This window comes from Marinobacter flavimaris, from assembly GCF_002933295.1.
GTDB classification, from domain to species: Bacteria; Pseudomonadota; Gammaproteobacteria; order Pseudomonadales; family Oleiphilaceae; genus Marinobacter; species Marinobacter flavimaris.
Map to the genome: position 1 here is coordinate 1 of NZ_PSSW01000008.1, position 115,343 is coordinate 115,343.

Below are 115,343 nucleotides of genomic sequence, written 5' to 3' on the forward strand. Positions count from 1 at the left end.
TGTGTCCCTGGCCAAGGTGGCGGCCCGGGTGATGGCTGGCAAGACCCTCAAAGAGCTGGAGTTCACCCAGGAAATCATCCCCAGCTATTATGCGGTGAAAGAGTCGGTGTTCCCGTTCAACAAGTTCCCGGCGGTGGATCCGATCCTTGGGCCGGAAATGAAATCGACCGGTGAGGTCATGGGCCTGGGTGACAGCTTCGACGAGGCCTTTGCCAAGGCTGAACTGGGAGCTGGCGAAATCCTGCCTCTTAAAGGACAGGTATTTGTTTCCGTCAAAGATGAAGACAAGCCACACGCGGTGAAGTTGGCTAATCAGTTTTTGCAGCAGGGGTTTGGTTTAGTAGCAACAAGTGGGACGGCGTCTTTTTTGTCTGATCATGGTATCGCTGTCGAGCGGGTGAGCAAGATTGAAGAGGGTCGTCCCCATGTCCTCGATATTATTAAAAACCGTGAGATCCAATTAATCGTTAATACGACTGACGGGCGGGCGACCATCGCAGCTTCAGCGGAGCTCCGGAGATTGGCATTAAGAATGAAAATCCCGATGGCAACAACTTTGGCGGGCGCTGAAGCCTATGCTCGAGCGATAGGCTTCGGAGAGCTGAAAGAAGTCAGGTGTCTACAATCGCTCGATCGAAGCTAATTTACTATTTCCTGCCCGGAGATAAAGGTTTTACATTATCAGCCTGGCTAGGCCGTTCCGCATGCGGTTTTTCTTCAGGAACCATCTTTGCGAGACGGCTATCAATTCGTTCAAGTGCCTCTGCAATTCTGATCAGGGCCAATTCTGAACTCTCTGATTCCCTTGGTCTGAGGGGCACTTGATGGCTTGAAGAGGACGTTTCCTTGTTCTTTTTAACCTGGCGTTTCTGGTTTTTTTCGGGGGCATCCTCACCCAAAAGGTCCTTCCGAATTCCCTTGAGATCAAACGGATCAATGAAAGGGCGGTCTTCGGAATAAGCGCACATCATCATTCCGTCACAGAGCTTGTTGATCAGCCGCGGAATCCCTTTGCTCAGTTTGTGAATCTCTGCCACGGTATCCTGGTCGAACAGTTTGTTACCACCGTGACCGGAGACAAGCAGACGGTAATCGATGTATTCGGCGGTCTCTGCGGCAGTAAGACCTTCAAGATGGAAAAACAATTTTACACGTTGGGAGAGCTGTGGAATTGAGGTGACAGCTTGCTTAAGTTCTGGTTGCCCCAGCAGTATGACCCTCATGGAAGGCCCGCCCATGCTTTCCATGCCTGTCAGCATGCGAATATCTTCCAAGTTTTCCCGGGTCAGGTTCTGTGCCTCATCAATGGTCAGTACCACCGGTGTTCCTGCCGCAGCCATCTTTTCCAGATAATCGGTAATCTGGAACAGCATGGCGACCTTGCTGTCATCCTCGATTTTCATTCCCGCCTTGCGAAGAATCAGCCCAAAAAGGTCTTTGGACTCAAGGTTCGTATATGAAACGTTCAGAAGCTTCAGGTCACCTTCGAGGTTACGAATGGTTTTCTTTAATAAGGTGGTTTTACCAGAGCCGATTTCCCCGCTAATCACTACAAAACCTTCAGAGCTCCAAATAGCTGACGACATATAAACATAAGCCCGGGAGTGCTGCTGGCTCATGTAGATGAAGTCGTCTTCCGGAGTAATGCGGAACGGGTGTCTGTGCAGACCGAAAAATTCCAGATACATCGTCAGTTCCAGTCCTTCGCCTAGGCCAGGCGGATCATTTGGTTGCTTCGCAAAAGGGTTTTATCCGGCTCGTAGGCGTTATAACTCTCGCTTACAGTACCAAACCGGAAATCCTGGAGCAGCCGTTCCAGGCGGCCATAGCAGCAGTCAAGATTCGTGTAGTGGCGGAAGCGGGAGAACCAGCTTGCATTGTTGTAACGCGGCTGGTCCGGATCAATTTCCCAGGGATGAAGGTAAAACATTTGGGGGCGGTCCCCAAAGCCGGAGGCATTGCGGAAGAGGTATCGAAAGACCGGATATGGAAATTGGCGGAAATACCCGCCACCGGCTGCGGGTATTGCCATCCCCATTACGTGAGCGGTTGTGAGGGGGAACTCCCGAAGGACATTGCCGTTTGCTGTTTCAATGGAGTAGGGCGCTGAGGGCGAATCGGGGATGCCGTATCTGTCATGACGGATCGGAAATATACTCGAATCCCAGGTGAAGCCCGCCTCGCTGAGAATGTCGAGCGCCCACAGAGACTCCTTGGTGATCGAATAGCTGGCGGCCCGGTAGCCGTTTACTTCCCGACCTATAATATCCTCCAGAAGGGCTTTGGACCGAATGGTTTCCTCGCGAAAGGTTTCACGGGACTGATTGTAAATTAGCTGGTGGCTGTACCCGTGAGATGCAATTTCGTGGCCGTGGTCCGCCAGCTTCTTAATGAGCTGTGGAAATCTATCAGCGACCCAGCCGAGAACAAAAAAGGTCGACTTCACGTCGTGGCTGTCGAAGAGCTCCAAGAGACGTTCGGTGTTTCGCTCAACTCGGCTTGGCAACGAGCCCCATTGCTCAGGGCGAATGACCCCAGATAATGCTGCAACATGGAAATAATCTTCCACGTCAATGCTCATTGCATGCAGCGGTGACTTTCCTTCCGGGCTCGACATGGGCACTCCTTCCCAATTCAACACCAATGGGGTGATTTTCACCCACCTCTCTTCTAATTACAATTTAACATGGTGTCAAAAACCAACTGAAATATAAAAGAATGTAAAACTGTGTTACATAAAGATACAATATGGTTGAGATTGCTGAGTGCTCAGCGCAGAATGATTTTGAGAAAAAAGGGATCCGGTGGTAAAGGGTAGGTCACTGCCGGAAGAATTCGATGTTGGTCTGTCGCTGATTGTCAAACAGACGACAAGGAAGTTCAGCGTGTCGTACATACGTTTCCGAAAACATTACCTGCATATCCCGTATCTGGTACTCGGTGTACTGGAGTTTACGGTTCTGTTTGCCATTTTTTCGCTGTTAACCCTCTTCCTTTCACTCGCGGGCATTGATCATGCTCCGGTAAATACCGACATCATCTCTGCCTTCCTGTTCGCTATTGTCCTGAGTTGCGGCACGTTGGCCATGGGTGGGTATCTCGCCATGGTTCATGAGAACCTGTCTTCCTTGTTTTACCGGACCTTGGTTGCCTACTGTTTCGTTGGCGGTATCGGCCTGACGGTTCTTTATGGACTTTTGCCATCCGCCGATCCAGGCAGCGCCAACCTGTTCTGGGCCGTCATATTGGCGTCACTGGTCGTGATCCTGCTGCGTCTTGCCTTTCTGCGTATCGTGGATTCCGAACAGGTTGTCCGCCGAGTAGTGATCTTTGGGGCCGGAGACTTTGCAGCGTCTCTGCTGCAGGAGTACGAGCGCAATATGCGGGCTTTGGGTGTTCGAGTTATAGGTTGTATCGCAGATAACCCCTCAAGAGCTGTTCCGGAAGACAAGGTGCTGGCCACGCCCTACGATTTTTACCAGTTCTGTCGTCAAAATAATGTTTCTGAAATCGTTGTTGCTCAGCAGGAACGTCGACGTACAGAAGGTGGCTGGCTGCCAGTCCCGGAACTGATGGAATGCAAGCTGCGCGGTATTGCAGTAACCAACGGCCTAGAGTTTTATGAGCGGGAACTCAAGAAAGCGAAACTGGATATGGTTCACCCATCCTGGATCGTATTTTCTGAAGGGTTTAAGGCATCGAAAAGTCGAGCGTTTGCAAAACGGATGCTCGATCTCACCATAAGCCTTAGCCTCCTGATTATAATGCTACCGTTCATTATTCTCACCGCTTTGGCAGTGTTTCTGGAAACCGGTCGACCTATTCTGTATAGCCAGAGCAGGGTTGGCATGCTTGGCAAGGAGTTCAGGATCTACAAATTTCGTAGCATGCGACAGGACGCGGAAAAAGATGGCAAGGCCCGCTGGGCGTCAGCAAATGATGACCGCGTCACCCGGGTCGGCGCCTTTATTCGCAACACCCGGCTGGACGAGCTTCCTCAGATCTACAATGTAATAAAAGGCGAAATGAGCATCGTTGGACCGCGTCCGGAACGCCCGGAATTTGTCTCTGAGCTGAAAGAAAAGATCCCTTTTTATGACACCCGGCATTATGTAAAGCCTGGCTTAATGGGCTGGGCACAGCTTAAATACCCGTATGGAGCCTCTGTCGAAGATGCCAAAGGGAAGCTTGAGTACGATCTTTACTATTCGAAGAATCACAGCCTGGTGATGGATTTACTGATCATGATTCAAACCGTGGAGGTTATTCTCCTTGGTAAAGGTGTGCGCTAGATTTGACTAATAGAACAACAGGGATTTGGAGAGCATTTATGGGTACGTTCACTGTTTTTCGGGCCGGACTGATTTCTATATTGGTGCTGATTCTTGGGGGCTGTTCCGGTCTCCCGTCTTCAACGGAAATGCCGCCAGTTTCAGAGCTGGAGCCTGAGCCTTACCAGATCGGCGTCGGTGACACTATCTCTATCCATGTTTGGCGTAATCCGGAGCTTGGCCAATCCATTGTTGTTCGCCCAGACGGATTTATTTCCATGCCTTTAATGGGCGATGTGAAAGCGGAGGGCAAAGAACCGGAAGCTTTAGCATCGGAAATAAGTGTTGCTCTGGGCGAGTATATCCGTACGCCCGAAGTGACCATCATGGTAACCAGCCCCGCAAGCAAGGAGTTCCGCAACCGTATCCGCATCACCGGCCAGGTTGCGGAGCCTCAGTCGGTTGCCTTCCAGCCGGGTATGACGGTACTGGATATCGTGTTGATTGCTGGAGGCGTAACTGATTTTGCTGCAGACGGGCGAGCCGTTCTGCACCGCCAGATTAACGGTGAGTACCAAAGCTTCATTCTTGATCTTGACGCCATTCTCACGGATGGGGATATGCGCACCAACCACGCGCTCCAGCCGGGTGACGTTATCAGCGTGCCCCGCAAGCAGCTATTCCGGGGTGAGCTCTGATGGACATCCAGTTCATTCTCGATACCCTGCGTGCCATAAAGCTTGAGCTTTTCCGGCACCGGGTGTCGGCGGCGATTATTTTTATGGTCGTAACCGCCGGGGTATTGATGGTGGGCTATGTAACACCCAAGAGTTATACCTCCGAAGCTGTTCTGTACGCTGATCAGTCCAATATTCTTCAACCGCTGTTGAGAGGCCAGGCTGAGGTTACTCAGCTGGATAGGATTAACGAAGCCAGGGAAATGATTCATAGCCGCTCTTTCCTGGAGCAGGTGGCCTTGGATACGGGAATGCTCCGAGGCGGTGAAACAGATATTGAAAGGAATAACACCATCTCGCAGCTGAGAAAAGATATCGCGCTCAGAGTGTCTAACAGAAACTTCCTGGAGTTGACGTACACCAGTGGTAGTCCCGATCAATCCTTCCAGGTACTGAGTTCAGCGCTTGACCGGTTTGTTGAGCGCACAGTCCGTAAGAAACGCTCCGAAAGTCAGGGCGCGTTTGAGTTTATCGATTCGCAGGTCAAATCCTATCAACGCCAGTTGGAGGAGGCGGAGCAGCGCCTGAAGGAATTCAAGGCCAGCAATCAGGATGGCACCGAAGGCAATGTGCAAGCCAGGATTGAAAATCTTCGCCGGGATATCGAAAACCTGAAGCTGGAAATACAACAAACCGAATCCGAGGTGCAACTCACTCGTGCCCAGCTTGAGAATGAAGAACCGGTCAGGAGGATTACGGTTGATCCCGGCAAATCATCAGCAGAACGTCGTCTCGCCGCACTTAGGCAGGAAATGGATTCGCTTTTACTACGGTTTCATGAGCGTCATCCGGATGTTGTAAGTATTAAAGATCAGATTGCCGATCTGGAGAAACAAGTCTCCACACAGAGTGATGACAGCAGGGAAGGCAGCGTCACCGAAGTGTTGGAGAACCCGGTTTATGAAAACTTAAAGATACAGCTGGCCGAGAGCACAACCAGGCTCGCGGTTCAGAAAAACCGGCTTGCGTCTCTGGAAAGGTTGCTTGGCGAAGCGTTCGAGCGTTCTCAGCGCGTTGCCGAAAACCAGGCTCAATTGTCCGAACTAACGCGGGATTACGACGTTACCCGCGATGTCTATGAGGATATGTTGCAGCGTCGGGAGAAAGCCAGGCTGTCAATGACCCTCGATGTGCAGGGAGAGGGAGTCAGCTACAAGATTCAGGAACCGGCGTCCTACCCCACCCACTGGGATGGTCTCCAATTGTATCAGGTGGGTCTTGCAGGGCCTTTCCTGGGTAGCGCCATGGTGCTTGGCCTGCTGACAATGCTTGTCATGTTCGACCAGAGAGTTCGTTCCCCGAGAGCACTGCAATTGGCGCTCCCGGAAAGCATTCCGGTCATCACAAGCATTCCGCATTACCGCAGTACCTGGAAGGACAGACTTCTCAGGAAAGACGTTCTTTTCATTTTGTTTCTGCTAGCTGTCTTTATGGTTGGATATTTATCAGTGCTCCTGTTCAGCGTTATGGGAGTCACGCCTGATCAATTGATTAACAAAATTACTGAACTGGCAGGCGTTGGGAGCAGGTAATGGAAGACAACAAACTCTACAAGGCGCTCCTTAAAAGCCAGGATGAACAACGGCGTGAGCTGGAGTTAAAGCGAGGAGAGGCGAAGCCGGAAGAGAATTTCCGGAAAGAGCGGCCTTACGCTGGATCGGATCGAATAAAGCCCAACTGGGTGAAGGTAGACATCGACGATAACGAGCATCCTCCCACGGTCTACGACTCCTCGATCTCCCTGGAGATGATTGGAAATCCGAAACCATGGACGCGCGAGCAGCTAAGGGAGAAAAAGATAATATTTCCCGGAATGCCGGACAAAGAAGTGATGGATGCTTACCGGGAATTACGGATCCAGCTGAGAAATCGTGCCGGCGAGGGGAACTTCGTGGTCATGTTCAGCAGTTTGGGCAACCGCGCGAATTCGGTGCTTACCGCATTTAACCTGGCCGCTTCATTTGCCATGGATTCCCACACGTCTGCCCTCCTGGTCGATTGTGACCCTTACAACAAAGACCTGGCCTATCTCGTTTCAACAAACTTGAATGCCGGCGTAACCGATTTCGTCGCCGACAAGGCGCTTTCCATCAGGGATATCCTGTATCCGAGTGGCGTCCCGCGTTTGAGTGTTATACCGGCGGGAACTCAGGCCTCCTCTGCTGTCGAGCTTTTCGCTGCGGTTCGAATGCGTGATCTCGTAACTGAGCTTAAGGCTCGCTATCCCGATCGTTGCATTATTCTCAACGCGCCGCCATTTCGTGAGAGCACAGAAGCCAGGATTCTCGAAAGGTTTGCTGATCAGATTGTATTCGGGGTTCCGTTCGGAGATGTCACAGCGGAGACTATAGAGGATTCGGTTGATGCCCTGGGATCTGACAAATTTTCAGGCCTGGTTTTTCAGGAGTAATTTGATGGATCTGAGAGACCGGAAAGCAACTCGACATCTCCTGTTCAGTGTATGTGTTGCCTGCCTCTGGCCCATTAACGTCGTGGGCCAAAGTTTGAGCGAGAGCGTCACGCAGGTTTCCGGCTCAGGTTCAGTCTTTACTGCACTTACCCACACACGGACCGACACTGCTACAGGAACCGACACAAACACCGAGCCCAGCTTAGGTGTTTCGGGCAACGTTGGGGGCCAGCTTGAGAGCGGTGCGAACTCACTGGCGCTCCAGTATGGCGGAACCCTTGAAACCAGGAGGGATCTCACCGGAGGTGATCAAACCGATTCAAGCTCGGTAACGGGCGCCTCTCGGTACACTCACTTCGATCCAGCCAGCCGCTTTGACTTTAATCTGGGCCACACTGTCAGTTCGGTGCGTAATAATACAGGCTTCGTTATAAATCCCTCCAGTTACGACACGCAGAACACTCTCAGTGCAGGGGCAGGGCTTCGGTTTTTCCCGGGTGATCTTTCAACACTTCGGTTTTCAGGCCAGGCTGGGAAAAGCTTCGGGAGCGGTGACCTGGACGACCAGGAATCCTTTACGGCCTCCAGTGAGCTTTCACGCCGCTTAAGTGAACGGTCAACGGGAAGTCTTGTTGGTAGTCGGAGTTGGTCTGACGAGGACGGTGTTGATATTACTATTGATTCCGCACAGTTGGTCTATGAACTCTTACTAGAGAACGGAACCTTCAGCATAGGTGCTGGCGCGAGCAGGGCCGATACAGAGTTCCCTGATGGCACGATTACGGAGAGCGATGCGGGCACGGGGTTCCTGGATCGTACCTGGGTTGCAAGTGATTGGCGAACCTCAATTCAATACAACCGGAGGCTGTCTGACAGTGCCACTGACCTCTCGTTAGACTTTCCGGAAATCTTTGATTTCCTGCCAGACACGATTCGGATACGAGACCTTGTAGTGAGTGATTCGGTTCTCGTAACACACAATACGTCAAGGTTGTGTAGTGCCTGTGCCCTTGGGGTTGCTGCTGAAGCTGCCGTGTTCGAGTCTCAAATCACCGGCGCTACCACTCACGAATATACCGCAAGTGTAAGCCTCGGAATTGAACTCACAGCGCTGCAGCGTTTGAGTTTTGCATACATTTGGCAGGGCGATGCAGGCGAGAAAGCGGGCACAATCATTGATCAGATCCACCGTTTCAATACCAGCTGGACAAGGCAATTGGCTGAAGATACTTCCTTCAGCGTGCAATTGAATCAGTCTTATCTAAGAAGCCGACTAGCGAGAAGCGACCAAGAGCAGTTTGTACTGCGTCTTGTTCTTACCAAAGGCTTTTCGCTCACTGGTCAACCCAAGTAAGGGAACCATAGACTTCCAGGAAAGGATTTATGTTTGATCAACGGAAAGACATAAGGCTCCCTGCCGAAACCCCGCCACAACTCATAGTGGTGATCGATACAGAAGAAGAGTTCGACTGGAATGCCGAACCTGATTCAGAAGCCAATGGCGTATCCGCCATGGCCCACATTGATCGAGCCCAGGCGATTTTTAATGAGTATGGCATCAAGCCCTGCTACGTCATTGATTATCCGGTTGCCAGTAAGCCGGAGGGATACGGACTACTTAAAGGGTTTGCAGAAAAAGGGCAGTGCGAAATCGGTGCCCACCTGCACCCCTGGGTGAACCCACCCATTGAAGAAACGCTTTCCAGGCCAAACACCTATCCGGGCAATCTGCCGGAAGTGCTGGAACGCAAAAAGCTCCAGACGCTGCGTGACACGATTCGCGAAAACTTAGGTTCTGCGCCCGTTGCCTATAAAGCAGGTCGTTACGGGTTCGGACCCAATACAACGGGGATTCTGCAGGAATTGGGGTTCAATATTGATCTTTCTGTCTGCCCGCCGCTGGATTCCAGAGCCGATGGAGGGCCAGATTATCGACGGTTCGATGCTCACCCGTTCTGGTTCGGGGGCAGCGAGAAGCCAATCCTTGAGTTGCCCTGTACCGGTGGGTTCATCGGATGGGCCAACGCGGCGGCGATTCCTTTATTCGAGACTGCCCAGGCGCTCCGAAAGTTCAAGGCTCCGGGAATCCTTTCCCGGCTTGGTGCCGTGGACAGGTTGATGCTCTCACCAGAGGGCTTTAGTCCGGCAGAGCACATCAAACTTACCCGTGCGTTGTACAGGCAAGGGGTTCGGACTTTCACCTGGAGCTTCCACAGCCCCAGTGTCGTACCTGGGAATACTACATACGTTCAGGACGACGCCCAGCTTCGGGAGTTCCTGGACAGTTTCCGGCGTTATTTCGATTTCTTTTTTAATGAGTTAGGTGGCCAGGCTTCAACGCCTGTTCGCATTCGTAAGCTTATGGAGAGTATGGCATGAAGGCGCTCGGGATTTCCCCGCTAGACAAGGATTCAACCGTTTCGATCGTTGAAGACGGCAACATTCTGTTTGCCGCTGGAGAGGAGCGTTTCTCCAGAACAAAGCAACAATCCGGTTTTCCAAAGCTGGCTCTTGAAAAGGCCCTGGCCTACACCGGCCTCTCCATCAGTGACTTCGATCAGGTTTGTTACCCATTCCTGACCTGGGAGAACGAGCAAAAGCTGTTCTCCAAAAATCTTGAAGACGAAAGGGCGTTCATCAAGGAATTCCATCCGAGAGATTTGGCGCCGCAGATAAAAGACGCTCTGGGCCGGGTTCCAGATCGGAACGAACCTATCCATGGACTGGAGCATCCGAATGCCATTATGGAGAAGGGCTTTCTACATAGCTCTTATTACAGTATGGCTGGCGCGCAAAAACTGGCCTCAAATAATGCCGCTCTAAAATCCTCACGCCAGTGGGGCGAAGCCGCGACCGAATCTTTCCAGCATTGGGAAAAGGATCTGACAGAAGGTCTGGCCGAGATGGGTTGGACAAAGCCTGTTAAGCGCATGGACCACCATCTGTCTCATGCCGCCAACAGTTTCTTTTGCAGCGGGTTCGAGCGGGCACTGTGTGTAACTCTGGACGGCTATGGGTCTGGCCTTGCTGGTTCCGTGAGCGAAGGGCGGGATGGCAAGATTCGTCGTTTGCATGGACTGCCATTCCCCAACTCGCTGGGCACGCTTTATGAGCATGTGACATCAAGCCTCGGCTTCAAACCGAGCCGCCATGAGGGAAAAATCGTAGGCCTTGCCTCCTATGGAGACCCGTCAATTCTCGGCGATATTCTGCTTTCCCGAATCGACGAAACGCCGGGCGATTTTCGTATTTATGAAGCCAATAACGTTTACTTCTCCCGCTATCTTGCTTCCAAGTTTCCGAAAATAGATGTTGCCGCCGCCTATCAGTATGTTCTGGAAAAAGTAGCGACTAACTATATTCGCTATTGGGTCCAGAAAACCGGCATAGATACCATCGTTCTCTCCGGCGGGGTAACAGCCAACGTCAAGCTGAATCAGCGAATCTTTGAAATTGAAGGTGTTAATCACATCTTTGTGTACCCGAACATGGGGGACGGAGGATGTGGAACCGGAGCGGCGCTTTATCACAGCTGGCCGGGTGGTGTTAAACCCTCGATTTCCAGCGCCTACATGGGCCCTGATTACTCGGAGGCGGAAATTGAAAAAGCTCTTCAGGCTGAAGGCCTTGAGTACCAGCGTCCTCAGAATCTCGCTGCCGAAGTGGCCGCATTGATACATGGTGGTGAGGTGGTTGCCCGTTTCGATGGCCGGATGGAATACGGCCCAAGAGCTCTCGGTAACCGGTCAATCATGTACCACGCCAGGGAACCTGAAGTTAACCAGTGGCTCAACAAACGTCTTGGCCGTACAGAATTCATGCCCTTTGCGCCAGTGACTCTCTATGAGGCGAGAGAAAAGTGTTACCACAATATTCGTGGTGCGGAACATGCTGCCGAGTTCATGACCATTACCTTTGACTGCACCGAGTTCATGCGGGAAAACTGTCCGGCTGCGGTACACGTTGACGGCACCGCCCGCCCTCAACTGATTCAGCGGGAGGTGAATCCGGGCTATTACGATATTCTCAAAGAGTACGAAAAACTCAGTGGCATACCGAGCCTGATCAATACCAGCTTTAATATGCACGAGGAACCCATCGTGGATTCTCCGGAGGATGGGGTTCGTGCTTTCCTGCAAGGCGCTCTGGATTACCTGGCTATCGGGCCGTTCCTGGTGAAACACCCCAGCCCACAGCACTGATTTCAGGCTAACGGAAGTAACGCGATGACAGCAGGATTGCTGACAGTGACAAGAGAGCCAGCGGCAGGCAGCGCGCAACTTCGTGATGACTGGCTTGATCTCGAGGGCCGTGCATCGCCCACGGTCTTTCTTTCGTGGCAATGGCTGGGGCATTGGCTACATGTTTATCAGCCCCGGGCCTCGGTGTTGCGTGTAAAGGAAGGCGAGCGGCTCGTTGGCTTGGGATTGGTCGTGGAGACCGATGAGCGTCGCCATGGTGTCATGAAATCCCGTTGCCTGAGGTTGCATCAAACCGGCCACAAGCTGCTTGATCAGATCTGGATAGAATACAACGGATTTCTGGCTGAACACGGCAAGGAAGACGCGGTGGCCGATGCTTGTCTGCAGTATTTGTGTAATTCCATGCCGGATTGGGACGAATTCGTTATCGGCGCGATTGATGCGGAAGAAGCGGAGCGTTACGCCCGGATTACGGGCTTGCACAAACACCTTCGTTGGGAAGCGCCTTGTTTCGGTGTAGATCTTGATCACCTCAGACGAACCGGCGGGCGATACCTCGACACCCTGTCAAGAAACACCCGCCACCAGATCAATCGCTGCTACCGGTTGTACCAGCAGCAGGGCGATGTACGCCTGGCTCGCCCGGATTCGGTGGAGGAGGCCCTGGCATTGTTTGACCGAATCGGTCCAAGGCACCTTGAGCGATGGGGTTCAGGCCCGGACCAGAGCGGGTTTGCGAACCCGGATTTCGTGCGTTTTCACCGCGAGCTGATTCGCTTCCAATGGCCTGATGGCGGGGTAGACCTGGTATCGCTCATGGTCGGTGATGAAGAAATCGCCTCTTTCTACAATCTTGTTTACAACCAGGTGGTTTATTTCTACCTGGGCGGTATGGAAGCGGAGACCGATAATCGTTTGAAGCCCGGATTGCTGGGCCACAGCCTTTGTATTGAAGACTATCGCCACCACGGTTTTCACTATTACGATTTTATGGGAGGCGATGAGCGCTACAAGTCCAATCTGGGGCATTTGCATCGGCACCTTGTACAAATCTCCCTACAGAGGGCGCGCTTCAAACTCAAACTGGAAGACGTGGCACGCCGTGCCAGGAATCGCTGGATCAGGGAGGCGGGAGATGGTCATGAGCGCTGAACTGCAGGCTCGGGTGTCGCGAATGAGCGTTTATCCCATTGAAGAGTACGATGCATACGTGTCCCGATCCCCGAAGGCGACGCCGTACCACAGCAGTGGCTGGTTACAGGCCGCGGAAAGAGCCTACCACCATACCGCCTGGTTGGTTACGGTGCACCGGGACGGCAGCTTGTGTGGTGTTTTGCCGTTGGTGGAGGTAAAGCCTCCCGTCGGTTTGAAAAGCCTTGTTTCGCTGCCTTTCTGTGATCTGGGCGGGCCCCTTGCCGATGACGACGACGTGCGGCACCTGCTAGTGGCAGAAGCTAAAGCACTGGCGGGCACCAACAAGGCGAGGTTGCTGGAGATTCGAGAGGGCGGCGAAGCCCTGGACGAGGTACAAACCGATTCCGCATCCGGGAAAGTGCGAATGCTATGCCCGTTGCCGCAAACCTCTGAAGCCCTTTTCAAAAGCTATAAACCCAAACTTCGCAGCCAGATCCGAAAAGCCGAGAAAAACGGCCTGAGAGCCGAGATAAGAACTGACATTGAAGCCGTGGACCCGTTTTATCAGGTATTTGCCTGGAATATGCGGCGGTTGGGCTCCCCTGTTCACAGCCAGGCGTGGTTCCGGGAAATGAAGCTGGCGTTCGGTGATCAGATGCTGGTTGGCCTGGTATTCCTGGAGGATCAGCCGGTCGGAGCGGGAATAGTGCTTTTGGCCGGGAACCAGGCATGCATACCCTGGGCATCGACACTGGAACAGCACAACCATCTGGCGCCGAACATGCTCCTTTACTGGGCGCTGCTGAGTCATGTGTGCGACCAAGGTTGCCAGGTGTTCGATTTCGGCCGTTCAACGATGGGTGAGGGAACGTACCGATTCAAAAAGCAGTGGGGCGCGAAACCCTATGAGCTGGTCTGGACAGACTGGATAGCGGACGAGGGTACCCATCAAGCCGTCAACAAGATCCAAAAGCAAACCGCAGGCTCCCGTTTACGGCCCCTCGTGGAGAGACTCTGGCGAAGACTGCCTCTGGCATTAGCCAACTGGGTAGGCCCAAAACTGAGGCGTTACATCACCTTATGATTTTTGTGCTCGTAGTTACCGTCGTTTGCCTGTTGATTCCGGTGTACGTTTATTTCGGCTACCCGGCGCTGCTGTGGATGTTCACTCGTGGTAAGCCGGCCATCACACACCTGCGCGAGGATTCGTTTCCCTCGGTGGCGCTGATCATCTCCTGTTACAACGAGGCGGATGTTATTCGCGAAAAACTCCGAAATGCCCTGGAACTGGATTACCCGAAAGACCGACTCCGGATTATTGTAGTTTCAGACGGTTCCGATGATGGCACCGATGACCTGGTACGGGAATTTTCCGATGACGGTGTTTTGCTTATCCGCCAGGAGGGGCGTCTCGGGAAAACCATGGGGATCAACCTGGCCATGGAACAGGTGCCTGAAGCGGTGACGGTCTTCAGTGATGCGAACGCCATGTATGCCCCGGATGCCATTTCAAAACTGGTGCGCAATCTGGCAGACCCCAAGGTGGGGTATGTTGTAGGGGCGGCGCTGTATACAGATGCTGATCAGGGCGCGAGTGCACAGAACGAGAACCTCTATTGGCGGTATGAACTCGCCATCAAATCCATGGAATCCAGGCTGCATTCGGTAGTGGGTGGCGATGGTGCCATCTACGCCATTCGGACTGAACTATGGGAGCCCCTTCAGCAGCAGGATATTAATGATTTTGTGAATCCGTTGCAGATTGTTGCCAAGGGCTACCGTGGCGTGTTTGATGCCGAGGCGAAGTGTTTCGAAGAAACTGCAGGTGATTTTGATCGGGAAGTGGCTCGCAAAGAGCGGATTGTGAACCGCAGTATCAGAGGGTTGATGCGGGTTAAAGCGACCATGAACCCGCTCAGGTCTGGGGTATTTTCCTGGCAGGTCATCTCCCACAAATTTTTGCGGTGGCTGATTCCCCTGTTCCTTGCAATCGGAGCCTTTGGCAGTGCTATCCTTGCGCTGCGCGGTTATGGCCTTTTCCAGTTGATTGCTCTGGGCGCAATCATGTTGCTGGTGCTGGCTGCCATCGGTCACCGGTTCGATGACAAGCACACCTTGCCCGCGTGGCTGTCGGTGCCCTATTACTTTGCGATGGTGAACCTGTATGCAGTGAGGGGCATTGTTAAGGCGTTACGGGGAGACACTCAGGTGATCTGGACCAGTGCGCGTCCGGCTCAGGAGCAGGAACAGGAGCGAGATTGATGTCGAAGTTTGCGCTTCTATTTTTGCTGGTTTTTTTTGGTGGGATTGTTGCGGCGTTGACCTACAGCGGTGTTTCCGCTTTTGTCCTTTATCAACTGGTTTATTTTCTGAATCCCGATGCTCGTTGGTGGTCTGCGAGTATACCAGGTCTTCGCTACTCCATGATCACCGTCTTACTGATGCTGCTGGTATTGGCGTCACGTTATAAGGAATATTCAAATATCAGTCCCTGGAGCCGTATGCCGGCTATCCGGTGGGCTGTTTTATTGTTGTTAATGTACTACGTGGCTTTTAATTTCGCAGTCAACTTGCCGATGCATAAGATGTTTGTCTTTGAGTTTCTGAAGTTGATTATCATAGTTATGATTGCTTATAAGTTGATAAATACAGAGCGTGCTTTAAATGCGGTGCTTTGGGCTTATGTGATAGGTGCAACCTATATTGGGTATCTGGCTCATATTACAGGTAGGAATTTTCAGGGGCGAGTTGAAGGTATAGGTATGGTTGATGCGCCAGATGCTAATGATACAGCCGCCGCCTTGGTTCCTGCGGCTGTCATCCTGATGTATTTTGCATGGATGGGTAATAAGAAAACCAAGCTTCTTGCTTTGTTTTGTGGCGCACTCATTGCTAACGGTATCGTTTTAATTAATAGCCGGGGCTCATTCCTTGGTGTGGTTGTAAGTCTCTCTGTTTTTCTTGGATATATGATATTTTCTCGCTACCAGAAGAAGGGGCAGAGGTCCGCAGCGTTCTTAATGATAGTTCTGGCAGTGGGGGGGGGGGTATATGTCACTGATGACCTTTTTTGGGAAAGGATGCAAACGATAAAGTCCGAAGATCAGGCTGAAAGTGGTGCCAGTCGGACAGCCTTTTGGTGGGCGACATTTGATATTATGGAAGACAACCCGATGGGCGTGGGAATCTTTGGATATCAGAGCCTCGCTTCTGTTTACATGGATGATTATACACGCGGAGGTGTAGAGAATCGTGCAGTTCATTCTATGTGGTTTCAGGGGCTCTCAGAAGTGGGTTGGATTGGATTTTTCTTTTTTTTGATGATGCTTCTCAGTTTGTACAAAGCCTCGTACAAGGCAAAAAAGTTTGTACTGTCCGAGGGTGAGAGCGAACGATATTTTAAGTTATTGGCTCTCGAATGTGCTCTTTTAGGATACCTTGTCGCTGGCACGTTTATTGACCGGTTCAGAGCAGAGGTGCTTTATTGGATGGTCTTGTTCTTGGCAGTGGCGATTAATATCTACTATCTAAGGTTTCAGGAAGCATTAGTTGCTAAACAGGATCGGCACAGTGCGCAACGGCTTGGATAAAAAGGATAACCGAATGAAAAAGCTGAATGTGCTTCAGTTTATTACCCCGGCAGGTTTCTACGGAGCCGAACGATGGGTGCTGGCATTTGCAAACAACGTCGATAACAGCCTTGTTCGGTGTGACCTCGCAGTAACCCGGGAGTCGGAAGATCAGGATCTGACGCTGGCCGAACTGTATCCCGTGTCAGATGAGCAGAAAGTCTACTACATGGATATGCGCGGGCGCTTCGATCTCAGGGTTATCCGCCAGCTATGCCAGATCATCCGTGACCGGGATATCCATGTGATCCATACCCATGGATACAAATCAGACATTCTCGGGCTGATAGCTGCACGGCGGACAGGTATTCGTTGTGTCAGCACGCCTCATGGCTTTTCCGGGAAGGTGGGTTTCAAGCTGGGTGCTTTCATTCGCCTGGGAACCCATATGCTCCGATATTTTGACCGGGTCGTGCCGCTGTCTGAGGAATTGATGAAAGAAATGGACCGATTTGGCGTTCCGAAAAGCCGGACCAGGTTTGTTCGCAACGGTGTTGATCTCACGGAGCTGGACTCAGCGAAGAACGACCAGACTCCCCCCAGGCATGGTTTAGATGAACGGCTGATTACGGTGGGATTCATAGGTCAGTTGATTCCCCGCAAAGGGTTGCCGGACCTGCTGGACGTATTCGATGGACTTTATCGTAAGAACCCGTCCCTTCAGCTACTGCTGCTGGGTGATGGGCGCCAGCGCCCCGGGCTGGAAGCCCGCGCCAGCGAACTTGAAAGTGAAAGTGCCATACATTTTCTTGGCTTCAGAAGTGATCGGTTGGCGTTGCTGTCCGGGTTTGACCTGTTTGTCATGACATCTTCTCTTGAAGGAATTCCCCGTTGCCTGATGGAGGCCATGGCCATGGGTGTACCTGTAGTGGCTTATGATATTCCCGGCGTAGACCAGCTTGTGAAGCACGAACATACGGGGCTTCTCGCGCCTCACGGAGACAAAAAGTCCCTTTCAGACTGCTGCCAGCGATTGCTGGATGATCCACAACTGGCGGAAAGGCTGGTGCAGAACGCCCGAACCCTGATCGAGCAACACTATTCAGCGGCGCGCATGGCACTTGAGTATGAAGTGATCTTCCAGGAAATGACTGGAGGCGCGCACAAAGTAGCTCCATCAACCGGCAGGGCCATCTGAATTATGTGCGGACTCGCTGGATTCCTCAGGAGCCCCTCAACCCCGGACCGGGATCAACATGGGCGTTGGCTGACCAGGATGGGTGAAGCCATTATTCACCGAGGGCCGGACGCGGGTGCGAATTGGCTGGATGATCACATCGGGCTGACCCATCGCAGACTGAGCATAATCGATCTTTCAGATGCGGGCACCCAACCGATGGCCTCCGTGTCCGGTCGCTATGTGATTGCGTTCAACGGGGAGATCTATAACTTCCAGAAGATCCGGGAAACGCTTCTGGCTAAGGGTGTCGAGTTTCGTACCCGAACGGACACAGAGGTACTGCTGGCGCTCTATGAACGCTACGGCACGGCCTGTCTTGATCAGCTCAACGGCATGTTTGCTTTTGTAATATGGGACAGGGTAGCAAGAAAGCTGTTCATGGCGCGGGACCGGCTTGGAAAGAAGCCGCTTTACTTTTATCAAGCCGACGGCCAATTTGCGTTTGCGTCCGAGATCAAGGCTTTGCTGCCGTTACCCTTCGTGAGGACCGAGCTACGTCATGATGCTGTCAGGGATTTCTTCTCGTACCAGTATGTTCCAGACCCGAAAACCATCTACAACAATATCCACAAACTACCGCCGGGGTATTGGCTCGAAACGGACGGTGAAACGGTTCGCCAGCATCAGTACTGGGATGTGTCGTTTGACTCTACGTCGGACCGAAGTCTGGAGGAACTCTCTGAAGAACTGCATGAGCTGATTGACGACGCGGTCCGCCAACGGATGGTCAGTGACGTGCCATTGGGGGCGTTTCTGAGCGGTGGTGTGGACTCAAGTGCGGTGGTGGGGCTTATGGCCAGACACAGCGACCGGCCGGTTACAACCTGCGCGATTGGTTTTGACTCCAGTCGTTTTGATGAGGTGGATTGGGCACGAAAAGTTGCGGATCAATTCGACACAGATCATCATGAGTTCACGGTGCGCGAAAATGTGGCTGGCTCCCTAGGGCGAATTGCCCGCTTCTTCGATGAACCCTTTGCCGACGCCTCCTTCGTGCCTACCTATTTTGTATCCCAGTTGGCCCGGCAGAAAGTAACGGTGGCACTGGCCGGAGACGGCGGCGACGAAAACTTTGCCGGCTACAGCAAATACCGGACAGATCAGATCGAGAACCGCTTACGAAACCTGGTTCCCGGCCCCTTGCGGCGCACACTCTTTCCTAAGCTGGCTCGTTTGGCTGGAGCGGTGGGAATGGCTCCGGCGCTCAAGGCCCAGTCGCTGCTCAGCACGTTGGCAAAAGACCCGGCGGATGCTTTTTACGCCACCAACTGTTTCTTCAGGCCCGAAATCTGGAATGAGCTGGTGACCGGAGAGCTGAAACGGGAAACCAGTGACTACGACCCGGCGGCCATCACCCGGGACTATTACAAACAAGCGCCGGCGGACGATCACCTCTCCCGAATCCTCTATACCGACATCAAGTCCTACTTGCCTGGCGATATATTGGTCAAGGTTGACCGTATGAGCATGGCCAACTCCCTTGAGACCCGCGCACCGCTGTTGGATTACCGGGTTGTGGAGTTCGCTGCGAACATTCCCTCACGGCTGAAACTGCACGGCAAAGAGAAAAAGTACATTCTGAAGAAAGCCTTCGAAGGCATGTTGCCTCAGGATGTTCTGTACAGGAAAAAAATGGGGTTCTCGGTACCCATGGCAGAATGGCTTCGCAATGAACTCCGGGAGACGGCAGAGTCCCTACTATTTGCGTCCGGCAGTGGTTTGTCTGGCCTGTTTGATATGAACCGGGTTCGTCGGCTCTGGGAGCTTCATCAATCCGGCAGAAATCATTTAACCCAGGAGCTTTGGGCGCTGCTGGCCTTCGAGCTCTGGTGGCAGGCCTGGCAAATGGGCGGGGTTGCAGGACCATCTGCCACTGACGAAACCCGGTTGCTGATTGTTGAAGGTCGATGAGTTCAGTGAAATCGTCCTCTGACGCCATCCGGATTCTGCACATTACCTTCAATATGGGCATTGGCGGCACCGAACAGGTAATCCGTCAACTGGTGCTGGCCACCCGGGAACAGGGAATTCACCACGAGATTGTTTGCATCGATGGCCTTCGGGGTGCGATGGGTGACCTGCTGGCGGAAGCCGGTGTTCCTGTCCACACTCTCGACCGTTCACCCGGTTTTGACTGGGCACTGATACGCTCGCTGCGTGCTTTGATCAGAAGTGGAAAGTTCGACATTGTTCACTGCCATCAGTATACGCCGTTCGTTTACGGACGACTGGCGGCACTGGGTACCGAGGCCAGAGTAGTGTTTACTGAGCACGGACGGTTTTATCCGGACCGTTTTCGCTGGAAAGCGATCTTTATAAACCCACTGTTAGCGATAATAACGCCTGCACTGGTTGCGATATCCTCAGCTACAAGAAAGGCCCTCGCGTTGTATGAGTTCATTCCCAGATACCGGATTCGTGTGATCTATAACGGCATACAGCCCCTGTCTGCAGACCCTGACCGGGTCGCTGAAATTCGTGCCGAACTGTGCATAGCGGAAGGGGCGTTTGTGTTCGGCACCGTGTCCAGACTCGATCCGGTCAAGAATCAGAAAATGATGTTGCGGGCGTTTGCGCGATGTCTGGAAACATGCCCAAACAGTGCGTTGGTGATGGTCGGTGATGGTCCTGATCGGGAAAACCTGGAGGTCCAGGCCAGAAGTCTGGGGATATCCGATAAAGTCCGGTTTACGGGGTTTATCAACGAACCCGCCCAGTATCTGGCACTTATGGACTGTTTTTTACTCACTTCCCACACCGAAGGCACTTCAATGACGCTGCTCGAGTCCATGAGTCTGGCTATCCCTGCGGTCGTTACAGACGTGGGAGGCAATCCGGAAATTGTTAAGGGGGGCGAGACAGGGCTGCTGGTGCGCGGAGGCGATACGGAGCAATTTGCCGGCGGAATGGTTATGCTGCAGCAATCTCCGGAACTCTGCGAGCGGCTGGGACAATGCGCACAGGAACGCTTCAGGCAAAGGTTTTCTGTTGTTGCTATGGCTGATGGCTATCGGCAACTCTATGACCAGGTTATTCAATCAAGGATTGTCTAGTGGGAAGTGTTCGGCGGGCTGTTCTGTTTTCTTCTGTAACGCGTTACAGCACACGATTTATAAACCTTTTTTCTGCAATGGTGATAGCTAGGCTGCTAACACCAGAGGAGATAGGCACCTTTGCTATTGCTAGTGCTGTTGTGATGATGATGAGTGAGTTCCGGCTTCTGGGGGCTGGTGCATACCTCATAAGGGAGTCAAAGCTGACAGAGGACAAGATCCGCTCAGCAGTAGGGCTTACGATCATTATTTCATGGGGTCTTGGTTTATTAATTTGGCTAATTTCCCCTGCTGTCTCAAGTTATTATGATATCGAAGCGATAAAGGTCATATTTCGCATCCTTTCTGTCAGCTTTTTTCTGGCACCTTTCATCAGTATACCAACATCATTATTGATGAGAAGCATGAAATTCCGTGAGCTTTTTTATGCAAAGTTATTGAGCTCTATTGTTAATCTTTCTTCTACAATCGTATTTATATTGATGGGGTTCAGTTTTTACTCATTGGCTATGGGGTATACACTTGCTGTGGCTGTTGAGCTGGGGGTCATTGTTCGCTATTGGCCCCGTGAAATGGTTGTGATCCCGGGATTTTCAAACTTTAAGAGTATTGCCAGTTTTGGCATTTTTTCATCATTGGGGAATTTCTTCAGGCGGGGGGTTGTATCCGGGCCTGATATGGTTATCGGCAAGATTGGCACCACTGCGCAGGTCGGTATGTTTTCGAGAGGGCTTGGCTTTATCGAGTTTGTTTCACAGACTCTGATATCAGGAGTTCAGCCTGTGGTGCTTCCTTACCTGTCCGAGGCTAAAAGATCCGGTGACGACACGGTAAAGGCTTACCTGAAAGCATCGGCTATGTTAGGAGGTATACTTTGGCCAGTACTCGCCGTTGCGAGTGTTGTAAGTCTGCCGGCAATACTTCTGTTTTTTGGGCCCCAGTGGGTTGAAGCTTCAATTTACGCAACCTGGATAGCCTACTGGGCAATGTTCCGGGTGGTGAACTGGTTTTCGCCAGATCTTCTCGTCGCGAACGGGCTTGAGAAGGTTATGGTCATTAAAGAAGGCCTGATATTTTTCGTTCATGTTGCCCTTATATATGTTTGTTATGACAGCGGACTTGAGATGGTTTCCATAGGTTTCGTCTTGGCTGGTTTTATTGACCTTGTCATTACCGCTGCTCTGCTCTCTTTTTACTTGAATCTTGGAGTGGTGGCTCTGGTCAGTTCCTGGTTCTATAATGGTGTTATTGCTCTGGTTTGTTGGCTTGTTGCATGGCTGATTTACGATTTCATTGTGACTGAAAATGGTTCTGAGATATTGGCACTGGGGGGGGTGGCCGCTGTTCTGCCTTTTTTGTGGCTGGTGCTGGTTGCCTCCGCAAAACATCCCATTTGGGTTGAGCTTGTGAAATTTACCAAGCTTCTATTTGGAAGGAGGTGATGGCTTGAATCCTGGATGACGGAATACAACGATGAACGTCCCCACGATTTACTGGAAGACCTGACGCAATGGGAGTACCTGGCGAAATACCAACAGGCGGAAAACTCTAATCAGCGGTGCAACTGAAATAAGGATGTTTACACCTGAATGTCGTACCGGTGTCGCATTCTGGTTGCTCCGTCGATAATCTACAAACTTAGTGGTATGAATGCTACATTGGCTCGTCGAAGGATTTTTTGATTTGTGGGCCACTCGTGCACCTGTTCATAAAATCCAAACGGGTAATACTCATATAATGCGAGTTTTTCTTGGATAGATTGGTAGCTGACATGCCAGTCGTTCATTGGATTCATTCCTGCTTCAACTTCGATAATATCTATTTTTTTTTCTTTTAGTAAATTTTCAGCACCTGAAATGACCTCAAGATCGTGGCCTTCAGTGTCAATCTTTAAATAATTTATCTTTTCTATACTGTGCTCTTTGCAGAACTCGGTTATTGTTGTAATTTTAGTGAGTTCATTGTCGCCATTAGAGCTTGGTGAATCCCCGCTCAAGGTCCTGAGCCTGGACATGACTCCAATATTTTTATTGACTTCCATTACACCGGTTCCTGACTCTGATCCAAGAGCAAGTTGGAATGCTGCGGTTCGCCTATGTGAGGCTATGTTCCGGCTCAGTTGGGAAAAGTTTTCCTTTGATGGTTCGAAGCAATATATACTGGCTCTCGGAAACCAGAAAGCATACTCGGCGGCAGACTGACCAACATTGGCGCCCACATCAAATATAACTTTTATATCTACATCTGGTAGGAATTCGATGATGTCTTGGCATATGTCAAGGCCTTTGTGAGGTGCCTTCACCAGTTGAAAGTTATTTTTTAGAAGTAAACGCTTTATCTTTAACTTGTTCATTTTTGTTCTTCCAAGCTGGAGCTACAGCAATGATGATTTGTAAATTTCTTTCATTTTGGACTGGCGGCTTTTCATGGAAAATTTGGAGCGACTGACTTTTAGTGCCGAGCGACCGAGGCGTTCTCGCTCTGCTGGATTTTCGATCAGATACTTGCAGCGATCATAGAGATTCTCGGTAACGTGCTTCATGAAGTCTTCCGGTATACTATTGACAGTATAGCCTTTTGAATTCTTGATGAAATCTTTGTCTTTGATGGGGACCATTAGCCCTGATTCGTTGTCGGTGATCATTTCAGGTATAGCACTAATGTCTGATGTTATTATGGTTCGGCCATAAGCCATGGCTTCTTGAATTGAAAATCCCCAAGCCTCTTGGTATGTTGGACAAAGGTAGATATCTGACTCGGGGATTATTTTTTCCATCAGTGTTTCACGATCATAAAAGCCGATTTCGATCGCAGGGCATTGGTCGATTTTGTTTAGGTACTCTTGGGCCATTGTTCTATTTGATGTTTGCAGGCTTTTATTGGAACAGATGGTCAGTGAGATGTGGTCATACTTCTCTCTTAGCTTCAAGAATGCATCAACTACATTAGCTCCACCTTTTCGAAAGAACTCGCCGACAAAAAGGAAGTTTAATCTTTCCTCTCTGTACGCGATTTTTTCATCAGGTATATCTCTAACGGCAGGATAGATCACCTCGGTCTTCGCCAGTATGTCTTTATCAGTAATATTGCCATAGTCGAGTAGGGAGGTTAGTCCGTACTGGCTTTTAAATATTAGCTTTTTAAAATTGTCGGCCTTCAGGATTCTCTTCGCTAATAGCATCTTAATGAATCTCGGTGTTGGGAGTCCGAGAAGGTCATAGCTGCCAATAGATGAGAAGTGTGCAGGTGTGTAAATCCAGGGCTGTTTTGTTAGAATAGGAAATAAAGGCGCTTCAATTATATCCATGTTGTTAGGTTTGACTTGCGCAAACACCCCTTTCGCGGCAGATTTAAATACTCGTCTTGTAAATTGGTCGGAGGTCTCCACCGGAAAATAGTCTACACCTTCAGGTGGGAATTTTGCGTACTCCTGAGCTATCCCATGCATTTCTGTTAAGCCAACTTTAATGCTATGCATCCTGCACCCTGCTCGAAATTTCTATGATTTTATTTGATAAGACTGACGTGATCCTGTCAACTCTGTATTTTTCAATATTTATAGGAACATACCGATCAAGCTGAGTCTTGTCGATGGCGAGTTGGATCAGAGTAGCTGTAAGTCGGTTGTCATCGGTATTTTCGAAAAGCCCACCTAAACCATCTTCTGTTACGATCTTTCCAAGGGCACCATCTTTCGGTGTGATATTAAAAATCGCTATCTTGGGGGCGAGGTACTCATAAAGTTTTGATGGAACCTGAGTTTTTGTAAAGGGTTGGATGTTCACCAGAATGTCAGCCTGTGCCTGAATTTCAATGCACTCCTCATGGCTGAGCTTGCCCTTTAGGATTAATGTCTTAGTTTGGGTCAGGTCTTCAAACCGACTCCCGATGTCATAACTCAGGTTTATAGCGCCCACCTGAATCAGGCAGACTTTCTTTTTGCTATCCCCGAGGCCTTTGTTGGCCTCCCTGATTGCTTCCAGCAAAGGCGCGGGATCACGCACGCCATATAGGAAACCCGTGTGGCATAGGACGAGGGTGTCGGGTGGGGCGTTTTCTCTGGGTGTTTTGCAGATTTGTTCCGAGGGATCAAATCCATTCGGCATAACAAAGAAGCGCTCTGCCTCAATCTCCGGATAACGGGCGATAAAGGCATCCCGCAAGGGCGGGGTATTAAGGGAAACTGCGGCGGCATGTGTCACCACCTTGCGCTCGAGTTTGCTCGTCCAGTTATCTAGAAACCGGCCTTTGGACTGGTGGAACGGGTTGTCCATCCAGGGGTCCCGGAAATCGACGATCAGTGGCTTTCTGGTGGCCTTGCTGATCAGGTAGCCAGTAATCAGACCGGACCAGGGCGAACCTGTGGCAAAAATGACGTCAATATCCTGCTCGCGAACTAGTTTCTTGCCGTAACGGGTTGCCGGCAGGATCCAGGGGCCGGCCCGGTCCGGGAAATAACAGAGGTCATAGATGAAGTCTTTCAGTTTTTGAAAGGCGCTGCGGGTATCCTTGGTATCGTTCCCACTGCGAAAGACTGACTGGGCGGGCTGCGTAGCTGCGGGGGCTTCGGATGTGCCCGTCGGGGAAGATCCCCGTTTGAATAAACTCTTTACTCGCTTTCGCAGAGACAGCAGCGCCTTGAAAATATCCCAGGGGGCGACGCGGTGGATGACCTCGCCGTTAATAGGCAGGCTGAGGTGCCGGAGGGCGTTGTCCTGGTCGCTCACGGTTGCGGGCACCGTCAGTACGTGACACTCACCGTTGCTGAGATTGCGCAGGAACTTGACCGTACGTTGGCTACCGGGAACACCCGTGCTGACCGTTGGGGGGAAAAAGTACGCGATGAAGAGCACCTTCCTGCCAGCAAGGTCAGCTATTATGCGTTCTTCATTGGACAGGATGGTCTCGGTGGTTGCTTCTGTGTGCCTCATTAACACGGTTCCTGCTATAGACGGTGGGCCTGTTATTTGTCTTAATTTCCGTCAACGTGTGAGCATCAATGGTGGGTCAGGCCCACGACATCAATCAGTCCTTTGACTTCCTGCAGCAGGCTGCGGACCTCAATAAACGACGCGTGCCGTACCAGTATGCAGGTGATATCAGCAGTCTGTAATACCTGAAGCATAGTGGCCTGCTGAATATTGGGTGCCTGCAGAGCTGGTGGAAGCTCGCTGACGTTGGGTTCCACCACCAGTACCTGGCAGCCGAGCCCGGCAATACCCAGGGTAATATTCAGGGCTGGGCTTTCCCGCAGGTCATCAATGTCCGGCTTGAATGCCACCCCCAGGCAGGCCACTTTAATGTCGCGGCGCTGTACACCGGGTTTGGCCTTCTCCAGAGCTTCGATGGACTGCCGGACTCTGGACAGTACCCAGTCCGGCTTATTGTCATTGATTTCCCGCGCCGCGCGAATGATCCGGGCTTGTTCGGGGGCACTGTCCACAATAAACCATGGGTCCACGGCAATGCAGTGTCCACCCACACCGGCGCCAGGCTGCAGGATATTGACCCGGGGGTGGCGGTTGGCCAGTTCGATCATTTCCCAGACATTGATGTCCAGCTTGTCACAGATCAGTGACAGTTCGTTGGCAAAGGCAATATTGACGTCGCGGAAGCTGTTCTCTGTCAGTTTTGCCATCTCTGCCGTACGGGCGTTAGTGACGATGCATTGGCCCTGAACCACCTGCTTGTAAAGCGCAACGGAGGCCTCTGCGCAGGCAGGTGTGATACCACCGATGACACGGTCATTCTCCACCAGTTCCCGGATCACCTGGCCCGGCAGAACCCGCTCGGGACAATGCGCTACGCGAATGTCAGAGTTTTCACCCTCGGTGTGGGGAAACGTGAGATCGGGGCGTTCCTCGGTAAGCCACTCACACATACTTTCGGTTGTGCCCACGGGGGAGGTGGATTCCAGTACTACCAGATTGCCCGGTCGAAGAACTTTGGCCAGGGCCCGGGTTGCGTTCTCAACATAACTCAGGTCCGGCACATTGCCGTCCTTGAAGGGGGTTGGTACCGCGATCAGGAAGGCGTCTGCCTCTGTTGGTGCCATTGCTGCCTTGAGATAGCCTTCAGTAACCGCTGCCCGCACCACGATATCCAAGGAGGGCTCCACGATGTGGATCCTCCCCTGATTGATGGTATCCACCGCCTTCTGGTTGACGTCGACACCAAGAACTTGGATTCGCCGCGAAGCAAATACCGCAGCTGTTGGCAGGCCCACATATCCGAGACCCATCACTACAATTCGCTCAACGCCCATTTCCCAATATCCTTTTGTGTTGCAGTTCTGAACATCGCTGATGTTTGGGTGATTGCTCACCCGAGAGAATAACCTACCAGAGCATCTGCGATTCGTGTGCAGGCCTGCCCGTCACCATAAGGGTTGTGGGCTTGGCTCATCTTACGATAGTGGCCGGGGTTGGTCAGCAGGGTACTGACGTCCGAAAGGATTCGTTCCACATCCGTGCCAACCAGTCTCACGGTGCCGGCTTCAACGGCCTCCGGGCGTTCTGTGGTGTCCCGCATCACCAGCACGGGTTTGCCGAGGGACGGCGCTTCCTCCTGGATCCCCCCGGAGTCCGTGAGGATTAGGTAGGACCGGTTCATGAGATACACGAAGGGCAGATAGTCCAGCGGATCAATCAGGTGGATGCGCTCATGGTGGGCCAGCAGGCGTCGAACCGGGTCCTGAACATTCGGGTTCAGGTGAACGGGGTATAGGATATCGGTGTCGGAATGGGTTTCAGAGATGGCGGCCAGGGCCTGACAGATTCGCTCAAAACCGGCACCAAAGCTCTCACGCCGGTGGCCCGTTACCAGTATCAGTTTGCGGGCCGGGTCAAGGAACCCAAACTGTTTGTCAAATTCGGCGGCCAGTGCAGAAGACCCCTGAATCTTGTTCCGTACATCCAGCAGGGCATCTATAACGGTATTGCCGGTCACTCGGATATGAGCATCATTTACGCCTTCGCGGATCAGGTTCTGGCGGGCCGTCTCGGTAGGCGCAAAGTGCAATCGTGCCAGCGCTCCGGTCAGCTTCCGGTTGACCTCTTCCGGCCAGGGGGAATAGAGGTTTCCCGTGCGAAGGCCGGCCTCGACATGTCCGACAGGTATCTGCTGGTAGTAGGCGGCAAGACTGGTGGCGAGCGTGGTCGATGTGTCGCCATGGACCAATACCATGTCCGGGCGGTAGGACTGGAGCACCTCTTCCATTCCGGTCAGGATTCGTCCGGTCAGTTCGGACAGGGACTGACCCGGCCTCATCAGATCCAGGTCGTAGTCCGGTATTAACTGAAACAGATCAAGCACCTGGTCCAGCATCTGGCGATGCTGGCCGGTGACGCAGACGCTTGATTCAAAGCGCGGATCCCCAGCCAGACGCAAGGCCAGAGGCGCCATTTTGATGGCCTCGGGGCGGGTTCCGAAGACTGTGAGCACTCTCATATTGCGTGCCGTCCTTGGATAATGTTCGGAATTTTCAGTTACAAAACTTTACCAGATGTGCTCTGATAACTGTACAGGCTAGCAGGGTTAACTTCGCTAAAAAATAGGTCTATCGGGTGCTGTGCGCTTGTAGTAGTGCAGTGCTAGACTGAACCAAAAGTTAACAGACCTTGCCATACGGTTACGTGATGTTGCGGGGAAAGCGCGAGTTCATCACACACACTGTATCGCGGATGAACTAAGCTTCAAGAACAGATGCCATATGTGAAGAAAGGATGGTAGTTATGACCTCTTTGAGTGCCTGCTTGGGTAAGTGTCTGATTGTGACTGCTTTTATTGCTGCGCCGCTATGTGCGGCGGCGGAAGTGATTTTTGAAGAGAACTTCGATGATCAGCCAGATTGGCATAGTGGACTGCCTGAGAATAATACCGGTGCTTTTCCTGTAAATGGTGCTGGCCCCGACCGCATCCAGAGGGTTGGTACGCATGTGATCCCCGAGGGCTGGTATAGCGTTTATCAGGATCCGACATGGGCCCCTTCAATGGGTCATCCAGATCGCCACGAAACAATAGAGATACTTGCAAGAAACTCGGATAAAGCTCGGGGAGGGCTAGGGAAGTCTTTTGTGCAACGCAGGGACTCGTCTCCGGAGCCAAGGTATAAATGGAACTCAGATGGGCAGCTGCTAAAGCTTTTTGATGAGTCACATCAGTCGCTGTATGTGGAGTTCTGGATACGCTTCGATCCTGAGTGGACTGTTACACCCTCTGAGGATGCGAGTAAGTTATTTCGTGTTGGGAGTTGGTCGGGTACTGGTAGCGAATTTCAGGCCTTTGGCGGTGGTGAGCAAGGTCCTCTCTTTTTGTGGGATTGGAAAAGGGATAACTATGGTGTGAGGAACCTGCATACACTGCGTGGAGGTCCTCATGGTGACAACTACACCATGACTGCAGAGCAGCGCGGCAGCCACCCGCGGGGTTCGCTGAATTTTACCACTGACCTTCAGGGGATGGGTGTGGACGGAGGAAACCCGAAGCTTGTTGATCGAGTAAATGGGGGCTATATCTCGGATAATCTCAAGCAAACCGTAGAGCATTATCAGATTTACGGAAAGAGTGAATGGACGAAAGTAGCATTTTATGTGCAAATGAATAGTCGTCCCGGTGCCCCTGATGGCTGGCTGATGCAGTGGATTAATGATGAGCAAATCATTAACGTTCGTGATATTACTTGGGTAAGCCCAACAGAAGATGGGAGTGAAAAGTCAGTCGGTTGGGACTTTTTTTCGATTGGTGGTAATGACTACTTTAAGACCTATCCAGATTCTATTCGGCGTCAAGAGTGGTATGCAATTGATGACGTCGTCGTTAGAAACTCTATCCCGGACGGCTTGAAAGGTTCGGCTCCGCCTAGCCCACCGATAAGTATTACTATAGATTAATACGGGTTGGTTAGGTTCTTGCGACGCCGACAAGTCCTATTATCCTGCCAATGAGATAAGTGCAATCAAGAGCGTACGCAAGAATTAGACTCTTTGGCCTTAAATCTCTGCATTTTGAACGAGCATAACGCTTTAGTGTAAGCGCGGCTGGGATCGCTAAATTTGCCGAGATTGAGAGCGTAGCCAGATAAGGAGTTTGGTAGGCCAATGATCCAATAGCTGCCATGATTGCGGCTGACTGAAAAATCACGAGGATGAATACAGGGTCTTGAATGCTGCTTTTGATGTCTACCTTGTATGATTGTGCATGCCATGCTTGCCTCTTAATATGCGATTTTATTGTTTTTGCGTTGCCCAAGTGTGTAACGTTAAGCGCCCTTGTTATTTTTATTGTTCCTTGCTGCTCACGGATTCTTAATGAGAAATCGGTGTCTTCACCAGACTTTTTACGGATATCAAAGCCTTTCGCTTTCGTGAATTGATCCTCAGAAATCACGATGGAGCACCCGATTAACTCAGCGGGAAGGCAGTTACCTTCAGGACCCTCAAGTAGCCAATGTCTCTCTACCCAAGTGGCATCATTCGGTAATAGTATTCCTCCCCCAAAAACCACCTTTTTATCTTCGTTGTTTAAGGATTTGGCCCGAATTAACCATTGGTGATCAATCGTACAGTCGGCATCAATAAATGCCAGCAGCTTACCCTTGGCCGCACTTGCGCCTATATTTCGCACTTCTCCAACATTTACGCCAAGTGCATCGACGACCTTATCAGCATATGGTCGAGCAACTTCCTTTGAGCGATCGGTGGAGCCGTTGTCTACAACGATTATTTCAAATTTTTCTCGTGGATATTCCTGCTGGATAATTGATTGAAGGCATTTTTCTATAAAGGCCTCTTCGTTTCGGCAGGGAATGATAAAAGAGAAATCAATAACCATTAGGGCCATCCAATAAAGAAATAACACCTTTGAACTTCCCGTTCTTACCCCGCGGAATCGCCCCTACGTACTCAATGGATACGGCCATTTCTCGGCCGGTTCTGGAGAGGAAGTTCGATTCAATAAGCTGCTCACCCACTCTCGTACTGCTGTTTTGCGGCACGATCTTGAGGGTACAATGATTTGCTCCATCCTGAACAATCTGAGCCTCCCGTATGCCTTCGAGACCCTTGAAGATGTGGTCCATCCGCCCGAGTCGCCTACCGTCAGGAGTAACGACATAGTCATCGAGACGCCCGATGATCGAGTCGAGTCCTGAGATTGCTACATTACTTGATTGGTCGTTGGTTGCGAGAACTCCGTGATCCCCGACCTGGTATCGCAGCAAAGGCATGCTCGTATTCGTCAGTGTAGTGGCAATTATCTCGCCGGCACCTTCAGCATCCGCCTCGTTTTCCAGCTCGGTTATGCCAATGATCGGGTTTATCTGATAAATCCCGCGATCATCTTGTCCTGCAAATAAAACATATTCTGCAGTGCCGTAGTAGTCGAACACCGGGCACTGAAAGACCAACTCGATGCGGCTTCTCTGCCAGTCGAGTAGTGTTTCGGAGTTGGTGATAACCGCTTTCGGCTGAAATCCGGGCTTTGTGCCTGAGCTCTCGTAATAAGTGGCCAGATCACTGATCGCCGAGGGATAGCCGATCAGCTCCAGCGGTTGAAAGCGATCAAGATCTTTTCGGTAATGCTCAAAGGTCTGGTCGTTCAGGTGGTAACTGGAATACAGTCTTTGGTTCTCTGCTCGATTGAGCCGGGCGAACGGAGGTGAAAGCTTTTCCGGCTTCTGGATCATGCGGCCGGCAAAGGTCGCCCGTCGGGCGCCGAACGGGACCCCATGATATTCCTCGTGATCCACCAGCAGTGCCATGGCGAGCTTATAAGTACGCTCGTCCACATGCAGGGCCAGTGGCGTGCCCGTGCTTCCGCTAGTGTACTGAACCATAAAGGGTTTGCCATTGGGCGCGCGGAATTCGTCGCCACGCTCCCGGACGGTTTGTTTTTCCAGTATGGGCAGTTTTGCCAGATCCGAAACCTGAGTGAAATCCTGATCGCTAAGGCCATATTCGGCGAAAAGCTTCTGGTAGTACGGAATGCTCAGCCGGCAGTAGCGGATCAGGTAGTGGAGTTGCTCGGCCTGATAGGCTTCCCGCTGTTCACTGTTCCATTCTCTGGACACCCGGACGAGCTCGCGGAGCTGATGGTAGATGCCGGTATAGCGCTTTCGGTAGAGCCTGTATCCTACGGCTGAAACCATGAGGTTCTGAAGCCAGACCGGCGATGAGAAATAAAAGGCTTCCATCTTACTTATCATGGAGAAAGCCCTCTACCTGTTCAACGGATGGCGTGTGCAGGCGGTTGCGCAGGGGCTTGGCCGGGTTTCCTGCCAGAATATCGCCCTCGGTGAACTCTTTGGTGACAACGCTGCCGGCGGCGACGATCGTTTTAGTCGCCATGCTTGCCATAACAACAGCGGTATTTCCTAGCCAGCAGTCTGAGCCGATGGATATCTTCTCGAAGCGTCCGCCTTGTTGCTGGATGGGTACGACGCTGCTGTCGAACTCATGTTGCCGGCTGCCACTCAATACATGCACCCCACTCCCCAGCAGCGTATTCTCCTCGATCGTGCATTTGCCGATATTGCACTGGGGGCCGATGTAGACTCCCGATTGAATGGTGGTATTCCGGTGTGAGAAGACCGTGAGAAAGCCAATGGAAATATCGTCGGACGTGCCCGGGCAGGCCAGCCGATAAAAGGCGGCCCTCAAGTAGATTCCGGTTTTGCCGGGGAACAGGCTCAGAAACTGGGAGAACGACTGAAAGATGCCATCGCTGCGGCCGCCCTTGCTAAGCAGCCAGTACAGAGCGAACAACGGAAACACCAGCACCAGAAACAGGTTCTTGAGGCTGCGTTTGAGGGTAGACCGCAGTGACATCAGCGGTTCATCCTTGCATCAAGCCAGGCCTTTTCTCGTGCGGGCCGGAACTGGGTAATACCGAGACTGATACGTTGCACTATCCTGGCTATGAGTTGTGGCCAGGTCAGCAAGGGATCGCCGGCTGCGTGGATTGGCGCAGTGGCCTTATCAACGTCAGAATGAGGCGCCTCGGTTTCTGAATGCTGCGCGTAGTTCTGGGCGAGTATGATCAATATCCGCGAGAAGTGTTTCTCCGGGCTGTTTGCCAGTGTGTTACAGGCCTGCTCCAGCCAGGTCTGCGCTGTGTGACGGTAGTCTGCGGCTTCATCTCCCTGGCTCAGTTCCGCAGCGTTGAACAAAAGCATGGCCTTGCGGATATCCTGGGCGACCCAAGTGTCGTTGGCAAATTCCAGCTGCTCCGGTTCCTGCAGGAACGGGCTCTCGTTCGTTTGCATCCAGGCGGTGTACTTCAGAAAGGCCTCGCGAGTGTACAGGTAGCTCGCATCGATCTCCTGATACTGCCGTTTGAGCTTGAGGAATCGGGCCATGGCGGAGAGCAGAATCAGGTAAGACCAGCCGATCTCTACATCCAGCAGGTTGCGTGCGCCGATGTCATCTCCGGGGTGGATGGTGTCCCTCATCACTTGACTTGCTTTCTCCAGCCAGCCGTTATGGGGCTCCAAAATGGCAGCGTCCATCAAAGCGGTCAGGTAGTTGCCAGTGCCCCGGGTAAACGGATATCGGTGGGTGCTGGGCTGCTCGCCCCGCACCAGGGCTTTCAGCTTGGGCACTTCCTGCTTCTTGACCGCCAGCAGCTGGGCCAGCAGGCCCCGGCTGCCATCGTGAAGGTTGACCATCCATTGGGTGAGATCCAGTACAGCTGCGCGGGAGTCTGCCTGCCCCGTCATAAGATAGTGGTAAAGCAGACCTGTGGTGTAGCAGTGCTCTGCTGCAGGTCCACCCCCTGTTTGTCCTGGTGTGGAACTGGTGTCGTTATGCCGGGTGAAGGTCCGGTGAGTCGCAGTGTGCGCCGGCAGATAGTGGTCGGTATGCCAGAACAGTCCATGATTGTATTCCGCCCGATCTTCGTTGGTGTGGTAAATGTCGATATCCACCACGTGACGAGCAAGATCGTCCATCAATTCGAACCAACGCGAGTCTCCTGTCAGAGCGAACTGGCGGGCGAAGCCATAAATGGCGTCGTACTGATTGTTGTAGTGGGAGACAAGCGGAGGTTCACCCTCGGGCTGATAAAGGGTTTCATGGTCTGCAAAGATGTCGCCGAAGTTACGCCAGCCGTATTCGTCGATTTGTTCGCGCTTCTGGAAGAAATTGTAGGGTCCTTCTAAGCCCTGATTAATTAGCTCATCAAGAGGGCCTTTTGGCTGATTGGCCTGGAACCATGGGAAGGCGTCTGAGGCCTCATAAACCGATGCATCGAGCACAGGGGTGAGCGGCGCATAAACCCAGCTCAGATCGTCTTTGCGCTCTGAGTGGTCTATGAATAATGTCTGTCGTTTTCTTTCCCCACCTTGTAGTTCATAGAGCTGGCCCGAATCTTCAGGAAACAGGCCCGCTACAACCTTTCTTTGCTCTCCACATACGCTTGTTGGAAAGTTCTGCCAGAACCTGGGTACGGCTATTTGAAGGGATGTCTTATCGCTCTCCCAGATTAACCTTGGATTGGCCCGCAGGCCGCTGGAGATTGCTTGTCCATCTTTGGAAATGCTGTACCCGCGGAACCGCGTTGTAATTTTTCCGAAGCGATCAACATGATTGGGGCTATCCCAGTGAGTACCCCCGCTTGAATCCTGGTAAATGCCGGCGGACTGATTTGAAGTTACGGTCTTTGAGGTTTCCGGTTCTCCAGAAATAAGGGTAATGTGGCCCTCTTGAGAGAATGTCGTTTCAACGTTCAGTCCGCGAAAAAAAACGGAGCCTCTGTCTCCCAGGTCCCATAAGCCCCCTGGGTGGCTGGCTCTTCTGGGGTTATGAGGTGTTACGGACACTTCCATCAGCCCATTGGCGCTGTATATGGCAAGTTCACAGGTTACTCTCACGTGATCGGAGCCGTCGCTCTTCTTCCAGACACCGTCTTGCTTCACGGTAATGCTTACAGGGCCCGCCTCAATAACTTCCCAGTTTTCTGAGGAAATAAATTCGCAGGCACGATGATCTTCATCCTTGAGAAGGACCTTTGTCTGGGATGCTCTATCGGCTGTATTTATGCTATCCCAGGCCAAGCTATGGGCCTGAAGTTTGTAGTCCACCTCGGCGGTACCGATTATCAGTGACCCATCAACCCGCTCAATGTTCATAGTCTCGTCAGGCGCGTGCGGTACTCCTTTCTCAAGGAGCAGCGATTTTTGCCCACGGGCCTCAAGAGTGGCGAGAAAACTTATGTGAAGCCAACGGATGGAGCCGTCTGGCCAGGATGTGAGGGTTTTGGCCTGAAAAGGAACAGGGGCCGAATCCTCGCTCCGTGAGAGAGAGAGTTCGGATATATTTCTCAAGGATCCCTGAGGCAGTGGAATGCCGAGGCCAACTGGTTCATCGTTGCGAGCCAGGCCCGCATGATCTGTTAATGTAATTCTAATAGGTTCCATTTGACGTCTACTACCCACGTCCGTTTGGGGAAACTTCAATGATTGCTACAGGATAGCGCTTTATTCCCGTAACATAAAGTAACATTTCGACCCGTCGTGATTTGATGGATTGGCCGATTCATGGTGTGAATCTATTCTGATTTTTCACATCAAAAAGAACCGAGCGGATCAGGCCCCATTCTTCGGTTTTCCCAAGGATAAGCCAGGCGCAAGAGATGGTTACGGCAGCGGATACCACCACATGGCTTGTCCCGAGTATAAAAAAACGGATCAGGAAATGAGTTTCCGAAATCGAAATAGCCATTGTCACCAGGGCCCCTGCGGCTGATCCAATCAAGCCAGGCATGCAAAGCATTGCCAGGCGAGCCAGGCCGAAATGGACCTGCGCCTGCAGAATGAGAAGCAGGGCAGCCGTCGTTGCGACTGCGAGCCAACCTCGCCACCATGCCATGGCCTCCAGACTGTGGGTTGCCCATTGCCAGAGAATCACCGTGATCGCCAGGGTGGAGGCAACATCAAACCAGAACAGCAGTTTTACCCGCCCCTGGGCAATGATGGCATCGCTGATCAGCGCAAACAGGCAGAATGTAAAGAAGAAGAGTCCAAAAGGCTCAAGCAGCGGGGCGAACTTGCTCCAGTCAGGGCCGAGCAAAACACGGACGATAAGGTCTGGATAGCTCATTATGAAGACAGTGATTGGTGCCAGGGCGGAGATCATTAATGCGAGGCTGAGTCGGATTCGGAAGGCTAGTTGCAGAGGATCGCTTTTCGCGTTGGCTATGGCTGCGAGCAAGGGTTCGCTCATCGGAATAATGGCGGATAAAGCGGGTAGTAAGCTGATTTCTCTCACAAGGTTGTACCCGCCCAACTGGGAAGTTCCGAAAGCCTTGGAGACAAGAAGGTTATCGACCTGTGATCGAGTAAAACCGACGATGCCTCTCAGGAGCAACCATTGCGAGAACTGCCACTGCTCCCGCAGCCTGGACAAGGACCAGCGCGGCCGATATCTCTCAACTCGGTAAGAGCCAACAGTAAAGATAATCGCTGCCACGAGGTTGCCAATTATGATTGCCCAGTAGCTAGGCTCGATTGCCGCGATCGTAACCACCGTTGCGAATGAAACTCCCTTTTGCCAGAGACTCAGTTTAAAAAGTGGCTTGTAGTTTATCTGACGTGCGAGCCGGAACATGCCGGGGGTTTTTAAAGCGCGTATTGGTAACGCCAGTGAAGCGACAGCGAGTGCCATCGTAAGGTCCGGCTCCTGGAACCAATCTGCTACGAACGGGGAGGTAATTATGACGATCAGCGCAATGGTCGTTTTTGAGAGGATGTCGAGGGTCCAGGCTGTGTTGAGATCTTCGTCTTCCAGCACGGACTTTTGCACGATGTATTGCTGATTGCCGGTCTCTACCAGCAGTTCGAAAAACTGAAGGGCAATGGTTACCAGTGCGACAACGCCGAAATGATCGGGCGTGAGCAGCCGGGCAAGTATCAGCGTGCTGACGATACCGAGCCCGCGATGAATGAGCTGTAATCCGAGCAGCAAGCCAGAGCTCTTGATAACTTGAAGGCTAAGAGACATCGATGTCGGGCTTGAGGTTAACTCTCACTCAGCGGGATTCCCCAGGCGGCAGGTGAGTTCTGAAGCCACTCTGTCTGAACGAATATAAGACCAGGAATAATCGATAATATTGAGAACCGAATACGCTGCTAGAAACAGAATGACATAATGGATTGTTCCTTCTTGGAAAAACAGCTGAGAAGCAACTATGTCAGTGAGTGCGCCAAACCCGAGCAAGATTGTGAATCCATTGTAGGAGGTGCTGGCTACCCGAATATGGGAAATGGACGATCTGATTCTCGATTTGAATGACACTGGCTGGTTGTTCTCGGGTTTTCTTTCACTATCGGGAGAACAGGTTGCAGGGTCTGCGCTAGCGTTAACAAGGTTTGAACGCATCATTTCCCGCTCAAGAACAGGGTACCGCGAGAGTTCCTCCGAGAGGATGTTTGCCGGAAGCTGTGCCAACAAAACCCGTAAGCGGTTCCAGATATAGAGAATCCAGACGGCAACCCAGGACCAGATCGCGCCATTGTCCAGATAGAGGCCGATTGCCAGGCAAGGGAAGGTGGCTGTTTCAACAATAAAGTGATTCCAGCGGTCTAATACGGCACCTTTTACACTGGCCCTTCCATAATGCCTGGCTAGTTGACCATCCACGTAGTCAAGAAGATGGTGCAGAATCAGAAAACAAGACCCGAACAGAATTCCCCAAGGCCCGAGTATCATGAGTGCTGCGCCAATCAGTCCGGTTATCAGCATCGAGAAGGACGCATGGTTTTCGGTTAGCCCGAGCCTCAGGTAAACATTGGTAATTCGCAGGGAAATAGGCAAGCCGAAATAGCGGGTAAAAAAATCACCTCTTTCTGAAAAAAGAGCCCACTCGCGTTCCTCCAGAGCTTGGAACCCAAAATCTTTGTTCATTGTCTGAGTCCTTTCTTATTTTAAATTCCGCGGGCGAGTCCGAGAATTTCATATTGTCCGGGGCAGCTGTTATCTACTTCCTTACTCTCAGAATAATGGGTTATCAAGGGATGGCAAGCCGAAACGAACCATAAAAAAAGCCAGCAGTTGCTGGCTTTTTTGAGATGGTGGCTATCAGCTTTTCATACGGCGCCGCGCGCCTCCAAGTCCTAAAAGACCCAAGCCAAGCAGTGCTAGAGTTCCCGGTTCCGGCACCAGCGAAACGTTGTCCAGAATGATTCCGATATTATCACCACCGTCATGGTTGAAAATTATGGAATCGGTGGTTTGGGTCGATACGGTAATATCACGGACGATGGTCTGCCACGGTGCTGTGGCTGCCAGTGTGAACGATTCGCTCAGGAAGCCGCCCAGGGTAACCAGCATGGTGTCGTCAGAGCTCCCACGCTGGTTTCCGGAGATGTCGAAACTGAGGGTGTAGGTGCCTGGATCAAGCGTAAAGGCAATGCTCTGCAGGGTGCCGGCATTGCCGGTTGAGCCGTCAAGGTCAACGCACTTGCCAGTGCCTCCGACGCAGTCAATGCCCCATTGGTTGGGATCGGCAATCAGATCGACGGTACCTTGTTCAACGGTCCAGTTATCAAAGCTGTTGTAGTTCAGTGCTGACGCCCCTGAACTTCCTTCGGCATCGAAATTATCCTGGAAGATAACACCTGCGTTTGCGCTTGCGGCGAAAAGAGTTGCGGTGACAATAGTGGCTAACCGTTTGTACATCATAATGGCACTTCCCATTGTAAACGAATGCGTTAATGCAGCCTGTTTACTGTTAAGCACTATTGGTGCCAACTCGTAACCTTTTGAAAAATAGAAAAGTTTTCTGGCGTGTATTAACGAGTGTAAAAAGTTCCGACATAAGCCGGTAGTGGTGCTAGTTAAAATGTGTCTGGGAGATGTACTCAGGGGCAATTCGGGAGGGTGGAAATGAAAAAGCGAGCGTGCCAATGGCATTCCATCCGGCCAGGATGATTTCTGCGTGACTCATTGGGTTGATCACAGGTGGATCCATCATCAGGACAGGGAAGGCTCGGTTAGTCTGCCGGGGACAACTGTTGGGAAATCTCTAATATAGCTGTTTGAACTTCGGACATAGCCTCCTGACAATTAATCCGTGTACAAGGAATTTGTATAGCAATCAGGGCAAACCGTGTTTCGCCTTGGAGCGTTGCCGGAATCTGAAGCAGCTTTGCATCCCTGTAGTTCCAGCTTCTTCGGGAACCCACTTGATACCATTGAGCCATCATTACCCGATCTCTGCTCAGTATGTTGCGATAGATGGCAATACCGGGCTCAATCTGCTCCTCAACGTGCCAAACGGACCTGTCGAACATTGGCGGAAGGTAAGGGACGAGCTTTTCACTGGAGCTCTTTTTCTGGCTTTGCGCCAGTAAAATCCGGGTGTTGTCTGCGCGCCATGTTTGCTTTTCCAGTGTCTCTGGCAGCGTAATTGATAGTGGCAGCTCCCCGTTTTGAATCTGGCGAAATTCAGGAAGAAGGACGGTCCATTCTGGCTTTTGGCTGGTTGCATAGTTTGCAAAGGCCAGTGCGACAGGGCCAAGAAAGATCGCTAAAGCAGCGGCAATAAGGCCTTTTTTGTAAATGGTGATGCCGGCCTCGGAGGAGGTGGCCGTGGTGCTACGTTTGCGGACAGGAGAAAAGTATAGCGCTGGGAAAACAAACGCTGCGAAAACAATCCAGCCCATCATCTCGTGATCTGTGAGCAGCTCGCTTTCCATATTCGTTTCGTACGCAACAATGACCAGTATCGTTATGCGAACCCAATTCGCCAGTAGAGCAATGGCAATGGCGAGTGAGACCGTGATTACCCACCCTTTCCAACGATAATCGTTCAGGATGGAGACCATCATTGCGAGAAGAATCGAAATGGCGAAATAACGTATACCGGAACAGCCGTCTGCAATCAGCAGTCGCCCATAGGGCAGGGTAATGCTGCTGCCTTCGATCAGAGCGGTCATTCCAAACCAGCGAACCCATTCGCCAACGACGATGCTGGCCAGGGCGACCAGAGCCGGCACTATGTCTGCCCAGAGGGGGAGAGACAAAGCCAGTAGCATCACGTACGGGGCAAAGCTGAGGGTCCTGGGCAAGCCCAACAACGCCCAGGAAACAGCAACAACGCCTACAGGAAGCATAAGAAAGGCAAGGGTGTCGATGCGTACCAGTTCCAATAGGCCCCAAAGGAGGGTCACGCCAATCAGAAACAGTGCACCCAGAACTAAGTGGGGCCGGTTAATGGCGGCGCCCGAATTCGATGGTTTCGGAGGGTGGATCAGCAACAGTCCGATAAAGATAATCGCGGTAGCCAGGCCGTGTGCAATAACCTGTTCAAATTCCAGCCAGATTTCCGTGAGCCGGTACCAAGTGGGGAAAAAGATCGCGATTGCCACCCCAGTCACCAAGAGGTAAGGCAAGGCGCGGGGGAAATTGTCTAATGTCTTCCTTAACATTCTGATCCGCCTGACTCCTCTGTTCCAGGAAGCGTATAGTGTCTCCGGTTTGCTGAAATTACAAACCTGAAAACATAAAAAAAGCCAGCCGAAGCTGGCTTTTCCTAAGACCCTGCCGACAATCAGGCTTTCTGACGACGACGGGCTGCACCAAGGCCGGCGAGGCCGAGGCCGAGGAGGGCGAGTGTTCCCGGCTCAGGTACAGGCATGGCGGACTCAATGAAAACAACAAGGTCGTTGAAATCTTTGTCGCTCTGGCTGTAGAGGGTATCTTCAAACGCTACAATCCAACCACCGGCGGTCCACTCTGTTTGGTTGGTGCCGGGCAGTACGATTTGATCCCCGTTGCCGCCTTGATAGGCGACCATCTGGTCTTCGCCACCATTTTTGGCAGTTTCAGAGTAGAAAGCACCGCCTGGCGTGCCCAGGAAGAAACCGAAGTTATTGGAGGAGAAGTCGACACCGGTATCAGTGACGACGTTTACGAAAACACTGCCATCAAGCTTAATCTCAAAAGCAGTCAAGTCGCCTGCGGTGTTTCCTCCAGTGAAGAGCGTAACGAAGTTGCTGGTATTGTTAACATCGTAGATGCCGAAGGTATTTACGCCGGCGTTACCAGCGATCTCTGCAACAAACCGTGTGGGTGTGAGGCCAGAGTCGGTTGAGTTCCAGACTTCGTCGGGCACTGCCTGATCTGTATTTACGTCGATGGAAGAGGTGCCGCCAACGGTCAGATTGTCCAGAATCGTCTGGAGAGAGTCTTCTCCATTCGCTTCGCTTACGTTAACTGGCGTCGCTGTTGCGGAGACGGTCCAGGCGGACAAAGCAACTGCAGCAGTAATAAGTTTGAGTTTCATGGGTATTCTCCGGTTGTTTAGCTCTAAGTCCCTGTAGTGTGCTTTGCAACCAGGCTGTCTCTTATTGTTCTAGAGATCCTTGGCTTTCCGTCCCATCCTCACGAATGGTTTGGCTTCCGACCGGGTACTACCCCGATCCTCAGCTTTAGACAAGCTAGAAACGTGCCATAAACCTATGCTCATGAATTCTATGAAAAAAAAGAGATGGTGAAATAAACGATGTAAAAATTATCGACATAGAAACGAAGAAGGCCGGAGAAAGCGGTTTCTCCGGCCTTAATGTTTAGCTTTGTTCGCAGATTTTGTCGATCTTCTTTACATGGCCTGCTTTACGGTTTCGAGATGAGAGCGAATTTCAGCGTTCTCAGGAGCAAGAGCCAGAGCCCTTTCAATCACTTCTTTCGCCTCGGCATGGTTGCCAGTGAGGTGCAGGATCCATCCATAGGTATCCAATACGGCCGCGTTGTCCGGAGCGAGATCTCGGGCGCGCCCAGCCATTTCGATGGCCCTTGTAGGGTTTTCTTCGCGCAGCAACCAGGCCAGGTTATTTAGCGCAGCGATGTTGTTAGGTTGGCGGGAAATAACCTGCTCATAATGATTGGCAGCGACAATCTCCTGTTGATTGGCCATCAGCCAGTCTGCCCTGGCCATGTGCGCAGCACTGCTGTTTGGCGCAACACTGAGCCAGCTGTCCGTCAATTCATCCTGGGATTCCGGTGCCACTGTTTTAGCTAGCCCCAAGAGAGAGGGCATGAGTCCCGTGTCTCTTGTACTTTGCCATTGCGCTAGAAGGTAATCGTAGGCAGGGCTATCTCCATCTTTTTGTTTCAAAAGTGTGGCACGGGAGAGAATAACGGCTCGCTCACTGCCAAACGTCTCTTCCACCGCAGCAAGGGCTTTGAGCGCTTCATTCAATTTTCCTTCCAGCTCGTATATGCCAACCGGGAGAAGTGCATATCTCAGGTTTTCGGGTTCAAGTGCAATGGCTTCAGCTGCTTTGGCTCGTGCTGTCGCAAAGTCTCGAGCATTAGCCGCTTCCTGTGCCTCGGCACGCAACAACTGGCCAGTGGCCCGACTCACTGCTTCCGAATCCTCTGTTTGCCATTTATCCAGTAGATTGCGGGCATCAGAGAGTTCACCCCGGCGAATCCTGATAAGAGCTCCCAAAGCATCCGTGTTCATGATCAGTTCGGGATTGTCTTGGCCGACCTTGCTCAGCCATTGTTCAACCTCGTCCACAGAATGATTCTGGGCGTAAATCTGGCCCGCTTGCTGGAGTGGTCGAATCGCACCGGGCGTTATTTTGGCAGCATCGATGAACATCTCAACTGCTTTGTCTGGTTGGCCAGTCTGGTTATAGAGCATGGCCAGAGCAACCTTCGGAGCCTGAAGTTGGGGGCTCTCATTAACTAGTGTCTCCAAACGTTTTTTTGCAGCTTCAGTATTCCCAAGCTGTGCATCCGCCATGCTTGCCAGAAGCACGGCGGAAGGTTCCTCACCATACCCATTAAGCAGTGAATCCCGGATCTCCGCCGCTTCAGTGGTTTCGCCCTGCTGGATCAGCAAATTCAGGTAGGTGCCAGTGGTGTTCCATTCAGAGGGATTGGAGGTGAAGGCCATCCGAAGCTGCCCCAGGGCCTGCTCAGGTTGGTCGTTGCGAATATGATATTGCGCCAGGGCGAGCCTGAGCCGAACACGGTCTGGCTCGTTGCTGATAGCCTTGCTCAGGCTGGCGACGCCGGCGTCCTGGTACTCCGGGAGGCTCAGGGCAAGGATGCCATGCATCGCCAAAAGTTCGTTGTCGTTAGGACGGGCCTTTATCGCGCGGTCGAGAGTTTTTAGCGCCTCTTCCCGGTCACCGGCATCAATTTGCGCCATAGTGGCGGCGCGTATGAATTGTGTAGGTGTTGTTTCTGGATCCAGGTTTTCCGTTAATAAGCGGGTGCCTTCGTCCAGTTCGCCGGTTCCTGCAGATAAAGCGCCAAGCATCAGAGCAACTTGTTCGTTGTCTGGATCAAGCTTTAGCATATCCCGTAGGATGGTTTTGGCCTCGTCAATATTGCCATCTTTAATAGCAGCAACAGCGGCTTCACCCTGTTCGCGGGCTCCGGTATTGAGGTTTTCTGCAAGAATCCGGTTGTAAACCTGGGCTTCCGTGATCCTGCCTTGTTCAGTGAGCACTCGGGAGAGGGAAGAGAGAATGTCCCGGCGAATGGGGAGGAACACATCGGAAGTTGGCAGCGCGCCCACGGCATCAGTGAGCGTTGCAGAAGCTGCCTCGAGCTGATTCTCACGATATTGCGCAACGCCCTTCCAATAAAGAACTTCTGGCTCCTGTTCGTTCCGATTAGTCCACTCATCAAGTGCTTGAATCGCCTGGGAAGTCTGATTGAGGTCAAGATGACTTCTTGCCACCCCAACGATTGCCTTGATGTTTGCGCCGTTGCTGTCTGTCAGGTTCCGGAACAGCGCCAGGGCTTCTGCTTTTTCGCCGGCCAGCCTCAAAGCTTCTGCCCGAATGAGCGATGCTTGCAGTTGCGCTTCCGGCGAATCCGCTGCAAAGGTTTCGAGGGTTTCCAGGGCCGAGAGTTGCTTGCCTTGTTCAACGTATGCCTGGGCTAGTGGCAGCGCTACATCGCTGGCGTCATTTTCCAGCCACGGTTCCAGGAGGTCGGATGCCTGTTCATAGGCACCTATTGCTTGATAAACCTCGGCAAGCCGAACGATATGAGAAACGTTGTTGGGATCTGCCTGGATAGCATTTTTGATTTCTACAAGTGCAGAACGATACTGGCCTTGTTCCGCATAGGTGTCCGCCCGCGAGATATGTGACATGGCTTCAGAGCTGTCTGGCTGATTATTACAGCCGACCAGAAGCGGAAGGGGGGCCAGCAAGGCGCTGGCCAAGAGCAGGCGTGGCATAATTCGCAATGTCTGGTTCCTTGTTCTCATTATTTTACTCCTTGAATCAGGCCTTTATTAAAAACACGGCTTGATAAATCATACTTCAGAGATTTCGGCAGATGTATCTATCTTATATTTGTCGGTCAGGTTGTAGAGGGTTGGCCGGGTAACACCCAGCAGTCTCGCTGCCTGGGCCATGTTGTAGCCGGTGGTCTGAAGGGCCTGGCAAATCGCCTGCCGTTCAGCCTGCTCCCTCACTTGCCGCAAATTGATGTGGCTTGGTGTGGCTGAGTCACTAACATTGAGTTCAAGATCTTCCGCGGTGACCCGCTTGCCATCGGCCATAATGGTGGCCCGTTTAACTTTGTTGATCATTTCTCGAACGTTACCGGGCCACGGATAGCTGTTTATCGCGCATATTGCATCTTCGGTAAAAGCCAGATTAGGCCGATCCATCTGTTTGCCGAGGGATTTCAGCAAAGACTGGGCAATAACCAAGGCGTCACCATCTCGTTCCCGCACGGCCGGAACATCAAGCGTTATTTCGCTGATACGATAGTAAAGGTCTTCCCGGAATTCTCCGCTATCGATGAGTTGCCTCACATCACGGTGGGTAGCGCAAACAACGCGCACATCGACGGGAATCGGATTCACGGAACCCACCCGATCTACGACCCGCTCCTGTAGAAAACGAAGAAGTTTTGCCTGCAAAGCCATCGGCATGTCGCCGATCTCGTCAAGGAACAGGGTTCCGCCGTTGGCGTTTTCAATTTTGCCTTTCTTCGTTTGATTTGCCCCCGTAAAGGACCCTTTCTCAAACCCGAAAAGCTCGCTTTCAAGGAGATTCTCCGGGATTGCGGCGCAGTTAATTGCGGCAAATGGTTTAGAAGATCGAGGGCTTAGATCGTGAATTGCCCTTGCCAAAAGCTCTTTTCCGGTGCCGGTTTCACCAGTGATGAGTGTGGTCACGTCTGTTGGGGCTACCTTTTCAAGGGTCCGGCAAATTGCAAGCATCTGGGGGCTTGCTGCCACAATACCTTTGATATTGGTCCCGTTTCTTTGCCGGGCCAAGTCGCGGTTTTCCCGTTCGAGTTCGGCCAGCCTGAAGGCCCGATTGACAACAAACGTCAGGATGTCTGCATCGAGAGGCTTCTGGTAAAAATCAGAGGCACCCATGCCAATTGCTTTGACCGAGTTTTCCTTGTCTTCCCGCCCGGTGACCACAATCACCTTGGTCATCGGCGCAAGGCGTAAAATTTCCTCCAGAAGGCCAAAGCCTTCTGTCGCTCCGCCAGGGTCGGGGGGGAGGCCAAGGTCCAGTGTGATTACGTCGGGTTCTTCACGCCTCAAAGCGGCAAGCGCCGATTCGCGGTCAGAAGCAACAGCCACCTCCAGATCCTCGCTGAAACACCAGCGCATCTGGCTCTGAAGTCCCGGATCATCCTCAACTATCAGGAGTCGTCTAGTCACAACAGTACTAAGTCCTTTTTTTACGGAGTTTCCTTAACCCGATTCTTAACTGAACATTGACACTTTGCAATGCTGGTTTGCAGGGATGTTTGTATTCGGCAATTAATTGGCGCCCTGGGCGCTCTCGTAGTTGTCAGAAACTAGTCGTTCTGTCTCTTCGGTTGCTTTTCCCTGGTTTGCATCGGCCAGCGGAATTCTCACTGAAAAACAGGAGCCAAGACCCGGTTCGCTGGTTACATCAATATTGCCGCCAAGTCTTTGAACGTACTCTCTTGCCTGGTAGGCACCTATGCCCATTCCGGTGAGGCCCTTGGTACTGGCAAAAGGCTTGAACAACTGGCTGCTGATAAATTCTTCGGTCATCCCGGTGCCCGTATCCTGGATGAACAGCACAACATTTCCGCGTGCGATTTTCAGAGTCAAGATGATTTCTCCGTCGGGAGGGGTCGCATCCTGAGCGTTCTGAATCAAATGCCCTAGCACACTGCGCAGCTGTTCCTCGTCTGCTTTTATCATGGCGTCCAGCGGCGTTCCCTCAAGATGTGGGGCAGGTAGGCGGTGCTGATGGTGTGCAATTAATTGCTCGACCAACTGGGTAAGGTTAATGGGAGCGAGCGCGCTGTCGTCCTCGGTCGCTGGTTTGCGAATGTGGTCTACCAGGTTCGACATCTTGCGGACGGCATGTTCCGTTGTGTTGATCATGTCGTCGATGAACGCCGGATTGTTCCTGTGTTTCGGGGCATTTTTAACGAGGAGCGATAATTGGGCGATCACTGTTTTAAGGTCATGAACCATAAACGCCGAGGCTTTACTGACCGCTTCGAACTGCATGGCACGGGAAAGGCGATTCTGCGCATCGGCTTGGGCCAACAGGTTGGTAGTTTGGCGCGCAACCACTTTGATCAGGTCAAAATTCTCCCAATTTAATTCCACCCGGGCGTAGGGGTTGCCAACCAATGCCATGCCATAGAGCTCGTTGCCTAAATAAAGAGGGATTATTAGCCAACCGTCGGGCGTTTTTGAGATTGCGTCAGGTATTTCTAGCAGGTTGTAACTGACGGGATCTACTTTGTACTCATGGAGGTCGACAATCCACTCGCGATTCTGAAAAAAGCGCACCAATTCCGAATCGTTATCGATCATGGTGTGTTTAGGCACAGAAAGGTTGACTGCCGCCTTGAGGATGTAGGCGTCCTGTTCGCCAATCAGCCAGATCGCACCGGAATTGCTCTCAACTAAACCCGCCAGTATACGTATTACACGCTGAGGCAATGGCGGTTCATCACTCAGGTCCGCCAGTTCCCGGGTCATTTTCAGCCACTCTTCGCGGTAGTCGTATTTGTAGTCAAAGAAGTTCTGACTGATAAGCACCATGAGTTTGGAGCGTATTCGGCGCGAAAGCAGAAGTGTGACCAGGAATACCAGTGAAATCGTAAAGAACAGGACTTGGAGCGCGTCTCCCCAGTCACCCCCAATGACGCGTACGTAGTAGCCCCCCAGCGCAAGGAACAGGAGGTACCCCCCAGCGAAAATGAGTGTGCCGGCGTGAAAGACAGCTGACCGTGACAGCTGAAAGTCTACCGGTTGTTTGCGAGTATTGATGACGTTAACGGCGAATAGCGGCGTGAGTAGAGCGTTTACAAAACCGCGAGCGTTCCAGAATGAGTCGGCGACCTGGCCGAACAGCAGGGCATCGGCATACATGAAAAAATCGAAGGCAAAAATCGTGGCAACGCCAATGCATATATATTTTATACTGGAGCGTCCGAAACTTGGGGAGTTGCGCCAGATCTGTTCGACCAGTGACAAGCCGAGTAGGGAAATCCCGATCTGACCGAGAAGCTTGACTTTACCGGTGGCTATGCTGATCTGTGCAAAGTGTTCGGCAAGTCCAATTCCAACCAGAACAACAATCAGTGTTGCTGCGGTCGCGCCGATGACTTGTCTTACTTTTCCAGTGAGTTTGCTTTCGCGGAGACCATCTTTTAATAACGCGAACAGCAGGTAAATCCAGGAAGCGTCCCGTAACAGTTCAATGAGGTAACGCAGATTAAAGCCCGGGTATCCCCAAAGGCTTTGGCTGACAAGTGACGCTGCCCAGATTGCGGTTACAGCAGCTGCCAGCGCCAGCGCCCGATCGACGCCGCGGCGCAAATAGCGAGTGGCTACAAGCACCGCTAGTAGCCCGAACGTAATCGCTGCCAGCGAGTAGCTGAGTACGTCCATGTTGCTAAACATGCCTTGGCACCCCGAAAGAAGAAATCCCTGTCTAAAGAATAGTCTTGTTTAAACTCCAGCGTAACTTATGTAGCTACTGTTGACTAAACCGGCCTCTTGTTCTCCCGATAAAACCGGAAAATCTCCTTTAGCGGCCGCTTCGGCTCAAATCCGAACTCATTTACAAACGCCCGCCCATCAATCACCACCGGATACTTGAAGAACGCCATCAGATAGGACGGAAAGCTCTTCAGTTTCAGGGTGCCGAGTATCATCTTCGGAACCATCGGCGGAATGGAAGGCACCTGGATTCGCTTGCAACCACATAGCTTTAGTGCGTGCTGGTAAGCCACCCAGTCCTGCGGCGCGACGTTAAACACGCCACGTGTCGGTTTTTTATACGCCAGCACAATGGCGTCGGCCATGTCATCGATATGGATAAATTGCATCATGGGCGAAAAGCCCGCCAGCACCGGAGCCCGTTCGCTGCCCAGCAGGGTGCTGATGGTGTTGCGCACGCCCGGCCCGACGATATTGCAGGGTCGCAGAATAGTGATGTTCAGTTCCGGGTAGCGCCACAAATAGATGTTGGCCAGGTTCTCCAGTTCCACTGAGTCAATCAGGTCGGCGCTGAGCCCTGCGCTCTTGAGCGGTGCCGCTTCGTCGATAAGTGCTGGGTTGTAGGCCACCGCTCCGTAAACATGGAACGTGGAAAGTACGACCACTCGTTTGATGCCGTACTTGTGGCTCAGGTCCAGAAGCTTCTGGGTGCCGAGCACGTTGGCGTTGTAGCGCCGCATGCGGGTGAGCTGGCTGGACATAATCCGGCCCATGTGGATCACGCCATCAAACTCATAGCGCCGGAACAGATCCTCGAACACCCTCTTGTTGAAATCGATGCAGTAGCTGGGGATGTCGTCGCCCAGGTAGACCTGTTCGCGGAAATCCACGGCGACCAGGTCGCAGGTATCCCGAAGCTGTTCGATAACTTTCTGGGCGAGGGCGCCGGCGGCACCGGTGATCAGAATGTGCGGTCTGCGTTGTTCGCTCATCAGAAAAGCCTTTTCCTTTCGCTCAGTCCCTTGTCGATCAGTCGGCTGATTTCCGCCTTGACCTTCTCTACGCGTTCGGTGACCTGTTCTTCGGGAATTTCAAGGTCGTCGAAGTACATCGGGGCTCCGAAGTTCAGGTGAACTTTTGCCGGCAGCACTACGGGCATGGCGACCGGGGCATAGGGAATGCCCAGGGCTTTTGCCAGGGGCTTTATGTTGGCGATGGCCGGGATGGTTTCCTCGCAACCCACCACGCCAACGGGCACGATCGGCGCCTTGTACTTCATGGCCAGGTGCATGAAGCCGTTCCCAAACCGTTTGAGCTGGTAGCGGTCGTGGTAAAGCTTGCCCGAACCTCGAATGCCCTCGGGGAAAACAATCACGGCTTCATCATTGGCGAGCATCTTGGCGCAGTTGACCGGGTCTCCAAGTACAGCGCCAACTTCATTCAGCAAATTGCCCAGCCAGGGCACGGTTGGAAAAAAGCGTTCAATCATGGCCCTTGGAATGCGGGCGTCTTTTTCCCGGGAGGCAAGGGCATAGCCAATCAGCAGGCCGTCGATAGGAAGCTGGCCACTGTGATTGGCAATAATGAGCACCGGCCCCTCGGCGGGAATGTTTTCCACCCCGTGCGCCTGTACCCGGAAGTACTTTTCGTAAATCTGTTTGGTGAGCGAAAGCCCGTATTTCATGGCTTCGTTGTTATAGCCCCATGGGTCGTAGCCCAGGCTCCCGATGGGTTTGCGGATGCGGTTGATGTGTTGATCCAGTTCCGCGGGAACGAGTCGGGATTTCAGAAACGATGCCAGGCTCATGATTTCCTTCCAATGAATACGCCTAATGTGTGGCTTTGCCCGTTATTAAGCACCCGATAATCGCTGGCTGCATTGGCGGTTTCGACGCACAGCATGGACTGCCAGGCCGACTCGGGAAAATCCGATAGCTTGGCCGCCTTGGCCGGACCGGGGTTCCAGACCACAGTTGAGTCACTGCCTACGGCTGAGAGCTTGCGGCCAGTTCGGGGTGTCACAACCGTAAGGGGTTCGCCGCTCTCGTAGATGCGGTCCGTTTCGCCGTCGAAATACACAGGGCCTTCCTGGTTGCGGTATTCCCAGTTATCCAGAGTGTCGATGTACTGGCTGTTTCCGAGGCCCAGCACTCGAGTGCGGGTTATGTCGCTGGTCGGCAAATAAGTATGGAGCGCCTGGGTAAAGGCCAGCGGATCGTTCCCCAGGTTTGTGGTTGTCAAAGCCAGTTGGCATCCGCGGATGGAAAAGCTGAAGGTGAGCAGGGCGAGCGCATGCCCGATCCAGACATCACTGAAATCTTCATTGGCATCCAGGGACAGGCTGATTTCCACTTCGTGGGCGTTCTCCCGGACATCTTCCAGTTTCCAGAGCGCGGTACGGGCAAACCCGTGGGCTTGGTCGGTCTGGATGCGTTTCCGCACTTCCGGCGCGTTGCGGGCCGGATCGCCAAACCAGGGCCAGCACACGGGGATGCCGCCGCGGATGGCTCGACCGGGTTCGTACCGGGCCGCTGGGCTCATCCAAAGCCAGTCAGATTCGTCCTGAGGTTTGAAGCTTGCCAGATGAGCGCCCTGAATAAACACGGTGGCCTGGAACAAAGGATGGTGGACCTCGAGAGCTTCCAGTTGTCCGATCGTTTTCCAGCGCGTGAAGGACCATTGGCCCGGCGAAAGTGAGAGCGGTGGCCTGTTACTGCTTTCTGACATGGTTAGCTACTGAGTGAAACCGGTTAAGTGTATTTGCCTACACAGAGAGTAAATTAAAACTGCCGCTGCGGCGAGAATTGCGCCTAAAATACGCTCAAATTCAGTACGAGGCCTGCCGATGGAAACGCCGGTAATCATTCCGATCCATGATCCCCTTATCACACCTTTGCACAGCGCCCAGGATGCGGTGGCGGGCAGTGATGTCCAGTCGATGGATCTCACGCCGGAGCAACAGGAGCCGGTGTCTGAGGACTGGCTGGATGAACTGGCTTCAGGGCTGAGCGAGCACGGCTGGATGTCGCTGGATGTGGGGTCGCGGCTGGGCGCCAACCTGTTGGCGGCGCTGAAACAGGAAGTGCAGATTCTGGATCGTACCGATGCCATGAAAAAAGCCGGCATCGGGCGCGGGAGTGATCTGGTGCGAGACCGGTCGGTGCGGCGCGACAAGATTGCCTGGCTGCAAGGCATTACAGCTCCTCAGGCCGCGCTGTTCGAGTTTTTCGAGTCCATTCGACAGGGTCTGAATCAAAGGCTGTTTCTGGGGCTGAAGCGATTCGAGACTCATTATGCTACCTACCACTCAGGTGATTTCTATAAACAGCATCTGGACAGCTTTAAGGGCAGGGCATCCCGGGTGGTGAGTCTGGTGCTTTATCTGAATGAAGATTGGCAGGCAGCCGACGGTGGCGCCCTTCAGGTTTTCAACCGAGACAACGATCAGGAAGTGTGCGGAACCGTGTTGCCCGAGGCAGGACGAATGGCCTTGTTCATGAGCGAGGAAATTCCTCACGAGGTGTTGCCGGCAAACCGCACCCGCTACAGTCTGGCCTGCTGGTTCCGCCAGGATGAAGTGCCGCTGCCTTTACAAGTATGATGCTGAGGGCGCGCTGATTTGTCATTGTAGTGTGCAAACCCTTTTGCTAATATGCGCGCCGCTTTCGGGGAATTGTCCCGGAACGCCGTTATGGTGGCTCCATTGGTGCCTCCGCAACATGAAACCGTGAACCCGGTCAGGCCCGGAAGGGAGCAGCCGCAGCGGTGGAATTGTGTGCCGGGGTGTCGCTGATGGAGTCACCCCCAGTTTTCTCTCCTCTCCTGTTTTTTCTTCTGATTATCCTTGATAGCCATGGACTTGTGAGCGCGCTTCCGGAATCAAGTCTGCTTCTTCTGGATCTTTGTCCGTGCTAAGGTTAAACCCGTTTTTCACTGCAGTTGGCGGAACATGAGCTACCAGGTACTTGCCCGTAAATGGCGCCCACGCACTTTCGAGGATATGGTGGGCCAGGAACACGTGCTCCAGGCGTTAATTCACGCCCTGGAAAGCCAGCGTCTTCATCATGCTTATCTGTTCACGGGGACCCGTGGGGTAGGCAAGACCACCATTGGGCGCCTGCTTGCACGCTGCCTCAACTGCGAAACCGGCGTAACCCCGAACCCCTGTGGTGAATGCTCGAGCTGCCAGGAGATTCAGGAAGGCCGGTTTGTGGATCTGATTGAAATCGACGCCGCGTCCCGGACCGGCGTTGATGATATGCGTGAGCTGACGGATAACGTCCAGTATGCGCCCACGCGTGGCCGCTACAAGGTGTACCTCATTGACGAGGTGCACATGCTGACGAACCAATCGTTCAACGCTTTCCTGAAGACCCTTGAGGAACCGCCGGAACACGTCAAGTTCCTGCTGGCAACGACCGATCCCCAGAAACTGCCGGTCACAGTGCTCTCCCGGTGCCTGCAGTTTAATCTCAAACGCATGACGCCGGAGCACATCGCAGGCCATCTGCGTCATGTACTGGGTGCCGAGGAAATTCCATTTGAGGAACCGGCCCTGTGGCTCCTGGCCCGGGCTGCGGACGGCAGTATGCGCGATGCTTTGAGCCTCACCGATCAGGCCATCGCCTTTGGCAACCAGAAGCTGTCCGCCAGTGATGTCAGTAATATGCTGGGGACCATTGATCAGCGGGATATTGAACGCATTGTGAATGCACTCGTTGAAGGCGACGGCCCGGCCTTGCTGGCGGAAATCAGCCGGATTTCGGACTTTGCACCGGATTACAGTGTGATCCTCGCCGATCTGCTATCGCTCTTTCACCGGGTGACCATGGAACAGGTGGTTCCGGGCAGTGCCGATAACGCCCTCGGTGATGCCGAGCAGGTCCAGGCGCTGGCTCGCAAGCTCAGTGCCGAGGATGCCCAGCTTTTTTACCAGTCTGCGCTGATCGGGAGGAAAGACCTCACCATCACACCGGATGCCCGGATGGGGTTCGAAATGACCCTGCTCCGGATGCTTGCTTTCCGCCCCGGGGCTGACCGTAGAGAGCCGCCGGCCATAAGCTCCGGTGGTCAGTCTGCCGCTTCCGAGCCACGGGATGAGCCCGACCCGGCGCCGACCCCACAGGTAGAGCAAAAACAGCCGGAGCCGGAACCCGAATCCACGCCTGAGCCTGAACCCGAGATGCCGGCCGCTCCGCCCGTTGCGGATGAGGATGCATCCTGGCTGGCCAGTCTGGATGCCCAGGCCGAGGCCGCTGGAGAGTATGAAGAGAGCTATCCTTTAAGCGACGAAGCTCCAGTTACCGAAGAGCCAGCAACTGCAGTTGCCGCGGAGCCTGTTGAACAGGCGGCCCCGGCTCCGGAACCCGCGTTTGTGGAGCCCGATCCAGCGATAGAACCTGCAGTTGAGCAGGCGCCTGAGCCTGAGGGCGAATTCGTCTGGCACCGTGATTTCCGGAGTCTTGGCATTGTGGGCATGCCCGGTAATCTTGCCAGTCACGGCGCCATGTCCCGAGATGGCGATGTGATTACGCTGACCATTGATGAGGGGCACGCCCGGCTGTTGAACAGCAGGCACGAGGAAAAGATTCTGGCTGCCTTGAGAAACTGCTTTGGCGACTCCATTCAGTTACGTACAGAGCAGGGCAATCCCGGGCCAGACACCCCTGCGGCTTATGAGGAACGCCAGAGAAAGGCGCGGCAGGAAGCCGCAGAGGCGTCCATTCGCAGGGATCCGGTCGTAAAGTCTATTGTTGAACGATTCGAGGCGCGGGTAGTGGAAGACAGTATCCGGCCGGCAGAGACAAGCAGGAGATAAGCTATGATGAATAATATGGGCGACATGATGAAAAAAGCCCAGAAGATGCAGGAAGAGATGCAGAAGGCCCAGGAAGAAATCGCCAAGGCCGAAGTGACTGGCGAAGCCGGAGCCGGCCTTGTCAAAGTCACCATGAACGGCCGTCACGACGTTCGTAAAGTGGACATAGACTCGTCCCTGATGACTGAGGAAAAAGATATTCTGGAAGACCTTCTTGCCGCTGCGGTGAACGATGCCGTGCGGCGCGTCGAGGAAAACCAGAAAGAGAAAATGTCCGGTATGATGTCCGGCATGGGCCTGCCGCCCGGTTTCAAGATGCCGTTCTGAATTCCATCCTGCAGCCGTTCGAGGACCTTTCATGGCATTCAGCCCGCTGGTTGATGAGCTTGTAGAATCCCTTCGTTGTCTTCCCGGAGTCGGCCAGAAAACGGCCCAGCGCATGGCTTTCCATCTGCTGGAGCGTGGTCGTTCCGGCGGCACCCGACTTTCTGAGGCGCTGAGCCAGGCCATGAGCGGTGTCCGGCGGTGTGAAAGCTGCCAGAACTTTGCTGACACCGAGATCTGCGGGATCTGTGAAAATCCCCAGCGGCGCACGGGCACCCTGTGCGTAGTGGAAAGCCCTTCAGATCTTCTGGCCATTGAGCAGGCGGGTGACTATCGCGGCGGCTATTTCGTGCTGATGGGGCATCTCTCACCAATTGATGGCGTTGGACCGGAGGAAATCGGCATTGAACGCCTGCTGAAGCGGATCCGCGACGAAGGCGTGACTGAGCTGATTCTGGCGACCAACCCGACGGTGGAAGGTGAGGCTACGGCTCACTACATCGCCGATCGCCTTGATGGCCAGGGCATCCTGATAACCCGTCTGGCCCATGGCATACCGGTGGGTGGAGAGCTCGGTTACGTCGATGGCTTTACCCTGACTCACGCATTCCGCGGTCGCAAACCACTGTCCGATTGAATCTGACCGAATAAACCTACCAGGCACGTTTATGGATATTTTCGCCCAGGCCGCTGTGGCAGTTGACGTTCCCCCGGCTCCGACCAGGATTGACTGGATCCGGGAACCGCAAGCACTGGACAAATGGCTGGATCGGGCACCGGGCAAGCCCCTGGCGCTGGACACCGAATTTGAGCGGGTAAACACCTTTTACCCGATACCGGGGTTGGTTCAGTTGGGCCTCGACGGCGAGTTTTGCCTGGTGGACCCTTCCGTTGCCGAGCAGTCCGGACGATTTCGGGAAGTCCTGGCGGACCCGGACACTCCAAAGCTTCTTTACGCCATGAGCGAAGATCTGGAACTTTTTCGCCAGTGGCTGAATCTTCAACCTGCCGGTGTCATTGATCTTCAAATCGGGGCCGCAATGGCCGGAGCAGGGTTCTCCCTGGGTTACGCGAGGCTGGTGGAAACCCTGTTCGGTGAGACTCTGGACAAGTCCGCCACCCGCTCTGACTGGCTGGCGAGACCGCTGAGCGATGCTCAGCAACGCTACGCGATTGACGATATCCGTTTTCTGGAGCCGATGTACCAGTGGGTCAGTGCTTTACTTCGCGATCGCGGTCTGGAAGCGGCTCTGGTTGAGGAATCGGCGCGCTTTGCCAATGAACTGGCAGGGCAGGAGGATCCCGACAACCATTACCTGAAACTGCGGGCCGGATGGACCCTCTCGGCTCAGCAACAGGGTGTTCTCAAGGAACTGGTGCGCTGGCGTGAGAGGGAGTGCCAGCGGCGGGACCGGCCAAGGAACCGTGTGCTGGCAGATGCACTGTTGATTGCGATCGCGGAAAGGCTGCCAGCGTCCCTTAAGGAACTTTCCAACATTCAGGGAGTACCATCCGGCGCAGTCCGTCGGTACGGCGATACCCTGATTGAACTTGTTAGCCGGGGATCGACCGCGGATAATTCGTCCCTTGAGAGGATTGCGCCACCGTTGTCCCGGGATCAGCAGGGATTCTTTAAACAGTTAAAGCGTCTTTTCAGGAATGCGGCAGAAGATGCTGATATTCCAATGGAATTGTTAGCGCCGAGAAAGCGTTTGGAAAAAGTTGTACAGCAACCGGACCTCGCGCAACACGATTTTTTCCAGGGCTGGCGGGCGCAGATTCTTGCTCCGGTTCGCGCTGATATTGAGGAATTACTGAAGTCATGAAAGAGCGGGAATTTGTCTCTGTTTTCCGGAGCAGCAAAAAGAAGGATACCTACCTTTTTGTTCGGCGCGGACAGAAGTGGGAGGAGCTTCCCGAGAGCCTCCGGGGTATTTTCGGTCAGCCGGTTCATTCCATGGATCTGGTCCTGACGCCCGACCGCAAGCTTGCGAGAACTACCGGAAATCAGGTTTTGAAAGCCATTGGCGAGAAAGACTTTTTTCTGCAAATGCCAGAAGAGCAGGAAGGTTACGTGGTGGACTTCAAGCGCAAACTGGATCAGCGCAATTCATGATTGCCCAGGTGCCGTTCTGGCAACGCAAGCGCCTGCATGAGATGACGCCTGAAGAATGGGAGTCTCTTTGCGACGGTTGCGGAAAGTGCTGCCTGAACAAATTGGAAGACGAAGACACCGGCGAGGTCTACCACACCGATCTGGTGTGTCGGTATATGGACGAAGAAACCTGCCAGTGCACCGTTTACGAAGAGCGGCTTAAGAAGGTGCCGGGTTGCACGGTACTGACACCCGGTGCCGTCAACGACTACCATTGGTTACCGTACACCTGCGCCTACCGGACCCTGGCTGAAGACCGGCCGCTGGCCGATTGGCATCCCTTGCGAAGCGGGGATCCGGATTCGGTGCACGAGGCCGGCGTTTCGATCCGTCACAAGGTGATTTCAGAAGACCGCGTGCCGGAAGAAGACTGGGAAGAACATATCATTCACTGGATCCTGTAATGATTGATACCGATGCACAAATGGCCTACGGGATTTTCTGGGCCGCCTACGCTATAGCCTTTGTCGTGTTCTTTTACATGATGAAGAGCCTGATCCGTTTTCTGCCTTTTTATGGAGTGCGGACCCTGATTCTCGCCGCCCTGGTGGCTTTGCTGCTCACGCCGGTTGAATCACCCGATCTGGCCGGTTGGTGGATTCCGGCCTGGCTGTTCGGCGGTTACGAAATGATTCTTGGCGACGCCGACGCTTCAGGTCGGGCCCTGTTTAATCTGGGCCTCGCCGGCTTGGTCATGCTGCTGGTCTGGGTGTTGGATCTGGTTCGCTATCGTCTTGTTCGTAAATAGCGCGAAAAAGAAAAAAAGATAAGGATGGATGCCTTGAGAGAGATGACATCGAGATGGTTTGGGCTGGTTGCACTTTGTTTCGTGCTCAGTCTGCCAGTCGGGCTGAATGCCCAGGAGAGCGACGATGTTCAATTGCCGGAGCAGTCTGACGTCCGGATCATAGTCGACATCTCGGGCTCCATGAAAGACACCGACCCGGAAAACCTGCGTCAGCCCGCCGTGCGTTTGCTGGCCCGGCTTTTGCCAGAGGGGGCCTCGGCGGGTGTCTGGACCTTCGGGCAGTATGTCAACATGCTGGTGCCGCACCGTGAGGTGACCAATGCGTGGCGGGAAATGGCCATTGAGCGCTCGGCTCAGATTAACTCGGTCGCACTCCGAACAAACCTTGGCGCGGCTATCGAGACAGCCAGCGATGATTATTTCACGGACGGCGATCTGAGCCGGACCCACTTCATACTGCTGACCGACGGCAAGGTCGATATCTCCGACGATCCTGCAAAGAATACCGCAGAGGAAGCTCGTATTCTGGATACGATTGTCGCTGATCTCATCGAAAGGGGTGCTACCTTTCATCCCGTGGCTCTCTCTGAGGCCGCCGATACCGACTTTCTGAAAGCGTTGGCGACAGACTCCGGCGGTCGTTTCCAGGTGGCGGATACAGCAGATGCGCTGAACCTGGCGTTTCTTCAGGCATTGAATACCGCGGTTCCACAGGAGCAGATTCCCATTGAGGGCAATGGCTTTACCGTGGACGAGGGCGTTCGTGAGTTTACCGCCCTGATTTTCTGGGGCGAGTCTGAAACCTCTGCCACCCGGGAGCTTGCCCTCGTGCGCCCGGACGATCAGGTCGTTAATTTTTCGGAGTTTCCCGACAACGTCCGCTGGGCCAGGGAAGCCGGTTACGACCTTATTACGGTCAATGAGCCGTTGGCAGGACAGTGGCGCATTGATGGCGAGCTCGGAGAGGGCAGCCGGGTTACGGTCGTTAGCGATCTGAGAATGGTGGTCAATCCTCTACCTCCTTCATTCACATTGCAGGAGCCCCTCAAGCTCCGGGTCGGCTTTTTCGAAGAAGGGGAGAAAATCACTAACCCCGATTTTCTGGGTGTGATTGAGGTCAGCCTCAGTATCACCTCCGAGGATGGCAGAAGTGGAACCAAGGTATTGTCGGGAGAGCTGCCGCCGGAAGACGGCACCTACCGGGATACGGTCAGTCGTTTGCCAGCCGCGGGCCTCTACACTTTTGATGTGGTGGCCGATGGCCAGACCTTCAGCCGCAAGTTCAGCGCCACCGTCGGGTTTACGATGCCTGAAGGGGCTGAGCCCGCTGATCAGCCGGCTGAATCGCCCGAGCCGGAGGTGACCGAACCGGCACTCGCCTCTGAGCAGTCTGAACCGGAGCCGCCGGTGTCTGAGCCGGAGCAATCCGGGCCGGAACCGGCGATTACATCGCCCATCGACGTAAGCGAGGTGGAGGAGCCAGAGACGCCAGCGGTCCAGGAGCCTGAACCGGCCCCTGAGGAGCCGGAAGACGCGGAACCTGCTTTTGCCGTGCCTTTGTGGATGGTCGGCGCAGCCGGCGGTGGTCTTCTCTTCATTGGCGGTTTGGTCTGGTTTGCCATCCGTAAGCGTAAACAGGATCAGCAGGCGCAAGAGAAAGCAGCATCAGAGCGCGAAACACTTGAGGATCTGCCGGACGAGACCGAATTAGAACCCGAACCCGAGCCGGAGGCAGTCTCAGAGCCGGAAGAGGATGTCGAAGCCGAGGAAATCCCTGAGGTAACCGAGGAAGCATTTGAGGACGATATGTCTGAGCTGGAGGCCGTCATTGATGAACATGAGGCCGCTCTGAAGTCGGAAGATGAAGCGCTTACGGAACCAGAGATTGAACCGACCGACGAACTGGAAGAGGACATCCCGGTAGCGGATACCCCGGTGGAGGAAGAGCCTGGCGAGTTGGATGAGGATATCCCGGAGCTGGAGGATATTGCCGATCCGTCCGACGCTGATGGGCCGGAAGATGATGATGAGGAGGAGTTCGGGCTTGAAGATTTCGATCTGTCCGAATTCGACGATTTACCCGATTATGATCAGGACGAGTCCGGATTGCCCGAAGACGACTCGAAGAAAAAACCGGATCAGAAAGACCAGAAAAAGTAACCAACAGGAACCAGACCATGAAGTTTACCGGTACCGAGAAGTATGTAGCCACCGATGACCTGCAAATGGCCGTCAACGCAGCGATTGCGCTTCAGCGCCCGCTGTTGATCAAGGGCGAGCCGGGCACCGGGAAAACCCTGCTGGCCGAGGAAATGGCCGCCGCCCTCGGGATGAGACTGATTCCCTGGCACATCAAGTCCACCACCAAGGCCCAGCAGGGCCTGTACGAGTACGATGCGGTTTCCCGTCTGCGGGACTCCCAGTTGGGTGATGAAAAGGTCAAGGACATCAGCAACTACATCGTAAAGGGCAAGCTTTGGGAGGCCTTTGAGGCTGATGAGCAGGTTGTGTTGCTGATTGATGAAATCGACAAAGCGGATATCGAATTCCCTAACGACCTCTTGCTGGAACTCGACCGTATGGAGTTCTTTGTCTATGAGACTCAGAAGTTGGTTAAGGCAAAGAAACGCCCGATCGTGGTGATCACCAGTAACAACGAAAAAGAACTGCCGGATGCCTTCCTGCGTCGGTGCTTCTTCCATTACATCAGTTTCCCCGACCATGACACCATGCAGAATATCGTGGACGTTCATTTCCCGGGCTTGCAGCAGGAAATCGTTCGGGATGCCCTGGAAGTTTTCTTCGATGTGCGCAAGGTCCCTGGCCTGAAGAAGAAACCGTCCACCTCGGAGCTGATTGATTGGCTGAAGCTGCTGATGGCTGATGAGCTGTCTGCGAAAATGTTGCAGGAAAAGGATTCCAGTTCGGCGCTGCCGCCTCTTTACGGTGCTCTGGTGAAGAACGAGCAGGATGTTCACCTGTTGCAGAAGCTCGCGTTCATGGCCCGTCGTCGCAGCTGATTCTCGGCAAGAACACTGGCAAGAGTCACGTTTTATGTTGATTGATTTTTTTCTTGAAGTTCGGCGTGCGAGGGTGCCGGCTAGTTTGAGGGAATTCCTGGATCTTCTGGAAGCCCTTCAGAAAAGGCTCGCCTTTGCGGATATGGAAGAGTTCTACTATCTCGCTCGCCTCTGTCTGGTTAAGGACGAGCGCCACTTCGACAAGTTTGACCGTGCCTTTCAGGCTTACTTTGAAGGTATCGAGAACCTCGACGACCTGCTGGAAGCCCTGATTCCGGACGACTGGTTGAGGGCCGAGTTCGAGAAGCACCTGTCTGAGGAAGAGAAGGCCAAGATTGATTCTCTGGGAGGCCTTGAGGAGCTTATCGAGACTTTCAAGAAGCGAATGGAAGAGCAGGAAGAGCGCCACGCCGGTGGCAACAAATGGATCGGAACCGGCGGCACTTCACCATTCGGGGCGAACGGCTATAACCCCGAGGGCTTCCGTATTGGCCAGAAGAATGGCCGCCACGGCAGGGCCGTTAAAGTCTGGGAAAAACGCGAGTTCAAGGATCTGGACGACAGCGTGACTCTGGGCATACGGAACATCAAGGTGGCGTTGCGTCGGTTGCGTAAGTTCGCCCGCCAGGGTGCGGCAGACCAGCTGGATATGGACGACACGATTCGTTCCACTGCCCGCAATGCCGGTTATCTGGATCTGAAGATGGTGCCCGAACGGCATAACGCTGTGAAAGTGCTGATCTTCTTCGATGTGGGCGGCTCCATGGACCCCCACGTTCGTGTCTGTGAGGAGCTGTTTTCGGCCGCACGGCTCGAATTCAAGCACATGGAATATTTCTATTTCCACAATTTCGTCTATGAAAGTGTCTGGAAAACCAATATTCGCCGGATGAATGAAACCACCAGCACCTGGGACATTCTTCACAAGTACACGCCCGACTACAAAGTGATCTTTGTCGGCGATGCGACCATGGCGCCTTACGAGATTTCCCATCCCGGTGGTTCAATTGAGCACTGGAACGAGGAAGCGGGCGCTACCTGGTTTCAACGCATCAATGAGCACTTCCGCAAGGTTGTCTGGATCAACCCGCTTCCCGAGAGTTACTGGGGTAGCGGAGGTTCGTTGGGCATGACCAAGCAGCTCGTCAACGACCACATGTATCCGCTGACCGTTGAGGGCCTTGAGTCGGCCATGAAGCAATTAAGTAAGTGACAGCAGGGAGTCCCTTGGGGCTCCCTCTACTGAGGTGGGATGAAAAGTACGGTCCGCGTTTCCAGGCGACCATCAAGCATGTCGTTGACTGCTGTTTTCAATGGTATGGCTGCGATCGCCAGTTGGCCCTTAAAATCCTCGTTTTGATTCACCATCAGATTGAGTGCGGCGAACGCCCGTTGAGACTCAATGAAGAATGGAAGCGAATGAGTTTCATCGGCGTTTTTCATGGTCAAGAATCCACCTCCATCTTTCATGCGGACCGCGAAAACCGGCGTTTCATTGAAACTGTCGTCCTTCATGATTCTGCGAGCGGCATCAACTTGGGCTGGGTCTGCAATCAGGGCGTGTTTTACCTTAGAGTGTTTTGAATTTTGCATATTCGAATAGATTTCACCGAGCCCTTTCTGAATAACCATTGTTTCAACGGGTGGCTCTTTCGTTAGTAAGTCATCCCGAAGCGATCCGGCTGATCCAGCGTAAAAAAAGACCGGTACAACAGTTACCCCATCTTTTCCCGCATCAACCGTGTAGCGTTCCCCGGTTGGTCGTTCCAGGAAATAAACTGGCACCGCATTGAGTTTGTCGGCTATCGCTTTTAACTTCGTGGCGTTTTGCGTTTCCGCAGCGAAAACATCACACGTAAGTAAGACAAACAATGCCGCCAGACTGCGAATGGCGAGTTGCTTCCTACCGAAGAATTTCTTCAGTGTTTTTAACGGGCTTTCTAAGAGTCTCATGGCAAGTCCTATGCGCTTGGTGATGTCCTATTTCAGTAAACTATAGCCATGCAGGAATGGCAAATTGTCTAAGAACATACTGAAGATTTCTCGAACCCTTAACACTCCAGTGTCGGGATCTTTTACGGATTAGATCCAACCTTTGAAGGAATGATGTCAGGAGCGTTTAAGATTAAACAATGAAAACAAGACCATAGCGGATGTGGAATAAGGATTGCTTTTTATTGGTTTGGAGCCTTACGAGGTAACGACGTCGTAGAAATAGCGGCGATACAAAGCAAGTAAGCGTAATTTGATATGGAGAATCATTATGAGCGTTTTTAAAAAGTTTTTCGGGGTCATATTGTTGGCCTCGGTGGCTTATTTCCCCTGGGTGGCGCAGGCAGTTCCTACCCAGGTTGATCTGGAGTTGGTGCTGGCTGTAGATGTGTCGGGTAGCGTCGATGCCACTGAGTACGCTGGCCAAAAAGCTGGTTACATAGCCGCGTTTAATGATGCAGCTATTCAGAGTGCGATTACGAGCGGCAAGTACGGTAGCATCGCCGTTACTTACGTGGAGTGGTCAGCCAGCAGCCAGCAGGCACAGTTGGTGGACTGGACTTTGATTGATAGTGCTGCCAGTGCCAGTGCTTTTGCAACTGCGATTGACAACACGAGTCGAGCATTCGGCAACACTACTGGCGTCGGATCAGCTATTCAGTATTCCGCGGGTCTGTTTAGTTTCAATGACATGGACAATGCCAAGTATGTGGGTGACCGAAAGGTTATTGATATTTCTGGCGACGGCCAGAATAATACCGGCATTTCCCCGTCGACCGCTCGCGATGCTGCATTATTGGCAGGCGTAACCACCATCAATGCAATTGCAATTCAAAGTCTCTCTCTTGAGACCTATTTCGAAAATAATGTGATTGGTGGGGCCAATGCCTTTGCAACTTTCGCGGCCGACTTTGAGGATGATTTTTCGCAAGCTATCAAGGATAAAATTTTCCGCGAAGTTACTGACAAACCGGTCCCAGAGCCCGCAACCTTTGGCCTGCTCGGCCTTGGTCTGGCAGGGCTGGCGTTTGCCCGTCGTCGTAAGCTGGCCAGCTGAAGCATATAGCAAAATTGCGCAAGACTTGAGACCCTCCTTAATTGGAGGGTTTTTTGTTTCTGCGTATGCCGAACATAAAAAAGCCGATGCGGTTGAGGGCATCGGCAAAGCTCGGCATATCAAGCGGGGTTGCCTGAAGGCACTCCCGCCACTATTGCTAGAGCAAATACAGGGCCAGTTGAATTAAATGCCGACAAAACAGTCGTTTGAGATTCAACTTATCTGCAAAGTCCTGTTCCGTTGCGATATCCTCTGCGACCCTGTCAAATAACTCGACACTCGCCAGCTTGTTTTATTCCCGCCATGCGTTTTCCAATTGGTGATCTGGATACCGTTCTTGTCGGTTACCAAGTGTTACGCTTTCTGCCGATCTGTTACAGAACTTTGCACTCGTTACAGAGGCTAAAAGGGCAGGAGGCTTATGGTCGGCATACAAAAATTACAAAGCGGCCGGATTTCACTTCAAAAGGTAATCAGCATTGCGGTACTGGTTCCGGTGTTGCTCGCGGCTAAAACCTCGGTTGCAGCGGGGCTTGACGAGGAACTGGAGGAGCTGAGCGCAAAAGTAGCCAGTCACTCTGAAGACGTATTTGCGCTCGAGCAGAAAGTTCTTCATCCAGCCAACACCAGACTGGCAGTTTTCCTGACACTTCAAAGCCGGGATGCGCTCGATCTTGATTCCGTCGAGCTCTTCGTGAATGGCCAGCCTGTCGCTTCCCACCTGTATTCCGATAGAGAGCGGACATCGCTAGAACGCGGTGGAATCCAGCAGTTGTTCACCGGGAACCTGGAAAACGGCGAGCATGAGTTGAAAACGGTGATTACCGCTCGCTCTGCCGATGATGATTTCGTGCGGCGGGAATCCACCCATAAGTTCAGAAAACGCCCCGGCGTGCTTCGTTTGCAGATGAGTCTGGAAGCCCGGGCGCCCGATTACGAACCTCGGGTTTCTTTCGTGGAGTGGGAGTAGGGCGCCATGATGCTCCGGGTCCTCCTGCTTGTGTTACCTCTGACTGTTTCCGGCTTTTCCGGGGCGGCCACGCCGGCAATGCCGGATGATGTCCTTTCTGGTCTCAAGCAATTCCGGCAGGCGGGAGAAGTCAGCGTGGATCTTGGGGACGGACGACAGCAAGCGCTCTATGAAGATGCTGAGAGGGCACGAGCCGAAGGCCGCACCGATGAGGCCGGGCGCATCCTGGCCGGTATGAAAGAGGGCTACTGGGCGGCTCTGGGATACCTCAATCTTGCCAGTGATTACGCGAAATCCGATCTTAACCCGGCCAGAGCGCTGGTTGCTCTGCGGGTTGCGTTAGCCATGTCCGATGGTGACGCCGATTCCGAGCGTAGCCAGCATCTGGAGAATAATCTGTTGGTACGTGCGGGCTACCTTGCCTACCAGCACGGCGAATTCGATAAAGCGATCGGCTTTCTGGAGAAGGTCGATCTCGACAGTTTCAACACGCCGCGGGCCCTTTACCTTCACGGCTTGGCGCTGACAGAAAAAGGCAATCACCGGGCCGCCATGCAGAGCTGGCATCGAGCCAGGAAATATCCTTTGGCCTACCCGGGAGTTGCCGACGCATGGATAGGGATGGGGCGCGGCTACGATCTCTCCGGCTATCTCGGGCAGGCTGGAGAAGCCTACCTTGCGGCCAACGCTGCGTTCGAGAGTGAACGGGTCACGCTTCGTAAACTTGCCGGCAAGATTCGCGAACAGGGCGCCTACAAAACCCTGGTGGAAGATGCCAGGGAAACCGGGGTTGACTGGTTTCTTGCCGACAGCCGCACCTTGACTCAACCGCGAATGGCCTATCTGTTGGGCTTCATGGAGGGTCCGGAGGCGCAGAGGGCGGCGGGGCGTGTCGTGGCTCTTCGCACCATGGCGGCAAAGCTGGATCGCCACGGTCATGATCTGCAGGTGTTCGGGGGAGCGCTTGAAGACAAACTCGCCGGCATGCAGAACCCGTTCGCCGATCAAAGCAAAATGGATCTCTCCGCACGGGGCAAGGATCTGAGTGCCAGCCTGGAGAGTTTGGCCAATCAAGCCGATCCCGACCAGCAAGCCCGTATTCGCTCCCTTCATAAAACGCTGGCCGACACACAGGCCAGACTGGAACAGGTCCAGGCCAGGGGATCCCGGCAGCCGGAAACGCTGGATCGATTGCGTCGTGAAGCCCTTGCGCTGGAAAGGCGAAACGAGGTGCTGTTATCGGCTGTTCGTCAGTTGCTTGAAAGGTGCGAGTCGGCGCTGGACAAACTGGCACTTGAGTATGTCGAAGCCAGAGATCAGCAGATGGCCTTTGCGCTGGACAAAACCGAACAGCAAATTGCGCATCTTTACGAATATCTCGCCCTTCAGAGCCTGGAGGAGACGCAGCCATGATGAAACCATTCGCGGGCTTGTGCCTCTGCTTGATGTTGGTGGTGCCGGCTGCAGCCCAGGAAGCCTTTCGTGTAGAGCTTGGGCGGGACGGAGAGACGATCGGGGACATGCGACCGGTGTTTCTTACTTTTGAAAGCAGGCCTATGCCGGCGATCTCGCCTTCGGAAGTGGCCCGGCGCTACCATCGCCTGTTCAGGACATCGGACGAGCCTGAGGTTCGGATCGATGCCCTCAACCGGCTGAGCAACATCAGGGATCGGTCAGGATCAGACGTTGGCTTGTCGGCGTCTGAAGAAGAACAGGTCTACAGCGAGGCCATCAGCAGCTATGAGTCTATTCTCGAGCGAGGTTCCTATGGCGGGAGGCTTGACGAGCTGCTGTACCAGATGGCCAAGGCCCATGCTCTGACGGGGCAGCAGGATGCTTCAATCCAGAGGTTGAAACAGCTGGTCGGGTTATATCCGAAATCCCCTCTTGTGCCAGAGGCCAGGTTCCGATTGGCTGAATCCGCCTTCGCAGCCGGACGCTACACAGAAGCGGAAACCGGCTATCTGCACCTCGTTAATTCAGACGCTGGTGGAGAGCTGGGCATCAAGGCCAGATACATGCTCGGTTGGAGCCAGTTCAAACAGGGGCCGTCTGCGTGGAGCAGGGCCGCAGCGACCTTTATCAGAGTTCTGGATGAGTTCCTGCCGAGCGCACAGAGCCTGGGGTCAGTCAGCGATTCGAGCGTTGATACCATCGATGACACGTTTCGGGTGCTTGCCCTGATGGCTGCCCGAAACAGCGGTACGGACACCCTTATTGCCTGGCTGGATGGGAGCCGGCCCCACCACTGGGAACATCTCCTGTTCGATCGGCTGGCCGATTACTACGCGGTGAAGGGCGAGACCATCGCCAGTGTTGCTGCCAATCAGGCCTTTATTGACTATTCGCCCAGTCACCGTGCTGTGCCTGCCTTCCGGTTACAGATAGTGGATGTGTGGCAAGCGGCTGGTGATCCGGAGCAGGTTCGCAATGCCCGTGCGGAGTTCGTCGCCAGCTACAGCCAGGATTCCGCTTACGCCGCTCTGACTGGTGAACAGAAGAATAAATGGCTGAGTTACAGCAAACGGTTGGCGGATTACCACTATGACCTGGCCACACGATTGGTGGAACAGGGCCGGGTGGCGAAGGCTGAATCCGCTTTTGCTGAGGCAGCGGTTTATTACGCACACCTGGCTCCGAGGTTTGATCAGAGCGGCGAAATGCTTCGCCTTGCTGGTGATGCCTGGCTGCAGGCGAGGGATTTTCCGAAAGCGTTGACGAATTTTCGCAGAGCAGCTTATGAGTCGCCCGGTTACAGCGAGGCTGCCGATGCTGCCTGGGCTGCTGTTGCTCTGTTGAGAAACAGTCTTGACCGGCCGACCACTGTGTCTGCCTTTCAACCCGAACTGAAGGATGTTTCCAATGAGGCCAACCGCTTTAGTGGACGTTTCAAAGGGGATAGCCGGATTCCCGGCCTGATGGCAGATCTCGCTGCCCGGTGGCTGGCCGCCGGCGACCATCAGCTGGCGTTGGATTATGGTTCGCGGGTATTAACTGCGCCCACTGCGTCTCCGGCAGAGCGATACGCGGCATGGCAGGTTATGGCCCGGATACGCCAGGAAGAGGGCGACTATGGTCTGGCGGAGCGTGCCTGGGGCCAGGCGCTGAATCTTGCCGAAAGTGAACGGCTCGCAAACGTGACCGAAGAGCAGATCTCAGCCATTCGGAAGCAACTGGCGACGTCCGTCTATCGGCAGGCAGAGCTCGCGGTATCCAGTGGCAGGCTCGGAGAGGCCGTTGGGCACTTCCGACGGGTTGATTCGGTGCTACCAGGTTCGGACGTTGCCATCCGTGCGCGCTACGACGCGGCCAACACCTTGCTCAAAGCATCGGACTGGAGCGCTGCCGTCGGCGATCTGCAGAGTTTTCGCGCCGATTTTCCCCAACATGAGCTGACTGCCGGCATCAGTGAAAAGCTGGTACATGCCTGGATTCAGTCTGATGAACCCACCCGCGCGGCGTCAGAATTATTGCAGGCCGCCGACAATCACGCTAACCCATGGCACCTGAAGTTGCGGGCTGCGGAATTGTTGAATCAAGCCGGGAATGTAGCGGAACGAAATGCCCTTTACAGGGATTACCTTGCAACGGCTCCGAAGGCAGAGAGCGGGGCCGAACATGAACAGCTCCAGACATTCCGGCATCGCCTGGTAGAAACCGGCGAAAATCCCGATGCCTGGAGGGAAGTACTGGTCCAGTCAGAGCTGGACAGCACCTGGCACACCGCCGACACCCTTGAGTGGGCCTCCCGGTCGTCACTGGTGCTCGGTGCCCGTGCGGCTGCAGTGTTTACCAGCATCAGACTGAGCCAGCCGCTGGAACATTCTCTGGCGCGCAAGCAAAAGGCGCTGGAATCGGCTCGACAGAGATTCCTGGATGCCGAAGCTCTGGGCGGCGAGCGAGTTCTGTCTGAATCGCTGTTCCGACGGGCCGAACTCTATCGTGGTCTGGCCAAAGACCTGATGGCATCCACGGTTCCGGCGGATTTGAATGAACTGGAGGCGATGCAGTATCAGATGTTACTGGAGGAAGAAGCTTTCCCATTCGAAGACAAAGCCATTCAACTGCATACGGAGAACCATCGCCGGATTACGGCCGAGGGGTATGACCCCTGGATAGGACGCAGTCTTGGCGTTCTTGCGGAGCTGCACCCGGGACGTTACGAGCGGAGTGTTAAGTGGCTTAGCTGGAATATGGAGATCAGGGATGGCGTGTAATTCAACGGGGAAAACGAGCCTGCCACTGGCGGCGCTTCTGGTGTTGCTCGTCGGCTGCGCCGGGCAGGAAGTCCGGCAGCCGGAGAAGCCCATCGGAAAGGATCCGGAACTGGCAGCAAGTTATGAACAGGAGGGGCGGGTGGCCTTCGAAGAAGGTCGCAAAGGCGCGGCAGTGAATGCATGGCAAAAAGCCGTGGAGCTGGATCCGACCAGGGCGGTGACAGTCAACAACCTGGCGCTCGTTCTAAAGGACCAGTACCGATTCGCCGAAGCGGCCAGGCTACTGGAACTGGGCATCAGCCATTCGCCGGATGTGGCCGAGCTGCATTTTAATCTGGCGGTGATTGCCGAGCTCTATTTGCTGGATCTTCAGACTGCCCTTGAGCATTACAACCGCTACCGGCAGCTGACGGATAAAGAAGACCAGCAGGTGGCTGGCTGGATAGCGGATCTGGAACGGAGGCTGCAATAAATGGCTGATATCCGCAAAACTGCCAAAGTCGTTTTACGCGTACTGGCGATGGTTGGCCTCCAGTTAATGCTCCTCAACCCGGCGCAGGCGGATCAGGACGAAGCGAACCGGCTGGCTGTTGAGGGTATATCCGCCAGCCTCGGCGAAGACGAGCCGCGGGTACTCTACATTCTGCCCTGGCAAGCCCCAAGCCTGCCAAAACGACCAAGGGCGGACCTGAATGACGAGGCGCCGGAACTGGTCCGGCCGGTGGATCCAGTCGTCCTCGAGCGTCACCGTTTGTTTCGTGAAAACCTTAATCCTCTCATCCTGAGCCCTGTTGGAGACTCAGGCCTGGCCGAGCAATAACCGGAGAACAATCATGCTGGACACGATCGTACGTTTTTTCCAGGAAGGTGGGCCCTTCATGTACCCCATCGCCATTGTCCTGGCATTGGGGTTGGCGATTACTCTGGAGCGGTTCTTCTACCTCTCTGCGGTACGGCGGCGAAACCGGATTGCCTTTGAGCGGGGCATCCTGCCGCTGCTGAGGAAGCGGGATTACCAGCGAGCCATGAAAGCAGCCACAAACTCAGACAGTGCGATTGCCTCAATCATGGGGGCAGGCATCGGCCGTCTGCTGAGCAACAGCCGTAGGGAGGATATTGAGTACGCCATGGAAGAAGGCTTGATGGAAGTGCTGCCACGCCTGGAAAAGCGTACCCAATATCTGGCAACCCTGGCCAACATCGCCACGTTGCTCGGCCTGCTGGGAACCATTATTGGTCTGATTGCTGCGTTTACTGCCGTGGCGGCGGCAGATCCTTCCCAGAAGGCCAGTCTGTTGTCCGAAAGTATTTCCGTGGCCATGAATACCACGGCTTTCGGCCTGATGTCGGCCATTCCGTTACTCATGTTTCATGCGGTACTACAGACCCGAACCAATGAGATTGTCGACAGCTTTGAAATGGCCGGCGTCAAGTTGCTGAACATTGTGTCTGAAGCATGAGACGCCGTCACCGCAGGCTAAGCGTATCGCCGGAGCTGGATATTACCGCCTTTCTTAATCTGATGATTGTGCTGGTACCTGTCCTGTTGCTCGGCATGGTATTCAGTCAGGTTCGAATGATCGAGCTGAATTTTCCCGGTATGGACGCCAGGGAAGCCCCGGCGCCCGAAGAGTTCCGTCTCGTGGTTACTTTGATTCCTGAGGGTATTGAAATCGCCGACAGTGATCGCGGCTTGATCCGTGTGTTGCCGACAGAGGAGGCAGCTCAAGACTTCGAAGGCCTGCGTCAGGTCCTTCGGCAGATAAAAAACCGGGTTCCCGAGAAGACCGATGTGGTTCTGGAAGTCGGGCCAGACATTGATTACCAGACACTGATCACGGCCATGGATACGGTCCGTTCTTATCCGGCTGTGGTTGCGGCCAGCCTGGTTGAGGGAGAGCTGTTTCCTGATGTCTCACTGATGGATGCGCCGGCAGACCGAAAGCTTGCGGCGAATGCCAGGCTTGAATCCGGGGAGGGAGTATGAAGACCTCGCGTAAGGCCAAAAGAATTCGTCGACATTACGGCCGTATGAAGAAGCCTGGGGGCCTGAACCTGGTGTCCCTGATGGACATCTTCACGATCCTGGTTTTCTTCCTGATGGTGAATTCGTCGGATGTGAAAGTGATGCAGAACACCGCGGACGTGCCACTGCCAAAGTCCACGGCGCAACAGGAGGCCGTTGAGAGCCTGACAGTCCAGATAACGGGCAATGCCATTCTCGTTCAGGGCAGCGAAGTTGCAAGACTGGAGGGTATTGAGATTGGTGATACCTATATCACAGGGCTTTCGGAAGAGCTTTCCTGGCGTCGCAGTCGCTGGTCTGAAATTCCCGAGGAGGGGCTTGATGTAACCATCATGGCGGGTCGCGACACCGACTACCGATTGCTTCGCAAGGTCATGCAGACCTGTGTTGATGAGCAATACCGGCAGGTGCGGCTTGCTGTGGATCGGGAGGTCCGAAATGGCTGACAGTGGATGGTCACGAATGGGCGATTCAGGGCTGCCATGGAGTCGTGATCAGAGCGAGAGTCGACGATTTACGTGCATCGTCTTGTTGGTGACGGCTCTTTTTTTGCCGCCTGCGTTGCTAATTCCCATTCAGGATGTGCCTGAGTTCGAGCGCAGCGAAGCCGAGACGATTCCCCCAAGGCTGGCTCGCCTGGTGGAGAAGCCGCAACCGGTGGTGACACCGGAGCCGGTGAAGCCCGAGGCGGAACCCGAGCCCGAGCTGAAACCAGAAGTGCAGCCTGAAAAGCCGGAGCCGGAAGTTGCCGAGGTTGAACCTGCTCCGGAACCAGAGGTAAAACCTCAGGTAGCTTCGGAGCCAAAGCCGAAGCCAACGCAAACCATCGAGCAGGCGAGGGAGAAAGCGTCGAGATCGGGGCTGCTGTCGATGAGGGACAAGTTGGCATCACTCAGGTCCCCCGAACCAGCGCCGGCTCGAGAATTTTCGGTCAACACGGAAGGCAGCGCCCCGGGTCGAACCCGAGAGAATGAGGAATCGACGGAAGTGCTCGCTGGCAGTGGCGGAGTTGAAGATACGGTTGCTCCTGAAACAACCGTCGCTGTGGCTGAGCACGAGGTCAAAACAGTTGCGGCCCCCGTTGAAGAAATCAGGCAAGTGGTTGCTAAACCTGCCGAGACAGCCCCGTCCGCTGGTGAGAGGGCAATGAGCAATATTCGGAAAGTCTTCGATGCCCAGAAAACGGCACTCTATTCCATGTACCGGAGGGAACTCCGCCAGGACCCGACCCTGGAGGGCAAAGTCTTGCTGGAGCTGGTCATAGAGCCGGATGGTTCGGTTTCCGCCTGCGAGGTAGTCAGTTCGGAGCTTGGGCATGCCACCCTGGAGCAACGGATTGCCATGCGGGTACGGCTCTTCAATTTCGGGGCCGACAATGTTGAGCCCCGCAAGGTCAGGTTCCCGATTGATTTCCTGCCCGGGTGAAGCGTGCGATCGGGCGGCCATAAAAATGGCTGCCCGATTTCGAGTTCTCAGTGTTCGATGGCGATTTTCGGCAGTCGCGGTTTGTGCAGAGACACTTTTTCCGTCGGGGCGATCACCTTCGCTTCTCCGATGACCACCTTCTGTTCGTTTTGATTGCGCACGTCGCACTCCACTACAACCCGGCCTTTCGGCTCCTTGCGAAGGACTTTGAGATGAACGGTCAGGGTGTCGTCCAGTTTAACCGGCCGCTTGAACGAAAGACTCTGCTCCAGGTAAATGGTCCCAGGGCCTGGCATCACTGTTGCCAGGGCCGCCGAAATCAGCGAGCCGCTCCACATACCGTGGGCGATGCGTTCCTTGAACATGGAGCCTGCGGCAAATTCAGAGTCCAGGTGTACCGGGTTTACATCGCCGGAGACCGCTGCAAACAGCACGAGTTCGTCCTCGGTAAGGGTGCGCGTGAAGGTCGCGGTATCGCCCTCGTTCAGCTCTTCATAGGTGATGTTTTCCAGGGTATCAAGGGTATCGCTCATCGCGTGCTCCGTGCTGTTGGTATTTGAGTACAGGTGTTCGGGATAGAGTCTCGAAAACTACCTCATCGGTTACAAAACTGCTATTCTCTCCCCACTTTTTTGAGGCTGATACTTTTGTAGGGTTGATTTTTTGAGCAACCTGACATCGGTAAATCATTACAATCAAAAGCGCCAAACAGGAGATGGTGATGGATTTTGAGCAGTTCTATCAGGATAAATACCCCGCCGGCGTACCCCGCGAGGTGGACCTGAACAAGTACAAAAGCATGGTGGATGTGTTCGAACAGTCGGTCAAAAAATTTGCCGACCGTCCAGCTTTCAGTGCTGTTGGTGCAACTCTCACTTACCGTGACCTCGACACCCAGAGCCGCAACTTTGCAGCCTGGCTGCAAAACAAGACAGATCTGAAACCTGGCGACCGCATCGCGGTGCAGATGCCAAACGTCAGCCAGTACCCGGTCGTTGTGTTTGGCGCAATGCGAGCTGGCCTGATTGTAGTGAATACCAACCCGCTTTATACCACGCGGGAAATGGAACATCAGTTCAACGATTCCGGAGCCAAGGCGCTGGTGGTTCTGGCGAACATGGCCGAGAACGCCGAGAAGGTGTTGCCGCACACTGGCATTGAGCACGTGATTATTACCGAAATCGCGGATATGCACTCGCCAATCAAGCGCACGCTGATGAATGCCGTGGTCAAGCATGTCAAAAAGATGGTGCCGCCGTTCAATCTGCCTCAGGCCCACAAGCTGCCTGCCGTTCTGAGTGCCGGCGCCCGTGAAAAATTCACCCCGGTAGAGTGCAAGCAGGACGACATTGCCGTGCTTCAGTACACCGGCGGAACGACCGGTGTGGCGAAAGGCGCGATGCTGACTCACGGCAACCTGGTAGCCAATCTGCTGCAGACCCGTCCTATGATGGAAGACATGGTGGTTGAAGGTCAGGAGGTTGTTATCGCGCCGCTGCCGCTCTACCACATTTATTCCTTTACCCTGAACTGCGGCATCATGCTCGAGGCCGGCGCGCACAACGTGCTGATTCCGAACCCGCGTGATATCCCGGGCTTTGTGAAAGAGCTGAAGAACCACAAGTTCACCGCGTTTCTGGGACTGAACACGCTCTTTGTCGCGCTTTGCAACAACGAAGACTTTCAGGATCTGGACTTCAGCAGCCTTAAGCTGACGTCCTCGGGCGGCATGGCGCTGACAAGCGACACCGCCAAGATGTGGGAGCGGGTCACTGGATGTGAGATCTGCGAGGGCTTCGGCATGACCGAAACGTCCCCGGTTGTGACCTTCAACCCACCCAGCGCCATTCAGATCGGCACCATCGGCCTTCCGATTCCGTCTACAGTGGTTAAAACCTTGGATGAAGAAGGCAATGAAACGCCTCTTGGCGAGCCGGGCGAGCTGTGCGTGAAAGGCCCGCAGGTTATGCGCGGCTACTGGCAGCGCCCTGAAGATACCCAGAAGTCCTTCACCGATGATGGCTATCTGCGTACCGGGGATATTGCCCTGATTCAGGAAGACGGCTATATCCGTATTGTCGATCGAAAGAAAGACATGATTATTGTTTCGGGCTTCAACGTGTTCCCGAATGAGATCGAAGATGTGGTCAGCAGCCATCCGAAAGTGGTCGAGTGTGCCGCGGTTGGCGTTCCCGATGCCAAGAGCGGTGAGGCGGTCAAGGTTTATCTGGTGCCGACGGCTGAAGGCGTAACGGAAAACGAGCTCAAGGAGTTTTGTCGCGAGCGGCTAACCGCCTACAAGGTTCCCAAGAAATTCGAGTTCCGGGACGAGCTGCCCAAGACAAATGTGGGCAAGATCCTGCGCCGTGAACTGCGGGACGAGGCGAACAACAAGTAAGCCTCCCTGGCAGTGGATCAAGGAAAACCCCGCTTCGGCGGGGTTTTTCCGTTTTTAAGACACCGACTTTCCCGATAGACTGTCGCCCAATCGAATCCGAGTGAGCGCTATTCCGGCAATTCAATGACAGACACCCGTTCCGATACTCCGAGCACACCGAAACCCAAGCCCGATGGCGAAGCCGCTGTTAGGGCGATGATGGAGCAGCTGGACGCCTGCAATCAGCAGGAAGCCGCCCGCATTGTGAAAACGGTGGCCCGTACCAAGGGCAAACCGGGCCAGAAAGACCTGGAGAAAATGGCCAACTGGCTGGAGCGCGGGCTTGAAAAGGTTCAGCAACGCCATGCCCTGCACAAGCGGGCCAGTTTCCCCGAGGGCCTTCCGGTCTCTGAGCGTGTGGATGATATCCGTGTGGCCATCGAAAACCATCAGGTGGTAATCATTGCGGGTGAAACCGGTTCTGGCAAAACCACCCAGATACCCAAAATCTGCATGAACAGTGGTCGTGGTATTCGTGGCCTGATTGGTCATACCCAGCCCCGGCGGATCGCCGCCCGCAGTGTGGCTGCCCGTATTGCCGAGGAGATAGGTGAGCAGACCGGTCAGCAGATCGGGTATCAGGTTCGTTTTACCGATAACACCTCCGAGCAATCCCGTGTAAAGGTGATGACCGACGGCATCCTGCTGGCGGAGGTTCAGCACGATCGGTTTCTGGACCGCTACGATACGATCATCATCGATGAAGCCCACGAGCGCAGTCTCAACATCGATTTTCTGCTGGGCTACCTGCGCCAGCTTTTGCCCAAACGCCCGGATCTGAAGGTCATCATTACGTCGGCCACCATTGAGGTCGAGCGCTTCAGCGAGTTCTTCGACAAGGCGCCCGTGATCGAGGTGAGCGGCCGAACCTATCCGGTGGACGTGCGCTATCGGCCACTGACCGGAGATGAAGACGACCGGGATCAGGGTTGGACGGATGGCGTGCTGGGTGCCCTTGATGAAATCGAGCAGCACGAGCGCAGCCAGAAACAGCCGCCTGGAGATATTCTGGTTTTTCTGCCCGGCGAGCGCGAGATCCGCAACCTCAGCAAGGTTCTTCGCCACGTCGACCTGCGCCATACCGAAGTGCTTCCGCTGTATTCCCGATTGAGCAACGCCGAGCAGAATCGGGTTTTCCAGTCCCACAAGGGGCGACGGATCGTGTTATCCACCAACGTGGCGGAGACCTCGCTGACGGTGCCGGGTATTCGATACGTGATCGATACCGGTGTTGCCCGGATCAGTCGTTACAGCGTGCGCTCGAAGATCCAGCGCCTGCCGGTGGAACCTATTTCCCAGGCGAGCGCCAACCAGAGGGCAGGGCGTTGCGGTCGTGTTGCCCCGGGCATCTGTTTCCGCCTGTACGATGAGACTGACTTCATCAACCGCCCGGAATACACCGATCCGGAAATCCTGCGAACCAACCTGGCGTCCGTCATTCTGCAGATGGCTACTTCAGGTTTGGGGGAGATTCGCCAGTTCCCATTTCTCGAGGCGCCGGATAAGCGCCAGGTAAACGACGGCTACAAGCTCCTTGAAGAGTTGGGCGCGGTGGATGACAAACGACGCGTCACCCGCCTTGGTCGAACCATGGCACGGCTACCTCTGGACCCGCGCCTGGCCAGGATGCTGGTCACCGCCGCCGAACTGGGAAGTCTTTCGGAAACGCTGGTGATCATTGCCGGGCTGAGTATTCAGGACCCCCGGGAGCGACCCCAGGACAAGCAGCAGGCTGCGGATCAGGCCCACGCGCCTTTCAATGACAAAGAATCCGATTTTCTGACGCTACTGAATGTCTGGAACTTCTACGAAGAACAGCGTCAGGAATTGTCCCAGAATCAGCTCAAGAAGGTCTGCCAGAAGAGTTTCCTGAGTTGGATGCGGATGCGGGAATGGCGGGACATCCATCGCCAGCTCACGCTGATCTGCCGGGAACAAAAACTGGCGGTCAACAAGGATGCCGCCAGTTACGAAGCGCTGCACAAGGCGATTCTGGCGGGTCTCCTGGGTCAGGTGGCGGTGAAAGTGGAGAAAAAGGAATACCTGGCAACACGAAACCGGAAAGTCCTGATCTTTCCCGGTTCGAAGGTCGCCAAGACTGGCCCGAAATGGATTGTGGCCACCGAGATCGTGGAGACCAGTCGGGTGTTCGCCCGGGTGGTGGCCTCCATTCAACCGGAGTGGATTGAGCCCCTGGCCGGACATATCGTCAAGCACCACTACTTTGAGCCCCACTGGGAGCAGAAGCGGGCCCAGGTGATGGGCTATGAAAAGGTTACCCTTTACGGCCTCGATATCGTGGCCAAGCGCCGCATTCCTTACGCCAAGGTGGATCCGGCGGAATGCCGAAATCTGTTTATCCGGCGAGCCCTGGTGGAGGGGGATTACCGATCAAAGGCGCCTTTTATCGCCCGTAACAGGGAAATGCTCGACACGGTTGAGAATCTGGAGAAGAAGACCCGGCGGCGTGACCTGCTCGTTGACGATGAAGTGCTGGTGGCCTTCTATGATGAGCGCCTGCCGTCAGACATCATCAGTGGTAGGCACTTCGAGACCTGGTGGAAAGGGCTACCGGCGGAACAGTTGAAAGAACTGGAGCTCACCGAAACAGACATTCTTCAGCGACCGGTTGATGCCAAGGCCGCTGACCTGTACCCGGACTATCTGGAGTGGGAGGGTGTTCGTTACCCGCTGAGCTATGAGTTCGAACCCACCAGTGAAAAGGACGGCGTTACGCTTCAGGTGCCCTTGATGGCGCTCAAGCAGATACCGTCCCGTCGCCTGGAATGGCTGGTGCCGGGGCTGTTGAGGGAGAAGTGCATTGCCTTGGTGAAATCCCTGCCCAAGGCATTGCGCCGGAATTTCGTTCCGGTGCCGGATTTCGTGGATGCCGCTCTCGAAAATCTTCAGCCTTCCAACGAACCACTGACGCTTCAGCTTGGCGAACAGTTGCGGCGCATGACCGGCGTGCAGATTGATCCTGATGCCTGGACCGATAGCGAATTGCCAAAACACTTGCGGATGAACCTTCGCGTTATGGGTGACGGCGGTCGCGCCATTGCAGAGAGCAGGGAAACGGCAGAGCTTCAGCACCAACTTGAGGGTCAGGCCGAGCAGGCATTGGCCTCGGCTACTCAGGATGATGCGGCAACGGAACCGAGTGGCGAGTACACGGAATGGCATTTCGGTGCATTGCCTGAACAGGTACAGACAGAAAAAGGCGGTATGCAGGTTACTGTGTATCCCGCCCTTGAGGACCTGGGTAAGCAGGTACGCCAGATCCGTTGTCTTGACCGGCTGACCGCTGAAGATACGACTCGGAAGGCTATCGCCCGCTTGATCATTAATCGGTTTGGCCGAACCCTTGATGATCTGGAGCGCAAGCTTCCCCGGTTTAAACAATCTGCGCTGATGTTTGCTCCGGTGGGTCAGTCGAAAGTGTTGTTGGACGATCTGCTGTTGGCGACCGCCATGCAGCACTTTCTTACGGACGAAATTCCGAGGACAGCAGAGGGCTTCGACAGGGTGTTTGATGCTCACCGAGGGGATTTCATTCCTGCACTGGAGCAGGCAGACGAACGGTTGTATCAGGCCATGTCCGGTTACCAGAAAGTGGCGAAACAGTTAAAAGGTAAGATCAATCTGGCCATGGCCAACAGCATGGCGGATCTCAAGTTTCAGCTGCAGAACCTTGTGTATCCAGGATTCCTGGTTGAGACGCCGCCAGAGTGGCTGGCGGAGTTCGGGCGCTATTTTGAGGCGGCTCTGGTTCGGCTGGAGAAGATGCCCCGGGAAATGGGCCGGGAACGGGAATTTCTCCACACCATTGAGCCGCTCTGGTCCCGGTATGCTGTCAAGCGGGACGAACAGCAGCGGCAGGGCGTTCGAGACCCCGAGCTGGTGCTGTACCGCTGGATGCTGGAAGAATTCCGGGTGTCGTTTTTTGCACAGCAACTGGGCACTGTGATGACTGTGTCTGTAAAACGATTGGACCGGCAGTGGGAGAAAACGAAGGTCTGAGGCAGTAACGGGCGCACCAATCCGGTGCCCATGACTGACACCCGACGGGCAAAAGCCCGATACTGTGTTAGTATTTCCGGCAGTAGGTCAACGAATTAACAAAACGGGATGTCTGGTGTCCCGTTTTCACTATTATGACGTGGGGTTAGCGTGATTAAAGCCGTTATTAGCGGGACCGGTCTCTACACACCGCCAGCAACCATTAGTAATGACGAACTGGTCGAAGCCTTTAACCAGTATGTTGAACTTTTCAACGCCGAGAACGCAGACGCCATCGCCAGCGGCGATGTAACGCCACTGCAGCCTTCCTCCTCTTCGTTCATCGAAAAAGCGTCGGGAATCAAGCGTCGCCATGTCATCGACAAGGATGGCATTCTCGATCCCAACCGCATGAAACCCTATATCCCGGATCGCAGCAACGAAGAGCCCTCGGTTCAATGCGACATGGCCGTGACGGCGTGCCGTGAGGCGCTGGAACAAGCGGGCAAGTCGGCTGAGGGTGTTGATGCGGTGATTGTTGCCTGCTCTAATCTGCAGCGAGCCTACCCAGCCGTTTCTATCGAGGTCCAAGAGGCGTTGGGTATCGACGGGTTTGCCTACGATATGAACGTAGCCTGCAGCTCCGCTACGTTCGGGCTCCAGGCCGCCGTTAATTCTGTCGAGAATGGCAGTGCCCGTGCCGTTCTGGTGGTCAGCCCGGAGATCTGTTCGGGCCACCTGAACTTCCGCGATCGGGACAGTCACTTTATTTTCGGTGACGCCTGTACGGCTATTCTGGTTGAGCGTGAAGAAGATACTCGTAAAGGCCAGGGCTTCGAGATCCTCGGTACCAGTCTGAAAACCAAATTCTCGAATAACATCCGGAACAATTTCGGGTTTCTGAACCGCGCCGACGATTCGGGTGTCGGAAAACCGGACAAGCTCTTCGTTCAGCAAGGCCGTAAGGTATTCAAAGAGGTGTCACCACTGGTTGCCGAGACAATCCAGAAACAGCTGCAAAGCCTTTCTCTGGCCCCGGATGATCTCCGTCGTATGTGGCTGCACCAGGCCAACCTGAACATGAACCAGCTTATAGCGCGCAAGGTACTGGGTCGGGATGCCACCGAAGAAGAGGCCCCGGTCATCCTGGATGAGTACGCGAACACCAGCTCTGCGGGTTCGATCATCGCCTTCCACAAAAACAAGGATGACCTTGTCAGTGGTGATCTGGGGGTAATCTGTTCTTTCGGGGCAGGTTATTCCATCGGCAGCGTGGTGGTTCGCCGCCGATAGGAGTGAGCTGGGTCAAGACGTTGCCAGTGCCCTGAGGGTGTCTGGCAGCGGAGCCGATGAGCGCGTCTTTCGCTCGAACCAGACGATTTTTGCATAGCCCTCCGCATAGACGGCGCCGGTGTCGACATCTGTCAGCAAATGGTAGGTGTCGAGACTGGTGTTACCTGCCTTGTCAGCGTATGTTTTCACCTCAACCGTTGCCGGGTGGTTCAATTCCTTTAGAAAGGTAGCGCTGGTCTTTATAATGACGGGGCCGGTCGGCTCGTCAGGCCCGCCCAGCTCCAGTGAAGCCAGCCACACAATGCGCGCTTCCTCAAAGAATCGGAAGTAGACTGTATTATTGGCGTGGCCGTATGCATCCATGTCTCCCCACCGGAGGGGCATAGTGATTGTGTTTACAAGATTTCCCGGTACTGACATCGGTTTCTCCGGAACAACGGTTTAATAATAAAAAGTAGCGCCGGTATTTTCGACGAATTGAAACGAATTAAACAACCCAAGAGCAGATGATGAACTACTTTTTTATCCGGCGCCGGCTTATTACCCTGGCCATATTGTTTTCCCTGTCTGCGCTTCTGCCAGCGGGCCAGGCTATTGCCCAGAACATGCAGGAACCCGCTCCAGAGGGATCTGTTCCGGTTGATCCCGCAGATCCCTGGGAGAACTGGAACCGCAAGGTGTACACCTTCAACGAGACCATCGACCGCTGGTTCCTGAAACCGGTAGCACAGGCCTATCGAACCTTCACTCCGCAAATTGTCGACCGCGGCGTTACCAATTTTTTCAACAATCTGACAGAACTGAGGAACTTCATCAACAGTGTCCTTCAACTGAAAGGGGAGTCTGCGGTGGTTGCCGTGGGGCGCTTCACCTACAACACCACCTTTGGGCTGGGTGGTTTGTTCGATGTCGCAACCGCCTTTGACCTGCCGGAACGGCCCGAGGATTTTGGTCAGACCCTGGGATACTGGGGCGCGGGTTCAGGGCCCTATCTGATGCTTCCTTTTCTCGGCCCTTCCACACCCCGGCACTTTACCGGGTTTGTGACGGACGGCTTCGCGTTGCCTTCGGCGTGGGATGAAGTGGAAAGCCCTGAAGTTTACTATGCAAGGGCTCTGCAAATCGTCGACCGCCGGGCGGATTTGATCCCTGCTGAAAGTTTCATCTCTGGCGATAGTTACGTGTTTGTGCGGAATGCCTTTCTGCAACGTCGCGAATTCCTGATTAACGACGGTAAGGTGGTTAACGATCCGTTTGCCAGCGATGATGATGAGGACTTGATGCTTGATGATTTCTAAGCGTCAGCCGGATTGAAAGGAGATCAACGGTGCTCAAGGATCCAAGAATAGCCAAGTTCCGGAAAATGCTGGCCGACGCGCCCAACTACGAGGTATGGAAAGCAGCGGCTCTGGAACTGGACTTTTTGGAGGGCAACGCCGAGTGGAAAGAGGATTTTGCCTCCGACCTTTATCATTATGAAGTCATCTACGACCGGCTGAGCAACCTCAAGCAGTATCGCCAGCAAAATGACGTGGAACGCCTCAAACGCGCTCTCCGCGAAGGCTTGCACCATGACCTGGGCAATATGGGCAATCCCGCGCTTTATACCCGGTCGCGCGTCGGCACGAAGCATCTGATCGAGGAGTACATCACGCAGGTCTGTGAAGCGCTGGACTATCTTTGTGATCAACCGGTTCCGGGTTTTCCAGTTGCAGATAAGCTCCAGTTCTTCCGCGACACCCTCACAAGTTACGGTCGCCCGGCACTTTTGCTCAGTGGCGGCGCCACCCTCGGTGTGTTCCATTTCGGCGTGATCAAGGCGCTCTGGGAAAAGGGGCTTCTGCCGCAGGTTATTGCGGGCTCAAGTATCGGGGCCATCATCGCTGGCATTCTTGGTGTGCATACGGATGCCGAAATTCCGGAAATGCTGATCCCCGAGAACCACAACCTGAAAGCCTGGAAATGGCGAGGTCTTCTAAGCGCAGTCCGTGGCGACGGGCTCATGGATCAGGAGGAGCTTCGGAACTGTCTGCGGGGCAATATCGGTGAGTACACCTTCGAGGAGGCGTATCAGCGTACCGGACGTTCAATCAACGTTAGCGTGTCCCCAGTACAGGCGCACCAGAAGGCCCGGTTGCTTTGCGGATACACCTCGCCCTATTTGATGGTGTGGAGCGCGGTGCTGGCCAGCGCCGCGGTTCCCGGTATTTTCCCGCCGGTTACCCTGATGAAAAAAGACATTCAGGGTAATACGCTACCGTATATGCCGCGCCTGAAGTTTGTGGATGGCTCGGTCGTCAGTGATTTGCCAATCGAGCGGTTGATGCACCTGTACGATGTCAATTACACCATCGTGAGCCAGACCAATCCCCACGTAGTCCCTTTCCTGAGCCAGCGGGGGCTGGATGAAAAACTGTCCCTCGGAAATCTGCCCATGCACCTGTTGAAATCCGAGATCCAGTTTCATGGCCAGGGCGTGTTCGATTACCTGCGAAAACGGGTAAGGCCGGAACTTCTGCGTCAGATGTCCGGTCAGTTGTACACCATTATGGCCCAGCGCTACTCGGGAGACGTGACCATAGCTCCGTCGTATTCCTTCAAGGATTACAGCAGGATGCTGGCGAATCCGGATCCTGCCTACGTGCGGCAGATGATTCTGGCTGGCGAGCGGGCGACTTGGCCGAAGATCTCCATGATTCGCTCCCACGCCCGTATATCGAAAACCCTGGAGCGCTGCGTGCGAAGGCTGAAGCAACAGAACCGGCGCACGGCCGAGCTCAGGCTGATCAGCAACGCGGATTCCGGTACGTCCTGATATGTATTACGACTTTTTCGGCTTTCGCGAACCGCCGTTTTCCATTGCCCCGGACCCTCGTTATCTATATCTCAGCGATCGCCACAAGGAGGCCCTGGCGCACCTGATGTACGGAGTCCAGGGGCAGGGCGGTTTCATCGTGATCACTGGTGAGGTGGGAACAGGAAAAACAACGGTTTCCCGGTGTTTTATCGAGAATGTTCCCGATCATGTGGATATCGCGCTGATCCTCAACCCGAGGCTCTCTGCGCGGGAGTTACTGTCCTCCATCTGCGATGAGCTGGAAATCCCCCACGATATCAGTGCCACCATCAAGGAACTGGTTGATCTGATTAACCGGGACTTGCTCAAGGCCCATGCAGCCGGGCGACACAAGGTTCTGATGATTGATGAGGCCCAGAACCTTTCGGCCGAGGTGCTCGAACAGTTAAGGCTGTTGACCAATCTCGAGACGGCAGAGAAGAAGCTGCTGCAGATTGTCCTGCTTGGCCAGCCTGAACTGCAGGAAATGCTGGCACTTCCGGAATTGAGGCAGCTGAATCAGCGGGTTACAGCACGCTATCACCTGGACGCCATCGGTCGGGATGAGCTGGCGGCCTACCTGAAATACCGCCTCAGTGTTGCCGGCATGCGGGGTGATATCTTTTCGCAGCGGGCGGTGAATCGCCTCTATCGCGAGAGCCAGGGCATACCCCGCCTGATCAATTTGATCAGTGACCGCGCATTGTTGGGCGCCTATGCCGAGGGTGAGCATGAGATTACGCCCGAGCATATCCGCCAGGCGGCAAAAGAAGTACGTGGACAATCCCTTGGCCCCACGCCCTCGCGAGCGCGCCAGTCACCAGACAGAGCCCAGTACCTTATCGTTGCGGCTTCGATTCTGGTGGCCATCATCGGCACCGCCTGGCTTTTTGAGCGTTGGTCACCGGGCGGAGCGTTTCTCACCGATCCCTCCTCAGCAGAACCTTTGCAGGGAGCTGTTGAGCGAGTCGAGGAGCAGGAACAGAAACAGAAACCATTGCAAGAGATCCAGGAAACCGGGTCTGGAGAGCCGTCAGCACCCGTTGAACTTGCCGTGCCGGGTCAGCTTCTGGATTCCGTGGAGGCTTTTCAGGTACTTTTCGGGATCTGGGGGCGTGAATATGAACCTTCGGAAGCGCCCGTTGCCTGCGACTGGGCCAACGAGGAGGGCCTTGGATGCCTGAGTCGTCAGGGTAGCCGCCGAAGCCTCGAGTTTCTGGATCGCCCGGCGATGCTTCAGTTGCAGGATGAGGCGGGTAACCGGGGGTTTGTCGTGCTCCGCCATCTGGACGGCGATACCGCAGATATCGCCTTGCCCTCCGGCAATCAGACTGTATTGTTTGCCAGTATCGAGCGCTATTGGTTCGGGGAGTATCGGGTTCTGTGGCGCCTTCCGGAATACCTGACGGGCGACGGCTTTTACAGCAATGGCGGGGGCGAGCAACTCTGGATTGGTGCGCGAATGATGGATCTGGCGGACCGTTTCAGTAATTCCCGTGCGGAAAGTGACCGGGTGAAACGGCTGGATTCCGAAGAGCAGGTTCGCTGGTATCAGTCATTGCGAGGGCTTACCGTCGATGGGATCGCCGGAGCCATGACGATTATCCAGATCAATAACGACCTGGAAGCTAACATTCCCCGTCTCAAGCCTCTGCAGTCCGAAGGTCGCCGGCAAGTTGAAGGTCGAGAGTAATTATGTCGTACATTCTTGACGCATTGCGGAAATCCGAAACTGAACGGAGGCAAGGGCGCGTGCCGGACCTTGGTCAGCAGGTACAGCTGATCCATCGCCCGAAGAAAAAGCGGTGGTCGCCGGCTGTCTGGGTGTCTCTTGCACTCATGCTCAATGCCGGCGTCCTGGCCTTTGTCTTCTGGCCGGGAGCGCCGTTGCCCTGGGTTTCCGAGTCGCAATCCGACACATCTGCGGCCTCTGCCAGGATGACAGCTCCTGAACCTGATGCGGTGTCGCCTGCGACAGAGCCAGCACCGACATTGGAAGATCCCGTTGCACAAACGGGGACCATCCCTGAGCCCGATGCGGGCGAGGCGACGCCAGCGCCGACCGCCTCGGAAACTTCCCCATCGGAAAGTGTGGAGCGGGCGACCGTTATCGTTCCCTCATCCGCAAATGCCGAAACTGCTGCACCAATGGTGCAGCCCGAGCAGGCAGGCAGAGTGCCACATCTGGTAGAGTTGCCGCTCTCATTTCAGAAGAGCGTTCCCGATTTGACCTTTAACAGCCATATCTACTCGTCATCCCCTGCATCGCGCCGGGTCATGATTAACGACACCTACTTGCGAGTGGGCGACGTCTTCGAAGGCCTGCGGGTAGACGACATAACGGAAGAAGGGGTGGTTCTGAGTCGTGACGGGCGCCGTTTTCGGGTTGGCGTTGTTCGGGACTGGGTGAGCCCTCGCTGATGGCGCTGACCGACGAGATCAAGCAATCGATCCAGCAGGGATATCGGGATGTGCTGGCAGGCAAGGATATTCGGGCGCGCTATGGGCAGCGCCTGATGATTGCGGAAATCGCCAGATATATGGGCGACATCACCGAGAACGATGGCCAGCGAACGTCCCCGGCCTCTGCCTGTGTGGTCGAAGCCGGGACCGGGACAGGTAAAACCCTGGCCTATCTGATCGCTGCCATCCCGGTGGCCAAAGCCCTCGGCAAAACCCTGGTTATCTCCACCGCAACCGTGGCCCTTCAGGACCAGATTGTGCTCAAAGATCTCCCGGACCTGAAAAAGCACAGCAAGATGGATTTCAACTGGACTCTGGCCAAAGGGCGGGGGCGCTACCTCTGCATGTCCCGGTTGGAAGCCCGACTGCACGATGAAGGCAATACCGACAGCGACACCATGCCCCTGTTCCTTTTGGATGGGCCGAAAAATGAAGAACCGGGCACCCGAGCCTTTTTCGAGGAAATGCTCGCCAGTTATGGATCTCGCGAGTGGGACGGTGACCGGGACCACTGGCCGGAACAGATACCGGACGACGTCTGGCGACAGGTAACCACGGACCACCGGCAGTGCACCAACCGCCACTGCAGCTATTTCGACAGTTGCGCGTTTTTTGATGCCCGTAAAGACCTTGATGATGCCGATATCGTGGTGGCTAACCATGATCTGGTTCTTGCAGACCTTGCCCTGGGCGGCGGCGCCATTCTGCCGGAGCCGGAGAACGCACTTTATATTTTCGATGAGGCTCATCACCTTCCGGACAAGGCCCTGAATCACTTTGCCGCGTCGCTGCCACTCAATGCTACCCGGCAATGGCTGAAGCAGCTTTCCCAGGCGCTTGTTAAAATGCAGCCTTATCTGGCAGCCGGCACCCAGGCCGCCAAGTCCCTGGATCGCATCAGTTCTGCGTCGAGAGAGGTAGACCTGGTCCTCAACCGGGTTTACGAAGAAGCCGAGCAGAATACCGGCTGGGAGTTCAACGAAGAGCGCCGGACGGCGCAGTGGCGTTATCCGGAAGGTGAGTTGCCGGAAGCCGTGGCTGAGCTTGCAGCCGAAAGCCGGATTGCTACCGCTAACATGGTCCGGCAACTGGGCGTTCTGGCGGACGAGTTGCAGGGCGCCTTTGATGAGCGCAAGGAGCATGAGATCGACCGGGAAACCGCCGAAGCCTGGTATCCGGTGATAGGCTCCTTTCACGCCCGGGCAGAGGACCAGTTGCGGCTCTGGACAGCCTGGTGCGACCCGGGCAATGCCAGTCCCTCCGTGGAAGCTGAAGCCAACAGCGAGACAGGTGATGAGTCTGAAGCCAGGCCGAAAACGCAGAAAAGCCCGCCCCCAGCCCGATGGTCAGTACGCCAGCGCTGGGATCACGCCGAAGACATCACTCTTTACAGTTCACCGGTACTGGCAGACAACCTGTTGTACTCCAGGCTTTGGTCTCGCGCTTACGGCGCCGTGCTCACCAGTGCCACCCTGACTGCACTTGGTCGATTCGATCGCCTGAACGCGCGCGCTGGATTGCCCCAGGGCAGCCGCTTCCTCGTGGTTCCCAGCTCTTTCCGTTACGGCGAAATGGCAACGGTGGAGGTGCCGGCGATGTCCGCCATGCCGACGGATGACGGCTTCGCCGATGAGCTTGTAAAACGACTACCGGACCTCTGGGCAGGCGAGAAGGCGACACTGGTACTGTTTACGTCCCGTCGTCAAATGCAGCAAGTGCGAGACGCGTTGGCCCCGGATTACCCGGACCTGATTATTACGCAGGACGATATGGCCAAGGGCGAAGTGCTGAGGCAGCATTGCAGCAGGGTGGATGAAGGCCGGCCGAGTGTCCTGTTCGGCGTTGCCAGTTTTGCAGAGGGTATCGACCTTCCAGGCAAGTACTTGCACCACGTCGTGATTACCCGTTTGCCATTTTCGGTGCCGGATGATCCCATTGAGGCGAGCCTGGCCGAGTGGGTGACGCAGCGGGGCGGCAATCCGTTTATGGAAATCACCGTTCCGGACGCGTCCATCAAACTCGTCCAGGCGGTTGGTCGGCTGCTGCGGACCGAGCAGGATACTGGAAGAGTGACTATTCTGGATCGCCGCATTATTGCCCGCCGGTATGGTCAGCTGTTGCTGGATGCGTTGCCACCCTTCCGCCGGATCATCGAACACTGAATCCCACCAGAACCGTTCAGCCATAAAAAAAGAGCCAGCCCCTTTGGGGGTTGGCTCTCATCAAGGGGTTCTTTCGAACCCGGGCGTCGAAACAACGCGGAACAAGAAATCTGAAGGCCTGAAGTTTCAGAATTCCTGGTGAGGTTTCCCTCACCGTTGAAAATATAATAGGGGATTAGAGGGCGTAGCCGGATCGTCCAAAGGGCGTAGCGGGTTAAAGTTGTTGGTGCAAAGTGTGAGGTGCGTCACGTTTTTGGGGCTCGAAATCAGCCTTGCAGCAACCCCAGTTCCCGGGCCCTGGCCAGAGCCTCGGTTCTGCGGCCCACGCCGAGCTTTCCATAAAGGTTGCGAATGTGGGCCTTCACCGTAGCCGGGGCAACGTCCATTTTTGCGGCAATTTCCTTGTTGGCGTGGCCCGCATGAATGAGCGCAAGCACTTCAAGTTCTCGCTGGCTGAGAGGTTCAGGCAGTGTTTCGGCGTTGAGTGTCGTACGACCGCGCTCACCAGAAATGGCACTAGGTTTTGCTTCAGGTTGGCCCTCGCCGGACTGGCGTTGATCGAGAAGCATTTTCCTGACGCTGGCGTTCCAGCTTCCCGGTTCATCCAGTGCTGGCAAACCGAGGAGCAGGGCACGCAGATCCGGGCTTTCCTCCGCAAAGAGCCTCAAGAATCCGGCCTCGCTGGCCAGTTCTATCGCGCGGGTCAGCATTTGCTCCGATTCACCGGTCCGTTCCTGCTTCGCCAGGGCCTCGCCATAGACCAACAGAATTTCCACCAGGTGTCTGTTGTGGGCGTTGCGTTCAGCCGGTTGCAAAAGAGCGCTGAGTATCTCCTGGGCCCGCTCGGGCCGATCCAGTGCAACCAGCACTCGCGCCTCGCTAATACGGCTTTGTTCAAGATGAAGCGGATTGGTGAACTCGGTATCGGCTCGGGAATCCAGGCAGGCCCGGGCTTTTTCCGGATGGCCTGAAGCCAGGTAGCAGCGTGCCAGAAGGGCAGTGCTTGCCGGTGGCTCGAACACGATTTGCTCTCGCCGCTTGCGGGCGGTCTGGGATGCGTCTTCGAGCGCGTCAATCGCGTCCTGGAGCCTGCCTTCGCTGAAAGCCAGGTGACCACGCACGTACTGAATGATCACGTGCTGGCCCGGTTCGGTGCCCCGCTCAACATGTTCGAGCAACGGTTTCAGGTGCGTGGCTGCTAGCTGGGGGTGATTTCGTTCGCGATGAATCTCACAGAGTGTACTGTTCTGCCAGCATGAGATGAGTCTTGGCTGGGTTGGGTCCGCATAGTGTTTGTCCACCCATTGCCTTATCTCGGTGCAGGTTTCCAAAGCCAGATCGATATCGCCGCGATTGTATTGAATCCATGCCAGCAGGCCGCCACTGGAAAGAACGGTACTGGGTTTATGTTCGACCTGTCCGTAGCGGACTGCCGACTGGAGCGCATCTTCGGCTTCGGTGAGTTCACCCTTGCCGTAGTAATCCAGCCCAAGGCCGTAATAGGTCACCGACTTTAGCGGTATGCGAGTGTGATCAATCTCCCTGAGCACCTGTCTTGTGAGATCTGCGGCGCTCTTGTCGTCACTCCGGGTGCGGGCTAGATAGGAGCGCATCAACGAGATCTCACTTTGCAGCCCGAGGGCCCCTTCGGCATCCGGATGGGAGTCGGCCACCTGCCGGTCCAGAAGATCCTCCAGGCTGGACAGCAGCGGCTCGAGACTATCCATGCGGTTGGCAAAGAACAGCCCCCAGATCCGGAGCATCTGGAGTTGCGGATTGTCGATGACAAGATCCTGTGGCAGGGCATCAATCCAGTCCAGCACGGGGAGATGATATCCGCCATGGATCAGGTTGTTGCCGTGCTCGGCGAGCACCCGGGCAAGCCGGGACCAGTCCTCCTGTCGGACGATCTGGGCAATGGCTTCCTGAACGTGGCCATGGGCCAATAACCAGTCCACCGTCCGGTGCCAGAGTCGCGCGGCCGAGTCAGGATCTTGGTGACTTACCCTGAGTTGCAGCGCATCCCGAAACAGGTCGTGATAGCGGAACCACTCGTTCCGGGTATCCAGCGGGATCAGGAACAGATTCTGGCTGAGAAGTTTTTCAAGCAGCTCCTGGCTGTTATCGGACCCACGGATCGAATCACAGAGGGATGCACATAGCCGGGGGCAACAGGCCGTTTCAAGCAGAAAGTCCGACAGCTCCCGGGGTTGCTGCTCAAGTACTTCGCTCAGCACATAATCGCTGATGTGGCGCTCATCCAGATTTATCTGGTTTCCACTCGTGCTTGCGTCCTTTCCGGACAATGCGGACAGCTGCATGGCGGCGACCCAGCCTTCGGTTTTGCGGTAAATCGCGTGGACATCCTCGTCGGCGATATCAAGGCCCATGGTGTCGTGAAAGAACTGACGGCATTCGTCTTCAGAAAAGGCCAACAGGCCAGGGTGGATGTCCTGGATCCACCGACGGACGCGCCAGCGGGCCAGGGGCAGTGGCGGTTCGGTTCTGGACGCCAGGGTTATCAGAACACCCGGCGGAAGATAATCAATGAAATAGGCGAACTGCCTGTGAATGGCAGGGTTGCCAATGAAGTGGAAATCGTCCAGCACCAGCGACCACGGGCTGTCATCATGAGCCAGTGTGTTGATCAGGCCGGTAATGGCCTCGGTAAACGTGTCATCTGAGTGGTGAGCCAGTTGTTTGCGCAAATCGGACGCGCCGGTCAGCCCGGCTTGCTCAAAAGCTCCTATCAGGTACTGCCAGAATCGCCGGGGCTCATCGTCGTGTTCATCCAGAGAGAGCCAGGCGGTAGGGGAGGAAACCCTTGAACACCATTGCGCAACCAGAGTGGTCTTGCCAAACCCGGCCGGCGCAATCACCAGATTCAGTCTTTTCGGAGCCTTGGACTCAAGCAAGGCACTCAACCGCTCACGTTTAACCGCGCGCGAGTCTGACGTTGGCCGAAGAAACTTTGTGGTGAGCAGCATGGGTTCCCTGAGAACTGGAGTGTTGATGTGCCCAGACAGGGCATTACGGATTGTGTCCTTTGTATTGGCCAAGTCAAGGGTTGGAGGGGCTTTTCATAGCCTCAGGGTTTTATCAGGGGCTGCGCAAATGCGATTTTGGTCTAAACTGTGTAAAAGCAGTTGCCTATATTAAAAAAGAATGAAAATCTGTATTTTTATGCGTATTCTTCAACAAGGTCCTTCGATCTCCAGGGAGCAGCAGATTCAATGAAACTACAACAGTTGCGCTATATCTGGGAAGTTGCGCATCACGACCTGAATGTCTCAGCAACCGCCCAGAGTCTGTTCACGTCCCAGCCGGGTATCTCCAAACAGATCCGCCTGCTGGAGGACGAGCTGGGGCTTGAAGTATTTGCCCGCAGCGGCAAGCATCTCACCAGAATCACACCGGGCGGCGAGATCATTATTCGCGAGGCCGGCGAAATCCTGCGGCGGGTTGAGGGCATCAAAAAGATTGCCCAGGAATTCAGTAACCAGCGAAAAGGTGATCTCAGCATCGCCACCACGCATACCCAGGCCCGTTATGCACTGCCACCGATTATCAGTGGTTTTATAGAAGAGTACCCCGACGTCTCCCTGCATATGCATCAGGGCACGCCAATGCAGATCTCCGAAATGGCAGCCAGCGGGGCGGTCGATTTTGCTATTGCCACCGAGGGCATGGAGCTGTTTAACGACCTGATCATGATGCCATGCTACAAATGGAACCGGAGCGTCATCGTGCCGAAGGATCATCCACTGGCGAAACTGCCGGAACTGACGCTTCCGGAGCTTGCGGAATACCCGCTCGTGACTTACGTGTTCGGCTTTACGGGGCGCTCGAAGCTGGATGAGGCGTTCCAGTCCCAGGGACTGACACCGAAAGTGGTATTTACGGCAGCGGATGCAGACGTGATCAAGACCTACGTCAGGTTGGGGCTCGGTGTCGGTATTGTCGCGAGCATGGCATTCGATCCAAAAACGGACACCGACCTGGTTGCGCTCGACGCCCGCAAGCTTTTCCGTCCCAGCGTCACACGACTCGGGTTCCGAAAGGGGACTTTCCTGCGGGGCTATATGTATGACTTCATTCACCGTTTCGCGCCCCATCTCACCAAAGAAAAGGTGGACGAGGCGGTTTCTCACCAGGGCAGCCGATCTGAAATCGAAGAACTGTTCAAGGATGTCGAGCTGCCCACTCACTAAAAGATGAATGGGCAAGAGGCGCCCAGGTTATTCCCGGGCGATCAGGTTGCCGGCATGGAGGCCGCATTCTTTCTGGGTGGCTTCTTCCCACCACCAGCGGCCTTCACGTTCATGTTGACCAGGAAGGACAGGACGGGTGCAGGGCTGGCAGCCGATGCTGACAAAGCCTTTCTCATGCAGTTTGTTGTACGGCGCCTCGGACATACGGATGTAATCCCACACCTCTTTTGATGTCCAGTTTGCAAGTGGGTTGAACTTTACAAGTGTCTTTTCATTGGTCGAGAAGGCGGTATCTTCCTGGATAACCGGGACGTCATTGCGAGTTCCGGGGCTCTGGTCTTTCCGCTGTCCAGTGATCCAGGCGTCCACGGTCGCCAGCTTGCGGCGCAGGGGGTTGACCTTGCGAATGCCGCAACACTCACCGTGCCCATCTTCATAGAAGCTGAACAGGCCCTTTTTGTTCACCAGATCTTGAACTTCGTGAGCATCCGGAAACAGAACTTCGATCTCGATGCCGTAATGCTTGCGAACCCGCTCTACAAAATCGTAGGTTTCCGGATGCAGGCGGCCTGTATCCAGAGTGAAAACCTTCAGGTTGTCGGTCAGCTTGTGTGCCATTTCAATCAACACGACATCTTCTGCGCCACTGAAAGAGATGGCGATGTTATCGTATTGTTGCAGCGCAGCTTTGAGAATCGAACGGGGGCTCTGGCCTTCGAGCTCTTCCCGCAGGGTTTGAATATCGGTCATGGCCCGGCATTGCCTTCTATGGATGTGCAAGGGTATCTAACTGACCGAAAAGGCTACCATTAAATGCCTCATACCCTGAAGGAATGACGATCTATATGGTTATTCCGCGTTCAAAAGCGCGGGTTTACACTTCCACGATGCAATCCTGGCCGGTTTTTCTTATCATACGCACCGAATACAGGCAGGCGGATTGACCGTACTGGCCCTTTACCAATCAAAGCAGGAGATCGTTGTGGAACTGGCATGCCTTGACCTTGAAGGAGTATTGATCCCGGAGATCTGGATCGCGTTCGCCGAAAAGACCGGCATTGAAGAGCTCAAGGCGACCACCCGCGATATTCCGGATTATGACGTGTTGATGAAGCAGCGCCTCAAGCTGCTGGACCAGCACGGCTATGGCCTTCCGCAAATCCAGGAAGTGATTGGCGAGCTGGACCCGCTGCCCGGCGCCCGGGAGTTTCTGGATTGGCTGCGCGAGCGTTTTCAGGTTGTGATTCTGTCCGACACCTTCTACGAATTCGCGATGCCCCTGATGAAGAAGCTGGGTTATCCGGCACTGCTTTGTCACAAGCTGGAAGTTGCAGACGACGGCCAGATCACCAACTACCTGCTGCGCCAGCGCGACCCTAAGCGACAGTCGGTGAGGGCATTCCAGTTGCTGAATTACCGCGTGATTGCTGCCGGTGATTCATACAACGACACCACCATGCTGGGGCAGGCCGAAGCCGGTATTCTTTTCCACGCTCCGCAGAACGTAATCGACGAGTTCCCGCAGTTCCCTGCAGTGCATAACTTCGAGGATCTGAGGCAGGAGTTTCTCAAGGCGAGTGCTATTCACAAAGTCTGAGAAGCTTGAGTCGCACGTTGGGATCAGATGAAAAGTACATCTGGCCCAACGTCAATTTCATTCAATAACCAACTCTTCCAGAAACCGCATTAAAGACCCGACTTTTGCGAGCGTCTCCTGATACTCGGCTTCGGGATCTGAATCCGCAACAATACCGCCACCACCCCAGCACCGAATGGTGCCCTCGCCATCACACAGCATGGTTCGAATCGCAATATTGCTGTCCAGAGTGCCATCCAGTCCGCGATAGAAAATCGAGCCGCAGTAGGGGCCGCGCCAGTGGGGCTCAAGTTCCCGGATGATTTCCATTGCTCGGATCTTGGGTGCACCCGTAATGGAACCACCCGGGAATGCGTCAAACAGGGCCTTCATCGGCGTAACACCGTCGGCAAGTTCCGCGCGAATGTGGCTGACGAGGTGATGAACGTTCTTGTAGGACTCAAGAGCAAAGAGTTTGTCGACTTTCACACTACCGGGTTTCGCGTTCAGGCCCAGATCATTGCGGAGAAGATCGACGATCATCAGGTTCTCGGCAAGGTCCTTTTCGGAGCCTTCCAGTTCAGAGGCATAGGCCAGATCGGTTTCCGGTGTTCTGCCTCTCGGCCTGGTGCCCTTAATTGGGCTGGTGGTTACGGTGCGATCGTGTATCTCGAGAAAACGTTCGGGGGAGACCGAGATAATCGATGCTTCGCCTGATCGGATAAAACCGCTGTAGGGAGTGGGGTTAGCTTTCGAAAGCGCCTGGAATGCTCGCCAGGGATCCCCTACGAAACGGCCTGAGAATTCCTGGGCCAGATTCGTCTGATAGCAATCACCGGCTTCGATGTATTGGCGGACCCTTTCGACGCTCGTCCTGAAAGCAACCGGTGTTTGCCTGGGCTGAAATCCGGAAACCATAGACCATCCAGTGGTGGCGGGTTCGTCCGTGGCCAGCCACTGGTCCAGTAAATCACGCGTCCCATCAGGGCAGTCCGGATGAATCCAAAGCCAATATTGATCTGTTTTGCGATTATGACTGGCAGTCCAAAGATAGAATCCTGCAGACACCAGGGGGACATCCAGAGATGGGCAGAGCTCTCTGAGACGGTTTTCCCTGACATACCCGAGCTCATAGCCCAGGAAGCCAATCCACCCTCCGGACAGGCATTCCGGATTGGGTTCCTGTTCGATCTGGAACTGGTGGACGAGGCTTTCCATGTTCTGGGCAAGCTGATCGGAGCAGAAATCTTCAGGCACAGGGTGTTTGAGTACTTCGGTGGCAACAGCTCTGGCAGAAAATCCGCTGAAAACTCCCCGGGCCGGGCCGTTTCCGACGCTTCCGATATAGGCGAAATCCGCTTCCCGGCAGGCATGGCTTAGCAGGCGATTGTAGCGCTCCTGGTTGAGTTCAAGCTTGGTTGCCGGGTTCAAGGTCCCTCCGGATTCTTCGAGAAATGATAAACAGCACACAAAACGGGCGTTGTGGGTTTTGGGGGCTCGCTGATCTAATAAAAATGCTCTTTGCGACCAATGTCGGTCTACCAAGTGATGGGCATTCTAGCCGAGTCCGAAGAGTCTCCCCAGTACAAAAATGAATTTGGAAGCCCTCTCCTGCATCGGAGGTCAGAGCATTCCAGGCAACATGGAGTAAATATGACGATGGACAGAATACGGACTACGTTTGTTTTTCTAGTGTTTCTTTTTCTAGCTTGGTTTTCGGTAACAGCAAACTCCCAGGAAAATCCAGGGAGCGATTCTGGCATTTTGTCGGACGGCAAGCTCACTAAAGAGGAGCTAGCGGCAGCAATGTTAACAGCTGAGAAAGATCTTACATCCATGCTAAAAGCATCCATGTCTGACTTAGAGCAGGAGTTAGAAAGTTCTGCGATTTTTGGGCCCGGAGCATGGATGGTTTTAAAAGATCGTAAATTGAAAAAAGTTAAGCTGGGTGAGGAGTCTGACGCTGCACCTGCTTCAGCGAAGCTGCAGGTTTTCAGGGCTAGCCTGCGCTCGTTGGCTCGGCACAATAAAATTGATGCCGCGTTAATTGTGTATCCAGGCACCATAACTAAAGAAGGTGAGCAGCAGAGGGTAGTGGTAGTTGAGCATGAGCATCGGCTGGGCATCTCCGGCTTAAAATTGATTCCTCTTGATTTGAATCAGGGGAATGTCTCATTTGGAGCTGCTATGTCGCAGGACAAGTCATTTCAAATTTTTTATGACCAGAAGAAACAAGGTGTCTGAGTGTCAGGCGCAAGCTGTAGCTTCGTGTTCCGGAACTGTGCGTTCATTCACGGACTAGGACTGTAAAACAATCTTAAATTGAGGTGTGAGGTTACAGAACTTCACAAAACTGAAACTCGAAAACAATCAAAAAGAGTTTACTCAAGGAGATAATAATGAAAGGCCTGAAGAAACTTGCTCTTGCTACAGCAGTCGCTGCTGCTCCTTTCGCAGCAAATGCAGACCTCAAGGCGTTGGATGACAACGCAATGGGGAACGTAACTGGTCAAGCAGGTGTAACTATCGAATTGGAAACCCGGGTCTCCATCGGCGAGTTCACCTACACCGATGAAGGTACATTCGCGGTCTCTGACATCGAAATCGGTGGTGCGAACGCTAGTGGACTGATTCCTACAGACCCTAACACTGGCGACCCTGTTGCTGTTCCCGGTTTGGCAACTCAAAGCAACCTGCTGGATGATCTGAAGATCGATATTGATGTTGCCGCAGATGGCGACGCCGTTATTCATGTTGGCTCAAACACTGGTGCGCCCATCGACTGGGGTATGCAGGTTGGTGAGATGAGCTTACGTGACAATGTGGATGCTTCTTCTGCAACCGAAAACACCACACTGATTTCAGGAATGAAAGCGTGGGGTTTGCTCGGCGCGCTGGATATTCGGGTTGATACCACCGATGTTGCAGCTGGCCCTAACACGGGAACCTTGAACTTGGATGCAGCATTTACGGTCGAGCAGATGGACTTCGAAGTGGATTTCCTGGCAGTGGGCATTACCGGCCTGAGCATTAAAGGTGCGAACGCTGGCGGTCAAACCTACACTGACGCCGAAATTTCAGCCCTTCTGAACGATCCGAACGGCGAAGATCCGGTACTTGAAGGCACCCTTGCGGCGCTCGCTTCTGGCAATAACGGCGCCAACAAATCCTTCGCGGTTGCCCGCCTTGATATATACAAAGGTGACAATCTCGATGGAACCCGTTCAGATGTCTTGCGGGTAGACGTTGACGATGTTCTGATGGATGTAAACATCCAAGAGACTCGTATCGGTGGAACTAATATCGGTACCATTGGTATTGATAACCTGCATATCTCTGACACCACGCTTGCTGTTTACGGTAAGTAACCTTATCTGACGCCAAAGTTGGTCAAACGCCCCGCTCTGCGGGGCGTTTTTATTGGCCTAAAGAAAACTTGAACCAACAAAAACGGCAGCCAACTCTGGCTGCCGTTTTCAAAACGAACCAGCGAGTTCCACGCTACTGATCCGGCACCGCAATAGAAAGATCAAACCCACCACCGGGCCTCGGTGTCAAAGTAATCGGTCCTTCATTAATAGCCTGCGGAACCTGTATCTGATCAATCCCCGGCGGATTGCCGATGCTGAAATTCAGGTTCTGCCCGTCAAACCCTATCCCCAGTTGATCATTAAGAAAGGTTTGCGTAAAAGGCTCTTCTGGAATCTGTGCCTGCTGCCCAAAGATGATTGGTGGAATCGTTGGGGTAAACTCTGCTGGCGGCTGCGCCCGGGCGATTTCTTCCTGGGGCAGCAGCAGGGCGCGACGGAGGAATTCATCTTCTGCGTTTTCCAGAGCATCGGTCTTGCCCTCATCAACGTATCGTTGCAACGCTTCCCGGTAAGCTTCCTCTTCAGCTTCGGTCATTACCGGTTCGCCGGGCGATATGGTGAGGGAGCGCAGGATACGTTGGCGGTCGGCTTCTGATTTCTTACGTTCTTTGGGTACAACGATTACGGCGGAATCTTTCACATAGGTTTCCACCATCTCGTCCGAGGTCATGGTCTGAACGCCACCGAAGGCAGGTAAAGCAACAACCAGGCCGCTGATGGCGGTGGTGAGCAGATGTCGGCGTTTCATAATCTGGCCTCTTTTGTTAAAAAAATACGCTCCCTGGCACGAGTATTCGGTTTGTCAGACAGGAATTCAAGCCAGATGATCCGGGATTGTGATCAGAATCTTTGATTTTCGGTACTGTTACTAATCAACGCAAAATCGTGGTCGAATACCATGAACTTTTTGGGCATCGCAGGGCCTCAGTTCTACTATGAAAAATCCGTTCAGAAATCGCTTTCGTCGCTGGATTAACCGACGGATTCCGCGGTCCGATGTCCAGAGCTTCAGTCAGAAGAACATATTCATCCTGCCTACTGGTGCGGGACTCGTGTTCGGGCTGTTGCTCGTCATCATGCTTCTCACCGGCATCAATTATCAGAGCAGCCTGATTTATCTGAGTACCTTTCTGCTTGGGGCGGTCTTTGTTGGCGCGATGCATCAGACCCATCGAAATCTGTCCGGCATGGAACTCACGCTGGTTCAGCCAGGAGAGGGCTTTGCCGGTGATGATATTCCGTTTCGATTCCGCCTGAAGGCAGGGCGGGATGACGCCATTGCCATCCTGCTGTCCTGCGAAGAGTCCGGTCTGGCCCCGGTCCACGTCCACTCGGGCCGGTCCCAGGATGTCACGCTTCCGGTTCATTCCGCTCATCGGGGGTATTTGCGGCCCGATCGGGTACGGATTGAAACGCGTTTTCCGTTCGGCCTCCTCAAGGCCTGGTCGTGGGTTCGGCCGGTATCCGCCGGTCTGGTATTCCCAAGGCCGGTTCCAGCTCCTGAGGCGTTCAGCACGGTAGAGGATGGTGAAGAGTCAGCAGAAGCACGATCCGTTGACGGCAATGATCATGCGGATATCCGACCCTGGCGGGAAGGTGATCTCAGCCAGCGGGTGCTCTGGAAGCGGTTCGCACGAACCGGGCAAATGGTGGTGGCAGACTGGGAGGGTGAGCAGGGCAGTCCCTATTGGCTGGATTTCAACGCCTACCCTGGCGCAGACCATGAGTTACGGTTGAGTTACCTGGCGTTTCTGGTCAATGAACGGGGCAAAAGCGGCGTGCGTTTCGGGTTGAATCTTCCCGGGCAGATCATCGAGCCTGATTCGGGGCCGGCGCACGCAGCACGGTGCCTGCGAGCATTGGCGGCCTGGGGTGAGGAGCGGCCCCGGGATACCATGGCCGAGCCCCATGGAACGCGCAGAAAGCCGATAGGAAACTCACCACAGTATGCAGGGGAGGGGCAGGCTTGAGTTTCCTGGACCGCCTTAGAGGCACCCAATCGGAAGAAGCGACAGCGACCAATCTGCCTTCGAGAGCCTTGCTCTGGCTGATTGCCAGTTTTGCGTTGCTGCTGTCGCCCCAGTGGGACCGGTTACCGCTCTGGCTGATTGCGGCCTGCGCAGTGTTGGCCGCCTGGCGCTGGTTGGCGCAATACGGGAAGGTAAGGCTCCCTGGCCGCCTGTTGCGCACGGGCATTATGCTGGTGCTGATCGGCGTCTATGTTGCAACAGTACAGGGGCGGTTCACGGTAGATACCGCAGCTTCGTTCTTCGTGCTGGCGGTAGGTCTCAAGTGGCTGGAGACCCGTTTGGTCAGGGACTTCTACGTTCTTTTTTTCATTCTGGTCTATCTGGCCTCGGTAAATTTTCTGTTCCATCAGGAGATTCTTTGGGCACTGGTCAACTTCACCGGCATAGCGCTGCTGCTGGTCGGGCTGCAAGTACTGAACGCACCGGAACTGCCCGGTGGCATGACTTCAGGCTGGCGCAGGCTGGGTGGAATGTTCCTCAAGACACTGCCAATCGTCGTTCTTTTATTCGTGTTTTTCCCGCGGATGTCGCCGCTGTGGAGTGTGCCGCTGGTGTCCGGTGAGGCCCGGACCGGGATCAGCGACACCATGAGGCCAGGGGATATTTCCAACCTTGCCCAGAGCAGTGAGAGGGCGTTCCGGGTAACCTTTGGCGGCGAGATGCCCGCCTACAGGGACAGATACTGGCGAGGGCTTATTCTCGACTACCTGGATGGAGAAACCTGGCGCCAGGGTCAACAAGAACCATTTCGGGCGCTGGGCCGCGTAGCGGTTGATGGTGGCATAGGAGAGCTTGAGCCAAACCAGTATGACGTGCTGTTGGAACCTACGGATCAGCGCTGGGCATTTGCCCTGGAAAGTTCCCGAGCGGTATCGGATAACGTGTTCGAAGACAGCGCGGATCTCTTCCGTTTCCGGCGGCCGGCTGACAGCCCCGTGCGTTATAGGCTGGCACTCGAGAGCGAAGCTTCTGTTGCCGAAACACAAAACGCTGCGGAACTGCGCCGCTATCTTCAGTTGCCGCAGGAAGGCAATCCCAGAGCGCGAGAATTTGCGCGGGAACTTCGTCGTACGATGGGCGACGAGCAGGTCGTTCGTACCCTGTTGCAGCGTTTTCGAGAACAGGAATACTTTTACACGCTCAGACCTCCTGCCATGCCTGAAGACGGCATTGATTCCCTGCTTTTTGACGAGAAGCGCGGTTTTTGTGCCCACTATGCTGGCGCAACCACCTTCGTGTTGCGCGCTGCCGGTATTCCCTCGCGCGTTGTCGTCGGCTACCAGGGGGGCGAAAACGGGGCGGGAGGCGATTACCTGATTGTGCGTCAGTACGATGCCCATGCCTGGGTTGAGGCCTACGTCGACGGCCGCGGATGGGTGAGAATTGATCCGACGGCCGCCATTGCACCGGATAGGATTGAGTCAGGCCTGAGAGATGCGGTGGCAGAGGAGGGATCCTTCCTTGAAAACAACTGGGCCTCGCCCCAGCGTTATGCGGACGTTGCCCTGGTGCAATGGGCGAGTCTTCAGATGGATCGCATCAACTACCAGTGGCAGCGCTGGGTCGTCGGCTATCAGGGCCAGAGCCAGATGGATCTGATGTCCAGGTTGCCCGGTGGTTTCGGCATGCGCGAATTGGGATACATGACGGCGGGTATCGTTGGTGCCGGCTTGCTAATTGCTGGACTCATTTCCGCGTTGCAAATGCGCCGTGGAGAAAGGCGGGACGCGTTCCGGAGGGTGGTGGATACGTGGCACCGTCTGTGCGCGACTGCAGGCGTGCCTGTCCGTCATGGTGAAACGCCGTCGGTTCTTGCATCAAGGCTGGCAAAAGCTGAACCGGCTGCAGGGGATTCTGCCAGGCTTTTTGCCCGGATGGTGAACAGCCATTACTATAGCGCTGGTAAAGACGACGAGGGCGTTGAGCAGTTGAAGCGAATGCGCCGCTTGCTTGCGACCATGAAGCGCCAACTGCGCAGATCCGGAACCCGCACAGGAAAATCCAGTGACTGATATTGCCCAAGACATGCCCTGGCTGCACCGTGCCTGGCAAACGGTTCAGAGCCGGGTCGCAGAAGACCGACTACCACACGCTCTTATACTCGTTGGTGAGCGTGGTGTGGGTAAGCGGGCCTGGGCAGAGGCTGTCGGCGGGCTGCTGCTGTGCGATCAGCCATTGGGCCGGGAAGCGGGCCAGGCAATTGCCTGTGGCCGCTGTAAACAATGTGAACTTCTGGCCGCCGCCAGCCACCCGGATATCCGGATTTATGCGCCGGAAAAGTCCCGTATGGTCAAGGTGGATCAGGTCAGGGCTCTTTCGTCGTTCGCGGTGGCGTCTCCGCAGGTTGCCCACCATAAGGTGGCGATTATTGACCGGGCGGATCAGTTGAACATCAATGCGGCGAACGCATTGCTCAAGACCCTTGAAGAGCCGCTGCCCGACGTGACCTTGATTCTGTTGCAGGAGAGCGGTCGTCCGGTGTTGCCTACCATCCGGTCCCGATGCCAGACATTGACGGTTCCGGTGCCCGGCAACAGCGAAGCCAACCACTGGCTCGCCAGTAGTGTAAAGAATCTTCCCGAAGATGCACAACCGTCTGCAGATGTTCTGGCCAAAGCTTTGATGCTGGCGGGTAATGCACCCAGATTGGCACTGGACTATGCAACAGGAGATTTCATCGGTTTGCGGGACACGGCCCTAGACCGCTTCAAGGATTTCATGAAGTCCAGGATTCCGGCAGGTGAGGCCGCCAGGGCGTTCAAGTCCATGGGCCTGGAAGATACGCTTTGGTTGTTCGAAACCTGGGCGGCTGATCTGGCACGCTTGATAGTGGGGGGCAGTGCTCGGGACGCCGATGCCGCCGATATGCTCGGATTTCTGGCCAAAACGACGCCCGGCTGGCGGGCCCATGAGTTGCTCGATATGGTAAAGGAATCACGCGCAGCGGGTGTCTACAACGCCAGCCCCGAGCTGGAAGCCAGTCGTCTTCTGATCGCCTGGCAAAAGCTCATGCCGGTGAAACGCCCGGCGGCCTAGCGGATATCCCGGCAGAATTGCGTCTTTGGGGGCAACAACTGCTATGATTCCGGAATGAAAGGGATTTTCGGATCCCGATAACCGTTCAAAACGATCTAAGAGAAAGGTGTCAGTTATGGGGCCAGGTTTTGGTGCGCGCAGTGGCATACTCACCCTGACAATCAAGGATAAAGCAGTGCTCTACGCGGCATACATGCCGTATATCCGCCAGGGTGGTCTGTTCATCCCGACCCAGAAACAGTATCAGCTGGGCGACGAAGTCTTTCTGCTTCTCAACCTCATGGACGAGCCTGAAAAAATTCCGGTCGCCGGCAAGGTAATCTGGATAACGCCCAAAGGTGCCCAGGGCAACCGCGCGGCGGGTATCGGTGTCCAGTTCAACGGCGATGATGAAGCCGCCCGAACCAAGATTGAGTCCTACCTGGCAGGCTCGCTGAGCTCCGATCGCCCCACCCATACAATGTGAAGGCGGAGCCTGGATGAGCGACATGTCGTTTCCCACGAACACCCCCGGAAACCAGGTGAAGGACGGGAGCATTGAAAACCCCGCCCGGTCGTTCCGCGAGTCCGATTGGAAACTCCGGCACATCACCCTGGCCGGTCTTAGCTGGCCTGCCGCTACTGATGCCCACGATACTACACCGATCATAATGCTGCATGGCTGGCTCGATAACAGCCTCACCTTTGTGAAGCTCGCACCGGAGCTGGCGCGACTCGGGCCCGTCTACGCGCTGGACTTCGCCGGGCATGGCCATTCCGGGCACCGCCCAGAGGGGCAGAGTTACCTCTTGATGGACTATGTGGCGGATCTTGCCGAGCTGGTTGAACGCTATTTCCAGGAGACACCGGATGGCAGGATCAACCTGGTCGGGCACTCGCTTGGGGGGATTGTCGGAGCGCTCTACGCGGCCGCCTTTCCGGAGCGAATTCGAAACCTGGTGATGATCGACAGCCTTGGCGCACTGAGCCGTCCGGTTAAGGAAACCATTCCCCAGCTCCGAAAAGCTGTGAAAAAACGCATTGCCGGCTCTGGCCGCCAGGTTGTCTATCCGGATATCGCCACGGCCGCCAAAGCACGGGAGGGCGGGCTGAGTCCGCTCAGCCCCGAGGCCGCGCTGACGCTCATTCCGCGCAATATGAAACCCGAGGGAGAGGGCTACGTCTGGCAGACCGACCCAAGGTTACGGCACCCGTCTCCATTGATGATGACCGAAGAGCAGGTGCTGGCTTCGCTGTCTGCTATTGAAACCCGTGTGCTTTTTGTCAGAGCCGATGCAGGACTTCTTTCGTACAGAAAGGATCGGGATAAACGCGCTGACGCTATCGCCAACCTCCAGATCGTTAACGTGCCGGGAGGTCACCATTGCCATCTGGATGGCGAGACCGGGCCGGCTGCAACAGCCATCAGACAATTCCTGGAAAATGAGTAATCGCTTGCTGAAATTACTGTTCACACGTTTCTTGGTTCCGATCCTCGGATTATTGGCTCTGTCTTCCGGTGTGCAGTCTGCTCCGGAGGATATGCCCGAGGCCTATCAACAGTCGACGCTTGAAGATACGGTCTCGATTCAGTCGTCGGGACACCTGGTATTGTTCAGCCCCGTGCGGGAAGTCAATAACGAGATTCGCTCCGAAACCCTGGCCCGCTTGCCCGTGACTGGGGAAGGGCGCCTGTACCGGATTGCCCGAGACTCAAGTCGCGAGGAAGCGCGGGACCACTACCTCGCTCTATTGCGCGAGAGAAACGCCCAGATTCTGTTCGAGTGCTCCAGTATCCGTTGTGGAAGAAGCAACGTATGGGCGAACCAGATCTTTAATCAGGCGGTTCTCTATGGCCGTGATGCAACCCAGGATTATCTGGTGGCGGGCACCGTTGCCGAGGACGGCGCCCGTTGGCTGACCCTCATTTACACGGTGACTCGCGGCAACCTTCGGGAGTATGTGTGGGTGGAGCACCTGCGGGTCGAATCCGGCGCGACCATTCCCGGCTTTGGCACCATGGCCAACCGCGTTGAAGGGCCGATTATTGTTCCCTGGCAAGGCGGTGTAACCTACCGGTTCGACTGGCAGGCAACGGATCGTAGGCGGGTGAATGATCTGGCCCGTGAAGAGGGTACGGTGGTTGCACTGGTGGGCTATTCTGTATTGGAGACTGATGAGTCCTTCAGTGATGCGATGGAGCGTGCCCGCCTGGCTACCGAATCGTTGTCGGAGGTCCTGTCCAAAACGGGTGTCTCCCGGGCTCAACAGGAGATAATCGTTGTGGGGCCGGCAGGTGTCTTCAGTGATCCAGACAGGCAGGGCGACCGGGTAGAAGTGGTGGTGATCTCGAGGTAATGATTATGGGCACATCAAAGGATGACGATCAGGATCCAAAGGACAAGCCCTCAGAGAAAGATCCGCAGGACAACGTCTCGAAGGTCCTGAGCAGCTCTGATGTCTCCGCTACCCGTGCTCCGGCAAACCCGGAAAAAGGCAAAGACCGGAACAAACCGCGCAAGACCGTGGCTCTGACGCTGGGAAGTGGTGGTGCCAGAGGGTATGCCCACATCGGCGCCATCGAAGTTCTGGTGGAGCGTGGCTACGACATCGTTGCTATCTCCGGCTGTTCCATGGGGGCCCTGATCGGCGGTATGTTCGGAGCCGGCAAGATGCAGGACTACAAGGACTGGGTTACCGGTCTGGGCCAGTTCGATGTCCTCAAGCTCCTGGATGTAACGTTCAATTCCGTGGGCGCTATTCGAGGCGAGAAGATTTTTTCGGTTGTAAGGGAAATGCTGGGAGATACCCGGATCGAAAACCTGCCCATTGCCTTTACGGCCGTGGCGACAGATCTGCTCGCCCACAAGGAAATCTGGTTTCAGGAAGGGCCTCTGGATCAGGCTATCCGCGCTTCGGTGGCGATTCCAAGTGTTGTCACACCTCTCGTTCTCAATGGCAGAGTCCTCGTGGACGGTGCCTTGCTCAATCCTTTGCCAATCATCCCGACCATTTCCTCCCACGCTGACATCATCGTTGCGGTCAATCTCAGTGGCGAGGATGACCGCCGTCGACGGATTCCGGACGCTGCGTTTACTCCGGGCGAGGCTGAAAACACGGATATGGACGAGTGGGTGGATACCATCCGTGAGAAGGCCTCGCGCTGGTTTGACTGGGATGCCCTGAAATCCCTGACTGCCCGGAAGCCGGACAACGGTGACAGCCCGGAAGAAAAGATCAGCCGGGCAGTGCACAAGAAAGAGCATCAAAAGCAGACGGAGAAGAAGCCGGCTTACAAGAAGAGCCAGGAAGAGCACGAAACCATCGACTGGGACAAGCTCGGGATCGGCAAATTCGATGTGATGAACCTCACCATCGAGACCATGCAGAGTGCGCTTGTGCAGTACAAGATCGCGGGCTACCCGCCGGATTTGCTGGTGAATATCCCGAAGAATGCCTGTCGGAGCTACGATTATCACAAGGCCCCGGAATTGATTCAGCTGGGCCGTGAGCGGATGGCTGCTGCGCTGGATCGCTTTGAAGAAAGCCGGAACAGCTCCGGGCCTCTGGCTATCTGAACAATTTGTTGGCGGGGGCGGGCTGCAGTCGAGCGGGTAAACAGCGTATAATCCCGCGCTAACACGCTCTTGCACAGGATGTACGTTAGTGACCAGCCCTATTGACGACCTTCACAGCGTTCGGGATTACCTCCGCTACGCCTCCTCTCGGTTTGCTGCTTCGCCGCTGTTTTTCGGGCATGGCACGGACAATGTCTGGGATGAAGCTGTTCAGCTGGTTATGCGTAGCCTGCACCTTCCCCTTGAAAACAACACTCTGTTCCTGGATGCCCGTCTAACGCGTGAAGAGCGGGAGCTGGTACTGGAAAGAATCGCCCGGCGCGTGGATGAGCGCGTACCTCTGGCGTATCTGCTCGGTGAAGCCTGGTTTATGGGCATGCCCTTTCATGTTGACGAACGGGTGTTGGTACCGCGTTCCCCCATTGGTGAACTGATCGAGAATGGCTTTCAGCCGTGGCTCGGAGACAAGCCGGTGGAACGCATCCTTGATCTTTGCACCGGGAGCGGGTGCATTGGCATTGGTGCGGCATCTGTTTTCGGCGAGGCGGAAGTCGATCTGTCGGACATTTCTCCGGATGCACTTGAAGTGGCCGAATCCAATATCGACCTGCACGGAGTCCGCGAGCGGGTCCGTACCGTACAATCCGATGTCTTTGACAATATTGAAGGTCGCTACGACGTGATCGTTAGCAACCCGCCCTATGTGGATGCAGACGATCTCTCCAGCATGCCGGATGAGTACCGCCACGAACCTGAGCTGGGCCTTGCCGCCGGTAAAGACGGGCTCGACATCGCTCACAGAATCATTGCCAAAGCGGCCGAACATCTTACTCCTGGTGGACTACTGGTCGTGGAAGTCGGTAACAGCTGGGTTGCAATGGATGAGGCGTATCCGGATCTGCCACTGACCTGGCTGGAGTTCGAGAATGGGGGCGATGGCGTCTTTCTGATCACCGAGACGGACCTGCGTCAGTGGCAGGCTTCCAGTTAAACTGAATTCTCATAAAAGCTGAACAAGATACTGAATTATGTCGGGAAACTCTTTCGGAAAACTGTTTACGGTTACCTCATTCGGCGAGAGCCACGGGCCTGCGCTGGGGTGCATCATTGATGGCTGCCCTCCGGGACTTGAGCTTTCGGAAGCGGACATGCAGCGGGACCTGGATCGCCGAAAGCCAGGAACATCCCGGCACACAACCCAGCGTCGTGAAGCCGACGAGGTGAGAATTCTGTCAGGCGTTTTCGAGGGTAAGACCACCGGAACGCCGATTGGCCTGCTGATTGAAAACACCGATCAGCGGTCCAAGGATTACTCAAAGATCTCCGAGCAGTTTCGGCCGGCTCACGCTGATTACACCTACATGCACAAGTATGGTGTTCGCGACTATCGCGGCGGTGGTCGTTCGTCTGCCCGTGAGACCGCTATGCGGGTTGCTGCGGGTGCTGTTGCGAGAAAATTCCTTGAGCAGCGCCTGGGTATCCGGATTCGCGGCTATCTGTCGCAGCTGGGGCCCATCAAGGCCGAGAAACTGGATTGGGATCAGGTTCACCAGAACCCGTTCTTCTGCCCGGATGCGGACAAGGTTCCCGAGATGGAAGCTTATATGGATGCCCTGCGCAAGGAGGGGGATTCCATCGGTGCCCGGATCAACGTGGTTGCCGACGGTGTGCCACCGGGTCTCGGCGAGCCGATCTTTGACCGCCTGGATGCGGACCTTGCCCATGCACTGATGAGCATCAATGCGGTGAAGGGCGTCGAGATTGGCGCCGGTTTCGACTGCATTGACCAGAAGGGTACCGAGCATCGTGACGAGATGACGCCGGAAGGGTTCCTTTCTAATAATGCCGGTGGTGTGCTTGGAGGTATTTCCTCAGGGCAACCGATCGTGGCCAGTATCGCATTGAAGCCCACGTCGAGTTTGCGTTTGTCGGGCCGGAGCATTGATGTGAACGGCGATCCCTGTGAGGTGATTACCACCGGCCGTCACGATCCATGTGTCGGCATCCGGGCGACACCTATTGCTGAGGCGATGATGGCCATTGTGTTGATGGACCATTACCTGCGGCATCGTGGGCAGAATGCGGATGTTTCTGTTTCTACGCCGGTGATTGGGCAGCTCTGATTTTGTTTGTCAGGCTTGGTGAAGCTGCTTTGGCGGCACTCACTGCCCAAAAAACGCCCGTGAATACTTCCCTGTAGGGCTTGGTCGCGCCATCCTTGGAGCTCCACATTTTTGGGCAGTGAGTGCCGCCAAAACAGCCGGACTTGCGGGGTATTTCTATCTACTGGCGCCTCTCTAACCTCTATTTCTGGTTCTTCGCCCTCCTTGGCGGGCTCTTGCCGTATTGGTCCCTCTACCTTGCGGGCCAGGGCTTTTCCTACCTCCAGATCGCCACCCTCATGGCGACGATCCAGCTCACCAAAATCATTGCGCCCAGCGTCTGGGGTTGGCTCGGCGACAAGACCGGCCAACGGGTTCGTCTGGTCCGGTTCGGCGCCATCATCGGCTCGCTGTTCTTCGCCGGTGTGTTCATGGAACCGGGGTTCTATGGCCTGCTGCTGGTCATGCTGGCGTTCACGTTTTTCTGGAATGCGATCTTGCCGCTGTATGAGGTGATCACGCTTCGAACCCTGGGCGAGCAGAAAGAGAAATACGGGCGGGTTCGGCTCTGGGGCTCGGTGGGGTTCATCGGAGCGGTTGCGCTGGTTGGCGGTTTGCTGGAACTGGTGCCGATTCAGAATCTCCCGTGGTTGTTGCTTCCGGTGTTTGCGGGCATTGCCGTATCCGCATTTTTGGTGCCTGCGGAGCGAGGTGAGCGAAAGCCGCCGGCTCCGAAAGGCAGTTTAAAGGCCATCGTCACGCACCCGGCAGTGGTGACGTTTTTTCTGATGAATTTCCTGCTGCAGGTTTCGCACGGAGCTTATTACACGTTCTTCAGTATCCATCTGGAGCAGCACGGCTACGGCAAGCTGTCGATTGGTTTGCTGTGGTCGCTGGGTGTTTTTGCGGAGATCGCACTGTTTCTGGTGATGCACCGTTTAACGCGCAATTTCACGGTTCGTCAGATTGCGATCGGCGCGCTTACGCTCACCATGATTCGATGGGTACTGATCGCAGAGCTGACGGATGTTGTCCTCGTGCTGCTGTTCGCCCAGCTGCTTCATGCAGCATCTTACGGTGCGCTGCATGCAATCTCTGTCCAATACATCCAGGGCTTTTTTGGCAAACACCATCATGGGCAGGGCCAGGCCCTCTACAGCGGCCTCACCTTCGGTGCTGGCGGTGCGCTTGGGGCCTGGTTGTCGGGCTTCCTGGTGGATGGGTTCAGTACCTCGGCGGCTTTCTGGGGTGGTGCTGCCGCCATGGCAGTCGCAATCGTGATCACCTGGCGAGGCCTTCGGCCGCCGCCAGCCCATGGCGAGGGGTAAAGCTCAGGCGCTTTCTTCTTCCTGCACGATGGTGAGTAACGCATTGGCGGCGTTGCTGAGCTGCCGCCCGGATAACCCGATCCCCCCGAGGACACGAGAAACCGGCTTGCCCACATCCAGTACCGTAAGGCTGTCGTCAATCATGCGCAGGGGCAGCACACTCCAGCCCAGGCCCACACTGGTCATCATCTTGATGGTTTCCAGGTAGTTGGTTGGCATTTGCGGGTTCAGGTGCAGATTCGCCTCCAGAAACAACCGGCTCACAACCCGATAGGTTGCGGTGCTGGTGTCGGGCAATAGTGCCGGGTGGTCTGCTAGGTCCGTAAGCCTCGGATTTTCGAGTGACGCCAGGGGGTGCTCGGCGCCGGCCACAAACACCATCTGGTCCGGCCATTGGGCAAACACATGAAAGCTCGGTTCCATGCTGTCACTCAGCGTCACGAATGCCAGCTCTGCATTCCGTTTCCGCATTTGCTCGTAGGCGGCATCGGACTCCATGAATTGCAGGTTGATGGACACCTGAGGGTATTCCCGTTTGAACCGTCGCAGCCAATTCGGCAAATGATGCAGACCGATGTGATGGCTGGCGATAATTTGCAGCTCGCCCTCGACTTGCCCAGAGTCCGGCGACAAGGCCACCCGGGCGTTGTGAATTTCATCGAGGATCCGACGCGCATGGGGAAGCAAACGACTGCCGGCATCAGTCAGACGAATCTGGCGGTGGCTACGATCGATCAGGCTGGTGCCAAGCTGGTTTTCCAGTGCGGCCAGGCGTTTCGAGATGGCCGGCTGTGTCAGGTGCAGGATTTCCGCGGCTTCTGAGAAGGAGCCCTGATCGACAATGGTCAAAAATGCCTTTAATGCGTTTGAGTCCATATCTGTGTTCCCGGATTTCGAAATATGGTGCAGGTCCCGGCTTGGAACAGCATTTTCAAAACACGCCAACAAGCACGTCCATGTGGGCTCGAATCGGGCCATCCCTGGCCCTCTACGGTTTTGAAAACGCTGCTCCAACCCGCTCCCCAGAGTGTGGCCAATATCCGCAGCGCATGGGGAGTATGGAGGGATGAGCCTCCCAAAACCGTGGAGCGCCAGGGATGGCGCGACCGAGCCCTACATGGATGTATTTACGGGCGTGTTTTGGGAGGCTTATCCCTTCATGCGACCTTCTCAGAATCTTAAAGTATTACCATAAGGCATGCGATAGATAAAAAACATGAATTGAGGTTATCCGGTCGCAGGCGGTAAGATACCGTTATCAAACGTCAGAACCAAAAACCCCCAGAGAGTGAGAGAGAACCATGGCGGGCAAAACCTTATACGACAAATTGTGGGACGATCATCTCGTCAAACAGCGCGACGACGGCTCCGCGTTGATTTATATCGATCGTCAGTTACTGCACGAAGTGACATCACCCCAGGCTTTTGAAGGTCTGCGTCTGGCGGGGCGGAAGCCGTGGCGGATTGATGCCAACATTGCGACGCCGGACCATAACGTGCCTACCACGGATCGTGATCGTGGTGTCGAAGGTATTGTTGACCCGGTTTCCCGGATCCAGGTGGAAACACTGGACAAGAACTGCGACGAGTTCGGGATTCTTGAGTTCAAGATCAAGGATCAACGTCAGGGCATCGTGCACGTTATCGGGCCCGAGCAGGGCGCAACGTTGCCGGGCATGAGTATTGTTTGTGGGGATTCCCATACATCCACCCACGGTGCCTTCGGTTGCCTGGCTCATGGTATTGGCACCAGTGAAGTTGAACATGTGCTGGCCACCCAGTGTCTGGTGCAGCAGAAAATGAAAAACATGTTGGTGAAGGTCAATGGCAAACTGGGGCCGGGCGTTACCGGCAAGGATGTTGTGCTGGCCATCATTGGCAAGATCGGGACTGCCGGTGGTACCGGGCACGCCATTGAGTTTGGGGGCGAAGCCATCCAGGGCCTAAGCATGGAAGGGCGGATGACTATCTGCAACATGTCCATCGAAGCCGGTGCGCGGGTTGGTATGGTAGCGGTTGATGACACCACCATCGAATACGTTCGCAATCGTCCGTTTGGGCCCAAGGGCGGGCAGTGGGATGCTGCAGTTGAATACTGGCGCACCTTGCATAGCGATAGCGATGCAGTCTTCGACAAGGTTGTTGAGCTCGAAGGCTCGGAAATCCAGCCGCAGGTGAGCTGGGGTACGTCGCCTGAAATGGTGGCCGGAATTGATGGCAAGGTGCCCGATCCGGAACAGGAAGCCGATCCGATCAAGCGTGAAGGCATTGTTCGCGCTCTCAAGTACATGGGTTTGCAGCCCAATATGGCGATTACCGATATCAAGCTGGATCGTGTGTTCATTGGCTCCTGTACCAACAGCCGGATTGAGGACCTGCGCGAGGCCGCGGCCGTGGTGAAAGGGCGGAAGGTGTCGCCGATTCTGAAGCAGGCCATGGTGGTTCCCGGTTCCGGTCTGGTGAAAGCCCAGGCGGAGCAGGAAGGTCTGGACAAGATCTTTATCGAAGCCGGTCTTGAGTGGCGCGACCCGGGCTGTTCGATGTGTCTGGCCATGAACGCCGACAAGCTGGGGCAGGGGGAGCACTGTGCTTCCACGTCGAACCGGAACTTCGAGGGCCGTCAGGGCTTTGGCGGGCGTACCCATCTGGTGAGCCCGGCCATGGCTGCTGCTGCCGCAGTGACCGGTCATTTCGTTGATGTCCGTGAGCTGATGAACTGATCCACAGGAGAGAACCATGCGCGCATTGAAGCAACACCAGGGCGTTGTCGCCCCCATGGACCGTTCCAACGTGGATACGGACATGATTATTCCAAAGCAGTTTCTGAAGTCCATCAAGCGCACGGGTTTCGGCCCGAACCTGTTTGATGAGTTGCGGTATATGGATGAAGGCAAACCGGATCAGGATTGTTCCACCCGTCCGATTAATCCGGATTTTGTCCTGAATCAGGACCGCTACAAGAACGCCAGTGTATTGTTGGCGCGACGTAACTTTGGCTGTGGTTCAAGCCGGGAGCACGCACCCTGGGCTCTGGAGGATTTCGGGTTCCGGGTAATTATTGCTCCGAGTTTTGCCGATATTTTCTATAATAACTGCTTTAAGAATGGGTTGTTACCCATTGTTCTTCCTGAGGAAATTGTCGATCGTTTATTCCGGGAAGTGGAGCAGAGTGAAGGCTATCAGTTGGCAGTCGACCTGGAAGCCAGGACTGTAACTACCCCATCCGGCGAAACCTTTACCTTTGAGGTGGATGATTTCCGTCGTCATTGCCTGCTGAACGGCCTGGATGATATTGGCGTGACGCTGGAAGATGCTGAGCTGATCCGGTCTTACGAAGATAGCCGCCGTAAAACTGCGCCCTGGCTGTTTGGTGCTGAGGGGTAATAGGCAGTCCGATTACGCTGGCTCTAATTCGACCTAAAGGAATGGAACAAGGAAAAAACATGCCCAGAACTATCCTGATGCTTCCCGGCGACGGTATCGGTCCGGAAATTGTCGCTGAAGCGGAAAAAGTGCTCAACAAGATCAATGATCAGTTCAATCTCGGCCTGAATTTCGAGTCCGGCCTCGTGGGCGGTGCGGCGATTGATGAAACCGACACACCGCTGCCAGATGAAACCCTCGAAAAGGCCACCAGAGCCGACGCGATCCTTCTGGGTGCCGTGGGCGGTCCTCAGTGGGACAGTCTGCCGATGGCCAAGCGCCCGGAGAAGGGGTTGCTGGGGTTGCGCTCTAACCTGGAGCTGTTTGCAAACCTGCGCCCGGCAATTCTTTATCCGCAACTGGCGTCCGCCTCTTCTCTGAAGCCGGAAGTTGTTTCCGGGCTGGATATCATGATTGTCCGTGAACTGACTGGCGGCATCTATTTTGGTCAGCCGCGCGGTGTGCGCGAACTTGAGAGCGGAGAGCGCCAGGGTTACAACACCTACGCCTACACAGAATCGGAAATTCGTCGTATCGGGCGGGTGGCTTTTGAGGCCGCGCAGCAGCGGGGCAAAAAGCTGTGCTCCGTGGACAAAGCCAACGTGCTGGAAGTGACTGTTCTATGGCGGGAAATCATGAACGATCTTCGCCGGGAATATCCGGACGTGGAGCTGTCTCATATGTACGTGGACAATGCCGCCATGCAGCTGGTCCGAGCACCCAAGCAGTTTGACGTGATTGTGACTGGCAACATGTTTGGTGATATTCTTTCGGACGAAGCGGCTATGCTCACCGGCTCGATCGGCATGTTGCCATCGGCGTCGCTGAACTCCGAAAAGCAGGGCATGTATGAGCCCTGCCACGGGTCTGCGCCGGATATTGCCGGGCAGGGCATTGCCAATCCGCTGGCCACCATCCTCAGTGCTGCCATGATGCTGCGGTACAGTCTGAATGAGGAAAAAGCTGCTGAAGCCATTGAAGCGGCGGTCAGCAAGGTCCTGGATCAGGGTCTGCGAACAGCGGACATCATGTCTGAGGGCGCAAAGAAAGTGTCCACCCGGGAAATGGGGGAGGCGGTTCTGGCTGCGCTGTAAAGAGGCCAGGCCCTGACAGGCGTATTTGAGACCCGACGGCAACGCGATGCAGTTGCCGCGGGATCACCCATCCTGTCCCTGCCAGCGATAAAGGCATGGGGCGGGCATAAAACGAGGTCTGAAGATCGCACATGAAGCGAGTTGGACTTGTAGGTTGGCGTGGCATGGTGGGCTCGGTCCTCATGCAACGCATGCGTGAAGAAAACGATTTCGCCGATATCGAACCGGTGTTTTTCACCACATCCCAGGCTGGCAAGCCTGCGCCGGACGTGGGAAAAGACGACGTTCCTCCTCTGCAGGACGCGTTTGACGTCGAGATTCTGAAAACCATGGATGTCATCGTGACCTGTCAGGGTGGCGACTACACCGGCGCGGTTTATCAGAAGCTCCGTGACGCGGGCTGGGAAGGTTACTGGATTGATGCAGCCTCCACCCTGCGGATGGTCGACCACTCGGTGATTGTTCTGGATCCGGTCAACCGAAACGTGATTGATGCTGCGCTTGAGAAAGGCGTCAAGGACTACATCGGTGGTAACTGCACCGTGAGCCTTATGATGCTGGCTTTGGGTGGCCTGCTTGAACAGGATCTGATCGAGTGGGTGTCGCCCATGACTTATCAGGCGGCTTCCGGTTCTGGCGCTCAGAACATGCGCGAGCTGCTGAACCAGATGGGCGAGCTCAACAAGAGCGTCAAGTCTGAGCTGGACGATCCTTCCTCCGCGATTCTGGAGATTGACCGCAAGGTAACCGAAACCATGCGTTCGGACGGCTTCCCGACCGAGCACTTCCAGGTGCCCCTGGCCGGCAGTCTGATCCCGTTCATCGACAAGCAGCTCGACAACGGCATGAGTAAGGAAGAGTGGAAGGCGGGGGTCGAGACCAACAAAATTCTCGGGCGCTCCGATAACCCGATTCCCATCGACGGCATCTGTGTGCGGATTGGCGCAATGCGCTCCCACAGTCAGGCGCTGACTATCAAGCTGAAGAAGGATCTCCCGGTTTCTGAAATCGAGTCGATCCTTGCGAAAGCGAATGACTGGGTGAAAGTGATTCCCAATGACCGTGATGCGACCATTGAGGAACTGACTCCAGCGAAGGTGACCGGTACCTTGAGCGTGCCGATCGGCCGTATCCGCAAGCTGACCATGGGGCCGGAATATATTTCCGCGTTTACGGTGGGTGACCAGCTCCTGTGGGGTGCCGCTGAGCCGCTGCGCCGTATGCTCCGGATCCTTCAGGAGCGTTAAAAATTGTTACACAGAGGCAATAAATGCCAACTGTGTCCGGTTTCGATAAACCGGTGAGGGGGCGGAGGCTGATTTCAGCCTCCGCCCCTGTTATTTTCAAGAGCGCTAGGTAGTTCCGCGTGATTGATAAAAAAATGGTACAAGGATTGCGGCTGATTGATTGATAAAAGAGGTTTTATCAACAATACTTGCCGGACTGAAAATTAAAAAGAACACATAATAACGAGAATTATCAAGACGAAAGTCATCCAACCTCGTCCGATTCTGTTTGAAAAAGAGCAGTAACGAATAACGGAGACTGGAAAGGAAAAAGCATGAAGGTACGCAAGCTTGCGGTTGCCCTGGCTCTGGCGGGAGGGCTCGGATCCGGCGTCGCACAGGCCCTGGGGCTGGGTGAAATAGAACTTCAGTCCTATCTGAACGAGCCACTGGACGCAGAGATTGTTCTGCCCCAAAGCCGTGGCGTCAATCCAGCGGACGTGTTCGTCAATATTGCCTCGGAACAGGCATATGAGCGGGTGGGGCTGGATCGCAACCAGTTTCTCAGTAAGCTCAGGTTCCAGGTGGTCACCGGTAATGATGGCAGTCTCATTGTCAATGTGTCCTCCCGTGAACCTCTGAGGGAACCGTACCTCAACTTCCTGCTTGAGTTGACCTGGCCAAACGGCCGGTTAATGCGGGAATACGCCGTTCTGGTGGATCCACCTGTATACGCGGAAGAGTCCGGCGTGCAGGAGCAGGTCAGCACTCCAACAGTCTCCACGTCCCAGGCAACCAGCCAGCAGACGACCACTCGCAGTGCCGAATCAGTTCGTCGCCAGGCTCAGGCCGAGCGGTCGCTGGGTTCCGGATATCAGGCTGATACATTCGGGCCCACCGGAGCTTCAGACACATTGTGGACCATCGCGTCTCAAGTGCGTCCAGACAACAGTGTCTCTATGCAGCAGGTCATGCTAGCAATCCAGGACCTGAACCCGAACGCATTCATTGGCAATAACATCAATCGACTGAAGCGCGGTGAAGTGCTGCGTGTCCCGTCTTTGGACCAGATCCAGAGTCGAACTCGCGCTGAAGCTACTCGCGTGGTTGCCCAGCAGAATCAGGAATTCCAGACTCCCCAGCGCACAGTCGATGCAACCGCCGAGCAGCAGGCAGCGTCCGCGCCCCAACAGCAGGCTGGCGCCGGAGGTGATGAACTCAAACTCGTGGTGTCCGAGGACGCCGGCAGTGAGGGCAGCGAAAGTGGCTCCGCGGGCGGTGACAGCGAACTGCCGGGCGGCGTTGATGCCGGCACAGCGGTCGCGATGGAAGAGCTCGAAAGCGCTCGCCGGGAGAACGATGAGCTGAACAGTCGTGTTGAGGACCTGCAGGACCAGGTGCAGACTCTGCAGCGCCTGCTTGAGCTCAAGAATACCCAGCTTGCTGAAATGCAGCAGACTGCTGGTGATGAAACGGCAGAGCAGACCGCACCCGTTGAAAGTCCGGCTGCCGATGACGGAGCAGCGGAATCTGTCGCCATGGACGAGGCCGTTGAAGGTGATACGGCACCCGTCGATTCGGACATGATGGACGGTGAAGCTGGGGATGCGGAAGCTGCGGGTGAATCAGGCGACATGGCCGAGTCCGAGGCTATGGTCGATGAAACTGACGAAATGGCCGGTTCCGATCAGGCAACCGATGATCAGATGGGTGCCGATGCCGGTGACGCATCAGAACAGGCTGAAATGTCTGGAGCGGATGAGCCCGCGGTTGCGGCTACCGATGATGCGGTTGAAGCAACTGAGGCGGCGGAGCCAGCCCCGACACAAACAGAGCAATCTGCAGAGCCTGCGCCCAAGCCTGCTCAACAGGCTCCGGCTGCCGATAAAGGTTTCCCCGG

Annotated in this window: 94 protein-coding genes, 1 other RNA gene, 3 pseudogenes and 1 riboswitch (1 of these 99 running past the window's edge); of the genes and pseudogenes, 67 read left to right on the forward strand and 31 right to left on the reverse strand. The window is 54.6% G+C overall.

What is annotated here, in order from left to right:
• Window positions 1-643, forward strand: a pseudogene (carB, locus tag MDHKLMBL_RS14365) (carbamoyl-phosphate synthase large subunit); the annotation flags it as partial.
• Between the two features lie 4 nt (window positions 644-647).
• On the opposite strand, the gene MDHKLMBL_RS14370 reads toward carB, so the two are convergent.
• Window positions 648-1,688 (reverse strand): ExeA family protein, encoded by a 1,041-nt coding sequence (locus MDHKLMBL_RS14370; RefSeq protein ID WP_104271087.1) that lies wholly within the window; start codon window positions 1,686-1,688, stop codon window positions 648-650.
• Window positions 1,689-1,708: 20 nt separating this feature from the next.
• Window positions 1,709-2,617 (reverse strand): XrtA system polysaccharide deacetylase, encoded by a 909-nt coding sequence (locus MDHKLMBL_RS14375; protein WP_241956243.1) that lies wholly within the window; start codon window positions 2,615-2,617, stop codon window positions 1,709-1,711.
• Between the two features lie 268 nt (window positions 2,618-2,885).
• On the opposite strand from MDHKLMBL_RS14375, the gene MDHKLMBL_RS14380 reads away from it, so the two are divergent.
• The 16 genes and pseudogenes from MDHKLMBL_RS14380 to MDHKLMBL_RS21190 form a co-directional block, all read left to right on the forward strand.
• A complete protein-coding gene (locus MDHKLMBL_RS14380) occupies window positions 2,886-4,292 on the forward strand; it encodes a TIGR03013 family XrtA/PEP-CTERM system glycosyltransferase (protein WP_104271319.1) in 1,407 nt (468 codons plus the stop codon).
• A 38-nt stretch (window positions 4,293-4,330) separates the two neighbouring features.
• Window positions 4,331-4,969 (forward strand): XrtA/PEP-CTERM system exopolysaccharide export protein, encoded by a 639-nt coding sequence (locus MDHKLMBL_RS14385; protein ID WP_104271089.1) that lies wholly within the window; start codon window positions 4,331-4,333, stop codon window positions 4,967-4,969.
• Window positions 4,969-6,540 (forward strand): XrtA system polysaccharide chain length determinant, encoded by a 1,572-nt coding sequence (locus MDHKLMBL_RS14390; protein ID WP_104271092.1) that lies wholly within the window; start codon window positions 4,969-4,971, stop codon window positions 6,538-6,540. The genes MDHKLMBL_RS14385 and MDHKLMBL_RS14390 overlap by 1 nt, the downstream gene beginning before the upstream one ends.
• Complete coding sequence (locus tag MDHKLMBL_RS14395; protein WP_104271095.1) at window positions 6,540-7,418, forward strand: P-loop NTPase family protein; 879 nt, start codon at window positions 6,540-6,542, stop codon at window positions 7,416-7,418. The genes MDHKLMBL_RS14390 and MDHKLMBL_RS14395 overlap by 1 nt, the downstream gene beginning before the upstream one ends.
• Window positions 7,372-8,772, forward strand: a complete 1,401-nt coding sequence (locus MDHKLMBL_RS14400) for a hypothetical protein (protein ID WP_199185514.1) — start codon at window positions 7,372-7,374, stop codon at window positions 8,770-8,772. The genes MDHKLMBL_RS14395 and MDHKLMBL_RS14400 overlap by 47 nt, the downstream gene beginning before the upstream one ends.
• Before the next feature lie 29 nt (window positions 8,773-8,801).
• Window positions 8,802-9,797: a polysaccharide deacetylase family protein gene (locus tag MDHKLMBL_RS14405; protein ID WP_104271097.1), complete on the forward strand. Its 996-nt coding sequence runs from the start codon at window positions 8,802-8,804 to the stop codon at window positions 9,795-9,797.
• Entirely contained in the window at window positions 9,794-11,620 is a 1,827-nt protein-coding gene (locus tag MDHKLMBL_RS14410; RefSeq protein ID WP_104271099.1) for a carbamoyltransferase family protein, read from the forward strand. The genes MDHKLMBL_RS14405 and MDHKLMBL_RS14410 overlap by 4 nt, the downstream gene beginning before the upstream one ends.
• A gap of 24 nt (window positions 11,621-11,644) precedes the next feature.
• On the forward strand, window positions 11,645-12,772 hold the full coding sequence (locus tag MDHKLMBL_RS14415; protein WP_167450381.1) for a GNAT family N-acetyltransferase: 1,128 nt from the start codon (window positions 11,645-11,647) through the stop codon (window positions 12,770-12,772).
• Entirely contained in the window at window positions 12,762-13,838 is a 1,077-nt protein-coding gene (locus MDHKLMBL_RS14420) for a FemAB family XrtA/PEP-CTERM system-associated protein (RefSeq protein WP_104271101.1), read from the forward strand. Before MDHKLMBL_RS14415 ends, MDHKLMBL_RS14420 begins: the two co-directional genes overlap by 11 nt.
• Window positions 13,835-15,016 (forward strand): glycosyltransferase family 2 protein, encoded by a 1,182-nt coding sequence (locus MDHKLMBL_RS14425; protein WP_104271103.1) that lies wholly within the window; start codon window positions 13,835-13,837, stop codon window positions 15,014-15,016. The genes MDHKLMBL_RS14420 and MDHKLMBL_RS14425 overlap by 4 nt, the downstream gene beginning before the upstream one ends.
• On the forward strand, window positions 15,016-16,344 hold the full coding sequence (locus MDHKLMBL_RS14430; protein WP_104271105.1) for an O-antigen ligase family protein: 1,329 nt from the start codon (window positions 15,016-15,018) through the stop codon (window positions 16,342-16,344). Before MDHKLMBL_RS14425 ends, MDHKLMBL_RS14430 begins: the two co-directional genes overlap by 1 nt.
• Before the next feature lie 13 nt (window positions 16,345-16,357).
• Entirely contained in the window at window positions 16,358-17,521 is a 1,164-nt protein-coding gene (locus tag MDHKLMBL_RS14435) for a glycosyltransferase family 4 protein (RefSeq protein WP_104271323.1), read from the forward strand.
• A 3-nt stretch (window positions 17,522-17,524) separates the two neighbouring features.
• Window positions 17,525-19,474, forward strand: a complete 1,950-nt coding sequence (asnB, locus tag MDHKLMBL_RS14440) for an asparagine synthase (glutamine-hydrolyzing) (RefSeq protein ID WP_104271107.1) — start codon at window positions 17,525-17,527, stop codon at window positions 19,472-19,474.
• Window positions 19,471-20,616: a glycosyltransferase gene (locus tag MDHKLMBL_RS14445; RefSeq protein WP_104271109.1), complete on the forward strand. Its 1,146-nt coding sequence runs from the start codon at window positions 19,471-19,473 to the stop codon at window positions 20,614-20,616. Before asnB ends, MDHKLMBL_RS14445 begins: the two co-directional genes overlap by 4 nt.
• Complete coding sequence (locus MDHKLMBL_RS14450) at window positions 20,616-22,058, forward strand: oligosaccharide flippase family protein (RefSeq protein WP_104271111.1); 1,443 nt, start codon at window positions 20,616-20,618, stop codon at window positions 22,056-22,058. The genes MDHKLMBL_RS14445 and MDHKLMBL_RS14450 overlap by 1 nt, the downstream gene beginning before the upstream one ends.
• 6 nt (window positions 22,059-22,064) lie before the next feature.
• A pseudogene (locus tag MDHKLMBL_RS21190) lies at window positions 22,065-22,184 on the forward strand (IS3 family transposase); the annotation flags it as partial.
• Window positions 22,185-22,246: 62 nt separating this feature from the next.
• Here the strand turns inward: MDHKLMBL_RS21190 and MDHKLMBL_RS14455 are convergent.
• From MDHKLMBL_RS14455 to wecB, 5 genes are all read right to left on the reverse strand, one after another.
• Window positions 22,247-22,969, reverse strand: a complete 723-nt coding sequence (locus tag MDHKLMBL_RS14455) for an FkbM family methyltransferase (RefSeq protein WP_104271113.1) — start codon at window positions 22,967-22,969, stop codon at window positions 22,247-22,249.
• A 21-nt stretch (window positions 22,970-22,990) separates the two neighbouring features.
• Complete coding sequence (locus MDHKLMBL_RS14460; protein ID WP_104271115.1) at window positions 22,991-24,094, reverse strand: glycosyltransferase family 4 protein; 1,104 nt, start codon at window positions 24,092-24,094, stop codon at window positions 22,991-22,993.
• Complete coding sequence (locus tag MDHKLMBL_RS14465) at window positions 24,087-25,547, reverse strand: glycosyltransferase (protein ID WP_104271117.1); 1,461 nt, start codon at window positions 25,545-25,547, stop codon at window positions 24,087-24,089. The genes MDHKLMBL_RS14460 and MDHKLMBL_RS14465 overlap by 8 nt, the downstream gene beginning before the upstream one ends.
• Before the next feature lie 65 nt (window positions 25,548-25,612).
• On the reverse strand, window positions 25,613-26,881 hold the full coding sequence (gene wecC, locus MDHKLMBL_RS14470) for a UDP-N-acetyl-D-mannosamine dehydrogenase (RefSeq protein ID WP_104271119.1): 1,269 nt from the start codon (window positions 26,879-26,881) through the stop codon (window positions 25,613-25,615).
• A gap of 56 nt (window positions 26,882-26,937) precedes the next feature.
• A complete protein-coding gene (gene wecB, locus MDHKLMBL_RS14475) occupies window positions 26,938-28,065 on the reverse strand; it encodes a non-hydrolyzing UDP-N-acetylglucosamine 2-epimerase (RefSeq protein WP_104271121.1) in 1,128 nt (375 codons plus the stop codon).
• Window positions 28,066-28,349: 284 nt separating this feature from the next.
• On the opposite strand from wecB, the gene MDHKLMBL_RS14480 reads away from it, so the two are divergent.
• A complete protein-coding gene (locus MDHKLMBL_RS14480) occupies window positions 28,350-29,507 on the forward strand; it encodes a hypothetical protein (RefSeq protein ID WP_104271123.1) in 1,158 nt (385 codons plus the stop codon).
• 10 nt (window positions 29,508-29,517) lie between these two features.
• Here the strand turns inward: MDHKLMBL_RS14480 and MDHKLMBL_RS14485 are convergent, their stop codons facing one another.
• From MDHKLMBL_RS14485 to MDHKLMBL_RS14555, 16 genes and pseudogenes are all read right to left on the reverse strand, one after another.
• Complete coding sequence (locus tag MDHKLMBL_RS14485) at window positions 29,518-30,447, reverse strand: glycosyltransferase family 2 protein (RefSeq protein ID WP_104271325.1); 930 nt, start codon at window positions 30,445-30,447, stop codon at window positions 29,518-29,520.
• On the reverse strand, window positions 30,437-31,807 hold the full coding sequence (locus MDHKLMBL_RS14490) for a phenylacetate--CoA ligase family protein (RefSeq protein ID WP_104271125.1): 1,371 nt from the start codon (window positions 31,805-31,807) through the stop codon (window positions 30,437-30,439). Before MDHKLMBL_RS14490 ends, MDHKLMBL_RS14485 begins: the two co-directional genes overlap by 11 nt.
• A gap of 1 nt (window position 31,808) precedes the next feature.
• Window positions 31,809-32,441, reverse strand: coding sequence for an acyltransferase (locus tag MDHKLMBL_RS14495; protein WP_104271127.1), 633 nt, complete (start codon window positions 32,439-32,441; stop codon window positions 31,809-31,811).
• Entirely contained in the window at window positions 32,441-34,693 is a 2,253-nt protein-coding gene (locus MDHKLMBL_RS14500; protein WP_146083418.1) for a hypothetical protein, read from the reverse strand. Before MDHKLMBL_RS14500 ends, MDHKLMBL_RS14495 begins: the two co-directional genes overlap by 1 nt.
• A gap of 129 nt (window positions 34,694-34,822) precedes the next feature.
• Window positions 34,823-35,029: pseudogene (locus MDHKLMBL_RS21350) on the reverse strand (RIFT barrel domain-containing protein); the annotation flags it as partial.
• Between the two features lie 118 nt (window positions 35,030-35,147).
• Window positions 35,148-36,575: an oligosaccharide flippase family protein gene (locus MDHKLMBL_RS14505; protein WP_241956244.1), complete on the reverse strand. Its 1,428-nt coding sequence runs from the start codon at window positions 36,573-36,575 to the stop codon at window positions 35,148-35,150.
• 60 nt (window positions 36,576-36,635) lie between these two features.
• Window positions 36,636-37,514 (reverse strand): CDP-alcohol phosphatidyltransferase family protein, encoded by an 879-nt coding sequence (locus MDHKLMBL_RS14510; RefSeq protein WP_104271134.1) that lies wholly within the window; start codon window positions 37,512-37,514, stop codon window positions 36,636-36,638.
• A 174-nt stretch (window positions 37,515-37,688) separates the two neighbouring features.
• Complete coding sequence (locus tag MDHKLMBL_RS14515) at window positions 37,689-38,291, reverse strand: PEP-CTERM sorting domain-containing protein (protein ID WP_104271327.1); 603 nt, start codon at window positions 38,289-38,291, stop codon at window positions 37,689-37,691.
• A gap of 311 nt (window positions 38,292-38,602) precedes the next feature.
• Window positions 38,603-39,979, reverse strand: a complete 1,377-nt coding sequence (locus MDHKLMBL_RS14520) for an exosortase/archaeosortase family protein (RefSeq protein ID WP_241956245.1) — start codon at window positions 39,977-39,979, stop codon at window positions 38,603-38,605.
• 182 nt (window positions 39,980-40,161) lie between these two features.
• Window positions 40,162-40,896, reverse strand: a complete 735-nt coding sequence (locus MDHKLMBL_RS14525; RefSeq protein ID WP_104271138.1) for a PEP-CTERM sorting domain-containing protein — start codon at window positions 40,894-40,896, stop codon at window positions 40,162-40,164.
• Between the two features lie 41 nt (window positions 40,897-40,937).
• Window positions 40,938-41,020, reverse strand: a riboswitch (cyclic di-GMP riboswitch).
• Between the two features lie 191 nt (window positions 41,021-41,211).
• Window positions 41,212-43,848 carry a tetratricopeptide repeat protein gene (locus MDHKLMBL_RS14530; protein ID WP_104271140.1) on the reverse strand — a complete coding sequence of 879 codons (2,637 nt, stop codon included), beginning with the start codon at window positions 43,846-43,848 and terminating at the stop codon, window positions 41,212-41,214.
• A 48-nt stretch (window positions 43,849-43,896) separates the two neighbouring features.
• A complete protein-coding gene (gene prsR / locus MDHKLMBL_RS14535; protein ID WP_104271142.1) occupies window positions 43,897-45,270 on the reverse strand; it encodes a PEP-CTERM-box response regulator transcription factor in 1,374 nt (457 codons plus the stop codon).
• A gap of 102 nt (window positions 45,271-45,372) precedes the next feature.
• Window positions 45,373-47,508, reverse strand: coding sequence for an XrtA/PEP-CTERM system histidine kinase PrsK (prsK, locus tag MDHKLMBL_RS14540; protein WP_104271144.1), 2,136 nt, complete (start codon window positions 47,506-47,508; stop codon window positions 45,373-45,375).
• Window positions 47,509-47,591: 83 nt separating this feature from the next.
• On the reverse strand, window positions 47,592-48,539 hold the full coding sequence (locus MDHKLMBL_RS14545; protein WP_014577243.1) for an SDR family oxidoreductase: 948 nt from the start codon (window positions 48,537-48,539) through the stop codon (window positions 47,592-47,594).
• Entirely contained in the window at window positions 48,539-49,354 is an 816-nt protein-coding gene (locus MDHKLMBL_RS14550) for a lysophospholipid acyltransferase family protein (RefSeq protein ID WP_104271146.1), read from the reverse strand. Before MDHKLMBL_RS14550 ends, MDHKLMBL_RS14545 begins: the two co-directional genes overlap by 1 nt.
• Window positions 49,351-50,274 (reverse strand): D-hexose-6-phosphate mutarotase, encoded by a 924-nt coding sequence (locus MDHKLMBL_RS14555; RefSeq protein WP_104271147.1) that lies wholly within the window; start codon window positions 50,272-50,274, stop codon window positions 49,351-49,353. The genes MDHKLMBL_RS14550 and MDHKLMBL_RS14555 overlap by 4 nt, the downstream gene beginning before the upstream one ends.
• A gap of 118 nt (window positions 50,275-50,392) precedes the next feature.
• On the opposite strand from MDHKLMBL_RS14555, the gene MDHKLMBL_RS14560 reads away from it, so the two are divergent.
• From MDHKLMBL_RS14560 to MDHKLMBL_RS14615, 12 genes are all read left to right on the forward strand, one after another.
• Window positions 50,393-51,148 (forward strand): 2OG-Fe(II) oxygenase, encoded by a 756-nt coding sequence (locus MDHKLMBL_RS14560; RefSeq protein ID WP_104271149.1) that lies wholly within the window; start codon window positions 50,393-50,395, stop codon window positions 51,146-51,148.
• Window positions 51,149-51,248: 100 nt separating this feature from the next.
• Window positions 51,249-51,345: signal recognition particle sRNA small type (gene ffs / locus MDHKLMBL_RS14565), an RNA gene on the forward strand.
• Between the two features lie 151 nt (window positions 51,346-51,496).
• The gene (dnaX, locus tag MDHKLMBL_RS14570) at window positions 51,497-53,365 is read left to right on the forward strand and encodes a DNA polymerase III subunit gamma/tau (protein ID WP_104271152.1); all 1,869 of its coding nucleotides are present in this window, start codon (window positions 51,497-51,499) and stop codon (window positions 53,363-53,365) included.
• A gap of 3 nt (window positions 53,366-53,368) precedes the next feature.
• Window positions 53,369-53,692 carry a YbaB/EbfC family nucleoid-associated protein gene (locus MDHKLMBL_RS14575; protein ID WP_008171847.1) on the forward strand — a complete coding sequence of 108 codons (324 nt, stop codon included), beginning with the start codon at window positions 53,369-53,371 and terminating at the stop codon, window positions 53,690-53,692.
• 31 nt (window positions 53,693-53,723) lie between these two features.
• Window positions 53,724-54,326, forward strand: a complete 603-nt coding sequence (recR, locus tag MDHKLMBL_RS14580) for a recombination mediator RecR (RefSeq protein ID WP_008171846.1) — start codon at window positions 53,724-53,726, stop codon at window positions 54,324-54,326.
• A 31-nt stretch (window positions 54,327-54,357) separates the two neighbouring features.
• Window positions 54,358-55,515 (forward strand): ribonuclease D, encoded by a 1,158-nt coding sequence (locus tag MDHKLMBL_RS14585; protein WP_104271154.1) that lies wholly within the window; start codon window positions 54,358-54,360, stop codon window positions 55,513-55,515.
• On the forward strand, window positions 55,512-55,805 hold the full coding sequence (locus MDHKLMBL_RS14590; RefSeq protein WP_104271156.1) for a YcgL domain-containing protein: 294 nt from the start codon (window positions 55,512-55,514) through the stop codon (window positions 55,803-55,805). Before MDHKLMBL_RS14585 ends, MDHKLMBL_RS14590 begins: the two co-directional genes overlap by 4 nt.
• Window positions 55,802-56,248 carry a YcgN family cysteine cluster protein gene (locus MDHKLMBL_RS14595; RefSeq protein ID WP_104271158.1) on the forward strand — a complete coding sequence of 149 codons (447 nt, stop codon included), beginning with the start codon at window positions 55,802-55,804 and terminating at the stop codon, window positions 56,246-56,248. Before MDHKLMBL_RS14590 ends, MDHKLMBL_RS14595 begins: the two co-directional genes overlap by 4 nt.
• The gene (locus MDHKLMBL_RS14600; protein WP_104271160.1) at window positions 56,248-56,592 is read left to right on the forward strand and encodes a hypothetical protein; all 345 of its coding nucleotides are present in this window, start codon (window positions 56,248-56,250) and stop codon (window positions 56,590-56,592) included. The genes MDHKLMBL_RS14595 and MDHKLMBL_RS14600 overlap by 1 nt, the downstream gene beginning before the upstream one ends.
• 42 nt (window positions 56,593-56,634) lie before the next feature.
• Window positions 56,635-58,752: a VWA domain-containing protein gene (locus MDHKLMBL_RS14605; RefSeq protein ID WP_241956247.1), complete on the forward strand. Its 2,118-nt coding sequence runs from the start codon at window positions 56,635-56,637 to the stop codon at window positions 58,750-58,752.
• 17 nt (window positions 58,753-58,769) lie between these two features.
• On the forward strand, window positions 58,770-59,612 hold the full coding sequence (locus MDHKLMBL_RS14610; RefSeq protein WP_088557155.1) for an AAA family ATPase: 843 nt from the start codon (window positions 58,770-58,772) through the stop codon (window positions 59,610-59,612).
• A gap of 34 nt (window positions 59,613-59,646) precedes the next feature.
• On the forward strand, window positions 59,647-60,825 hold the full coding sequence (locus MDHKLMBL_RS14615) for a vWA domain-containing protein (protein WP_104271164.1): 1,179 nt from the start codon (window positions 59,647-59,649) through the stop codon (window positions 60,823-60,825).
• A gap of 26 nt (window positions 60,826-60,851) precedes the next feature.
• On the opposite strand, the gene MDHKLMBL_RS14620 is transcribed toward MDHKLMBL_RS14615, so the two are convergent.
• Window positions 60,852-61,565 (reverse strand): Tic22 family protein, encoded by a 714-nt coding sequence (locus tag MDHKLMBL_RS14620; protein WP_104271166.1) that lies wholly within the window; start codon window positions 61,563-61,565, stop codon window positions 60,852-60,854.
• A gap of 310 nt (window positions 61,566-61,875) precedes the next feature.
• On the opposite strand from MDHKLMBL_RS14620, the gene MDHKLMBL_RS21195 reads away from it, so the two are divergent.
• From MDHKLMBL_RS21195 to MDHKLMBL_RS14670, 10 genes are all read left to right on the forward strand, one after another.
• On the forward strand, window positions 61,876-62,661 hold the full coding sequence (locus MDHKLMBL_RS21195; protein ID WP_104271168.1) for a DUF1194 domain-containing protein: 786 nt from the start codon (window positions 61,876-61,878) through the stop codon (window positions 62,659-62,661).
• Between the two features lie 421 nt (window positions 62,662-63,082).
• The gene (locus MDHKLMBL_RS14630; RefSeq protein ID WP_241956248.1) at window positions 63,083-63,631 is read left to right on the forward strand and encodes an AraC family transcriptional regulator; all 549 of its coding nucleotides are present in this window, start codon (window positions 63,083-63,085) and stop codon (window positions 63,629-63,631) included.
• A 6-nt stretch (window positions 63,632-63,637) separates the two neighbouring features.
• Window positions 63,638-65,044: a tetratricopeptide repeat protein gene (locus MDHKLMBL_RS14635; RefSeq protein WP_104271170.1), complete on the forward strand. Its 1,407-nt coding sequence runs from the start codon at window positions 63,638-63,640 to the stop codon at window positions 65,042-65,044.
• Window positions 65,041-67,848: a tetratricopeptide repeat protein gene (locus MDHKLMBL_RS14640; RefSeq protein ID WP_241956249.1), complete on the forward strand. Its 2,808-nt coding sequence runs from the start codon at window positions 65,041-65,043 to the stop codon at window positions 67,846-67,848. Before MDHKLMBL_RS14635 ends, MDHKLMBL_RS14640 begins: the two co-directional genes overlap by 4 nt.
• Window positions 67,838-68,320 (forward strand): hypothetical protein, encoded by a 483-nt coding sequence (locus tag MDHKLMBL_RS14645; RefSeq protein ID WP_104271172.1) that lies wholly within the window; start codon window positions 67,838-67,840, stop codon window positions 68,318-68,320. The genes MDHKLMBL_RS14640 and MDHKLMBL_RS14645 overlap by 11 nt, the downstream gene beginning before the upstream one ends.
• Window positions 68,321-68,668: a hypothetical protein gene (locus tag MDHKLMBL_RS14650; RefSeq protein ID WP_104271174.1), complete on the forward strand. Its 348-nt coding sequence runs from the start codon at window positions 68,321-68,323 to the stop codon at window positions 68,666-68,668.
• Between the two features lie 13 nt (window positions 68,669-68,681).
• Window positions 68,682-69,308, forward strand: a complete 627-nt coding sequence (locus MDHKLMBL_RS14655) for a MotA/TolQ/ExbB proton channel family protein (protein WP_088557161.1) — start codon at window positions 68,682-68,684, stop codon at window positions 69,306-69,308.
• Window positions 69,305-69,835 (forward strand): ExbD/TolR family protein, encoded by a 531-nt coding sequence (locus tag MDHKLMBL_RS14660; RefSeq protein WP_104271176.1) that lies wholly within the window; start codon window positions 69,305-69,307, stop codon window positions 69,833-69,835. The genes MDHKLMBL_RS14655 and MDHKLMBL_RS14660 overlap by 4 nt, the downstream gene beginning before the upstream one ends.
• Complete coding sequence (locus tag MDHKLMBL_RS14665; protein ID WP_104271178.1) at window positions 69,832-70,320, forward strand: ExbD/TolR family protein; 489 nt, start codon at window positions 69,832-69,834, stop codon at window positions 70,318-70,320. The genes MDHKLMBL_RS14660 and MDHKLMBL_RS14665 overlap by 4 nt, the downstream gene beginning before the upstream one ends.
• The gene (locus tag MDHKLMBL_RS14670; protein WP_241956250.1) at window positions 70,313-71,299 is read left to right on the forward strand and encodes an AgmX/PglI C-terminal domain-containing protein; all 987 of its coding nucleotides are present in this window, start codon (window positions 70,313-70,315) and stop codon (window positions 71,297-71,299) included. Before MDHKLMBL_RS14665 ends, MDHKLMBL_RS14670 begins: the two co-directional genes overlap by 8 nt.
• A 47-nt stretch (window positions 71,300-71,346) precedes the next feature.
• Here the strand turns inward: MDHKLMBL_RS14670 and MDHKLMBL_RS14675 are convergent, their stop codons facing one another.
• On the reverse strand, window positions 71,347-71,832 hold the full coding sequence (locus MDHKLMBL_RS14675) for a MaoC/PaaZ C-terminal domain-containing protein (protein WP_104271180.1): 486 nt from the start codon (window positions 71,830-71,832) through the stop codon (window positions 71,347-71,349).
• Between the two features lie 188 nt (window positions 71,833-72,020).
• Between MDHKLMBL_RS14675 and MDHKLMBL_RS14680 the strand changes: the two genes are divergently transcribed.
• From MDHKLMBL_RS14680 to MDHKLMBL_RS14690, 3 genes are all read left to right on the forward strand, one after another.
• On the forward strand, window positions 72,021-73,697 hold the full coding sequence (locus tag MDHKLMBL_RS14680) for a long-chain fatty acid--CoA ligase (RefSeq protein WP_104271182.1): 1,677 nt from the start codon (window positions 72,021-72,023) through the stop codon (window positions 73,695-73,697).
• A 123-nt stretch (window positions 73,698-73,820) separates the two neighbouring features.
• Window positions 73,821-77,756 carry an ATP-dependent RNA helicase HrpA gene (hrpA, locus tag MDHKLMBL_RS14685; protein ID WP_199185515.1) on the forward strand — a complete coding sequence of 1,312 codons (3,936 nt, stop codon included), beginning with the start codon at window positions 73,821-73,823 and terminating at the stop codon, window positions 77,754-77,756.
• 150 nt (window positions 77,757-77,906) lie between these two features.
• Window positions 77,907-79,028, forward strand: coding sequence for a beta-ketoacyl-ACP synthase III (locus MDHKLMBL_RS14690; RefSeq protein ID WP_104271184.1), 1,122 nt, complete (start codon window positions 77,907-77,909; stop codon window positions 79,026-79,028).
• Window positions 79,029-79,040: 12 nt separating this feature from the next.
• On the opposite strand, the gene MDHKLMBL_RS14695 is transcribed toward MDHKLMBL_RS14690, so the two are convergent.
• Window positions 79,041-79,448 (reverse strand): acyl-CoA thioesterase, encoded by a 408-nt coding sequence (locus tag MDHKLMBL_RS14695; RefSeq protein ID WP_104271186.1) that lies wholly within the window; start codon window positions 79,446-79,448, stop codon window positions 79,041-79,043.
• A gap of 89 nt (window positions 79,449-79,537) precedes the next feature.
• Between MDHKLMBL_RS14695 and MDHKLMBL_RS14700 the strand changes: the two genes are divergently transcribed.
• From MDHKLMBL_RS14700 to dinG, 5 genes are read left to right on the forward strand one after another with little or no spacing between them, the layout of a single operon-like run.
• The gene (locus MDHKLMBL_RS14700) at window positions 79,538-80,326 is read left to right on the forward strand and encodes an MlaA family lipoprotein (RefSeq protein ID WP_104271188.1); all 789 of its coding nucleotides are present in this window, start codon (window positions 79,538-79,540) and stop codon (window positions 80,324-80,326) included.
• Between the two features lie 29 nt (window positions 80,327-80,355).
• On the forward strand, window positions 80,356-81,843 hold the full coding sequence (locus MDHKLMBL_RS14705) for a DUF3336 domain-containing protein (RefSeq protein ID WP_014577215.1): 1,488 nt from the start codon (window positions 80,356-80,358) through the stop codon (window positions 81,841-81,843).
• Between the two features lies 1 nt (window position 81,844).
• A complete protein-coding gene (locus MDHKLMBL_RS14710; RefSeq protein ID WP_104271190.1) occupies window positions 81,845-83,557 on the forward strand; it encodes an AAA family ATPase in 1,713 nt (570 codons plus the stop codon).
• A 2-nt stretch (window positions 83,558-83,559) separates the two neighbouring features.
• A complete protein-coding gene (locus MDHKLMBL_RS14715; RefSeq protein WP_104271192.1) occupies window positions 83,560-84,285 on the forward strand; it encodes a general secretion pathway protein GspB in 726 nt (241 codons plus the stop codon).
• The gene (gene dinG, locus MDHKLMBL_RS14720; protein ID WP_104271195.1) at window positions 84,285-86,489 is read left to right on the forward strand and encodes an ATP-dependent DNA helicase DinG; all 2,205 of its coding nucleotides are present in this window, start codon (window positions 84,285-84,287) and stop codon (window positions 86,487-86,489) included. Before MDHKLMBL_RS14715 ends, dinG begins: the two co-directional genes overlap by 1 nt.
• 266 nt (window positions 86,490-86,755) lie before the next feature.
• Here dinG and MDHKLMBL_RS14725 read toward each other — a convergent pair whose 3' ends face one another.
• Window positions 86,756-89,476: a winged helix-turn-helix domain-containing protein gene (locus tag MDHKLMBL_RS14725; RefSeq protein WP_104271198.1), complete on the reverse strand. Its 2,721-nt coding sequence runs from the start codon at window positions 89,474-89,476 to the stop codon at window positions 86,756-86,758.
• Window positions 89,477-89,722: 246 nt separating this feature from the next.
• Here MDHKLMBL_RS14725 and cysB point away from each other — a divergent pair, with 246 nt between their 5' ends.
• Entirely contained in the window at window positions 89,723-90,700 is a 978-nt protein-coding gene (gene cysB, locus MDHKLMBL_RS14730; RefSeq protein ID WP_008171800.1) for an HTH-type transcriptional regulator CysB, read from the forward strand.
• A gap of 27 nt (window positions 90,701-90,727) precedes the next feature.
• Here the strand turns inward: cysB and MDHKLMBL_RS14735 are convergent, their stop codons facing one another.
• Entirely contained in the window at window positions 90,728-91,450 is a 723-nt protein-coding gene (locus MDHKLMBL_RS14735) for a phosphoadenylyl-sulfate reductase (RefSeq protein WP_014577210.1), read from the reverse strand.
• 232 nt (window positions 91,451-91,682) lie between these two features.
• Between MDHKLMBL_RS14735 and thrH the strand changes: the two genes are divergently transcribed.
• Window positions 91,683-92,297 (forward strand): bifunctional phosphoserine phosphatase/homoserine phosphotransferase ThrH, encoded by a 615-nt coding sequence (thrH, locus tag MDHKLMBL_RS14740; protein WP_104271337.1) that lies wholly within the window; start codon window positions 91,683-91,685, stop codon window positions 92,295-92,297.
• A 57-nt stretch (window positions 92,298-92,354) separates the two neighbouring features.
• Here thrH and pabB read toward each other — a convergent pair whose 3' ends face one another.
• A complete protein-coding gene (pabB, locus tag MDHKLMBL_RS14745; protein ID WP_104271201.1) occupies window positions 92,355-93,707 on the reverse strand; it encodes an aminodeoxychorismate synthase component I in 1,353 nt (450 codons plus the stop codon).
• A 222-nt stretch (window positions 93,708-93,929) separates the two neighbouring features.
• Here pabB and MDHKLMBL_RS14750 point away from each other — a divergent pair, with 222 nt between their 5' ends.
• Together MDHKLMBL_RS14750 and MDHKLMBL_RS14755 are read left to right on the forward strand one after the other, a co-directional pair.
• Entirely contained in the window at window positions 93,930-94,520 is a 591-nt protein-coding gene (locus MDHKLMBL_RS14750; RefSeq protein ID WP_104271203.1) for a hypothetical protein, read from the forward strand.
• Between the two features lie 155 nt (window positions 94,521-94,675).
• Complete coding sequence (locus MDHKLMBL_RS14755; protein WP_104271205.1) at window positions 94,676-95,644, forward strand: DUF6160 family protein; 969 nt, start codon at window positions 94,676-94,678, stop codon at window positions 95,642-95,644.
• Between the two features lie 133 nt (window positions 95,645-95,777).
• On the opposite strand, the gene MDHKLMBL_RS14760 is transcribed toward MDHKLMBL_RS14755, so the two are convergent.
• On the reverse strand, window positions 95,778-96,395 hold the full coding sequence (locus tag MDHKLMBL_RS14760) for a hypothetical protein (protein ID WP_104271207.1): 618 nt from the start codon (window positions 96,393-96,395) through the stop codon (window positions 95,778-95,780).
• Window positions 96,396-96,582: 187 nt separating this feature from the next.
• Here MDHKLMBL_RS14760 and MDHKLMBL_RS14765 point away from each other — a divergent pair, with 187 nt between their 5' ends.
• From MDHKLMBL_RS14765 to MDHKLMBL_RS14810, 10 genes are all read left to right on the forward strand, one after another.
• On the forward strand, window positions 96,583-97,617 hold the full coding sequence (locus MDHKLMBL_RS14765) for a DUF58 domain-containing protein (protein WP_104271209.1): 1,035 nt from the start codon (window positions 96,583-96,585) through the stop codon (window positions 97,615-97,617).
• Window positions 97,614-99,689, forward strand: a complete 2,076-nt coding sequence (locus MDHKLMBL_RS14770) for a transglutaminase TgpA family protein (protein ID WP_104271211.1) — start codon at window positions 97,614-97,616, stop codon at window positions 99,687-99,689. The genes MDHKLMBL_RS14765 and MDHKLMBL_RS14770 overlap by 4 nt, the downstream gene beginning before the upstream one ends.
• Window positions 99,682-100,713 (forward strand): DNA polymerase III delta subunit-related protein, encoded by a 1,032-nt coding sequence (locus MDHKLMBL_RS14775; RefSeq protein WP_104271213.1) that lies wholly within the window; start codon window positions 99,682-99,684, stop codon window positions 100,711-100,713. The genes MDHKLMBL_RS14770 and MDHKLMBL_RS14775 overlap by 8 nt, the downstream gene beginning before the upstream one ends.
• 115 nt (window positions 100,714-100,828) lie before the next feature.
• Window positions 100,829-101,179, forward strand: a complete 351-nt coding sequence (locus MDHKLMBL_RS14780; RefSeq protein ID WP_092032454.1) for a PilZ domain-containing protein — start codon at window positions 100,829-100,831, stop codon at window positions 101,177-101,179.
• Between the two features lie 13 nt (window positions 101,180-101,192).
• A complete protein-coding gene (locus tag MDHKLMBL_RS14785) occupies window positions 101,193-102,143 on the forward strand; it encodes an alpha/beta fold hydrolase (RefSeq protein ID WP_104271215.1) in 951 nt (316 codons plus the stop codon).
• On the forward strand, window positions 102,136-103,050 hold the full coding sequence (locus MDHKLMBL_RS14790) for a DUF4892 domain-containing protein (RefSeq protein ID WP_104271217.1): 915 nt from the start codon (window positions 102,136-102,138) through the stop codon (window positions 103,048-103,050). Before MDHKLMBL_RS14785 ends, MDHKLMBL_RS14790 begins: the two co-directional genes overlap by 8 nt.
• A 5-nt stretch (window positions 103,051-103,055) precedes the next feature.
• Window positions 103,056-104,270 (forward strand): patatin-like phospholipase family protein, encoded by a 1,215-nt coding sequence (locus tag MDHKLMBL_RS14795; RefSeq protein WP_039881905.1) that lies wholly within the window; start codon window positions 103,056-103,058, stop codon window positions 104,268-104,270.
• Window positions 104,271-104,358: 88 nt separating this feature from the next.
• Window positions 104,359-105,261, forward strand: a complete 903-nt coding sequence (gene prmB / locus MDHKLMBL_RS14800) for a 50S ribosomal protein L3 N(5)-glutamine methyltransferase (RefSeq protein ID WP_104271219.1) — start codon at window positions 104,359-104,361, stop codon at window positions 105,259-105,261.
• 37 nt (window positions 105,262-105,298) lie between these two features.
• Window positions 105,299-106,393, forward strand: a complete 1,095-nt coding sequence (gene aroC / locus MDHKLMBL_RS14805) for a chorismate synthase (protein ID WP_014577195.1) — start codon at window positions 105,299-105,301, stop codon at window positions 106,391-106,393.
• A 122-nt stretch (window positions 106,394-106,515) separates the two neighbouring features.
• The gene (locus MDHKLMBL_RS14810) at window positions 106,516-107,700 is read left to right on the forward strand and encodes an MFS transporter (RefSeq protein WP_241956251.1); all 1,185 of its coding nucleotides are present in this window, start codon (window positions 106,516-106,518) and stop codon (window positions 107,698-107,700) included.
• A gap of 3 nt (window positions 107,701-107,703) precedes the next feature.
• On the opposite strand, the gene MDHKLMBL_RS14815 is transcribed toward MDHKLMBL_RS14810, so the two are convergent.
• Window positions 107,704-108,576 carry a LysR family transcriptional regulator gene (locus MDHKLMBL_RS14815; protein WP_104271221.1) on the reverse strand — a complete coding sequence of 291 codons (873 nt, stop codon included), beginning with the start codon at window positions 108,574-108,576 and terminating at the stop codon, window positions 107,704-107,706.
• A 425-nt stretch (window positions 108,577-109,001) separates the two neighbouring features.
• Between MDHKLMBL_RS14815 and leuC the strand changes: the two genes are divergently transcribed.
• From leuC to MDHKLMBL_RS14840, 5 genes are all read left to right on the forward strand, one after another.
• Window positions 109,002-110,420 carry a 3-isopropylmalate dehydratase large subunit gene (gene leuC, locus MDHKLMBL_RS14820; RefSeq protein WP_104271223.1) on the forward strand — a complete coding sequence of 473 codons (1,419 nt, stop codon included), beginning with the start codon at window positions 109,002-109,004 and terminating at the stop codon, window positions 110,418-110,420.
• Between the two features lie 16 nt (window positions 110,421-110,436).
• On the forward strand, window positions 110,437-111,084 hold the full coding sequence (gene leuD / locus MDHKLMBL_RS14825) for a 3-isopropylmalate dehydratase small subunit (RefSeq protein WP_104271225.1): 648 nt from the start codon (window positions 110,437-110,439) through the stop codon (window positions 111,082-111,084).
• Window positions 111,085-111,143: 59 nt separating this feature from the next.
• The gene (leuB, locus tag MDHKLMBL_RS14830; RefSeq protein ID WP_104271227.1) at window positions 111,144-112,217 is read left to right on the forward strand and encodes a 3-isopropylmalate dehydrogenase; all 1,074 of its coding nucleotides are present in this window, start codon (window positions 111,144-111,146) and stop codon (window positions 112,215-112,217) included.
• A gap of 131 nt (window positions 112,218-112,348) precedes the next feature.
• Entirely contained in the window at window positions 112,349-113,464 is a 1,116-nt protein-coding gene (gene asd, locus MDHKLMBL_RS14835) for an aspartate-semialdehyde dehydrogenase (protein WP_104271229.1), read from the forward strand.
• 314 nt (window positions 113,465-113,778) lie between these two features.
• Window positions 113,779-115,343, forward strand: partial view of a FimV/HubP family polar landmark protein gene (locus MDHKLMBL_RS14840; protein WP_104271231.1) — the 5' end (the start) only. Its footprint extends 1,684 nt past the window's final position; the window shows 1,565 of its 3,249 coding nt (coding positions 1-1,565); it begins with the start codon at window positions 113,779-113,781; its stop codon lies beyond the right edge, outside the window.

Coding starts and splice junctions, on each gene's coding strand:
- MDHKLMBL_RS21195 (WP_104271168.1), top strand. CDS start 61,876: ATGAGCGTTTTTAAAAAGTTTTTCGGGGTCATATTGTTGGCCTCGGTG.
- MDHKLMBL_RS14675 (WP_104271180.1), bottom strand. CDS start 71,832: ATGAGCGATACCCTTGATACCCTGGAAAACATCACCTATGAAGAGCTG.
- MDHKLMBL_RS14415 (WP_167450381.1), top strand. CDS start 11,645: ATGACAGCAGGATTGCTGACAGTGACAAGAGAGCCAGCGGCAGGCAGC.
- MDHKLMBL_RS14695 (WP_104271186.1), bottom strand. CDS start 79,448: ATGTCAGTACCGGGAAATCTTGTAAACACAATCACTATGCCCCTCCGG.
- MDHKLMBL_RS14635 (WP_104271170.1), top strand. CDS start 63,638: ATGATGCTCCGGGTCCTCCTGCTTGTGTTACCTCTGACTGTTTCCGGC.
- MDHKLMBL_RS14590 (WP_104271156.1), top strand. CDS start 55,512: ATGAAAGAGCGGGAATTTGTCTCTGTTTTCCGGAGCAGCAAAAAGAAG.
- MDHKLMBL_RS14465 (WP_104271117.1), bottom strand. CDS start 25,547: ATGAGGCACACAGAAGCAACCACCGAGACCATCCTGTCCAATGAAGAA.
- MDHKLMBL_RS14390 (WP_104271092.1), top strand. CDS start 4,969: ATGGACATCCAGTTCATTCTCGATACCCTGCGTGCCATAAAGCTTGAG.
- MDHKLMBL_RS14455 (WP_104271113.1), bottom strand. CDS start 22,969: ATGAACAAGTTAAAGATAAAGCGTTTACTTCTAAAAAATAACTTTCAA.
- MDHKLMBL_RS14430 (WP_104271105.1), top strand. CDS start 15,016: ATGTCGAAGTTTGCGCTTCTATTTTTGCTGGTTTTTTTTGGTGGGATT.
- MDHKLMBL_RS14645 (WP_104271172.1), top strand. CDS start 67,838: ATGGCGTGTAATTCAACGGGGAAAACGAGCCTGCCACTGGCGGCGCTT.
- MDHKLMBL_RS14385 (WP_104271089.1), top strand. CDS start 4,331: ATGGGTACGTTCACTGTTTTTCGGGCCGGACTGATTTCTATATTGGTG.
- dnaX (WP_104271152.1), top strand. CDS start 51,497: ATGAGCTACCAGGTACTTGCCCGTAAATGGCGCCCACGCACTTTCGAG.
- MDHKLMBL_RS14790 (WP_104271217.1), top strand. CDS start 102,136: ATGAGTAATCGCTTGCTGAAATTACTGTTCACACGTTTCTTGGTTCCG.
- MDHKLMBL_RS14630 (WP_241956248.1), top strand. CDS start 63,083: ATGGTCGGCATACAAAAATTACAAAGCGGCCGGATTTCACTTCAAAAG.
- MDHKLMBL_RS14445 (WP_104271109.1), top strand. CDS start 19,471: ATGAGTTCAGTGAAATCGTCCTCTGACGCCATCCGGATTCTGCACATT.
- MDHKLMBL_RS14525 (WP_104271138.1), bottom strand. CDS start 40,896: ATGAAACTCAAACTTATTACTGCTGCAGTTGCTTTGTCCGCCTGGACC.
- MDHKLMBL_RS14785 (WP_104271215.1), top strand. CDS start 101,193: ATGAGCGACATGTCGTTTCCCACGAACACCCCCGGAAACCAGGTGAAG.
- MDHKLMBL_RS14395 (WP_104271095.1), top strand. CDS start 6,540: ATGGAAGACAACAAACTCTACAAGGCGCTCCTTAAAAGCCAGGATGAA.
- MDHKLMBL_RS14495 (WP_104271127.1), bottom strand. CDS start 32,441: ATGTCACTGCGGTCTACCCTCAAACGCAGCCTCAAGAACCTGTTTCTG.
- asnB (WP_104271107.1), top strand. CDS start 17,525: ATGTGCGGACTCGCTGGATTCCTCAGGAGCCCCTCAACCCCGGACCGG.
- MDHKLMBL_RS14650 (WP_104271174.1), top strand. CDS start 68,321: ATGGCTGATATCCGCAAAACTGCCAAAGTCGTTTTACGCGTACTGGCG.
- MDHKLMBL_RS14600 (WP_104271160.1), top strand. CDS start 56,248: ATGATTGATACCGATGCACAAATGGCCTACGGGATTTTCTGGGCCGCC.
- MDHKLMBL_RS14755 (WP_104271205.1), top strand. CDS start 94,676: ATGAAAGGCCTGAAGAAACTTGCTCTTGCTACAGCAGTCGCTGCTGCT.
- MDHKLMBL_RS14405 (WP_104271097.1), top strand. CDS start 8,802: ATGTTTGATCAACGGAAAGACATAAGGCTCCCTGCCGAAACCCCGCCA.
- MDHKLMBL_RS14795 (WP_039881905.1), top strand. CDS start 103,056: ATGGGCACATCAAAGGATGACGATCAGGATCCAAAGGACAAGCCCTCA.
- MDHKLMBL_RS14765 (WP_104271209.1), top strand. CDS start 96,583: ATGAAAAATCCGTTCAGAAATCGCTTTCGTCGCTGGATTAACCGACGG.
- recR (WP_008171846.1), top strand. CDS start 53,724: ATGGCATTCAGCCCGCTGGTTGATGAGCTTGTAGAATCCCTTCGTTGT.
- MDHKLMBL_RS14575 (WP_008171847.1), top strand. CDS start 53,369: ATGATGAATAATATGGGCGACATGATGAAAAAAGCCCAGAAGATGCAG.
- MDHKLMBL_RS14610 (WP_088557155.1), top strand. CDS start 58,770: ATGAAGTTTACCGGTACCGAGAAGTATGTAGCCACCGATGACCTGCAA.
- leuB (WP_104271227.1), top strand. CDS start 111,144: ATGCCCAGAACTATCCTGATGCTTCCCGGCGACGGTATCGGTCCGGAA.
- MDHKLMBL_RS14605 (WP_241956247.1), top strand. CDS start 56,635: ATGACATCGAGATGGTTTGGGCTGGTTGCACTTTGTTTCGTGCTCAGT.
- MDHKLMBL_RS14480 (WP_104271123.1), top strand. CDS start 28,350: ATGACCTCTTTGAGTGCCTGCTTGGGTAAGTGTCTGATTGTGACTGCT.
- MDHKLMBL_RS14560 (WP_104271149.1), top strand. CDS start 50,393: ATGGAAACGCCGGTAATCATTCCGATCCATGATCCCCTTATCACACCT.
- MDHKLMBL_RS14485 (WP_104271325.1), bottom strand. CDS start 30,447: ATGGTTATTGATTTCTCTTTTATCATTCCCTGCCGAAACGAAGAGGCC.
- MDHKLMBL_RS14400 (WP_199185514.1), top strand. CDS start 7,372: ATGCCCTGGGATCTGACAAATTTTCAGGCCTGGTTTTTCAGGAGTAAT.
- leuC (WP_104271223.1), top strand. CDS start 109,002: ATGGCGGGCAAAACCTTATACGACAAATTGTGGGACGATCATCTCGTC.
- MDHKLMBL_RS14555 (WP_104271147.1), bottom strand. CDS start 50,274: ATGTCAGAAAGCAGTAACAGGCCACCGCTCTCACTTTCGCCGGGCCAA.
- MDHKLMBL_RS14725 (WP_104271198.1), bottom strand. CDS start 89,476: ATGCTGCTCACCACAAAGTTTCTTCGGCCAACGTCAGACTCGCGCGCG.
- MDHKLMBL_RS14670 (WP_241956250.1), top strand. CDS start 70,313: ATGGCTGACAGTGGATGGTCACGAATGGGCGATTCAGGGCTGCCATGG.
- MDHKLMBL_RS14715 (WP_104271192.1), top strand. CDS start 83,560: ATGTCGTACATTCTTGACGCATTGCGGAAATCCGAAACTGAACGGAGG.
- MDHKLMBL_RS14750 (WP_104271203.1), top strand. CDS start 93,930: ATGACGATGGACAGAATACGGACTACGTTTGTTTTTCTAGTGTTTCTT.
- MDHKLMBL_RS14665 (WP_104271178.1), top strand. CDS start 69,832: ATGAAGACCTCGCGTAAGGCCAAAAGAATTCGTCGACATTACGGCCGT.
- MDHKLMBL_RS14550 (WP_104271146.1), bottom strand. CDS start 49,354: ATGAGCCTGGCATCGTTTCTGAAATCCCGACTCGTTCCCGCGGAACTG.
- MDHKLMBL_RS14435 (WP_104271323.1), top strand. CDS start 16,358: ATGAAAAAGCTGAATGTGCTTCAGTTTATTACCCCGGCAGGTTTCTAC.
- leuD (WP_104271225.1), top strand. CDS start 110,437: ATGCGCGCATTGAAGCAACACCAGGGCGTTGTCGCCCCCATGGACCGT.
- MDHKLMBL_RS14510 (WP_104271134.1), bottom strand. CDS start 37,514: ATGAACAAAGATTTTGGGTTCCAAGCTCTGGAGGAACGCGAGTGGGCT.
- dinG (WP_104271195.1), top strand. CDS start 84,285: ATGGCGCTGACCGACGAGATCAAGCAATCGATCCAGCAGGGATATCGG.
- MDHKLMBL_RS14680 (WP_104271182.1), top strand. CDS start 72,021: ATGGATTTTGAGCAGTTCTATCAGGATAAATACCCCGCCGGCGTACCC.
- MDHKLMBL_RS14815 (WP_104271221.1), bottom strand. CDS start 108,576: ATGGACTCAAACGCATTAAAGGCATTTTTGACCATTGTCGATCAGGGC.
- MDHKLMBL_RS14655 (WP_088557161.1), top strand. CDS start 68,682: ATGCTGGACACGATCGTACGTTTTTTCCAGGAAGGTGGGCCCTTCATG.
- prsK (WP_104271144.1), bottom strand. CDS start 47,508: ATGTTTAGCAACATGGACGTACTCAGCTACTCGCTGGCAGCGATTACG.
- MDHKLMBL_RS14595 (WP_104271158.1), top strand. CDS start 55,802: ATGATTGCCCAGGTGCCGTTCTGGCAACGCAAGCGCCTGCATGAGATG.
- MDHKLMBL_RS14490 (WP_104271125.1), bottom strand. CDS start 31,807: ATGGAAGCCTTTTATTTCTCATCGCCGGTCTGGCTTCAGAACCTCATG.
- MDHKLMBL_RS14620 (WP_104271166.1), bottom strand. CDS start 61,565: ATGAGACTCTTAGAAAGCCCGTTAAAAACACTGAAGAAATTCTTCGGT.
- MDHKLMBL_RS14370 (WP_104271087.1), bottom strand. CDS start 1,688: ATGTATCTGGAATTTTTCGGTCTGCACAGACACCCGTTCCGCATTACT.
- MDHKLMBL_RS14660 (WP_104271176.1), top strand. CDS start 69,305: ATGAGACGCCGTCACCGCAGGCTAAGCGTATCGCCGGAGCTGGATATT.
- MDHKLMBL_RS14735 (WP_014577210.1), bottom strand. CDS start 91,450: ATGACCGATATTCAAACCCTGCGGGAAGAGCTCGAAGGCCAGAGCCCC.
- aroC (WP_014577195.1), top strand. CDS start 105,299: ATGTCGGGAAACTCTTTCGGAAAACTGTTTACGGTTACCTCATTCGGC.
- MDHKLMBL_RS14760 (WP_104271207.1), bottom strand. CDS start 96,395: ATGAAACGCCGACATCTGCTCACCACCGCCATCAGCGGCCTGGTTGTT.
- MDHKLMBL_RS14410 (WP_104271099.1), top strand. CDS start 9,794: ATGAAGGCGCTCGGGATTTCCCCGCTAGACAAGGATTCAACCGTTTCG.
- MDHKLMBL_RS14545 (WP_014577243.1), bottom strand. CDS start 48,539: ATGAGCGAACAACGCAGACCGCACATTCTGATCACCGGTGCCGCCGGC.
- MDHKLMBL_RS14640 (WP_241956249.1), top strand. CDS start 65,041: ATGATGAAACCATTCGCGGGCTTGTGCCTCTGCTTGATGTTGGTGGTG.
- MDHKLMBL_RS14425 (WP_104271103.1), top strand. CDS start 13,835: ATGATTTTTGTGCTCGTAGTTACCGTCGTTTGCCTGTTGATTCCGGTG.
- MDHKLMBL_RS14710 (WP_104271190.1), top strand. CDS start 81,845: ATGTATTACGACTTTTTCGGCTTTCGCGAACCGCCGTTTTCCATTGCC.
- MDHKLMBL_RS14420 (WP_104271101.1), top strand. CDS start 12,762: ATGAGCGCTGAACTGCAGGCTCGGGTGTCGCGAATGAGCGTTTATCCC.
- cysB (WP_008171800.1), top strand. CDS start 89,723: ATGAAACTACAACAGTTGCGCTATATCTGGGAAGTTGCGCATCACGAC.
- wecB (WP_104271121.1), bottom strand. CDS start 28,065: ATGAGAGTGCTCACAGTCTTCGGAACCCGCCCCGAGGCCATCAAAATG.
- wecC (WP_104271119.1), bottom strand. CDS start 26,881: ATGGGCGTTGAGCGAATTGTAGTGATGGGTCTCGGATATGTGGGCCTG.
- MDHKLMBL_RS14585 (WP_104271154.1), top strand. CDS start 54,358: ATGGATATTTTCGCCCAGGCCGCTGTGGCAGTTGACGTTCCCCCGGCT.
- MDHKLMBL_RS14515 (WP_104271327.1), bottom strand. CDS start 38,291: ATGATGTACAAACGGTTAGCCACTATTGTCACCGCAACTCTTTTCGCC.
- hrpA (WP_199185515.1), top strand. CDS start 73,821: ATGACAGACACCCGTTCCGATACTCCGAGCACACCGAAACCCAAGCCC.
- MDHKLMBL_RS14460 (WP_104271115.1), bottom strand. CDS start 24,094: ATGCATAGCATTAAAGTTGGCTTAACAGAAATGCATGGGATAGCTCAG.
- MDHKLMBL_RS14700 (WP_104271188.1), top strand. CDS start 79,538: ATGAACTACTTTTTTATCCGGCGCCGGCTTATTACCCTGGCCATATTG.
- MDHKLMBL_RS14615 (WP_104271164.1), top strand. CDS start 59,647: ATGTTGATTGATTTTTTTCTTGAAGTTCGGCGTGCGAGGGTGCCGGCT.
- MDHKLMBL_RS14375 (WP_241956243.1), bottom strand. CDS start 2,617: ATGTCGAGCCCGGAAGGAAAGTCACCGCTGCATGCAATGAGCATTGAC.
- MDHKLMBL_RS14530 (WP_104271140.1), bottom strand. CDS start 43,848: ATGAGAACAAGGAACCAGACATTGCGAATTATGCCACGCCTGCTCTTG.
- MDHKLMBL_RS14780 (WP_092032454.1), top strand. CDS start 100,829: ATGGGGCCAGGTTTTGGTGCGCGCAGTGGCATACTCACCCTGACAATC.
- asd (WP_104271229.1), top strand. CDS start 112,349: ATGAAGCGAGTTGGACTTGTAGGTTGGCGTGGCATGGTGGGCTCGGTC.